95 protein-coding genes, 7 pseudogenes and 1 riboswitch (2 of these 103 cut by a window edge) are annotated in these 115,343 nt (G+C 72.0%); of the genes and pseudogenes, 70 read left to right on the top strand and 32 right to left on the bottom strand.

Going from position 1 to position 115,343, the window contains the following annotated elements:
* The 5 genes and pseudogenes from gmk to N8I84_RS08045 form a co-directional block, all read left to right on the top strand.
* Positions 1 to 226, top strand: the end of a protein-coding gene (gene gmk / locus N8I84_RS08065; protein WP_200421181.1) for a guanylate kinase. Its footprint begins 332 nt before the window's first position; only the last 226 of its 558 coding nucleotides appear in the window; the start codon falls outside the window, past its left edge; it ends in the stop codon at positions 224 to 226.
* 51 nt (positions 227 to 277) lie between these two features.
* On the top strand, positions 278 to 550 hold the full coding sequence (rpoZ, locus tag N8I84_RS08060) for a DNA-directed RNA polymerase subunit omega (RefSeq protein WP_200421180.1): 273 nt from the start codon (positions 278 to 280) through the stop codon (positions 548 to 550).
* 143 nt (positions 551 to 693) lie between these two features.
* Positions 694 to 1,896, top strand: coding sequence for a bifunctional phosphopantothenoylcysteine decarboxylase/phosphopantothenate--cysteine ligase CoaBC (coaBC, locus tag N8I84_RS08055; protein ID WP_263228907.1), 1,203 nt, complete (start codon positions 694 to 696; stop codon positions 1,894 to 1,896).
* A 239-nt stretch (positions 1,897 to 2,135) separates the two neighbouring features.
* Positions 2,136 to 3,344 carry a methionine adenosyltransferase gene (gene metK, locus N8I84_RS08050; RefSeq protein ID WP_263228906.1) on the top strand — a complete coding sequence of 403 codons (1,209 nt, stop codon included), beginning with the start codon at positions 2,136 to 2,138 and terminating at the stop codon, positions 3,342 to 3,344.
* 203 nt (positions 3,345 to 3,547) lie between these two features.
* Positions 3,548 to 5,695: pseudogene (locus N8I84_RS08045) on the top strand (primosomal protein N').
* Positions 5,696 to 5,800: 105 nt separating this feature from the next.
* Here the strand turns inward: N8I84_RS08045 and N8I84_RS08040 are convergent.
* Positions 5,801 to 6,334: a hypothetical protein gene (locus tag N8I84_RS08040; protein WP_103844834.1), complete on the bottom strand. Its 534-nt coding sequence runs from the start codon at positions 6,332 to 6,334 to the stop codon at positions 5,801 to 5,803.
* Between the two features lie 279 nt (positions 6,335 to 6,613).
* Between N8I84_RS08040 and fmt the strand changes: the two genes are divergently transcribed.
* From fmt to N8I84_RS07990, 9 genes are all read left to right on the top strand, one after another.
* Positions 6,614 to 7,549 (top strand): methionyl-tRNA formyltransferase, encoded by a 936-nt coding sequence (fmt, locus tag N8I84_RS08035; protein ID WP_263228905.1) that lies wholly within the window; start codon positions 6,614 to 6,616, stop codon positions 7,547 to 7,549.
* A 134-nt stretch (positions 7,550 to 7,683) separates the two neighbouring features.
* On the top strand, positions 7,684 to 9,102 hold the full coding sequence (locus N8I84_RS08030) for an RsmB/NOP family class I SAM-dependent RNA methyltransferase (protein ID WP_263228904.1): 1,419 nt from the start codon (positions 7,684 to 7,686) through the stop codon (positions 9,100 to 9,102).
* A gap of 245 nt (positions 9,103 to 9,347) precedes the next feature.
* Positions 9,348 to 10,034, top strand: a complete 687-nt coding sequence (gene rpe / locus N8I84_RS08020; protein ID WP_263228903.1) for a ribulose-phosphate 3-epimerase — start codon at positions 9,348 to 9,350, stop codon at positions 10,032 to 10,034.
* 78 nt (positions 10,035 to 10,112) lie between these two features.
* Positions 10,113 to 11,156, top strand: coding sequence for a sugar-binding transcriptional regulator (locus N8I84_RS08015; protein WP_263234695.1), 1,044 nt, complete (start codon positions 10,113 to 10,115; stop codon positions 11,154 to 11,156).
* 40 nt (positions 11,157 to 11,196) lie between these two features.
* Positions 11,197 to 11,595 carry a ribonuclease domain-containing protein gene (locus N8I84_RS08010; protein ID WP_263228902.1) on the top strand — a complete coding sequence of 133 codons (399 nt, stop codon included), beginning with the start codon at positions 11,197 to 11,199 and terminating at the stop codon, positions 11,593 to 11,595.
* Positions 11,592 to 11,912: a barstar family protein gene (locus N8I84_RS08005; RefSeq protein WP_200421171.1), complete on the top strand. Its 321-nt coding sequence runs from the start codon at positions 11,592 to 11,594 to the stop codon at positions 11,910 to 11,912. Before N8I84_RS08010 ends, N8I84_RS08005 begins: the two co-directional genes overlap by 4 nt.
* Before the next feature lie 140 nt (positions 11,913 to 12,052).
* The gene (locus tag N8I84_RS08000) at positions 12,053 to 13,495 is read left to right on the top strand and encodes a GuaB1 family IMP dehydrogenase-related protein (RefSeq protein WP_263234694.1); all 1,443 of its coding nucleotides are present in this window, start codon (positions 12,053 to 12,055) and stop codon (positions 13,493 to 13,495) included.
* 332 nt (positions 13,496 to 13,827) lie between these two features.
* The gene (locus tag N8I84_RS07995) at positions 13,828 to 15,321 is read left to right on the top strand and encodes an amino acid permease (RefSeq protein ID WP_263228901.1); all 1,494 of its coding nucleotides are present in this window, start codon (positions 13,828 to 13,830) and stop codon (positions 15,319 to 15,321) included.
* 10 nt (positions 15,322 to 15,331) lie between these two features.
* Positions 15,332 to 15,784 (top strand): Lrp/AsnC family transcriptional regulator, encoded by a 453-nt coding sequence (locus N8I84_RS07990; RefSeq protein WP_263228900.1) that lies wholly within the window; start codon positions 15,332 to 15,334, stop codon positions 15,782 to 15,784.
* Between the two features lie 13 nt (positions 15,785 to 15,797).
* On the opposite strand, the gene N8I84_RS07985 is transcribed toward N8I84_RS07990, so the two are convergent.
* A complete protein-coding gene (locus N8I84_RS07985; protein ID WP_263228899.1) occupies positions 15,798 to 16,538 on the bottom strand; it encodes a GntR family transcriptional regulator in 741 nt (246 codons plus the stop codon).
* Positions 16,539 to 16,753: 215 nt separating this feature from the next.
* On the opposite strand from N8I84_RS07985, the gene N8I84_RS07980 reads away from it, so the two are divergent.
* From N8I84_RS07980 to N8I84_RS07945, 8 genes are read left to right on the top strand one after another with little or no spacing between them, the layout of a single operon-like run.
* The gene (locus tag N8I84_RS07980; protein ID WP_263228898.1) at positions 16,754 to 17,911 is read left to right on the top strand and encodes an ABC transporter substrate-binding protein; all 1,158 of its coding nucleotides are present in this window, start codon (positions 16,754 to 16,756) and stop codon (positions 17,909 to 17,911) included.
* Positions 17,908 to 18,807: an ABC transporter permease gene (locus tag N8I84_RS07975; RefSeq protein ID WP_263228897.1), complete on the top strand. Its 900-nt coding sequence runs from the start codon at positions 17,908 to 17,910 to the stop codon at positions 18,805 to 18,807. The genes N8I84_RS07980 and N8I84_RS07975 overlap by 4 nt, the downstream gene beginning before the upstream one ends.
* On the top strand, positions 18,795 to 19,607 hold the full coding sequence (locus tag N8I84_RS07970) for an ABC transporter permease (RefSeq protein WP_263228896.1): 813 nt from the start codon (positions 18,795 to 18,797) through the stop codon (positions 19,605 to 19,607). The genes N8I84_RS07975 and N8I84_RS07970 overlap by 13 nt, the downstream gene beginning before the upstream one ends.
* Positions 19,608 to 19,612: 5 nt before the next feature.
* Entirely contained in the window at positions 19,613 to 20,683 is a 1,071-nt protein-coding gene (locus N8I84_RS07965) for an ABC transporter ATP-binding protein (RefSeq protein ID WP_263228895.1), read from the top strand.
* 47 nt (positions 20,684 to 20,730) lie between these two features.
* Complete coding sequence (locus tag N8I84_RS07960) at positions 20,731 to 22,197, top strand: HAD-IA family hydrolase (RefSeq protein WP_263228894.1); 1,467 nt, start codon at positions 20,731 to 20,733, stop codon at positions 22,195 to 22,197.
* 43 nt (positions 22,198 to 22,240) lie between these two features.
* A complete protein-coding gene (locus tag N8I84_RS07955; protein ID WP_313884341.1) occupies positions 22,241 to 22,747 on the top strand; it encodes a copper chaperone in 507 nt (168 codons plus the stop codon).
* Between the two features lie 39 nt (positions 22,748 to 22,786).
* Positions 22,787 to 23,575 carry a carbon-nitrogen hydrolase family protein gene (locus N8I84_RS07950; protein WP_263228893.1) on the top strand — a complete coding sequence of 263 codons (789 nt, stop codon included), beginning with the start codon at positions 22,787 to 22,789 and terminating at the stop codon, positions 23,573 to 23,575.
* A gap of 56 nt (positions 23,576 to 23,631) precedes the next feature.
* Positions 23,632 to 25,329: a flavin monoamine oxidase family protein gene (locus N8I84_RS07945; RefSeq protein ID WP_263228892.1), complete on the top strand. Its 1,698-nt coding sequence runs from the start codon at positions 23,632 to 23,634 to the stop codon at positions 25,327 to 25,329.
* Between the two features lie 15 nt (positions 25,330 to 25,344).
* Here the strand turns inward: N8I84_RS07945 and N8I84_RS07940 are convergent, their stop codons facing one another.
* Positions 25,345 to 26,274, bottom strand: a complete 930-nt coding sequence (locus N8I84_RS07940) for an LLM class F420-dependent oxidoreductase (RefSeq protein ID WP_263228891.1) — start codon at positions 26,272 to 26,274, stop codon at positions 25,345 to 25,347.
* An 87-nt stretch (positions 26,275 to 26,361) separates the two neighbouring features.
* Positions 26,362 to 27,036 (bottom strand): DUF5995 family protein, encoded by a 675-nt coding sequence (locus N8I84_RS07935; protein WP_263228890.1) that lies wholly within the window; start codon positions 27,034 to 27,036, stop codon positions 26,362 to 26,364.
* Positions 27,037 to 27,472: 436 nt separating this feature from the next.
* On the opposite strand from N8I84_RS07935, the gene N8I84_RS43085 reads away from it, so the two are divergent.
* A complete protein-coding gene (locus tag N8I84_RS43085) occupies positions 27,473 to 27,850 on the top strand; it encodes a hypothetical protein (RefSeq protein ID WP_390898867.1) in 378 nt (125 codons plus the stop codon).
* Here the strand turns inward: N8I84_RS43085 and N8I84_RS07925 are convergent.
* Entirely contained in the window at positions 27,832 to 29,235 is a 1,404-nt protein-coding gene (locus N8I84_RS07925; protein ID WP_263228889.1) for a uracil-xanthine permease family protein, read from the bottom strand. The genes N8I84_RS43085 and N8I84_RS07925 overlap by 19 nt on opposite strands.
* Before the next feature lie 351 nt (positions 29,236 to 29,586).
* Between N8I84_RS07925 and N8I84_RS07920 the strand changes: the two genes are divergently transcribed.
* Complete coding sequence (locus N8I84_RS07920; protein WP_263234692.1) at positions 29,587 to 30,045, top strand: acyl-CoA thioesterase; 459 nt, start codon at positions 29,587 to 29,589, stop codon at positions 30,043 to 30,045.
* A gap of 25 nt (positions 30,046 to 30,070) precedes the next feature.
* On the opposite strand, the gene N8I84_RS07915 is transcribed toward N8I84_RS07920, so the two are convergent.
* Positions 30,071 to 31,054: a helix-turn-helix domain-containing protein gene (locus N8I84_RS07915; RefSeq protein WP_263228888.1), complete on the bottom strand. Its 984-nt coding sequence runs from the start codon at positions 31,052 to 31,054 to the stop codon at positions 30,071 to 30,073.
* A gap of 1,131 nt (positions 31,055 to 32,185) precedes the next feature.
* Between N8I84_RS07915 and N8I84_RS07910 the strand changes: the two genes are divergently transcribed.
* The 8 genes from N8I84_RS07910 (at position 32,186) to N8I84_RS07875 (ending at position 39,870) form a co-directional block, all read left to right on the top strand.
* Positions 32,186 to 33,103: a ParB/RepB/Spo0J family partition protein gene (locus N8I84_RS07910; RefSeq protein ID WP_263228887.1), complete on the top strand. Its 918-nt coding sequence runs from the start codon at positions 32,186 to 32,188 to the stop codon at positions 33,101 to 33,103.
* Positions 33,104 to 33,262: 159 nt separating this feature from the next.
* Complete coding sequence (locus tag N8I84_RS07905; RefSeq protein WP_263228886.1) at positions 33,263 to 34,474, top strand: acyl-CoA dehydrogenase family protein; 1,212 nt, start codon at positions 33,263 to 33,265, stop codon at positions 34,472 to 34,474.
* Positions 34,475 to 34,527: 53 nt separating this feature from the next.
* Complete coding sequence (locus tag N8I84_RS07900) at positions 34,528 to 34,692, top strand: hypothetical protein (RefSeq protein ID WP_263228885.1); 165 nt, start codon at positions 34,528 to 34,530, stop codon at positions 34,690 to 34,692.
* Between the two features lie 93 nt (positions 34,693 to 34,785).
* The gene (locus N8I84_RS07895; RefSeq protein WP_263228884.1) at positions 34,786 to 35,595 is read left to right on the top strand and encodes an alcohol dehydrogenase; all 810 of its coding nucleotides are present in this window, start codon (positions 34,786 to 34,788) and stop codon (positions 35,593 to 35,595) included.
* Positions 35,596 to 35,824: 229 nt separating this feature from the next.
* Positions 35,825 to 37,321, top strand: a complete 1,497-nt coding sequence (locus N8I84_RS07890; RefSeq protein WP_263228883.1) for an alpha,alpha-trehalose-phosphate synthase (UDP-forming) — start codon at positions 35,825 to 35,827, stop codon at positions 37,319 to 37,321.
* Between the two features lie 42 nt (positions 37,322 to 37,363).
* Positions 37,364 to 38,278 carry a UTP--glucose-1-phosphate uridylyltransferase GalU gene (galU, locus tag N8I84_RS07885; protein WP_263228882.1) on the top strand — a complete coding sequence of 305 codons (915 nt, stop codon included), beginning with the start codon at positions 37,364 to 37,366 and terminating at the stop codon, positions 38,276 to 38,278.
* 88 nt (positions 38,279 to 38,366) lie between these two features.
* Positions 38,367 to 38,879 (top strand): flavin reductase family protein, encoded by a 513-nt coding sequence (locus N8I84_RS07880; RefSeq protein ID WP_263228881.1) that lies wholly within the window; start codon positions 38,367 to 38,369, stop codon positions 38,877 to 38,879.
* Positions 38,880 to 38,913: 34 nt separating this feature from the next.
* Complete coding sequence (locus tag N8I84_RS07875; protein WP_263228880.1) at positions 38,914 to 39,870, top strand: Gfo/Idh/MocA family protein; 957 nt, start codon at positions 38,914 to 38,916, stop codon at positions 39,868 to 39,870.
* 7 nt (positions 39,871 to 39,877) lie between these two features.
* Here the strand turns inward: N8I84_RS07875 and N8I84_RS07870 are convergent, their stop codons facing one another.
* The gene (locus tag N8I84_RS07870; protein WP_263228879.1) at positions 39,878 to 40,483 is read right to left on the bottom strand and encodes a CGNR zinc finger domain-containing protein; all 606 of its coding nucleotides are present in this window, start codon (positions 40,481 to 40,483) and stop codon (positions 39,878 to 39,880) included.
* A gap of 124 nt (positions 40,484 to 40,607) precedes the next feature.
* Between N8I84_RS07870 and N8I84_RS07865 the strand changes: the two genes are divergently transcribed.
* Both N8I84_RS07865 and N8I84_RS07860 read left to right on the top strand, forming a co-directional pair.
* Positions 40,608 to 41,867, top strand: coding sequence for an MFS transporter (locus N8I84_RS07865; protein ID WP_263228878.1), 1,260 nt, complete (start codon positions 40,608 to 40,610; stop codon positions 41,865 to 41,867).
* 252 nt (positions 41,868 to 42,119) lie between these two features.
* Positions 42,120 to 43,649 (top strand): GMC family oxidoreductase, encoded by a 1,530-nt coding sequence (locus N8I84_RS07860; RefSeq protein WP_263228877.1) that lies wholly within the window; start codon positions 42,120 to 42,122, stop codon positions 43,647 to 43,649.
* A gap of 167 nt (positions 43,650 to 43,816) precedes the next feature.
* On the opposite strand, the gene N8I84_RS07855 is transcribed toward N8I84_RS07860, so the two are convergent.
* Positions 43,817 to 45,091 (bottom strand): MFS transporter, encoded by a 1,275-nt coding sequence (locus tag N8I84_RS07855; RefSeq protein WP_390898866.1) that lies wholly within the window; start codon positions 45,089 to 45,091, stop codon positions 43,817 to 43,819.
* 135 nt (positions 45,092 to 45,226) lie between these two features.
* Here N8I84_RS07855 and N8I84_RS07850 point away from each other — a divergent pair.
* From N8I84_RS07850 to N8I84_RS07805, 10 genes and pseudogenes are all read left to right on the top strand, one after another.
* Positions 45,227 to 46,458, top strand: a pseudogene (locus N8I84_RS07850) (ROK family transcriptional regulator).
* A gap of 360 nt (positions 46,459 to 46,818) precedes the next feature.
* Positions 46,819 to 46,949, top strand: a riboswitch (FMN riboswitch).
* Between the two features lie 148 nt (positions 46,950 to 47,097).
* Positions 47,098 to 47,700 carry a riboflavin synthase gene (locus tag N8I84_RS07845; protein WP_263228875.1) on the top strand — a complete coding sequence of 201 codons (603 nt, stop codon included), beginning with the start codon at positions 47,098 to 47,100 and terminating at the stop codon, positions 47,698 to 47,700.
* Positions 47,697 to 48,341: a nicotinamide mononucleotide transporter family protein gene (locus tag N8I84_RS07840; RefSeq protein ID WP_263228874.1), complete on the top strand. Its 645-nt coding sequence runs from the start codon at positions 47,697 to 47,699 to the stop codon at positions 48,339 to 48,341. Before N8I84_RS07845 ends, N8I84_RS07840 begins: the two co-directional genes overlap by 4 nt.
* Positions 48,338 to 49,630, top strand: coding sequence for a bifunctional 3,4-dihydroxy-2-butanone-4-phosphate synthase/GTP cyclohydrolase II (locus N8I84_RS07835; RefSeq protein ID WP_263228873.1), 1,293 nt, complete (start codon positions 48,338 to 48,340; stop codon positions 49,628 to 49,630). Before N8I84_RS07840 ends, N8I84_RS07835 begins: the two co-directional genes overlap by 4 nt.
* 19 nt (positions 49,631 to 49,649) lie before the next feature.
* A complete protein-coding gene (gene ribH / locus N8I84_RS07830) occupies positions 49,650 to 50,135 on the top strand; it encodes a 6,7-dimethyl-8-ribityllumazine synthase (protein ID WP_263228872.1) in 486 nt (161 codons plus the stop codon).
* A 34-nt stretch (positions 50,136 to 50,169) separates the two neighbouring features.
* Positions 50,170 to 50,442, top strand: a complete 273-nt coding sequence (locus N8I84_RS07825) for a phosphoribosyl-ATP diphosphatase (RefSeq protein ID WP_007491392.1) — start codon at positions 50,170 to 50,172, stop codon at positions 50,440 to 50,442.
* Between the two features lie 55 nt (positions 50,443 to 50,497).
* The gene (gene hisG / locus N8I84_RS07820) at positions 50,498 to 51,346 is read left to right on the top strand and encodes an ATP phosphoribosyltransferase (RefSeq protein WP_263228871.1); all 849 of its coding nucleotides are present in this window, start codon (positions 50,498 to 50,500) and stop codon (positions 51,344 to 51,346) included.
* 14 nt (positions 51,347 to 51,360) lie between these two features.
* Entirely contained in the window at positions 51,361 to 51,816 is a 456-nt protein-coding gene (locus N8I84_RS07815; protein WP_263228870.1) for a PH domain-containing protein, read from the top strand.
* 225 nt (positions 51,817 to 52,041) lie between these two features.
* On the top strand, positions 52,042 to 53,379 hold the full coding sequence (locus N8I84_RS07810; protein WP_263228869.1) for a hemolysin family protein: 1,338 nt from the start codon (positions 52,042 to 52,044) through the stop codon (positions 53,377 to 53,379).
* Positions 53,376 to 54,446: a hemolysin family protein gene (locus tag N8I84_RS07805; RefSeq protein WP_263228868.1), complete on the top strand. Its 1,071-nt coding sequence runs from the start codon at positions 53,376 to 53,378 to the stop codon at positions 54,444 to 54,446. Before N8I84_RS07810 ends, N8I84_RS07805 begins: the two co-directional genes overlap by 4 nt.
* Positions 54,447 to 54,612: 166 nt before the next feature.
* Here the strand turns inward: N8I84_RS07805 and N8I84_RS07800 are convergent, their stop codons facing one another.
* On the bottom strand, positions 54,613 to 56,475 hold the full coding sequence (locus N8I84_RS07800) for an AAA family ATPase (RefSeq protein ID WP_263228867.1): 1,863 nt from the start codon (positions 56,473 to 56,475) through the stop codon (positions 54,613 to 54,615).
* Positions 56,476 to 56,905: 430 nt separating this feature from the next.
* Positions 56,906 to 57,568 carry a uridine kinase family protein gene (locus N8I84_RS07795; RefSeq protein ID WP_263228866.1) on the bottom strand — a complete coding sequence of 221 codons (663 nt, stop codon included), beginning with the start codon at positions 57,566 to 57,568 and terminating at the stop codon, positions 56,906 to 56,908.
* A 283-nt stretch (positions 57,569 to 57,851) separates the two neighbouring features.
* Here N8I84_RS07795 and N8I84_RS07790 point away from each other — a divergent pair, with 283 nt between their 5' ends.
* The 3 genes from N8I84_RS07790 (at position 57,852) to N8I84_RS07780 (ending at position 61,545) form a co-directional block, all read left to right on the top strand.
* Positions 57,852 to 59,210 (top strand): peptidase C39 family protein, encoded by a 1,359-nt coding sequence (locus tag N8I84_RS07790; RefSeq protein WP_263228865.1) that lies wholly within the window; start codon positions 57,852 to 57,854, stop codon positions 59,208 to 59,210.
* A gap of 144 nt (positions 59,211 to 59,354) precedes the next feature.
* On the top strand, positions 59,355 to 60,014 hold the full coding sequence (locus N8I84_RS07785; RefSeq protein WP_263228864.1) for a TetR/AcrR family transcriptional regulator: 660 nt from the start codon (positions 59,355 to 59,357) through the stop codon (positions 60,012 to 60,014).
* Positions 60,015 to 60,372: 358 nt separating this feature from the next.
* Positions 60,373 to 61,545: an acyl-CoA dehydrogenase family protein gene (locus N8I84_RS07780; RefSeq protein WP_263234691.1), complete on the top strand. Its 1,173-nt coding sequence runs from the start codon at positions 60,373 to 60,375 to the stop codon at positions 61,543 to 61,545.
* Here the strand turns inward: N8I84_RS07780 and N8I84_RS42690 are convergent.
* Together N8I84_RS42690 and N8I84_RS07775 are read right to left on the bottom strand one after the other, a co-directional pair.
* Positions 61,508 to 61,771, bottom strand: a complete 264-nt coding sequence (locus N8I84_RS42690; protein ID WP_313884244.1) for a hypothetical protein — start codon at positions 61,769 to 61,771, stop codon at positions 61,508 to 61,510. The two genes, N8I84_RS07780 and N8I84_RS42690, sit on opposite strands and share 38 nt — an antisense overlap.
* 102 nt (positions 61,772 to 61,873) lie before the next feature.
* Positions 61,874 to 62,311: a hypothetical protein gene (locus N8I84_RS07775; protein WP_263228863.1), complete on the bottom strand. Its 438-nt coding sequence runs from the start codon at positions 62,309 to 62,311 to the stop codon at positions 61,874 to 61,876.
* 267 nt (positions 62,312 to 62,578) lie between these two features.
* Here N8I84_RS07775 and N8I84_RS07770 point away from each other — a divergent pair, with 267 nt between their 5' ends.
* The 4 genes and pseudogenes from N8I84_RS07770 (at position 62,579) to fxsA (ending at position 66,720) form a co-directional block, all read left to right on the top strand.
* On the top strand, positions 62,579 to 63,019 hold the full coding sequence (locus N8I84_RS07770; protein WP_103842293.1) for an Lrp/AsnC family transcriptional regulator: 441 nt from the start codon (positions 62,579 to 62,581) through the stop codon (positions 63,017 to 63,019).
* Positions 63,020 to 63,066: 47 nt separating this feature from the next.
* A pseudogene (locus N8I84_RS07765) lies at positions 63,067 to 64,682 on the top strand (amidohydrolase).
* Between the two features lie 604 nt (positions 64,683 to 65,286).
* The gene (locus tag N8I84_RS07760) at positions 65,287 to 66,087 is read left to right on the top strand and encodes a polyprenol monophosphomannose synthase (RefSeq protein WP_263228862.1); all 801 of its coding nucleotides are present in this window, start codon (positions 65,287 to 65,289) and stop codon (positions 66,085 to 66,087) included.
* A 75-nt stretch (positions 66,088 to 66,162) separates the two neighbouring features.
* Positions 66,163 to 66,720 (top strand): FxsA family membrane protein, encoded by a 558-nt coding sequence (fxsA, locus tag N8I84_RS07755; RefSeq protein ID WP_263228861.1) that lies wholly within the window; start codon positions 66,163 to 66,165, stop codon positions 66,718 to 66,720.
* A gap of 138 nt (positions 66,721 to 66,858) precedes the next feature.
* Here fxsA and N8I84_RS07750 read toward each other — a convergent pair whose 3' ends face one another.
* The 4 genes from N8I84_RS07750 to yczE all read right to left on the bottom strand — a co-directional run bounded on the left by N8I84_RS07750 (position 66,859) and on the right by yczE (position 70,381).
* Positions 66,859 to 67,233, bottom strand: a complete 375-nt coding sequence (locus N8I84_RS07750) for an RNA polymerase-binding protein RbpA (RefSeq protein ID WP_099500427.1) — start codon at positions 67,231 to 67,233, stop codon at positions 66,859 to 66,861.
* Positions 67,234 to 67,500: 267 nt separating this feature from the next.
* Positions 67,501 to 68,847: an MFS transporter gene (locus N8I84_RS07745; RefSeq protein ID WP_263228860.1), complete on the bottom strand. Its 1,347-nt coding sequence runs from the start codon at positions 68,845 to 68,847 to the stop codon at positions 67,501 to 67,503.
* Between the two features lie 44 nt (positions 68,848 to 68,891).
* Positions 68,892 to 69,659, bottom strand: a complete 768-nt coding sequence (locus tag N8I84_RS07740) for a glycerophosphodiester phosphodiesterase (RefSeq protein ID WP_263228859.1) — start codon at positions 69,657 to 69,659, stop codon at positions 68,892 to 68,894.
* The gene (yczE, locus tag N8I84_RS07735; protein ID WP_263228858.1) at positions 69,656 to 70,381 is read right to left on the bottom strand and encodes a membrane protein YczE; all 726 of its coding nucleotides are present in this window, start codon (positions 70,379 to 70,381) and stop codon (positions 69,656 to 69,658) included. Before yczE ends, N8I84_RS07740 begins: the two co-directional genes overlap by 4 nt.
* Before the next feature lie 64 nt (positions 70,382 to 70,445).
* On the opposite strand from yczE, the pseudogene N8I84_RS07730 reads away from it, so the two are divergent.
* A pseudogene (locus N8I84_RS07730) lies at positions 70,446 to 71,944 on the top strand (SCO1417 family MocR-like transcription factor).
* 25 nt (positions 71,945 to 71,969) lie between these two features.
* Here N8I84_RS07730 and N8I84_RS07725 read toward each other — a convergent pair.
* Together N8I84_RS07725 and N8I84_RS07720 are read right to left on the bottom strand one after the other, a co-directional pair.
* The gene (locus N8I84_RS07725; RefSeq protein ID WP_263228857.1) at positions 71,970 to 73,631 is read right to left on the bottom strand and encodes a P-loop NTPase family protein; all 1,662 of its coding nucleotides are present in this window, start codon (positions 73,629 to 73,631) and stop codon (positions 71,970 to 71,972) included.
* Between the two features lie 37 nt (positions 73,632 to 73,668).
* Entirely contained in the window at positions 73,669 to 73,863 is a 195-nt protein-coding gene (locus tag N8I84_RS07720) for a hypothetical protein (RefSeq protein ID WP_263228856.1), read from the bottom strand.
* 301 nt (positions 73,864 to 74,164) lie between these two features.
* Here N8I84_RS07720 and N8I84_RS07715 point away from each other — a divergent pair, with 301 nt between their 5' ends.
* Positions 74,165 to 74,557 (top strand): ankyrin repeat domain-containing protein, encoded by a 393-nt coding sequence (locus tag N8I84_RS07715; RefSeq protein ID WP_200421137.1) that lies wholly within the window; start codon positions 74,165 to 74,167, stop codon positions 74,555 to 74,557.
* Between the two features lie 300 nt (positions 74,558 to 74,857).
* Positions 74,858 to 76,276: a HEAT repeat domain-containing protein gene (locus tag N8I84_RS07710; RefSeq protein ID WP_263228855.1), complete on the top strand. Its 1,419-nt coding sequence runs from the start codon at positions 74,858 to 74,860 to the stop codon at positions 76,274 to 76,276.
* A gap of 19 nt (positions 76,277 to 76,295) precedes the next feature.
* Here the strand turns inward: N8I84_RS07710 and N8I84_RS07705 are convergent, their stop codons facing one another.
* Positions 76,296 to 76,514, bottom strand: a complete 219-nt coding sequence (locus N8I84_RS07705) for a hypothetical protein (RefSeq protein WP_263235058.1) — start codon at positions 76,512 to 76,514, stop codon at positions 76,296 to 76,298.
* Here N8I84_RS07705 and N8I84_RS07700 point away from each other — a divergent pair.
* The 3 genes and pseudogenes from N8I84_RS07700 to N8I84_RS07690 all read left to right on the top strand — a co-directional run bounded on the left by N8I84_RS07700 (position 76,416) and on the right by N8I84_RS07690 (position 79,640).
* Positions 76,416 to 77,582, top strand: a complete 1,167-nt coding sequence (locus tag N8I84_RS07700) for a glycosyltransferase family 4 protein (RefSeq protein ID WP_263228854.1) — start codon at positions 76,416 to 76,418, stop codon at positions 77,580 to 77,582. The genes N8I84_RS07705 and N8I84_RS07700 overlap by 99 nt on opposite strands.
* Positions 77,579 to 78,790 carry a glycosyltransferase gene (locus N8I84_RS07695; RefSeq protein ID WP_263228853.1) on the top strand — a complete coding sequence of 404 codons (1,212 nt, stop codon included), beginning with the start codon at positions 77,579 to 77,581 and terminating at the stop codon, positions 78,788 to 78,790. The genes N8I84_RS07700 and N8I84_RS07695 overlap by 4 nt, the downstream gene beginning before the upstream one ends.
* Positions 78,787 to 79,640, top strand: a pseudogene (locus N8I84_RS07690) (SGNH/GDSL hydrolase family protein). Before N8I84_RS07695 ends, N8I84_RS07690 begins: the two are co-directional and overlap by 4 nt.
* Before the next feature lie 9 nt (positions 79,641 to 79,649).
* Here N8I84_RS07690 and N8I84_RS07685 read toward each other — a convergent pair.
* From N8I84_RS07685 to N8I84_RS07665, 5 genes and pseudogenes are all read right to left on the bottom strand, one after another.
* A pseudogene (locus N8I84_RS07685) lies at positions 79,650 to 80,518 on the bottom strand (5-oxoprolinase subunit C family protein).
* A complete protein-coding gene (pxpB, locus tag N8I84_RS07680; RefSeq protein WP_263228852.1) occupies positions 80,518 to 81,132 on the bottom strand; it encodes a 5-oxoprolinase subunit PxpB in 615 nt (204 codons plus the stop codon). Before pxpB ends, N8I84_RS07685 begins: the two are co-directional and overlap by 1 nt.
* Entirely contained in the window at positions 81,129 to 81,881 is a 753-nt protein-coding gene (locus N8I84_RS07675) for a LamB/YcsF family protein (RefSeq protein WP_263228851.1), read from the bottom strand. Before N8I84_RS07675 ends, pxpB begins: the two co-directional genes overlap by 4 nt.
* 72 nt (positions 81,882 to 81,953) lie before the next feature.
* On the bottom strand, positions 81,954 to 82,799 hold the full coding sequence (locus N8I84_RS07670; protein ID WP_263228850.1) for a putative hydro-lyase: 846 nt from the start codon (positions 82,797 to 82,799) through the stop codon (positions 81,954 to 81,956).
* Complete coding sequence (locus tag N8I84_RS07665) at positions 82,796 to 84,115, bottom strand: MFS transporter (protein WP_263228849.1); 1,320 nt, start codon at positions 84,113 to 84,115, stop codon at positions 82,796 to 82,798. The genes N8I84_RS07670 and N8I84_RS07665 overlap by 4 nt, the downstream gene beginning before the upstream one ends.
* Positions 84,116 to 84,309: 194 nt before the next feature.
* Between N8I84_RS07665 and N8I84_RS07660 the strand changes: the two genes are divergently transcribed.
* From N8I84_RS07660 to N8I84_RS07645, 4 genes and pseudogenes are all read left to right on the top strand, one after another.
* On the top strand, positions 84,310 to 85,020 hold the full coding sequence (locus N8I84_RS07660) for a GntR family transcriptional regulator (protein WP_263228848.1): 711 nt from the start codon (positions 84,310 to 84,312) through the stop codon (positions 85,018 to 85,020).
* An 87-nt stretch (positions 85,021 to 85,107) separates the two neighbouring features.
* Positions 85,108 to 86,634, top strand: a complete 1,527-nt coding sequence (locus tag N8I84_RS07655; protein WP_263228847.1) for a hypothetical protein — start codon at positions 85,108 to 85,110, stop codon at positions 86,632 to 86,634.
* A gap of 55 nt (positions 86,635 to 86,689) precedes the next feature.
* Complete coding sequence (locus N8I84_RS07650; RefSeq protein ID WP_263228846.1) at positions 86,690 to 87,568, top strand: hypothetical protein; 879 nt, start codon at positions 86,690 to 86,692, stop codon at positions 87,566 to 87,568.
* Positions 87,569 to 87,621: 53 nt separating this feature from the next.
* Positions 87,622 to 92,255, top strand: a pseudogene (locus N8I84_RS07645) (hypothetical protein).
* A 97-nt stretch (positions 92,256 to 92,352) separates the two neighbouring features.
* Here the strand turns inward: N8I84_RS07645 and N8I84_RS07640 are convergent.
* Positions 92,353 to 92,868 (bottom strand): hypothetical protein, encoded by a 516-nt coding sequence (locus N8I84_RS07640; RefSeq protein WP_263228845.1) that lies wholly within the window; start codon positions 92,866 to 92,868, stop codon positions 92,353 to 92,355.
* Positions 92,869 to 93,292: 424 nt separating this feature from the next.
* On the opposite strand from N8I84_RS07640, the gene N8I84_RS07635 reads away from it, so the two are divergent.
* The 5 genes from N8I84_RS07635 to N8I84_RS07615 all read left to right on the top strand — a co-directional run bounded on the left by N8I84_RS07635 (position 93,293) and on the right by N8I84_RS07615 (position 101,320).
* The gene (locus tag N8I84_RS07635; protein ID WP_263228844.1) at positions 93,293 to 96,082 is read left to right on the top strand and encodes a sensor histidine kinase; all 2,790 of its coding nucleotides are present in this window, start codon (positions 93,293 to 93,295) and stop codon (positions 96,080 to 96,082) included.
* Positions 96,079 to 96,519 (top strand): roadblock/LC7 domain-containing protein, encoded by a 441-nt coding sequence (locus tag N8I84_RS07630; RefSeq protein ID WP_263228843.1) that lies wholly within the window; start codon positions 96,079 to 96,081, stop codon positions 96,517 to 96,519. The genes N8I84_RS07635 and N8I84_RS07630 overlap by 4 nt, the downstream gene beginning before the upstream one ends.
* 9 nt (positions 96,520 to 96,528) lie before the next feature.
* Entirely contained in the window at positions 96,529 to 96,924 is a 396-nt protein-coding gene (locus N8I84_RS07625; RefSeq protein ID WP_263228842.1) for a DUF742 domain-containing protein, read from the top strand.
* A 192-nt stretch (positions 96,925 to 97,116) separates the two neighbouring features.
* Positions 97,117 to 100,734, top strand: coding sequence for a hydantoinase B/oxoprolinase family protein (locus N8I84_RS07620; protein WP_263228841.1), 3,618 nt, complete (start codon positions 97,117 to 97,119; stop codon positions 100,732 to 100,734).
* A complete protein-coding gene (locus N8I84_RS07615; RefSeq protein ID WP_263228840.1) occupies positions 100,715 to 101,320 on the top strand; it encodes a GTP-binding protein in 606 nt (201 codons plus the stop codon). Before N8I84_RS07620 ends, N8I84_RS07615 begins: the two co-directional genes overlap by 20 nt.
* 131 nt (positions 101,321 to 101,451) lie before the next feature.
* Here N8I84_RS07615 and glpK read toward each other — a convergent pair whose 3' ends face one another.
* The 5 genes from glpK to N8I84_RS07590 form a co-directional block, all read right to left on the bottom strand.
* Positions 101,452 to 102,972 (bottom strand): glycerol kinase GlpK, encoded by a 1,521-nt coding sequence (glpK, locus tag N8I84_RS07610; RefSeq protein WP_263228839.1) that lies wholly within the window; start codon positions 102,970 to 102,972, stop codon positions 101,452 to 101,454.
* Between the two features lie 21 nt (positions 102,973 to 102,993).
* Complete coding sequence (locus N8I84_RS07605; protein ID WP_263228838.1) at positions 102,994 to 103,752, bottom strand: MIP/aquaporin family protein; 759 nt, start codon at positions 103,750 to 103,752, stop codon at positions 102,994 to 102,996.
* Positions 103,753 to 104,089: 337 nt separating this feature from the next.
* Positions 104,090 to 105,730, bottom strand: a complete 1,641-nt coding sequence (locus N8I84_RS07600) for a GGDEF domain-containing protein (RefSeq protein ID WP_263228837.1) — start codon at positions 105,728 to 105,730, stop codon at positions 104,090 to 104,092.
* 98 nt (positions 105,731 to 105,828) lie between these two features.
* Positions 105,829 to 107,019 (bottom strand): lipid-transfer protein, encoded by a 1,191-nt coding sequence (locus N8I84_RS07595; RefSeq protein ID WP_263228836.1) that lies wholly within the window; start codon positions 107,017 to 107,019, stop codon positions 105,829 to 105,831.
* Complete coding sequence (locus tag N8I84_RS07590) at positions 107,016 to 107,441, bottom strand: Zn-ribbon domain-containing OB-fold protein (RefSeq protein ID WP_263234690.1); 426 nt, start codon at positions 107,439 to 107,441, stop codon at positions 107,016 to 107,018. The genes N8I84_RS07595 and N8I84_RS07590 overlap by 4 nt, the downstream gene beginning before the upstream one ends.
* Before the next feature lie 151 nt (positions 107,442 to 107,592).
* Between N8I84_RS07590 and N8I84_RS07585 the strand changes: the two genes are divergently transcribed.
* Positions 107,593 to 108,402 (top strand): M15 family metallopeptidase, encoded by an 810-nt coding sequence (locus N8I84_RS07585; RefSeq protein WP_263228835.1) that lies wholly within the window; start codon positions 107,593 to 107,595, stop codon positions 108,400 to 108,402.
* A 47-nt stretch (positions 108,403 to 108,449) separates the two neighbouring features.
* A complete protein-coding gene (locus N8I84_RS07580; RefSeq protein WP_263228834.1) occupies positions 108,450 to 108,989 on the top strand; it encodes an NUDIX domain-containing protein in 540 nt (179 codons plus the stop codon).
* Positions 108,990 to 109,035: 46 nt separating this feature from the next.
* On the opposite strand, the gene N8I84_RS07575 is transcribed toward N8I84_RS07580, so the two are convergent.
* Positions 109,036 to 111,402 carry a glycoside hydrolase family 31 protein gene (locus N8I84_RS07575; RefSeq protein ID WP_263228833.1) on the bottom strand — a complete coding sequence of 789 codons (2,367 nt, stop codon included), beginning with the start codon at positions 111,400 to 111,402 and terminating at the stop codon, positions 109,036 to 109,038.
* A gap of 213 nt (positions 111,403 to 111,615) precedes the next feature.
* Between N8I84_RS07575 and N8I84_RS07570 the strand changes: the two genes are divergently transcribed.
* Both N8I84_RS07570 and N8I84_RS07565 read left to right on the top strand, forming a co-directional pair.
* Complete coding sequence (locus N8I84_RS07570) at positions 111,616 to 113,583, top strand: acetoacetate--CoA ligase (RefSeq protein WP_263228832.1); 1,968 nt, start codon at positions 111,616 to 111,618, stop codon at positions 113,581 to 113,583.
* 114 nt (positions 113,584 to 113,697) lie between these two features.
* Positions 113,698 to 114,591 carry a hypothetical protein gene (locus tag N8I84_RS07565; protein WP_263228831.1) on the top strand — a complete coding sequence of 298 codons (894 nt, stop codon included), beginning with the start codon at positions 113,698 to 113,700 and terminating at the stop codon, positions 114,589 to 114,591.
* 73 nt (positions 114,592 to 114,664) lie between these two features.
* On the opposite strand, the gene ptsP is transcribed toward N8I84_RS07565, so the two are convergent.
* Positions 114,665 to 115,343, bottom strand: the 3' end of a protein-coding gene (gene ptsP, locus N8I84_RS07560) for a phosphoenolpyruvate--protein phosphotransferase (RefSeq protein ID WP_263228830.1). 992 nt of this gene lie beyond the right edge of the window; the window shows 679 of its 1,671 coding nt (coding positions 993–1,671); its start codon lies off the right edge, out of view — the gene reads right to left on this strand; its stop codon occupies positions 114,665 to 114,667.

Genomic DNA, 115,343 nt, shown 5'->3' with positions numbered 1-115,343 from the left:
CGAGTCGATGCCCGAGGCGCAGCTCGTGTTCCTGGCTCCCCCCTCCTGGGAGGAGCTCGTGCGCAGACTCACCGGGCGGGGCACGGAGCCGCCCGAGGTCATCGAGCGCCGCCTGGAGGCGGCCAAGACAGAGCTGGCGGCCGAGCCCGAGTTCGACGAGACCCTGGTCAACACCTCGGTCGAGGACGTGGCGCGCGAGCTGCTAGCCTTGATGAACGTTGTGTGATCAGGGTTGTGTGATCAGGTCTGATCTTTCCCATCTTTCGGAAGGTAGAGCGTGTCCTCTTCCATCACCGCGCCCGAGGGCATCATCAACCCGCCGATCGACGAGCTCCTCGAGGCCACCGACTCGAAGTACAGCCTCGTGATCTACGCGGCCAAGCGGGCCCGCCAGATCAACGCGTACTACTCGCAGCTCGGTGAGGGCCTCCTCGAGTACGTCGGTCCGCTCGTGGACACCCACGTCCACGAGAAGCCGCTTTCGATCGCTCTGCGTGAGATCAACGCGGGTCTGCTGACCTCCGAGTCCGTCGAGGGCCCGGCCCAGTGACCACGCGGTGGCAATAAGTAGTATCTACTGATCGCAGTAGACTTTTCCACAGGCCCGGCAGCGAGACTGTCGGGCCTGTGGTGTCTCATGGACGCGTACGCCGATGAGCCGCGGCGTGCAGGTGTCGAGTGCGGGGAGGCCCGGTGGGCAAGCCGAAGGTCGTTCTGGGGGTCAGTGGCGGCATCGCCGCCTACAAGGCGTGCGAGCTGCTGCGCAGACTGACCGAGTCCGGGCATGACGTCCGCGTCGTGCCGACCGCCTCCGCGCTGCACTTCGTCGGCGCCGCCACCTGGTCCGCCCTCTCCGGCAACCCGGTCTCCACGGAGGTCTGGGACGACGTCCACGAGGTCCCGCACGTCCGCATCGGCCAGGGCGCCGACCTGGTGGTGGTCGCCCCGGCCACCGCGGACACGCTCGCCAAGGCCGCCCACGGCCTCGCCGACGACCTCCTCACCAACACCCTCCTGACCGCCCGCTGCCCGGTCGTCTTCGCCCCGGCCATGCACACGGAGATGTGGGAGCACCCGGCCACACAGGAGAACGTGGCGACGCTGCGCCGCCGCGGCGCCGTCGTCATCGAACCGGCGGTCGGCCGGCTGACCGGCGTCGACACCGGCAAGGGCCGACTGCCCGAACCGGCCGAGATCTTCGAGATCTGCCGCCGGGTACTCGCCCGAGGCGTCGGCGAGCCCGACCTCGCGGGGCGGCACGTCGTCGTCAGCGCCGGCGGCACCCGTGAGCCCCTCGACCCCGTGCGCTTCCTCGGCAACCGCTCCTCCGGCAAGCAGGGCTACGCCCTCGCGCGCACGGCCGCGGCCCGCGGCGCCCGCGTCACCCTGATCGCCGCGAACACGGGCCTGCCCGACCCGGCCGGAGTCGACGTCATACCGGTGGAGACCGCGGTGCAGCTGCGCGAGGCGGTCCTCAAGGCGGCCGCGGACGCCGACGCCGTGGTGATGGCGGCGGCGGTGGCGGACTTCCGCCCGGCGACCTACGCACCGGGGAAGATCAAGAAGAAGGACGGGCAGGACCCGGAGCCCGTCACCCTGGTCAGGAACCCCGACATCCTGGCGGAGATCTCGGCCGACCGCGCCCGCCCGGACCAGATCGTCGTCGGCTTCGCCGCGGAGACCGACGACGTGCTGGCGAACGGCCGGGCGAAGCTGGCGCGCAAGGGCTGCGACCTGCTCGTGGTGAACGAGGTGGGGGAGCGCAAGACGTTCGGCTCCGAGGAGAACGAGGCGGTCGTGCTGGGCGCCGACGGCAGCGAGACCCCGGTGCCGCACGGGCCCAAGGAGGCCCTCGCCGAGACGGTGTGGGACCTCGTCTCTCACCGCCTCACCTGAACATGTCCTGTACTTCACGGCTCGTTCAAGCCCCGGACATTGCCGCGTGGCGACCCTGGAAAGAGCGCTGGGCATTCGGCAGAATGCCCGTGCCGCAGGTCACAGGGCTCCCGAGAGGCGAGACACCTGGGCCGGTGGCAGAGCGCGACCGATAAACTGTTTCTCGGACGACGCCGGGCGCAGCCCCCGTCCCGTCCGCCCATGATCAGCCAGCAGCCGCTGCAACCCCAGGGAGCGTTGTGTCCCGTCGCCTGTTCACCTCGGAGTCCGTGACCGAGGGCCACCCCGACAAGATCGCTGACCAGATCAGCGACACCATTCTCGACGCGCTTCTGCGCGAGGACCCGACGTCCCGGGTCGCCGTGGAGACGCTGATCACGACCGGCCTGGTACACGTGGCCGGTGAGGTCACGACCAAGGCGTACGCGGACATCGCGACGCTGGTTCGCAACAAGATCCTCGAGATCGGCTACGACTCGTCGAAGAAGGGCTTCGACGGCGCGTCCTGTGGTGTGTCGGTGTCGATCGGCGCGCAGTCCCCGGACATCGCGCAGGGTGTGGACACGGCGTACGAGACCCGTGTCGAGGGCGACGACGACGAACTGGACCGGCAGGGCGCCGGTGACCAGGGCCTGATGTTCGGCTACGCGTCGGACGAGACGCCGACGCTGATGCCGCTGCCGGTTTTCCTGGCGCACCGCCTGTCCAAGCGCCTGTCCGACGTCCGCAAGAACGGCACGATCCCCTACCTGCGCCCGGACGGCAAGACGCAGGTCACCATCGAGTACGACGGTGACAAGGCGGTCCGTCTGGACACGGTGGTCGTCTCCTCGCAGCACGCGAGCGACATCGACCTGGACTCGCTGCTCGCCCCCGACATCCGCGAGTTCGTGGTCGAGCCGGAGCTGAAGGCGCTGCTGGACGACGGCATCAAGATCGAGACCGACGGCTACCGCCTGCTGGTCAACCCCACCGGCCGCTTCGAGATCGGCGGCCCGATGGGTGACGCGGGCCTGACCGGCCGGAAGATCATCATCGACACGTACGGCGGCATGGCCCGCCACGGCGGTGGCGCCTTCTCCGGCAAGGACCCGTCCAAGGTGGACCGCTCGGCCGCGTACGCGATGCGCTGGGTCGCCAAGAACGTGGTCGCCGCGGGCCTGGCCTCCCGCTGCGAGGTCCAGGTGGCGTACGCGATCGGCAAGGCCGAGCCGGTGGGTCTGTTCGTGGAGACCTTCGGCACGGCCAAGGTCGACGCCGAGAAGATCGAGCACGCGATCACCGAGGTCTTCGACCTCCGCCCGGCCGCGATCATCCGCGACCTCGACCTGCTCCGTCCCATCTACGCCCAGACCGCGGCGTACGGACACTTCGGCCGCGAGCTGCCAGACTTCACCTGGGAGCGCACGGACCGGGTGGAGGCCCTGCGCAAGGCGGCGGGTCTGTAAGCCCTCCAGCACGGTTGTCGCGAGGCCCGGCACCCTTCTGGGTGGCCGGGCCTCGGCGCGTGGAAAACGCCCCGCAGAGCGGGGCGGGGCCCGGTGGCCCAGAGGCCTGGGTTCGCGACGGCCTGATGCGAAGGACGGGCCCTGCGCGGGCGGGCCCGTCTCGGCGGACGTCGCTGTCAGTGGCGTTTGGTAAGAATGCAAGCGTGAGCAGCGAGAACAGGCAGCAGCGGGCGGGCGGGTCGGACGCCGCGCCGCCCGAGCAGCTTGCCCTGCTGCGGGACGCGGTGCGCAAGGCCAAGGCGCCCCGGGCCAAGCCGCGGACCTGGCGGGGGGCCTCGCCGGCGAAGGAACTGCCCGTCGCGCGGGTGGTGGTCGACAAGGGCGTGCTGCATCTGGACCGCTACTTCGACTACGCCGTGCCGGAGGAGCTCGACGCCGTCGCCCGGCCAGGGGTCAGGGTCCGGGTGCGGTTCGGAGCCGGCGGGCGCACGGTGCGGGAGGGGCGGCGAGAGGGCGGCGGGCTCATCGACGGGTTTCTGGTCGAGCGGGTGGCCGAGTCCGACTACGCGGGGCCCCTCGCGGCGCTCGCGCAGGTCGTGTCACCCGAGCCCGTCCTTACGCCCGAGCTGCTGGGCCTCGCCCGCGCCGTCGCCGACCGTTATGCCGGCAGCCTCGCGGACGTACTCCAGCTCGCGGTCCCGCCACGCCACGCGCGCGCGGAGGCCGCTGAGTCGGGTGCGCCGCCGGCGCCTCCGTCCGCGCCGGAGCCCGGATCGTGGCGGCGGTACCGGCGGGGCGCGGACTTCCTGCGGTCGCTGGCCTCCGGTGGCCTGCCCCGGGCCGTGTGGACCGCCCTGCCCGGGCCCCAGTGGGCGCAGGAGATCGCCCGGGCCGTGCAGGCCACGCTCGCCTCCGGGCGGGGCGCCCTGGTCGTCGTGCCCGCCGGACGGGCCGTGGCACGGGTCGACACCGCGCTGCGGGAGTTGATCGGGGAGGGGCAGCATGCAGTGCTGACCGCCGACGCCGGACAGGAGCGGCGGTACAGGGAATGGCTCGCCGTGCGCAGGGGGGCCGTGCGGGCCGTCGTCGGGACACGGGCCGCCATGTTCGCGCCCGTGCGGAACCTGGGGCTCGTCGTCGTGTGGGACGACGGCGACGACAGTCACAGCGACGAGCACGCCCCCTTCCCCCATGTCCGGGAGGTGCTGGAGTTGCGCGCCACCCGCGAGAAGTGCGGCTTCCTGCTCGGGAGCTGGACCTGCACCGTCGAGGCCGCCCAGCTGGTGGAGAGCGGATGGGCCGCACCGCTGGTCGCCGACCGCGAGCAGGTGCGCGCCACCGCACCGCTCGTACGGACGGTGGGCGACAGGGACCTCGCACGCGACGAGGCGGCGCGGGCCGCGCGGCTGCCCACGCTCGCCTGGGAGGTCGCGCGGGAGGGACTGCGGCACGGACCGGTTCTGGTGCAGGTGCCCCGGCGCGGCTATGTGCCCCGGATGGCCTGCGCGCAGTGCCGGGCCCCGCGCGCTGCCGCACTGCGCCGGGCCGCTGGCGGGGCAGGAGGCCGGGGAGCTGAGGTGCGGCTGGTGCGGGCGGGAGGAGAGCGCCTGGCACTGTCCGGAGTGCGGCGGGTTCCGGCTGCGGGCCCAGATCGTGGGGGCGCGGCGGACCGCCGAGGAGCTGGGGCGGGCCTTCCCGGCCGTTCCGGTGCGGACCTCGGGGCGCGAGCAGGTACTGGACACGGTGCCGGGGACGCCCGCCCTGGTGGTCAGCACACCGGGGGCCGAGCCCGTCGCCGAGGGCGGGTACGCCGCGGCGCTGCTCCTGGACGGATGGGCCATGCTGGGCCGGCCTGATCTGCGGGCGGGCGAGGACGCTCTGCGGCGGTGGATCGGCGCGAGCGCGCTGGTGCGGCCGCAGACCGTGGGCGGCACGGTCGTGATCGTCGCCGAGCCGACGCTACGGCCCGTGCAGGCGCTCGTCCGGTGGGATCCCGTCGGGCACGCCGTGCGTGAACTGGCCGAGCGGGCGGAGCTGGGGTTTCCACCGGTGTCGCGGATGGCGGCGGTGTCGGGACCGGCCGAGGCCGTCGCGGACTTCCTCGCCGGCGCCCGTCTCCCGCCTGCCGCAGAGGTGCTGGGGCCCGTCCCGCTGCCGGTGACCGAAGCCGGGCGGCCCCGCAGGGTCGGGGGCCGCCGCCGGGGGAGCGCTGGGAGCGGGCACTGGTCCGCGTACCGCCCGGGAGCGGGGCCGCACTGGCGACCGCCCTGAAGACCGCGCTGGCCACCCGGACGGCGCGGGCCGGCGGTGACGCGGTACGGATCCGGATCGATCCGCCGGACATCGGGTGAGGGCCGCGATCGGGCAGGGGCACCGGGAACGGAGCCGACCGGTCGTGCGGCTCCCGACGGGACTGCCTCCCGGTGCGGCCGGGAGGCAGAGCAGAAGGGGCGGCCTCAGCCGTTGCGCGGTCCGGGGAAGGCGGTCGGCCTCGCCTCGTCGCGGAGAGTGGGGCTGCCCGCCGTCGGCTGGGTCGGCATCGAGCGGGCCGCGGGCACCGTGGGGATGCCCGAGCCCACGTTGATCGTGCGGGTACCGGACGGTTCCGCCGCGCGATCGGCCTCGGCGGCCGCCTGCGCGGCGGCACGGCGGGCGCCGTAACGGCGGTGGACCGCCTGCTTGGTGACTCCGAGCGCGGAGCCCACGGCGTCCCACGAGAAGCCGAGCGAGCGGTCGAAGTCCACGGCCGCGGTGACCAGGGTCTCGACACTGTCCCGCAGCTCCTGGGCGAGACGGACGGTCGGGGCGGGAGCGCGTCCGTAGACGACGAAGCCCGTGGACGGGCCGGAGCGCCGCGGGCGGTAGACATTGCCCAACTGGGCGGTGAGGGTGCGCAGTGCGTCCACCTGCCGGCGGACCCGCTCGATGTCCCGCACCAGCAAGTGCAGGCTGGCCCGGGCCTGGGCGTCGTGGGTTGCGTGGTCGGCCATGAACAAGCCTCTCGAACCGGCGTTGAAAAGGATCGGGCCGCTACAGCGGCCCGCTTGTGGTCAACTCTTTCTTGACCAACGCGCATTCGGGCCTGTGGTCACGCTGCGGGGGCGTAAGAGCATATGCGTACGCCCCCGGCGGATGGCGTGCGCTGCGAGCCCCCGCGTGCGGCCGGGCGCGCCCCGCCACGTCCTAGACTGGTGCGCCGCCCGCAGGCCCGGTCCGGCCGGGACCTGTGGGTCCGTCAGAACTCCCGCCCGAGAGGCCGTCACCCACCCATGAAGCTCGTCTTCGCAGGTACCCCCGAGGTCGCCGTTCCCGCGCTGGACGCTCTGATCGCGTCGGGCCGGCATGAGGTGGCCGCCGTCGTCACCCGGCCCGACGCACCGGCCGGGCGCGGGCGCAGGCTCGTCGCCAGTCCCGTCGCCGAGCGGGCGGAGGAGGCCGGTATCGAGGTCCTCAAGCCGAACAGGCCGCGGGACGAGGACTTCCTCGCACGCCTCAGGGAGATCGCGCCCGACTGCTGCCCCGTCGTCGCCTACGGCGCGCTCCTGCCCCGTGTCGCCCTCGACATCCCCGCCCACGGCTGGGTCAACCTGCACTTCTCCCTGCTGCCCGCCTGGCGCGGCGCCGCCCCCGTGCAGCACTCCATCATGGCGGGCGACGAGATCACGGGTGCCTCCACCTTCCTCATCGAGGAGGGCCTGGACTCCGGTCCCGTCTACGGCACCGTCACCGAGCGGATCCGGCCCACCGACACCAGCGGCGACCTGCTCACCCGGCTCGCCTTCGCCGGTGCCGGACTCCTCGAGGCCACCATGGACGGCATCGAGGACGGCACCCTCAAGGCCGTGCCGCAGCCCGCCGACGGCGTCACGCTCGCCCCGAAGATCACCGTCGAGGACGCGCAGGTCGACTGGTCCGCGCCCGCGCTGCGCGTCGACCGCGTGGTGCGCGGCTGCACACCCGCACCCGGCGCCTGGACGACCTTCCGCGGGGAGCGGCTCAAGCTCATCCAGGTCACGCCCCGTCCCGAGGTGACGGACCTCGCACCCGGGCGGCTGTCCGTCGGCAAGAACAACGTGCACGTCGGCACCGGTTCGCACGCGGTCGAACTGGTGTGGGTGCAGGCCCAGGGCAAGAAGCCGATGAAGGCCGCGGACTGGGCGCGCGGGGTGCGCATCGGCGCCGCGGAGACCCTGGGGGGTGTCTGACAGAGCCCGCCGGTGCGCGACGCGAATGGTCGGACACCCCTCGGCGGCAGACCCCGCCGACCTCTGCGTCGGCCCCGTATTCCGCGGACGTACGCTGTAAGCGCACGCCGTCCCACAACCGGAGCACCTTTTTCGTGACCGAGCAGTCCCGCCGTCCCCGCAAGCCCGGCAAGCCCTACCGTCGGCCCCAGAAGGACCCCGTCCGCATCCTCGCCTTCGACGCCCTGCGGGCGGTGGACGAGCGGGACGCGTACGCCAACCTCGTCCTGCCGCCGCTGCTGCGCAAGGCGCGTGAGAAGGGCGACATCGACGGGCGGGACGCGGCGCTCGCCACCGAGCTGGTGTACGGCACACTGCGCAGGCAGGGCACGTACGACGCCATACTCTCCGCCTGCGTCGACCGGCCGCTGCGCGACGTCGACCCGCCCGTGCTGGACGTGCTGAGCCTCGGCGTCCACCAACTGCTCGGTACGCGGATCCCCACCCACGCCGCAGTGTCCGCGACCGTCGAGCTGGCGCGCGTGGTGCTCGGCGACGGGCGGGCCAAGTTCGTCAACGCCGTTCTGCGCAAGGTCGCCCAGGACGACCTCGACGCCTGGCTGGAGCGGGTGGCACCCCCGTACGACGAGGACCCCGAGGACCACCTCGCCGTCGTGCACTCGCACCCGCGCTGGGTCGTCTCCGCCCTGTGGGACTCCCTCGGCGGCGGGCGAGCCGGCATCGAGGAACTCCTCGCGGCGGACAACGAACGTCCCGAGGTCACCCTCGTCGCCCGGCCCGGCCGCTCCACCACGGAGGAACTCCTCGGCGAGCCCGCCGCGTTGCCGGGCCGCTGGTCGCCGTACGCCGTCCGGCTCACCGAGGGCGGCGAGCCCGGCTCGGTGGAGGCCGTACGCGAGGGCCGTGCGGGCGTCCAGGACGAGGGCAGCCAGCTCGTCGCGCTCGCCCTCGCGGGCGCGCCCCTCGACGGGCCCGACCGGGCCTGGTTGGACGGGTGCGCCGGGCCCGGCGGCAAGGCCGCCCTGCTCGCCGCCCTCGCCGCCGAGCGCGGAGCCGTGCTGCTGGCCTCCGAGAAGCAGCCGCACCGGGCCGGCCTGGTGGCGAAGGCGCTGGCCGGGAACCCCGGGCCGTACCAGGTCGTCGCCGCCGACGGCACCCGGCCGCCGTGGCGCCCGGGCACCTTCGACCGCGTCCTGATGGACGTGCCCTGCACCGGCCTCGGCGCCCTGCGCCGCCGCCCCGAGGCGCGCTGGCGCCGCCGGCCCGAGGACCTCGACGGATTCGCCCCGCTGCAGCGCGGCCTGCTGCGCACGGCCCTGGAATCCGTACGGGTCGGAGGCGTCGTCGGCTACGCCACCTGTTCCCCGCACCTGGCCGAGACCCGCGCGGTGGTCGACGACGTCCTCAAGCAGTACCGCGACGCCGAACTCATCGACGCCCGGCCGCTGCTGCCAGGCGTGCCGGACCTGGGCGACGGCCCCGACATCCAGCTCTGGCCGCATCTGCACGGCACGGACGCGATGTACCTGGCCCTCATCCGCCGCACCGGCTGAACGCGCGACGGCCCGGGCCGCTCGCCGGGCCGGAACTCGACGGTTCGGCCGCGGGTGGACGGTGAGGAGCGGCTGGGCCTGCCCGACCGGCCCGGTGATGCGGTGCGGGACCGTGCCGGTGAGTCCCTGGCGGGTGCGGCCGAACATGACGGTGGCGCGCGCCGTCCGGGCACGCGGCGCGGAGCGATGGGCTCTGGCCGGGTACCGGCGCGAGCAACCGGGGCAGGGCATGGCAGGCTTGGGGCATGGCCGTGCAGATCAACCCCAGCATCCTGTCCGCCGACTTCGCCCGCCTGGCCGAGGAGGCGAAGTCCGTGGAGGGCGCCGACTGGCTCCACGTGGACGTGATGGACAACCACTTCGTCCCCAACCTCACGCTCGGCGTGCCGGTCGTGGAGTCCCTGGCCCGCTCGACGGACACCCCCCTGGACTGCCATCTGATGATCGAGGACGCCGATCGGTGGGCACCCCAGTACGTCGAAGCGGGTGCCTCGTCCGTCACCTTCCACGTCGAGGCGGCGGCGGCGCCGGTGCGGCTCGCCCGCGAGATCCGCGCCAAGGGCGCCCGGGCGTCCATGGCCCTCAAGCCCGCGACGCCCATCGAGCCGTACGAGGACCTGCTGCCCGAGCTGGACATGCTGCTGATCATGACGGTCGAGCCCGGCTTCGGCGGCCAGGCCTTCCTGGACATCATGCTGCCCAAGATCCGCCGCACCCGGGAGCTGATCAGCAAGCACGGCCTGGAACTGTGGCTGCAGGTCGACGGCGGCGTCTCGGCCTCCACCATCGAACAGTGCGCGGAGGCGGGAGCAGACGTCTTCGTGGCCGGCTCGGCGGTGTACGGGGCGGCCGACCCGGCCGCCGCGGTACGTGCATTGCGCACCCAGGCGGAGCGGGCGACGGCCCGGGCCTCCTGGGCGTGCGACGAGTGAGACAACGGAACCTGAACGCCGACCGTCCGGGCTGATCGACTGCGCCGGATCTGCAAGGATGAACGGCGAATGCAGAGTGTGAACAGCAGTGAGGAGATGGCCGTGTCGGGTATGTCGGCGGGCCGGTCAGCCATGCGGATGGGACCCGCTGAGCTGGTGCAGGCGGCGGCCATGGCCCGTCGCTTCTATCTCGAGGGCAAGTCCAAGATCCAGATCGCGGAGGAGTTCGGCGTCAGCCGCTTCAAAGTGGCCCGGGTCCTGGAGACCGCCCTCGAACGGGATCTCGTGCGCATCGAGATCCGTGTTCCGGCCGAGCTGGACGCCGAGCGCTCCGACGCGCTGCGCGCCCGCTACGGCCTCAGGCACGCCGTGGTGGTCGAGTCCCCGGCCGAGGTGGAGGAGTCGCCCGACCCCGAGAACCTCGGCGAGGTGGCCGCCGACCTGCTCGGCGAGCTGGTCACCGAGGGCGATGTGCTGGGCCTGGCCTGGGGCCGCTCCACCATCCACATGGCGGCGGCCCTCGACCGGCTGCCCCCGTGCACGGTGGTGCAGCTGACGGGCGTGTACGACGCCGGGACCTCCGAGCGCGGCTCGGTGGAGGCCGTGCGCCGTGCCGCGCAGGTCTCGGGCGGTGACGCGCACCCGATCTACGCGCCGATGCTGCTCCCGGACGCCGCGACCGCGGCGGCCCTGCGCAACCAGACGGGGATCGCCCGCGCCTTCGAGTACTTCGACAAGGTGACGGTCGCCTGTGTCTCCATCGGCTCCTGGGAGCCCGGTATCTCCACGGTGCACGACATGCTCACCGAGGAGGAGCGCGCCCACTACGCATCCCTGGGCGTCGCCGCCGAGATGGCCGCGCACCTCTTCGACGCCGAGGGCCGCCGGGTCGGACGGGACCTGGGGGAGCGCTGCATCACCGTCAAGGCGGACCAGCTCCGGCGTATCCCGGAGGTGGTCGCGATCGCGGGCGGGCAGCGCAAGGCGTCCGCGATCGACGCGGTGCTGCGCTCCGGGCTCGTCACCAGCCTCGTGACGGACACGGCCGCGGCGGACTACCTGATGACGGCGGGCCCGACGCCGACGCCCGCGTTGCACCGGGCGGACCCGGACGGGCCCTGACAGGACCTCCGGGCGGGGCGGCTGTGGCAGCATCGGCATCATGCTGCCGCGGTCCGTCCCCCGCCTGCTCGCGGGGCTCCTCGTCTGTCTGGCCGCCCTGCTCGCGGGGTGCTCGGCCACGGACACCGGCACCCGCGCGCCCGCCCCGTCGTGGGCCGGGCACATGGCCACGGTCCAGGAGAACCGGCTCCCCGCCGAGGCCCGGCACACCCTCGCCCTCATCGACGAGGGCGGCCCCTACCCCTACGCGCAGGACGGCACCGTCTTCGGCAACTTCGAGCGCCGGCTCCCCGCGCACCCGCGCGGCTACTACCACGAGTACACGGTGCCGACCCCCGGCGCGCACGACCGCGGAGCCCGGCGCATCGTCACCGGGCAGGGCGGGGAGACCTACTACACCGACGACCACTACGACACGTTCCGGGCGGTACTGAGATGACCGACGACCTGGGGGAACGGTTCCTGGTCACGCTGGATCTGGACGGTGTCGCCGACAAGGCGGCGTTCATGGAGCGGGTCGTGCGCGCCCTGGACCTGCCGTACTGGTTCGGCCGCAACTGGGACGCGCTCGCCGACTCGCTCACCGACGACACCGTCTGGCCCGAGCCGGCCGTCGAGCGGGGCCTGCTGCTCGTCGTACGCGGCTGGGAGGAGTACGCGAGCGCGTGCCCCGAGGAGTGGGAGACCGCCCGGGAGGTGTTCACCGAGGCGGCGGACCAGATGCCGGGCCTGTCCGTGGCGCTGACACTTGGATGAACCCACAAAGACCCCTCTGACCTGCCTGGATGATTCGCCCGGGGTTCGTGGGGCGGCCGTCATGGGAGAATGAAGTACGTGCTCTTCCCCCTGGCTGACCTGTCCGGGGGCCACCTCTGATCGACTGGGATGTGCAGCACGTGCGTTTCCTCAACGACATCCAGCCTGCCTATGACCTGACCTACGACGACGTCTTCATGGTGCCGAGCCGCTCCTCCGTCGGCTCCCGCCAGGACGTGGACCTCGCCTCCCCGGACGGCACGGGCACGACCATCCCGCTCGTCGTCGCCAACATGACCGCCATCGCCGGCCGCCGCATGGCGGAGACGGTGGCCCGACGCGGCGGTCTGGTCGTCATACCGCAGGACATCCCGATCGACGTGGTCACCGAGGTCATCTCCTGGGTCAAGGGCCGCCATCTGGTGCTGGACACCCCGATCGTGCTGGCCCCGCACCAGACCGTCGCCGACGCCCTCGCGCTGCTGCCGAAGCGCGCGCACAACGCGGGTGTGGTCGTCGACGAGGGGCACCGGCCGATCGGCGTGGTCACGGACGCCGACCTCTCCGGCGTGGACCGCTTCACCCAGCTCGAAGTGGTCATGTCCAAGGACCTGCTGCTGCTCGACGCCGGCATCGACCCGCGCGAGGCCTTCAACGTCCTCGACACCGCCAACCGCCGCTACGCGCCCGCCGTCGACGAGGACGGCAAGCTCGCCGGCATCCTCACCCGCAAGGGCGCCCTGCGGGCCACGCTCTACACGCCTGCGACGGACGCGCACGGCAGGCTGCGCATCGCCGCCGCCGTCGGCATCAACGGCGACGCGGTGGGCAAGGCCAAGCAGCTGCTCGACGCGGGCGTCGACACGCTGGTCATCGACACCGCTCACGGCCACCAGGAGTCGATGATCAACACCCTGAGGGCGGTACGGGCGCTGGACCCGCAGGTTCCGCTCGTGGCGGGCAACATCGTCGCGGCCGAGGGCGTGCGTGACCTGATCGAGGCCGGAGCGGACATCGTCAAGGTCGGTGTGGGTCCCGGTGCCATGTGCACCACGCGCATGATGACCGGCGTCGGCCGCCCGCAGTTCTCGGCCGTCCTGGAGTGCGCCGCCGAGGCGAAGAAGTTCGGCAAGCACGTGTGGGCCGACGGCGGTGTCCGCCACCCCCGCGACGTCGCGATGGCGCTGGCGGCGGGCGCGTCCAACGTGATGATCGGCTCCTGGTTCGCGGGCACGTACGAGTCGCCCGGCGACCTCCAGCAGGACGCGAACGGCCGGCTGTACAAGGAGTCGTTCGGCATGGCCTCGGCGCGGGCGGTCCGCAACCGCACGTCGGAGGAGTCCGCGTACGACCGCGCCCGCAAGGGGCTGTTCGAGGAGGGCATCTCGACGTCCCGGATGTTCCTCGACCCGGCCCGCCCGGGCGTCGAGGACCTGATCGACTCGGTCATCGCGGGCGTCCGGTCGTCCTGCACCTACGCCGGTGCCGGTTCCCTGGAGGAGTTCGCGGAGCGGGCCGTCGTCGGCATTCAGAGCGCGGCGGGCTACGCGGAGGGCAAGCCGCTGCACGCCAGCTGGAACTGACACAACTCCCTTGTGCACGGCCCCTGTTGTCCCCTCGGCGGGAGAGCAGGGGCCTCGGCCTGTCCCGGCCGGGACCCGGAGTCGTCGGCGGTGGCGTCCAGCAGGCGGTCGCAACCATCGCAACGGCCTGCGCAACAAATGCGCGCGAACGTTCGATGAACGCAATGATCTTGCGGCGATGCGCAAGGTTGCTGCATTACGCCCGTGAAGGGGCGGCTCATAGGGTCTGCGCTGTACGTGGCGTGGCGAGGACCCCGCTCGGCGGTCCCCGCCCCCCGGGGCTCCGCCGGTCCCGCCCGCCCCCTTGACCGGCAGCGATAAGGAGCCGACGCGTGCTCGACCAAGGCGCACCCCCGCAGTCCCGCAGTCATCCAGCCCCCGGCGTCCCCGGCCTCGGCGCGCGTCTGATGCGCCGCAAGCCGGTGGAACGCCTGGTCGCGGAGGGTGGCCAGGGCGAGGGAGGGACCCTGCGGCGGTCCCTCGGGCTGTGGCAGCTCACCATGATCAGCATCGGTGCCACGCTCGGCACCGGCATCTTCGTGGTCCTCGGCGAGGCCGTGCCGAAGGCCGGACCCGCCGTCACGCTCTCCTTCGTGATCGCCGGCCTCACCGCCCTCTTCTCCGCCCTGTCGTACGCCGAGCTGGCGGGCACGATCCCCGTCTCCGGATCCTCCTACTCGTACGCATACGCAACGATGGGCGAGCTGATCGCCTGGATCTGCGGCTGGTGCCTGGTCCTCGAGTACGGCGTGTCGGTGGCCGCCGTCGCCGTCGGCTGGGGCCAGTACCTCAACGAGCTGCTGGACGGCACCATCGGCGTCACCATCCCCGCCGCGCTGTCGGCGCCGCCCGGGGACGGCGGCGTGTTCAACCTGCCGGCGCTGATCGTCGTGCTGCTCGCCATGGCGTTCCTGCTCGGCGGAGCCAGGGAGTCCGCCCGGGCCAACACCATCATGGTCATGGTGAAGATCGCCGCGCTGCTGCTCTTCTGCCTGATCGGCATCCAGGGCTTCCGCTCCGGCAACTACGCGAACTTCATGCCGCTCGGCATGGCCGGCGTCAGTGCCGCGGGGGCCACGCTCTTCTTCTCCTACATCGGCTTCGACGCCGCCTCCACGGCCGGTGAGGAGGCGAAGAACGCGCAGCGCGACCTGCCGCGCGCCATCATGTTGTCGCTGGTCATCGTCACGGCGCTGTACGTCGTCGTCGCGGCCGTCGCCGTGGGCGCGAAGCCCTGGCGCCGGTTCAATGACTCCGAGGCCGCGCTCGCCCAGATCATGAAGGACGTCACCGGGCAGACGTTCTGGGGCACGCTCCTGGCGGCCTGCGCGGTCATCGCCATCGCGAGCGTGGTCCTGACCGTGCTCTACGGCCAGACCCGCATCCTCTTCGCGATGTCCCGCGACGGACTGGTGCCCAAGGTGTTCTCGCGGGTCCACCCGAAGACCGGCACGCCCCGCGCCAACACGCTCATCGTGTCCGTCTTCTGCGGTGTGCTCGCCGCCGCGATCCCGCTCGGCCAGCTCGCCGACGCCACCAGCATCGGCACGCTGTTCGCCTTCGCGCTGGTCAATGTCGCGGTCGTGGTGCTGCGCCGGACCCGTCCGTACATGACCCGCACCTTCCGGGTGCCGCTGTCGCCGGTGCTGCCCGCGCTCGGCTTCGCCTTCTGCGTGTGGATGATGGGCAGCCTCTCGGCCGTCACCTGGGTGGTCTTCGGGGTCTGGATGGCCGTCGGGCTCGTGTTCTACTTCCTGTATGGCCACCGGCGGTCCCGGCTGGCCGCCGCGGACCCCGCGGGCACCGAAGTCGTCACAGAGAAGTGAACCACCCGCCTTGCTGAACGATCTCGACGAACGCATCGTGCACGCCCTCGCCGAGGACGCCCGCCGCTCCTACGCGGACATCGGGCAACTGGTCGGCCTGTCCGCGCCCGCCGTGAAACGGCGCGTGGACCGGCTTCGCGCGACCGGCGCCATCACCGGGTTCACCGTCCGGGTGGACCCGGGGGCGCTCGGCTGGGAGACCGAGGGGTTCGTCGAGATCTACTGCCGGCGCAACACCTCGCCGGAGACCATCCAGCGAGGCCTGGAGCGCTACCAGGAGGTCGTGGCCGCCTCCACCGTCACGGGTGAGGCGGACGCGATCGCCCAGGTCTTCGCCTCCGACATGCGCCACTTCGAGCGCGTGCTGGAGCGCATCGCGGGCGAGCCGTTCGTCGAACGGACGAAGTCGGTCCTGGTCCTGTCCCCCCTGCTGCGCCGCTTCTCGTCGGGCTCGCCCACCTGATCCGGGCGAGCGGTCACTCGGCCGTCTTGCGCGCCAGGGCGTTGTTGCCGATCGAGTTGTGCACGCTGAAGCTCACGGCGTCCGAGCGGTAGCGGTCGTCCGACCACTCCACCGGGCGGCCCTCGCGGGTGGTCGTGACCCGGCGGACGCGCAGCAGCGGGCTGGTGCGGCGGATGCCGAGCAGGTCGGCGTCCAGGGCGCCCGCCGCGACCGCGTCGATGACGTGCTCGCCGTATGCGAAGACCAGGCCCGTGTCATCGAAGAGCCGCTGGGTGACGGAGGGACAGTCCGGTTCGATGGCCTCGACCGCCGGGGCGATCCAGTCCGCGTACACCGTCCGCTCCAGCAGTACCGGCTCGCCGTCCAGACCGCGCACCCGCAGCACGTGCAACACAGGCGTACCGGCGCGCAGTTGCAGGCGGACGGCGTCCTCCTTCGTCGCCGGGCGGTGCTCCTGCGTCACGACGTGTCCCGTCGCCTCCCGGCCCATCGCCCGCGCCCATTGCGCGAAGCTGCGCAGCTCCTCGAAGCTCTGGCTGCGGCGGCTGGTCAGGACCACCCTGCGGGCACCCTGACGGGAGCCGATGAGCCCCTCGGCGGTGAGGGCCGCGACCGCCTGGCGGACGGTGCCGCGCGAGACGGCGTAGTGCGCAGCCAGCTCCGTCTCCGAGGGCAGCCGACTGCCGACTGTGTACTCCTCGCGGTCGATCGCCCGCCGCAGCTCGTCGGCGATCTCCTCGTGTCGCGCAGCCATGCTTCCTCTCCGGGTCGGTCGCTGTGCACAGCGTGACCAGCCTAATCGAGACCTGGGCGTGATCTGCGACGGTCTGGATTGTGCATACAACAGGGGCTCAAAGTTTCGCCACGGTTTACAGACAGGACACCGGCAGCGGGCGTACTGTGACGCAACTTGTTCAGACAAGTTGTCCCCGCCTCGTCTCCTCGCCCGTGCGTACCCCTGGAGTGACAGTGACAGTGTTCCCGCCGAGAACCGCCGTGCTCACCGGTGGCCTCGCCGTAGCGGCCGCACTCGCCCTCAGCGCCTGCGGCGCCGCCCCCGACGACGCGTCGACCACCGCGAACGGCAAGAGCGCGGCCACCGCGACCTCGGCCGCGGACTTCGGCGGCCTCGACGCCCTGGTCAAGGCCGCCAAGAAGGAGGGCACGCTGCACGCGATCGCCCTGCCCCGCGACTGGGCCAACTACGGCGCCCTGATCGACGGCTTCCACAAGAAGTACGGCATCAAGGTCGAGGTGGAGAACCCGGACGGGACCAGCCAGGACGAGATCAGCGCCGTCACCGCACGCAAGGGCCAGGACCGCGCGCCCGACGTCCTCGACCTCGGCAGCTCCTTCGCGCTCAGCGCCGCCCAGCAGGGACTGCTCGCCCCGTACAAGGTGGCCTCCTACGCCGGCATCCCGGCCGGCCAGAAGGACCCGCAGGCCCGCTGGTACAACGACTACGGCGGCTACATCTCCATAGGCTGCGACGCAAAGCGCGTGAAGACCTGTCCGACGACCTTCGCCGACCTGCTCAAGCCGCAGTACAAGGGCCAGGTCGCGCTCAACGGCAACCCCACCAAGTCGGGTTCGGCCTTCGGCGGCGTGTACGCGGCGGCGCTCGCGAACGGCGGCTCGTTCGACGACATCCAGCCCGGCCTCGACTTCTTCGCCAAGCTGAAGAAGAACGGCAACTACACGCCCGTGGAGTCGACCCCGGCCACCGTCGAGAAGGGCGAGACCCCGATCAGCATCGACTGGGACTACCTGAACGCCGGGTACGCCGACGAGTTCAAGTCCAAGGGCCTGGACTGGAAGGTCGCCGTGCCGACCGATGGCGTGTACGCCCAGTTCTACTCGCAGGCCATCAACAAGGACGCCCCGCACCCGGCGGCCGCCCGCCTGTGGCAGGAGTACCTCTACAGCGCCGAGGGCCAGAACCTCTGGCTCAAGGGCTACGCCCGCCCGGCCCTGATGGCCGCGATGGATAAGGCCGGCACCCTGGACAAGACCGCGGCGGCCAAGCTTCCCGAGGTCTCGGGCACTCCGTCCTTCCCGACCGAGGCCCAGCAGAGCAAGGCCAAGACGGTCATCGCGCAGGGCTGGGGGAAGGCCGTCTCCGGATGACCGCCGTCCTCACCGAGGCGGAGGTCGCGACCGCCGCTGCCCCTCGGCAGCGGCGGCGCCGCGCCTCCGGCGCGCTCGCCGTGCTCCCGCTGCTCGCCTTCACGGCGATCGCCTTCGGGATCCCCGCCCTCGCCATGCTGAACGGCGCCTTCACCGTCAAGGACCAGACGACCGGCGCCACCTCGTACAGCACGACCAACCTCACCGCCTCGCTGCACGGCGCCTACCTCACGGCCCTGGTCGGCAGCGTCGAGCTCTCCGCCGTCTCCGCCGCCATCGGCACCGTACTCGGGCTGCTGTTCGCCCAGGCCGTGGTGACCTCCCGCTTCCGTGTGCTGCGCGAGGCCGTGCTCACCGCGTCCGGGGTCCTCGCCAACTTCGGCGGCGTTCCGCTCGCGTTCGCCTTCGTCGCCACGCTCGGCAACTCCGGCGTGCTCACCCGCCGCCTGGGTCTGACCGACAAGGGCTGGAGTCTCTACAGCTTCTGGGGTCTGGTGATCGTCTATCTGTACTTCCTGATCCCGCTGATGGTCCTCACCATCACACCGGCTCTCGACGGACTGCGCGTCCAGTGGCGCGAGGCGGCGCAGAACAACGGCGCCACCACCGTCCAGTACTGGCGCCATGTCGCGCTGCCCGTCCTGCTGCCCTCACTGCTCGGCGGATTCGTGCTGCTCTTCGGCAGCGCCTTCGCCGCGTACGCCACGGCCGCGGCCATGGTGGGCAGCGCCGTCCCACTGGTCACCCTGCAGATCGCCGACGCCATCTCCGGCAACGTCCTGGTCGGCCAGGAGAACGTGGCGCTCGCCCTCAGCCTCGACATGGTCCTTGTCGCGGGCCTGGTCATGGCGGTGTACCTGCCCCTGCAACGACGGAGTACGCGATGGCTCGCCTGAACCTGTGGCGCTGGGCCGTCCTGGCCGGCGCCGGCCTGTACTTCCTGGTCCCGCTCGCCGCGTCCGTGATCTTCACGGTGGACGTGCCCGACCGGGGCGTCACCTTCGACGCCTACACCCAGATCCTCTCCACCGCCGGCTTCGGCTCCAGCCTGCTGCTGTCACTGGAGCTGGGCGCCGCCACGATCGCCCTGGTCCTGCTGCTGATGGTGCCCGCGATGGTCGCGCTGCGGCTGGGTGCGCCCCGGCTGCGGCCCGTCGTCGAGATGGTGTGCTCGCTGCCGCTGGTCGTACCGCCGATCGCGTTCGTCGCGGGGATCGCCACGGTGCTCAAGTGGGGGCCCGACCACCTCTCGCGCACGCCGCTCTTCCAGACCTTCGTGGCGATCCAGAACCCGAGCTTTCCGTTCGTGCTCGTCCTCGCCTACGTCGTGATGGCGCTGCCCTTCGTGTACCGCGCCCTGGACGCGGGCCTGCGCGCCATCGACGTGCGCACCCTCGTCGAGGCGGCGCGCAGCTGCGGGGCGAGCCGGCCGCAGGCGCTGCTCCACGCCGTGCTGCCCAATCTGCGCGGCGCGCTGCTGAACGCTTCCTTCCTCACGCTGGCGCTGGTCCTCGGCGAGTTCACCGTCGCCCAACTGCTGGGCTTCACGCCGTTCGCCGTGTGGATCTACAGCGTCGGCGGCTCGCAGGCCCAGATGTCCGTCGCCGTCTCCGTGCTCAGCCTGCTCGTCACCTGGGCCCTCCTGCTCTCGCTCGCCGTCTTCGGCGGGCGCTCCCGTACCGCCGCCAAGGGATGAACCACATGACGCTCGACATGGCCGCAACCCGCGCGAAGGCAGCGACGGTCGAATTCCGGGGACTGCGCCGGGAGTTCGGCCCGACCGTCGCGCTGGACGGACTCGACCTGACCGTACGGCCCGGCGAACTCCTCGCCCTGCTCGGCCCGTCCGGCTGCGGCAAGACCACCGCGCTGCGCATGCTCGCCGGGTTCGAGCACCCCGACACCGGTACCGTGCTCGTCGACGGGGAGGACGTCACCCGCATTCCGGCGCACCGGCGCGACGCCGGGATGGTCTTCCAGTCCTACAGCCTCTTCCCGCACCTGACCGCCCTCGACAACGTGGCCTTCGGGCTGCGCATGCGCAAGGTTCGCACCGCAGATCGGCGTGCCCGGGCGGCCGAACTGCTCGACCTCGTAGGCCTCGGCGACAAGGGAGAGCGCTTTCCGCACCAGCTCTCCGGCGGCCAGCAGCAGCGCGTCGCGCTGGCCCGCGCGCTCGCCCTGCGCCCCCGCGTCCTGCTGCTCGACGAGCCGCTGTCCGCCCTCGACGCCAAGGTGCGACTCGCACTGCGCGAGGAGATCCGCCGCCTCCAGCAGGAACTGGGCATCACCACCCTCTTCGTCACGCACGACCAGGAGGAAGCGCTGTCCATGGCGGACCGGGTCGCGGTGATGAGGGCCGGGAAGCTCGAACAGTGCGCCGCTCCCGCCGAGTTGTACGGCCGCCCGGCCACCGCCTTCGTCGCCGAGTTCGTCGGCACGATGAGCCGGATCCCCGGGCGGCTGTCCTCGGACGTCGTCGAGGTGCTCGGACAGCGGCTGCCCGTCGACGGCGACGCGCCAGCCGCGACCGAGGTGGACGTGCTGGTGCGGCCGGAGGCGGTACGGGTGACCGCGGACGACGAGGGGGGCGCGCGGGTGGCCGCAACCGCGTTCCTCGGTGCTGCGGTCCGGCTGACCGTACGCCTCGCCGACGGCACCGAGGTGAAGGCCGACCTGCCGGCGCACGAGGCCGCCGCCCTCGGCGCCGGTGCCGCGGTCACGGTGACCCTGCCGGACCGCCCGGTCCTGGTCGCCGAGCGCGCCCACTGACCCCCGAGAGCCGAATCCCCACAAACCCCCACAGGAAAGAGAGAACCGTGACCCGACTCCCGCTCCAGGCCGTCCTGTTCGACATGGACGGCACGCTCGTCGACACCGAGCGGCTGTGGTGGGAGGCGGTGGAGCGGGTCGCGGCCGGACTCGGCCGACCGCTCGGCGGCGACGACCAGCCGGACGTGCTCGGCCGTCCCGTGGAACACACGGCCGACTGGCTGGCCGGGCTCACCGGCGCCCCGGCTGCGGACGTGGCCGCCGACCTGCACCGAGCGTTCGCCGACCGGGTCCGCGGCGGCGTCGTGCCCCGCCCGGGCGCGCTCGACCTGCTCGACGCCCTCGCCCGCGACGGCATCCCCACCGCGCTGGTCACCGCCTCCCCGCGGGCCGTCGCCGACACCGTCCTCGACGTGCTGGGTCCCGACCGGTTCGCGGTCTCCGTCACCGCCGACGACACCGAGCGCACCAAGCCCGCGCCCGACCCGTACCTGGCCGCGTGCCGGGCGCTCGGGGTCGACCCCGGCGGCTGCGTGGCCGTGGAGGACACCCCCACGGGCGTCGCCTCCGCCGAGGCGGCCGGGTGTGCGGTGCTCGCCGTACCGTCGCTCGCGCCGATCGAGGCGGCGCCCGGACGGACCGTGCTGGCCAGCCTGGAGGAGGTCACGCCCGAGCGGCTGCGGTCCCTGCCGGCGTACGAACTCCGCGTGCTGACGTGGAACCTCTGGCTCGGCGGGAGCATGGTCGACGATCACCGGGCCAAGCAGCTCAAGGTCGTCCTGGAGACCGGGGCGGACGTGGTGGGTCTGCAGGAGACGGGCGGCACCGCGGCCCAGGAGCTGGCCGAGGCGCTCGGTTGGTACCACCACCGGGCGGGCGAGAACCTCGGAGTCATCAGCCGCCACCCGATCACGGCCCGCTTCGGAGATCCCGACGTGGGCTTCTACGGGGCGGCGGGCGTCCGCATCCGCCTCGGCCACGGGTGCGAGGTCGACGTCTGGACGGCCCACCTGGACTACACGCCGTACGGGCCGTACGAGTCCGCCTTCGACGGCCTTGCGGCGGCCGGGCTGATCGCCCATGAGGGGGTACGGCTGGCTCAGATGCGGGACACCCTGCGGAGGATCGAGGAGTCGGCGGACAGCGGTGTTCCGGTGGTGCTCGTCGGCGACTTCAACTGCCCCTCACACCTGGACCGACCCGACGTCGCCTGGCCGGTGACCAAGGCGGCCGAGGAGGCGGGCCTCAGCGACTCCTACCGCGAGGCGCACCCCGACCCGGTCGGCGACCCCGGCCACACGTGGTCCCCGATCCACCCCGTGCACGAGGACGGCAGCGGACGCCCCGAACCGCAGGACCGCATCGACTACGTGCTGCACCGGGGACTCACGGTCCTGGACTCCCGCACGGTCGTCACCGGCACTCCGCGCCCGTGGCCCGACGTCGCCGGCAACGACTGGCCGTCGGACCACGCGGCGGTGCTCACCACCTTCACCGTGCCGCGGACCGCCTGACCGGAGCGGACCCGGGCCGCCGTCACGCCCCACACGCCACTTCCTGCCGGTCGCCGCCGCCGGGGCCAGGCTGGAGAGGACCGCCGGACCAGACGTCACACCCGGGTCGGCCCGCGATCCGCGCGCCGGAGCGCACCACGGCGCCTTCTGCCGGGGCCGCTGCTGGTCGCTCATGGCGCTGCTGGCGGCGTTCGGCATGATGAACCTGTGGGCCATGGTGGGCCTGACGGCGGTCCTGAACACCGAGAAACCCGCTCCGGCAGGTCTCCGGTCGGCCAGGGTCGTGGGGATGACCTCCGTCGCCCTTGCCATGGTCGTCGTGTGGGTCCCGGAGCTGGCGCCCGCCCTGGTCTGCAACCGCACGTCAGCGGGGGATCCGGCTCCGAGGCCCGACAGGCGGGTCGAAGCCGGCCATCGGGAGCTGCGGGCAGCAGGGTGGGCGGGAATGCGCAACGAATCGCCGCCGCACCCCTGCCGGACGCAACGAATCGCTCATCGGCGCGCAACGGCTCCTTCTTGTCCGGCCCGAGGGCCCGACCGTACCGTCTAACTGACCCCCCGACCCTTCCGTACCGGTGGAGAGACACGCATGCGCACCGCCCTGCTCCAGAGCTCCGGACATCCCGGATCGGTCGGCGAGAACCTCAAGGTCCTCGACCAGGCCGCGGGGCGTGCCGCCGCCGCGGGCGCCGGGCTGCTGGTCGCGCCGGAGATGTTCCTGACCGGGTACGCGATCGGCGGTGACATCGCCCGCCTCGCCGAGCCCGCCGACGGCGACTCGGCGGACGCGATCGCCGAGATCTCCTCCCGGCACGGCGTCGCGCTCGCCTACGGCTACCCGGAGCGGGACGGTGAGACGGTCTACAACTCCGCCCAGCTGATCTCCGCCGACGGCACCCGCCTCGCGAACTACCGCAAGACCCACCTGTTCGGCTGCTTCGAACGCGACCACTTCACCCCGGGCGACCAGCCGGTCGTCCAGGCGGAACTCGACGGTCTGCGCGTCGGCATCATGATCTGCTACGACGTCGAGTTCCCGGAGAACGTCCGCGCCCACGCCCTGGCCGGCACCGACCTCCTGGTCGTGCCCACGGCGCAGATGCATCCGTTCCAGTTCGTCGCCGAGTCCCTCGTGCCGGTGCGGGCCTTCGAGAACCAGATGTACGTCGCCTACGTCAACCGGGTCGGCCAGGAAGGCGAGTTCGAGTTCGTCGGGCTCTCCACCCTGGCCGGTCCCGACGGGATCGCCCAGGCCAGGGCCGGCCGCGCCGAGGAACTAGTCCTCGCCGACGTCGACCCCGTCCGTCTCGCCGCCTCCCGCGAGGCGAACCCGTACCTGAAGGACCGCCGCCCCGGCCTCTACGGGTCCCTGGTCTGACCCCTCGTCCTTCCGAGCCTCCCCCGAGTTCTTTCCGCGCAAGGAGTCCGTAGCCCATGACGTCCACGGTGCCCAACGCCGTCGAGCACGCAGACGAGCAGCAGCCGCCGATCACCATGTTCGGCCCGGACTTCCCGTACGCGTACGACGACTTCCTCGCCCACCCGGCGGGCCTCGGCCAGATACCCGCGACCGAGCACGGCACCGAGGTCGCCGTCATCGGCGGCGGCCTGTCCGGCATCGTCGCCGCGTACGAGCTGATGAAGATGGGCCTCAAGCCCGTCGTGTACGAGGCGGATCAGATCGGCGGACGGCTGCGGACGGTGGGCTTCGAGGGGTGCGACCCGTCGCTGACCGCCGAGATGGGCGCCATGCGCTTCCCGCCGTCCTCCACCGCCCTCCAGCACTACATCGACCTGGCGGGCCTGGAGACGAGGCCGTTCCCCAACCCGCTCGCCGAGGCCACCCCGTCGACCGTCGTCGACCTCAAGGGCGAGTCGCACTACGCCGAGACGATCGACGATCTGCCGCAGGTCTACCGTGACGTCGCGACCGCCTGGAACCGGTGCCTGGAGGAGGGCGCCGACTTCTCCGACATGAACCGAGCCATGCGCGAGCGCGACGTCAAGCGCATCCGTGAGATCTGGTCGAAGCTGGTCGAGAAGCTCGACAACCAGACCTTCTACGGCTTCCTCTGCGAATCCGAGGCCTTCAAGTCCTTCCGGCACCGCGAGATCTTCGGCCAGGTCGGATTCGGCACCGGCGGCTGGGACACCGACTTCCCGAACTCCATCCTGGAGATCCTGCGGGTCGTCTACACCGAGGCCGACGACCACCACCGTGGCATCGTCGGCGGCTCCCAGCAGCTGCCGCTGCGTCTGTGGGAGCGCGAGCCGGAGAAGATCGTGCACTGGCCGCACGGGACCTCCCTGAAGTCCCTGCACGTGAACGGCGAGCCCCGCCCCGCCGTGACGCGGCTGCACCGCACCACGGGCAACCGGATCACGGTGACGGACGCGAACGGCGACATCCGCACCTACCGGGCGGCGATCTTCACCGCCCAGTCCTGGATGCTGCTGTCCAAGATCCAGTGCGACGACGCCCTCTTCCCGATCGACCACTGGACCGCCATCGAGCGCACCCACTACATGGAGTCCAGCAAGCTGTTCGTGCCCGTCGACCGGCCGTTCTGGCTCGACAAGGACGAGGAGACCGGCCGCGACGTCATGTCGATGACGCTGACCGACCGGATGACCCGCGGGACGTATCTGCTCGACAACGGACCCGACAAGCCCGCCGTCATCTGCCTGTCGTACACCTGGTGCGACGACAGCCTGAAGTGGCTGCCGCTGTCCGCCAACGAGCGGATGGAGGTCATGCTGAAGTCGCTCGGCGAGATCTACCCGAAGGTCGACATCAGGAAGCACATCATCGGCAACCCGGTCACGGTCTCCTGGGAGAACGAGCCCTACTTCATGGGCGCGTTCAAGGCCAACCTGCCCGGCCACTACCGCTACCAGCGGCGCCTGTTCACGCACTTCATGCAGGACCGGCTGCCCGCCGACAAGCGGGGCATCTTCCTCGCCGGCGACGACATCTCCTGGACGGCCGGCTGGGCCGAGGGCGCCGTGCAGACCGCGCTCAACGCCGTGTGGGGCGTCATGCACCACCTCGGCGGCGCGACCGACCCGGCCAACCCCGGCCCCGGTGACGTCTACGACGAGATCGCACCCGTCGAACTCCCGGAGGACTGACCCTCCTGAGGGAGGTCACACCCCGGCCGCCCGCGCCTTCTCGTACACCTCCGTGGCGACGTCCTTGAGCTCCTGGGCGTCCCGCGGGGTGGCCTGGAGGTCGACGAGGATCTCCTCCAGACCGATCGACGCGTGCGCGACCAGGTCCTCGACGATCTGGTCGGCGCTGCCCTGGAAGGGGCGGCGGTCGGCGCCGTCGTAGGCCTTGGCCTGGTAGTCGGCGTTCACCCGGAGGACCGTCTGGAGCGGCTCCGGACGGCCGCGTTCGGCCGCCAGGTCCTGCAGTTCCTGCCACTGGGTGGCGATCTGCTCGACGCCCATGCCCACCGGCAGCCAGCCGTCGGCGTGGTCCACGAGCCGGGTCAGGGCCTTCCTGCTGCTCGCGGCGAGCAGGATCGGGATCGGCCGGGCGGGCTTGGGGCCGACCACGGCGGACGTGATCTTCGTGATTCGGCCCTCGTAGCGCACCGGGTCCGGGCCCCACACCGCGCGGCACACATCGATCACCTCGTCCAGCACCTGGCCGCGCTCCTTGATCGGGCGGATGCCCGCGGCCGCGTACTCGTCCAGGGACCAGCCGGTGCCGAAGCCGGCGATCACCCGTCCACCGCTCGCCGCGTCCAGCGAAGCCAGGGCCTTGGCCAGCTGGAACGGCTGGTGCAGGGGGGCGACCAGCACGCTCGAGCCGAGCCGGGCCCGCTCGGTGGCCGCCGCGGCCAGGGTGAGGGTGACCAGGGGCTCGGCCACGTTGCGATACGAGTCCGGCCAGGGGAGGCCCTCGATGCCGTACAGGCCCTGACCGGCGGGCTCCGGGTACAGGGCCCGCTCGTACACCCACAGGCTCTCGTAGCCGATCTGTTCGGCGGTGCGTGCCACATCGGGCACGTCCTTGCCGATGTCGTACTGCCGGTTCTGCGGAAGGCCGAGTCCGAGCCGGGTCGCCATGCCTGTGCTCCTTCGCAAGGGGGTCTGCGCGGGTCAACGTACAGCGATCTCAAGGCAGTTCCCGGTTCGACGGGCAGGATGGCCGGATCAGCGCGGCAGTGGCGTGAGCAGCATCCGGCTCGCGAACCCCACCGCGGCGTCGAGGCGCCGTTCGAACTCCTCGGCGACGTCCGCCAGTTCCCGCAGTGCCCACAGGGCCCTGGCCGCCGACCAGGCCGCCTCGCGTGCCCGCTCCAGGCTCCAGGCGCCGATCAGATGGGTGAGCGGGTCGGCGATCTCGAGCAGGTCGGGACCGGGCATGAGGTCTTCGCGGATGCGTTCCTCCAGCGCGACGAGGACGTCGCCGACGCGCTCGAACTCGTTCTCGAGATCGGTCGGTTCGCAGCGGAGCGCACGACAGGCGTCCACGACGGCGAGCGCCAGGTCGTGCCCGATGTGCGCGTTGATGCCCGCGAGCGCGAACTGCAGCGGCCGTACGCCGGGATGGCGCCGGAACTGGAACAGCGGTCGCCAGCAGGCCGGGACCGGTGCCCCTTCGGCCACGGACAGATACCGCTCGGCGAACCGGACGTCCAGTGTGACCGCCTGCCGCCGGTCGGCGAAGTACCCACCGTCCAGGCGCCGGTCGATCTCCTCGGTGACGGCGAGGTAGACCCGGTTGAAGACCGCGACGCCGTCGTCTTCCGGCCAGGTCCCGCCGAGCGCGCGCATGCGAGTGACGACCGTGTCCACTTCTGTCGTGAACTGCTCCAACCGCACCATGAGGGAAGAGTTCCAGCCCTGGGGGTACCGGGGCACCACCGGCCCGCGGGCTTCCCCGGAACGGGGGATGGCACCGATGGGCCATGAGGGGGACAGGGGGAGCGGCAGGTGTCCGGCTTGCGCATCCGGCGGCCGGCCGAGCGGCGGGCCGCGCGCAGGTCCGCCTCGCGACGCGCCGCCATGGTGGCGGTGGCGTCGGTGGTGCACCGCGGCGGGGATGATGTCCGCGTTCGGCGACGGCCGCGGGACCGACCGGGCCCGGCCCGGCTCGCCCTGACCCGCCGGGCCGTCGTGCAGCCGCCACCCGTTCCGTCGTCGACGTCGGCCCGAAACGCCCGGGACGTCGTCGACGCCGCGCCCCACCCGGGTCTCGTCCGCCGCTCCCCGCCCCACTCCCTCCCCCTCCGCCCGCAGGCCGAGGACAGAGGTCGCGCCCGTGCGGCTCCACCGTCACCCCGACTCGCAGGTGCTGGACCGGATCGCCACCCACCCGGACGACCACCGGCGGGCCGTCATCGAGTCATGCATCGCCGACCGCCCCGCCGCCGTCCGGTTCGCCGACCCCACAGCGTCGACGATCACCGCGCGCGTGCGGGCCGTCACCTCGGCCGCGGCTGCCGAGGGCCGCGTCCCGCCCGGCCGGCGGTCAGTAGTGGGACCCGGCCGGCCGCGGGGTCGGGCAGACCCCGACGCCGCGTACGGGACAGGCCCGGATCGACGCCCATCTGTGGGTGAGCTGCCAGGCGCGTCGGACGGCTGCAAGGGAACGCCCGGGACGTTCTCGGCGTCGTACGCCTACGGCTTGGCGCGGTGAGCCTTCGCGTCGGCTTCCTCGTCGTAGGCGGAGGTGCCCGAGTCCAGGAGCGGCTCCTGGGCCTTGAGGTGGGCGGGGGCGAACGCCCGCAGCGCGTGGTAGCCGGTGATGACGACCAGCGTGCCCAGTGCGATGCCGCTCAGCGAGAAGTGGTCGGTGAACTTCATGGTGACGTTGCCGACCCCGATGATGATGCCCGCCGCGGCCGGCACCAGGTTCAGCGGGTTGCGCAGGTCCACCTTGGCATGGAGCCAGATCTGCGCGCCGAGCAGACCGATCATGCCGTACAGGATGACGGTGATGCCGCCGAGCACTCCGCCGGGGATGGCGGCCACGACCGCGCCGAACTTGGGGCAGATCCCGAACAGGAGGGCGAAGCCGGCCGCGGCCCAGTAGGCGGCGGTCGAGTAGACGCGGGTGGCGGCCATCACACCGATGTTCTCGGAGTACGTCGTGTTGGGCGGGCCGCCGACCGCGGTGGAGAGCATGGAGGCGACGCCGTCGGCGGAGATCGCCGTGCCCAGCCTGTCGTCCAGCGGATCGCCCGTCATCTCGCCGACCGCCTTGACGTGCCCCGCGTTCTCCGCGACCAGAGCGATCACCACGGGCAGCGCCACCAGGATCGCGGACCACTGGAAGGACGGTCCGTGGAAATGGGGCAGGCCGATCCAGTCCGCCTTGCCCACGCCGGACAGGTCCAGGCGCCAGTGATCGGTGAGCTTTCCGCTCGCGTCCACCGAGTGGATCTTCCCGAAGACGCGGTCGAACAACCAGGAGATCCCGTACCCGAACACCAGCCCGAGGAAGATCGCGATCCGGGACCAGAAGCCGCGCAGGCACACCACGGCCAGCCCGGTGAACAGCATCACCAGCAGCGCGGTCCACTGGTCCTGCGGCCAGTACGTCGACGCGGTCACCGGCGCCAGGTTGAAGCCGATCAGCATCACGACCGCGCCGGTCACGATCGGCGGCATCGCCGCATGGATGATCCGCGCCCCGAACCGCTGGACCGCGAGGCCGATGAGGAACAGCACGATGCCGACGACGAACACCGCGCCGGTCACGGTGGCGCTGGTGCCGCCCTGCGCCCGGATCACCGCGGCGACACCCACGAAGGACAGTGAACAGCCGAGGTAGCTCGGTATCCGGCCGCGCGTCGCCAGCAGGAAGATCGCGGTGGCGACGCCGGACATCATGATCGCCAGGTTGGGGTCCAGGCCCATGAGCACCGGCGCCACGAAGGACGCACCGAACATGGCCACGACGTGCTGGGCGCCGAGCCCGACCGTGCGGGGCCAGGAGAGGCGTTCGTCGGGACGGACGACCGCTCCGGGCGCGGGCGTGCGCCCGTCACCGTGCAGCTTCCAGCGCACGCCGAGGTCCATGGTGTGGCTTCTCTTTCTCTGTACATGAAGAACTGTCCGAACCATTGTCACCGGCACCAGCGGGCACTGCGTTCTCACACGGTTCCACTCACGAACTGCGTTCACATGGATGATCCGCGGCATGCGCAGGCCCAGAAGGCGGTGCACCTGCTGGAGGCACCGCCCGGCGGTGACCTGTGGGCGCCGAGGCCGGCCGCCGAGCAGCTGGACTCGATCGTCGGCTGACCCGTGGGCGGGAGTTCCTGAGCGAGCGCTTACCATGGCTGGGATCGAGCGCCGCAGCGTCGCGAGCGCCTCACCGGGTCAGATCGAGGAGCCCCGCCCGTGACCGTCGAAGCCGATCCCGCGTCCGTGACCGCCGAGACCCTGCCAGGGCCTGTCGTGTCGTACGGCCGGCTGATCCCCGTCACCGTCCACTTCGACGACCTGGACGCGCTCGGACTGCTGCACAACGCCCGCTACCCGGTCATGGTCGAGCGTGCCTGGTCCACCCTGTGGCAGGAGCGCGGCTTCCGCTTCGAGGGCGACTGGGAGGCGGCGGGCGACTTCTGCAACGCCGTCAAGGAGCTGCGGATCAGCTACGAGGCCCCGGTCACCAAGCCGGGCGCGTACGCCGTGCACCTGTGGCTGGAGCGGCTCGGGAACACCGGGCTCACGTACGGGTTCCGGTTGTGCTCGGCGGACGGGGCGGTGACGTACGCGCACGGCACCCGGGTCCTGGTCCGGCTGGACGCGGCGACCCTGCGGCCGACGTCGTGGAGCGAGCGGTTCAGGGCCGCGGGCCGTGAACTGTTGCGCTCGGCGGACTGAGGAGCTCTGAGGAGCTCGTCGACAACTAGTCGTCCGGGTCCTCGAACCAGCCACGGCGCTGAGCCTCGGCGCCCGCGGCGAAACGGGTCTCGGCGGAGAGCTCCTGCATGAACTCGCTGATGCGACGGCGCACGGTGCGCGGGGTCAGACCCAGGCGCCGGGCAACCGCCTCGTCCTTGAGGCCCTGCCGCATCAGCGCCGCGATCTCATGGCGCTGACGTTCCCTTTCCCCCGTGGTGGGCGACGGACGAAGGCCCAGCGGGCGAGCGTCGCGCCACAGCAACTCGAAGTAGTGGCGCAACGCGTCCACAGCGACGGGCGACGTCAGGTGAAGGGCCGCGCTGGAACCGGTCGGCGTCAGTGCCACGAGAGCCTGAGAGGAGTCAGTGATCTTCATCTTCATCGGAAGCTGCGGCAGGACGCGTATCTCCTCGCCGGCGGCGGCACAGCTTTCGATGATCACGGCGCCCACGGGGTCGCTCAGGAACGTGGTTTCGTAGATGCTCCGATGCCGCACCCCGCGGGCGATCGACGCGGCCGTCGGAGGCTGCGCCGAACTCTCCGTGAGGGGTAGGTCGTAGCGGAAGGTCTCCAGCGTCAGATGCTCTTCTTTCGCCGCCGTACCGATCGTGTTGGACAGAGCGGCGATGTCGTCGGAGTCCGTGAGAACGCGCGCGAGGCGGTGCGAAGAGGCTTCCTGTCCCTGTTGATCCGCCAGTTGACGTATCTGCACGGCTTCCCGCCGGGCGCGGACCATGACGTCGTACTGCGCGTTGAGCTCGTGCTGCTTCTGGGCCAGGGCGGCTTCCACGGCCGGCACCGGCGCGGTGGCCGCCAGGACCGGCGGATCGTGGGGCAGCACGTGCGCCAGCCCCAGAGCCAGGAGCCGGGCGACGCTCCCGTCGGCCCCCAGTCGTTTGTCGGCCTCTTTCAACGGAATGGGGCCATCCGTTTCAGCCAGGATCCGATAGCTCTCCGCGATCTCCGGTGTCGTCAGTGCCGAAAGCATGTCCGCGGTGCGAGCCAGAAGCTCCGTCGCCCTACTGGAGAGAACGACGGATATGTCAATGAGTCCGGCGTCTCTCAGTGGCCTGCTGTCCACAATTTTCCTCCCCGTTTTCCTGCCGAACCGCCCACTATTCCAAACGAAGGTTGGAGCTCTTCATAAATCGGCCGAAGGGTCCGCACGAGCACCGTGCCCGGAGAGTGGGCGCAGGTCAGCGCGTCACGGCTGGGAACGCGCCGGGCGTCGCGCCCGGATGACCGCGCTCAGCGGCCGCCTTCGGGGCTCGGCTGTCGGGCGCTGACCGGTGAGGATGTTGGCCCTTTGTGTCCAATCGGCCACAACCGCCCCTGGCAATCCGGTCCGGCACCCTGTGAACTCGCCACTGCTCAGGAAGTACGTGGGTCACACGGCGGGGGAAGTCCGAGCATGTACAGCAGCACGACCATGACCATGGCCGAAAGCGAACCGAAGAAGTCGGCGCACCGGCCGAACGGCACCGTCGTCGGATGCCAACGCCGTTTTCCCAAGTGACGCCTCACCATGTCGAGCGCACGCCTGTCAGGCACCGGCTGAGCCGGCCCGACACCCGTGACCGGCGCTCGGTCGCCGGCCCCGGGATCCGATCTCACCCGGTCGTCGACGACTCATTTGACGGCGGACGCCCGGTCGTCGTCGACCGGTAGCCGGTCCGAAGATCGACGCAGCCACGGACCACTGACGCTCCCGGCTGTTCCGTACCTGTCTTTCCACGCTGTGGATGTCAACGGAGACACTGGTCATGACCGACACACCACCGCCTCGTCCTGCCCGGAAACCGGACGAGACGCTCCCGCCCGGCCAGGGTGAGATCCGCGCCGCAGGAATCGCACCGCGGGGTGCGGACGGCCCGCGGGCTCTCGCTCACGCTCCCGAAGAGGCCGAACCTCACGCCGACGGCACCCTCGCTTGGCCCATGGCACGCCTCGTCGCGGCTCGTCCGCTTCCCGGAACCCCGGCGGCGCTCACCACGCCGACCGCCCGGTCCGGGGCGCGTGTCATGGTGCCGGGGCACCCGTCCGGCCGAGCGGGCAGGCGACCATGACCGGGCCGGCACCTCGCCCGCAGACGGATTCCGCACCGCCCCGCACGGAAAGGGTGGCGGTCGACGCACTGGTGCCCGGCGACTCCCCCCGGGCCGGAGATGTGGATCTGGACTACGCCAGATCGCTGATGGCGACACGGGAACTGCCGCCGATCCTGGTGTGCCGCCGCACGATGCGCGTGATCGACGGAATGCACCGGCTCACGGCGGCGATGCTGGCCGGTCGCCGCGAGATCGATGTCCACTACTTCGACGGGGACGACGAGGAGGCATTCGTCCAGGCAGTCCAGGCCAATCTGCACCGCGGCCGGCGGCTGAGCCAACAGGAGCGATCGGCCGCCGCCCACAGGATCCTGGCGGCCTACCCGCAGTGGTCGGACCGGGCGATCGCCCAGGCCGCCGGTCTGTCCACCAAGACGGTCGCGGCGATTCGGCGGCGTTCATCCGGGGACGGACCTCAGTCGCACATCAGGGTGGGCCGGGACGGCCGTGCCCGCCCCGTGGACGCGGCCGCCGGCCGGAGACGCGCGGCTGCCTACCTGCGCGAGAACCCCGACGCGTCGCTGCGCCGGATCGCCTCCGCCGCCGGTGTCTCCCTGGGCACCGCCCGTGACGTCCGGGCGAGGATGCAGCGAGGTGAGGACCCGGTCCTGCGGAAGGACACCGGCGCCCTGGCCGAGCCGGTGCCGCTGGCCGCGGTCGAGGCCGGTGAAGACCTCGCCGTGCCGATGCGGCACCGTGTCGCGCACAATGATCCCCTCGCCGTCCTCGCCCGTGATCCTTCGTTACGGTTCTCGGACACCGGTAAGCGGTTGCTGCGCCTGCTGGACAACCGCGCTCTCGTGGGAGCCGAGAGAGACCTGCTGCTGGCGGCCGTACCTCGGTACAGCCGGGCGGTGCTGATCGCGGCGGTGCATCAGCACATCGACGTGTGGCGGGCGTTCGTCAACGTTCTGGACCAGGCGAGCTGACCCACGTCGTCGCACCAGGAAGGCCGGCGCCCGATGGCGCCGGCCTTCTGGCGTTCCCTGCTCTTCCGCACCGCTCAACAGGTGTTGTCACCAGCGGCTTTTCCGGTATTGAACGCCCGTTCGCCCTGCCTATGCTCCGAGCGACCTCAGGAGGTGGGTATGGAACCGAACCAAGGCCGCGGGGGAATCCTCGCGCTGCTGGACAGGAAACCCGTATCGGATCGGACCGCGGAGTGGCTCGCCCGCGTCGACAGGATCGCCCCGGTTGTCGAGAAGTGGCGGGAGGAGGGCGAACGGCGCAGGTCCTCTCCCGTGGCGGTCTTCGAGGCCCTGCAGGACGGCGGGTTCCACCGGATGCTGGTCGCCCGTGACCTCGGCGGCTCCCAGGTGCCGCTGGAGACCGGATCCGAGGTCCTCCAGGCCCTGGCACGCCACGACCCGGCGGTCGCGTGGCAGATGGCGGTGCAGGCCGCGATCGGCCGGCTGTCGGACTACCTGCCGGAACAGGCGGCACGTGAACTGTTCCGCGACCAGGACGCGCTGGTGGTCGGCTCGGTCAACCCCACCGGTCAGGCAGAGGCGGTCGACGGCGGCTACCGCCTCTCCGGCCGCTGGGGTTTCGCGAGTGGCTCGGCACACGCCGCCTGGCTGGTGTGCGCGGCCCGGGTCACCGTCGACGGCACCCCGCGGACGACGGAGCACGGCCCGGACATCCGGATGCTCTTCGTCCCCAGGACCGCCGTACGCATGCTGGACAACTGGCACACCCTGGGCCTGCGCGGCACGGGCAGCGAGGACTACGAGATCGACGGCGTCTTCGTGGGAGAGGAGTACACCGTGTCCCAGCGGGACATGTTCTCCGCTCCGCCCGACCGCCCGTCCCGCGGCTACGGGATCAGTTACTACGACTTCGGCCTGTTCGGATCGTCGTCGACCGTCCTCGGGACGGCGCGCGCGGCGCTGCGGGAGTTCCAGCGGCTCGCCACCGTCAAGAAGCCGATGGCCGGAACGAGCACCCTCGCCGCGAGTCACACGGTGCAGGACCGGTTCGCCCGCGCCGAGGCGCAGGTGAGGGCCTCCCGACTGCTGCTGGCGGACGCCGCCTGGCATGCCGAACAGTTCGGCGAGGTGGGTGCGGAGCCGCTGAGCGCCACCGTCCGGCTGGCCGCGGCGACCGTGGCCGAGCACTGCTGCGAGGCGATCTCCAGCCTGTTCACCGTGGCGGGCACCTCCTCGCTGTACGCGAGCAGCATGCTCGAACGCTACTTCCGTGACGCGCACTCGGCCGCGAAACACATCACGCTCTCGCCGACCAACATCGAGATGGTCGGCCAGTACCTCCTCGGCGGCGGTCTGAGCATGCGCCGCTGACTCCGCCCGCCCGGCCCATCTTCCGCAACCGCGACCTGCCCGGAAGGACAACCATGCCCACCATGAAGGCCCTTCAGCTCGTAGCCCCGCGTCAGACCGTCCTCGCGGAGGTGCCGCGCCCCACGGCGCCCGCCGACGGCCTGTTGCTGCGCACCCGCTGCGTGTCGATCTGCTCGACGGACATCTCCTTCTACGAGGGTCACCTCTTCCCCTCTTAGTACCCGATCATCCTGGGACACGAATACCTCGGAGAAGTCGTCGAGAAGGGGCCGGAGTTCACCCGTCCCGACATCGAGATCGGCGACCGCATCGTGTACTGGGGGCAGACCGACTTCGGAGGTTTCGCCGAGTACCGCACCCTGCGTCCGATCTTTTCAGGAGAGATCAAGGAGGACGTCTTCTGGGCCGACCGGAACTTCAACGACGATCTGCGGGCCGCCGCGGTCAAGGTACCCGACGCCCTGGACGACCTGCAGGCATCGTTCATCGAGCCCACCACCGGCGCGCTCCGCTCGATCCTGGCGAACCCGCCGAAGATCGGCGACAAGGTCCTGATCATGGGCACCGGCCCGATCGGCATCATCGCCGGCAGCGTCATCAAGCGCCTGCTCGCGCCGAACCAGGTGGTGTCCGTGGACGCGAACCCCGTCCGCAACCGGCACGCCGAGGAACACTTCTCCGAGCGTGCGTACCTGCCCGAGGAACTTATCGCGGAGGTCGCGGAGAACACCTTCGACTACGTCTTCGACGCACTTCCCACCGTCAAGGTCGACGACGAGGAGAAGGACCCCCGGCGGGTGGCCATGCGCCGGCTGAAGCCCAAGGGCCGCTACGTGCTGTACGGGGCGTCCCAGGAGATGCAGAAGTTCGACACGTGGCTGATGCTCGCCAAGGGCATCAACATCTCCGCCTCACCGTTCGACGTCACGGTGTTCCCCATGCACCACTCCGCGAACGTGATACAGGCGGCCATGCAGATGCTGGTGTCGGGCATCGTGGACGGCAAGCGCCTGCTGTCCACCGTGCACAGTTTCGACGACTTCGACGGCCTGGTCGAGATCTTCAAGAACTACCGCAGCACCACGGATCTCAAGACCATCGTGGACTTCCGCGCCGCCTAGCGCGGACGTGCCGGCAACAGGCAACGCGCGCCCCGTCGCGACGCCCGGCACTCCCCAAGCTCTTCGAGCAGGGGCACCCAGAGCACACACCGGACGCGCTCCCCGACGGGCAGACGTTGCCTGCCGCGGCACCAGTCCGTCCCTGTCGCACACGCTGCCGAGCCCGGCGGGCGCTCCTGTCCCCGCCGCTGTCCGCCGGGTCCGGCCCCCGCCAGAAGGGAAGCAGGACGTGGACACGCCCAGGGTTCGCCATACCGCGGACCAGGAAACGGAATTCCTCGTCGTCGCCAATCGCCTTCCGGTCCACCTGGAGGCGCACGGCACGGCCGAACCACGATGGCAGCGCAGCCCCGGAGGGCTCGTCAGTGCCCTGGAGCCCATTCTGCGCGCCCGGCGCGGCGCGTGGGTGGGGTGGGCCGGTACCACCGGGGACACCCCCGTGGCCTTTCACGACCCGGACCTGCGGCTGCATCCGGTGCCCCTGAACGAAAGCGAGTACCGCGACTACTACGAGGGTTTCTCGAACGCCACACTGTGGCCGCTGTTCCACGACGCGGTCGCGCCACCCGAGTTCAAGCAGGCCTGGTGGCAGAGCTACCGGCAGGTCAACCAGCGGTTCGCGGAGCACACGGCGGCCGTGGCCGCGCCCGGTGCCACCGTCTGGATCCAGGACTACCAGCTGATGCTGGTCCCGGCACTCCTGCGGGAACGGCGCCCCGACGTGCGGATCGGGTTCTTCCTGCACATCCCCTTTCCGCCCCCCGAACTCTTCCTCCAGCTGCCCTGGCGCACGGAGGTCGTGGACGGGCTGCTCGGGGCGGACCTGGTCGGTTTCCAGCTGCCCGGTGGTGCCCGGAACTTCCTGCAGCTCGTCCGCAGACTGCACCGGGGCGAGAGCGTGGCCGGCGGCCAGCCCACCCCCGTGCTCGGAACGGTGCGGCTGCCGGGACGGACCGTCCGTGCCGGGGCCTTCCCGATCTCGATCGACACGGCGGGCCTGGAGGCTCTGGCCCACAGCGAGGCGGTAAGGGAACGGGCACAGCGGATCCGCCACCGGCTGGGCGGCTCCCGGAAGATCATGCTGGGGGTCGACCGGCTCGACTACACCAAGGGCATCGACCAGCGCCTGCGTGCCTTCGAGGGGCTGCTGGCCAAGAACCGGATCACCGCACAGGACACCGTCCTGGTGCAGATCGCCACCCCCAGCAGGGAGCGCGTCGAGCACTACCGACGGCAGCGCGCCCGCGTAGAAGCACAAGTCGGGCGCATCAACGGGACCTTCGGGCAGGTCGGCCGGGTCCCGGTGCACTACCTGCACACCACGGTCGACCGCACGGAGCTCGCCGCCCTCTACCAGGCCGCCGACGTCATGCTGGTGACGCCGCTCCGCGACGGCATGAACCTGGTCGCGAAGGAGTTCGTGGCGGCCCGCCCGGACCTGGGCGGTGCGCTGGTCCTCAGCGAGTTCGCCGGCGCCGCCCATGAGCTGCCCCAGGCGCTCCTGGTCAACCCGCACCACCTGTCCGAACTCGAGGACACCATGGCCGCCGCCCTGGATCTGGAGGAGCGGGAGCGACGGCACCGCATGCGGGAGTTGCGCCGCCACGTCCGCGAGCGGGACGTCCACCACTGGGCCCGCTCCTTCCTCAGCGCGCTGAGCGAGGGCGGGCACGGGGCCGTGCCCGGGGAGTCCGAGATTCCGGCCCGGCGCACGATCGTCGCCTGACCCCGACAGGTCCGAGACACCGACGACAAGGACGTACACACCATGGCCTCCGCCCCTCCCCGACACCGCGTGCGCAAGGCCGTCATCCCGGCAGCCGGGCTCGGCACGCGCTTCCTGCCCGCCACCAAGGCCACGCCGAAGGAGATGCTTCCCCTCGTCGACAAACCCGCCATCCAGTACGTCGTCGAGGAGGCCGTCGCCGCCGGCCTCGACGACGTCCTCATGATCACCGGCCGTGGCAAGCGCGCCCTGGAGGACCACTTCGACCGGAACGCCGAACTGGAGGCGGTCCTCGCCGGCAAGGGCGACACGGCCCGGCTCGACCTGGTGCGCGCCGCGACCGACCTGGCCACCGTGCACTACGTCCGCCAGGGCGACCCCAGGGGCCTTGGACACGCCGTCCTGTGCGCGGCCTCCCACGTCGGCGACGAGCCCTTCGCCGTGCTGCTCGGGGACGACCTGATCGATCCCGCGGACCCGCTGCTGTCCCGCATGACCGGCGTCCGGCGGGAACTGGGCGGCAGCGTGATCGCCCTGATGGACGTCGGCACCGAGCGGATCCACCGCTATGGCTGCGCCGCGGTCGAAGCCGGGTACCAGGAGGGCGTCCTGCGGGTGACCGACCTGGTCGAGAAACCCGAGCCGGGCCGGGCCCCCAGCACCCTCGCCGTCATCGGCCGCTACGTCCTCGACCCGGCGGTCTTCGAGGTCCTGGCCAAGACCGGACCCGGACGGGGTGGCGAGATCCAGCTCACCGACGCCCTGCGCACCATGGCAGGCGCTCCGGAGATCGGCGGCCCGGTGCATGCGGTGGTGTTCACCGGCGACCGCTACGACACCGGTGACCGCGGCGAGTACCTGCGCGCCACAGTGCGGCTCGCCTGCCGGCGGGAGGACGTCGGCCCGGAGTTCCGCACCTGGCTGCGGGACTTCGCCGCCCGGGAGCTCGCCGCATGACCGAGGCCTCGCGCCGGCTGAGCCGGCACACCGTTCCTGTCACCGTCCTCTGACGCACCCATGCCCATGCCTGAGGAGGCCCGCACCCATGCCCCCCAATGCCCGAGAACTGGACTTCACCCGTGCCATGGCCCGTGTCCCGGGACCCGTGGTCGTCACCACCACGGTGGATGCGGCCGGCCGCCGCTGGGGATTCACCGCGAGCTCGTTCGTCTCCCTGTCTCTGGCTCCGCCGCTGGTGACGGTCAGCCTGGACAAGAAGGCCAGCACGCACGCCGCCTTCACCACCGCGGACTTCTTCATGGTCAACGTCCTCGCCCACGACCAGTCCGACATCGCCCGGCGTTTCGCGACCTCGGGTGTCGACCGGTTCGCCGCCGGGGACACCGTCACCCTCGAACGGGGACTGCCCGGCATTCCCGAAGCCGTCGTCCGGCTCGCGTGCCGTATGCACGACGTCGTGGACGGCGGTGACCACAGCATCCTGATCGGCCGCGTGCTGGACTGCGTCACCTCCGTGGACCGGGAGGCGCTGGTGTACGTGGACCGCGCCTTCGTCCGGCCCGCGGGATCCGTCCCCGCAGTGGCTCGTGCCCACTGAACCGGCGCCGGGCGCGAGCCCTCGACGGCCCAAAGTGGCGATTCTGGGCACCGCGCATCCCCACCTGGCCGACCACCTCCGTGTGCTCGCGGGCCACGCGGAGGTGTGCGCCGTCCACCCTGGCCGGTATCCGACCGGTACGTCCCGCCGGCTGCACGAGCTCCGTGACGTACCGGTGGTGGCCGACGCCGCCCTCGCGGACGCGGAGTTCGCCCTGGTGTGCTCCACCACTGCCGAGCACCGAGAGCTCATCGCCACAGCCGTGCGGGCGGGGACGCCTGTCCTGGTGGAGAAGCCGCTCGCCGCCACCGCCACGGAGGCGGCCGCGTCGGCGCACCTCGTGGCGACGGCCGGTGGCCGGGTGGCGGTGGCGATGTTCCTCCGTTGTGCTCCGGCCCTGCGCAGGGCCGGGGAGTTCCTGGCCGAAGGCCGACTCGGTGAACTCGTGGCGGGGGACGCGTGGTTCACGCACCCCGGTCTGCTGGACGGGTTCTTCGCCGACGCCGGCGCGATGTGGATGCTCGAACCGTCCTGGGGCGGCGGGAGCGCTTTCGCCGATCTCGGAGTCCACCTCGTGGACCTGTTGCGATGGCTGCTGCCCGAAGCCCCCCTCCGCGTCCGCGGAGCCTTGCTGCGCCCTCTCCCGGCGGGCGGGCCGGGGGATGCCGGGGGCACCGCTCTCGTGGAGTGGGGCACGGTTCCCGTGGCGCTGCACGCCGGGTGGACGTCTCGTTCCGGAGGCGTCCGCCTGCGGCTGGAGGGGACGCGGGGAACGCTTCGGGTGGACGGTGGCCACCTGGTTCTCGCAGCAGAGGAGGGGATGCTCATCGAGGCCCACCGGCCACCTGCGGCGGGTGATGCCACGACCGCCTTCCTGGCCGGCCGGCAGCGGACGCCCGAAGGGCGCCGGGACGTGGAGCGGCTGCCGGGACCGGATGACGCGGTGGAGTGCGCAGGCGTTCTGGAAGCGATCGCCGAGGCCGCCGTGTGACCGTGCTTCAGGCCCGGTCTGCGGACGCCTGCTTGGTGCGCCAGGTGGTCTTCTTGGCCTGGTTGCCGCATGTGCCCATCGAGCACCAGCGGCGGTTGCCCGGACGCGAGGTGTCGAGGAACCAAGCGGCGCAGCGAGGCCCGGAGCAGGCCCGTACCCGCTCCAGGGCGGGTGATGTCGCCAGGTCGAGCGCGTCGCGAGCTATGTCGGCGAGGACCGCGCCGACGGGATCGGCGGCGGTGTAGGTCAGCGCGCCGTGCTCGTCGAGCACCGGTACGGGGGGTGGTGCGGCCGCGGCCCGGTTCAGCAGTGCGCGGGCGCCAGGGGGGCACCCTGCGGGCCCGCTGTGGCTGCGGGCCGCTGTCAGGAGCGTGTGAACCGCCTCCCGCACCTCCCGGGCCTGCCGCAGAACTGCCTGGGTGGGGACCGGTACGAGGGTGTCGTCGGGATAGGGGCCCAGTTGGGCGACCCACGCGCTCAGCGCCTCCGGGGTGTCGAGCTCCTCGGTGGCGGCGTCCATGCCGCGCAGCCGCAAGGTGCGCATGAAGTCGAGGCAGAGCCGGCCGGAGCCGCTGCGGAAGCGGTTGCCCGTCGGCGCAGGAGTGACCGTCATGAAAACCACCCTACGTCGGAACCGGTTTTACTGGTACCTTCTTGGAACCGGTTAAACCGGTTCTCGGTGGCGGCCTGCCACCTTCCCCTGTCCGTCCCTCCGTTACCTGGTCGAGGTGTGTGTCGTGCCTGCTGGCCCTCCTTCCGCAGCCTCGTCGGCGCTGAGCCGGCCCCTGATCCTGCTCCTCTCCGTCGCCTGCGGTATCGCGGTCGCCAACATCTACTTCCCCCAGGCGATCAGCCCGTTGATCGCCAAGGACCTGCACGTGGCCCCGGCCTCCGCGGCCGTGGTCGTCACCTGCGCCCAACTCGGCTACGCAGCGGGAATCTTCCTGCTGGTCCCCTTGGGCGACCGGCTCCGCCACCGCGGTCTGATCACGACCCTGCTCCTGGTGACCTGTGCGGGGCTCGTCCTGGCGGGGACCGCGTCGGCCCTGCCCGTCCTCGCCGTCGCCAGCGCGCTGGTCGGTCTCACCACGGTGGTTCCCCAGATCCTCATCCCGATGGCGGCGGGGCTGACCGAACCCGAGCGCCGCGGCGCGGTGACCGGGACCCTGCTCTCCGGCCTGATCGGCGGCATCCTCCTGGCCCGCACCTTCTCCGGCACCCTGGGGGAGTGGCTGGGCTGGCGCGCCCCGTACCTGGTGGCGGCCGGCATGGCCCTCCTCCTCACTCTGGCCATGGCCGCCGCGCTCCCGCACACGAAGCCGAGCACCGACCAGCGCTACCCGGCACTCCTGGCGGCCTCCCTGCACCTGCTGCGCACCGAGCCGCTGCTGCGGCGTTCGTGCCAGTACCAGGTCCTGGTGTTCGCCGCCTTCAGCGCCGCCTGGACCGCCCTCGCACTGTTCATCACCGGCCCGCGCTACGACCTGGGTACCCCCGCCGTGGGCGTACTCGCCCTGGTCGGCGCGGCCAGCATGTTCGCCACGCCGATCGCCGGACGCCGCACCGACCGGCGAGGTCCGGACGCCGTCAACCTGGTGTGCATGCTCGGCGCCATCGCCGCCGGAGCCCTGCTGCTGACCGGGCACTTCGGCGGGGTCCTCGGACTGGTGGGCCTGGGTGCGGGGATGCTGCTGCTCGACGTGGCCATGCAGTCGGGCCAGGTCGCCAACCAGGCCCGTATCTTCGCCTTGAGTCCGCAGGCCCGCGCACGTCTGAACACCGCCTACATGACCTGCGCGTTCCTGGGCGGCAGTGCCGGTTCGTGGCTGGGAGTCCGCGCCTACTCCGCCTTCGGCTGGAACGGAGTCTGTGGCCTGGTCGTCATCCTGGCCGCACTCGCCCTGCTCCGGCACGTGCTGCGGAGCCGTGACGTCGCAGCCACAGAAGCACCGGCGCAGGCGCCCGCCGGAAAGGACGGCGTGCCCGCCGCACGCTGAACCGCGGCCCCCGTACCGCCCGCACCGCCTCCGGGCCGACCGCGACGGCCGGACCGGCCCGGATCCCGTGCCATGTCACCCCCGACGCACGGCAGCGCGCGAACGCCGTCGCCCAGCGCAACACCACTGCACATCGAAACGTCACTGCACACGGTAAGGAGTTGCCATGGCCGAGAACCTCTGCCGCAAGAGCACGACCTGGGGCGTGAGCACGACTTCGAGCGCCGCCTCGGCCCGAGAGGCGGTCGCGAAGTGAGCCGGTTCGACTACGTGATCGTCGGGGCCGGCTCGGCCGGATGCGTGCTCGCCGACCGGCTCAGCGCGGACGGCACGGCACAGGTGCTCCTCGTCGAGGCCGGTACGGGAACCCCCGAGACCCGCCCCGAGGTTCAGGTGCCGATCCTGTTCCCCCGCCTCTTCGGCGGCGAGCTGGACTGGAACTTCACAACGGTGCCGCAGCCCGGTCTGGCCGACCGCTCCATTCCGATACCCCGCGGAAAGGCGGTGGGTGGCTCATCGGTCATCAACGCCCAGCTGTGGACCCGAGGCCACCGCGCGGACTACGACGCCTGGGCGGAGGCCGGCCTGACCGGCTGGAGCCACGCAGACCTGCAACCCTACTTCGAGCGGGCCGAGCAGCGGGTCAGCCTGGCGGGCCTGCGCCATCCGCTGCCGGTCACCCCGGCGTTCGTCGACGCCTGCGCGCGCCTGGGCCACGCCCCGGCGGCCGAGGTCCAGGAAGGCCACCTGCTGGCCCGCGCGACCCACCGTGACGGCCTGCGGCACAGCTCGGCCGATGCCTACCTCGCTCCGTCCCGGGAGCGGCCGAACCTCACCGTGCTGGCGGACACGTTCGTACGCCGCGTCCTGTTCGAGGGCACCCGCGCGGTCGGGATCGAGATCGAGGGGGAGTCGGGGACCGAGACCCTCCGCGCGGAGCGCGAGGTGATCCTCTCGGCCGGAGCCGTCGGCAGCCCGCACCTGTTGCTGCTGTCGGGGGTGGGCCCCGCCGAGGAACTGACCCGGCACGGTGTCCCCGTGGTCCGCGACCTCTCGACCGTGGGCCGGGATCTGACGGATCATCTGCTCGTGCCCCTGGCCTTCGAGGCGCAGGGCTTCCGGTCGCCCGGCGCGAACACCACGTCCGAGCAGATCACCCAGTACCTGCAGGACCGCTACGGCACACTGGACTCGATCATCTCCGAGGCCCTGCTGTTCCTGCGCACCCGCGAGGAACTCGAGGCCCCGGACATCGAGGTCGTCCACCTGGTCGTCCCCCTGGGCGAGCACCAGCGGCCCACGGCGCACGGCCTGGCGCTGGGAGTGATCCTGCTGCGACCGCGCAGCCGTGGGGCGATCACCCTGCGCAGCGCCGATCCGCACGACGCGCCACTGATCGACCCTCGCTACCTGACCGACGAGGCGGGACACGACCTCGAGACGCTCGTGGCGGGCGTGCGCGAGGCACAGCGCGTCCTGCGGCAGCCGGACTTCGCGCAGTGGGTGGGCAAGCCGCTGACGGATGGTGCCCTGTCCGAGGACCTCGACGACGTCACCGCCTACATCCGCGCCACGGGAGGCAGTATCCACCACCTCGTGAGCACCTGCCGGATGGGCACGGACGAGCGCTCGGTGGTCGACCCGACGTTCGCGGTCAGAGGGCTGACGGGTCTGCGCGTGGTGGACGCCTCCGCGATGCCGAGCATCGTACGGGCCCACACGCACGCACCCGTGACCATGCTCGCCGAACGGGCGGCGGACGTGCTCCTTCAGCAACGCTGAAGCGGCGAAGGGGCCGAGGCCCTTCCACACCCGTGAGCGGCACGTCCACCCCATGAGCCGCCCCGACCAGCAATCCCCCGGCTGGTCGGGGCCCGTCTCGCAGCCGAGCCCCCAGGACCCGGCATCAGCGCCAGGGTGCCGATCCGCATCCGGTCAACACAGGCATCTCAGTCGCTTCGGCGGTCCGGACCCGGGCGCTGAGCCTCGGGCAGGGAACAGAACGGTTCCTCCGCCGCGGGTACACGCCCCGAGGGTGCGGCACCGGCGGCCGTCGCACCCTGCGGACGGTTGCGGTCGCCCGCCCGGAGGACCCCCGCGAACCCCGCGAGCCCGCACGCCAGCACGGTCACCAGGCCGAACGACGCGACCAGGCTCGTGGCCTGGGCCAGAGTGCCGATCGCGCCCGGCGCGACCAGGCCCGAGGTGTACGTGATGGTGGCCACGCCCGCGATGGCCTGGCTCGGGTTGGGCCCGCTGCGGCCCGCCGCCGCGAAGCACAGCGGGACGACGACCGCGATGCCCAGACCCATCAACGCGAAGCCGCCCATGGCGAGAGCCGGATGGTCGGCGACGACGATGAGCAGCCCGCCGAGCGTGGCGAGGACACCGCCCACCCGGACGGTGCGCACCGCCCCGTAACGGTCGACCACCTTGTCGCCCGCGATCCGCGCGAGTGCCATGGTGAGCGTGAAACCGGTGGTGCAGGCGGCGGCCAGTCCCGCGGAACTGTCCAGCTGGTCGCGCAGATAGACCGCCGACCAGTCCAGGCTGGCGCCCTCCGCGAACACCGCGCAGAAGCCGACCGCACCGATGAGCAGCGCCGACTTGGGCGGCAGCGCGAACCGGGGCGGCGGCTCCTCGTCCTCGGCGGGCTGCAGGTCGAGGACCCAGGTGCAGGCGACGAGACCCAGCACGGTCAGCACCGCGGCGGCCAGGGCGTGGTGCAGCCGGGCGTCCGAGCCGAGGTGGGCGGCGAGCGTGCCGGCCGCCGAGCCGATCAGTGCGCCGGCGCTCCACAGGCCGTGCAGTCCGGACATGATCGACCTGCCGAGACGGTTCTCCACCTCCACACCGAGCGCGTTCATCGCGACGTCCGCCATCCCGGCCGAGGCGCCGTACACGAACAGGGCCGCGCACAGGGTGAGCAGATCGGGGGAGAGGGACGGCAGGACGAGGGACAGCGTCCACAGGGAGAGCAGTCCGCGCAGCGCCGTCCGGGCGCCGAACCGGTGGCTGATCCGGCCCGCGAGCGGCATCGCCAGGGACGCGCCGAGTGCGGGGAACGCCAGGGCGATGCCGAGCTGGCCGGCGCTGACGTGCGCATGGTCCTGGATCCAGGGCACGCGGGTGGCGAACGAGCCGGTGACGGCGCCGTGCACGGCGAACACGGCCGCCACGGCGTACCGGGCGCGCCTCACCTCTTGTCGGCTCGCTTCGCTCATCTCGCTCATTCTCGGGCCCCTCCCGGCGGTGTCCTCCCTGCGCGCCGACGTAAACTATCAGGAACCCTGCCTGATAGATAGGGGACCCGAAGCCGCGCCGGAGCGGCGCTATGGCAGATCTGGAAGGATCCCGGCATGCCCGCATCCCCGAGCACCGCCCGGGCCATCAACGACCGGCTCGCCCTGCGCCTGCTGCAGCAGGAGGGCCCTTTGACGGCAGGGCAGTTGAAACAGCTGACCGGACTGTCCCGGCCCACGGTCGCCGACCTCGTCGAACGGCTCACGGCCGCCGGACTGATCGCGGTGGTGGGGGAGTCGGGCGAGCAGCGACGCGGTCCGAACGCGCGGGTGTACGGGATCGTCGCCGACCGGGCCCACCTCGCCGCCCTGGACGTGCGCACCGAGAGCGTTTCCGTGCTGGTGTCGGATCTGCTGGGCGGGGTGCTCGCGGAGGCCTCCGCGCCGATCGGCGGCGACACCGGCACCGGGCCGGCGGTCGAGCAGGCGGTGCTGTTGGTGGAGCGTGCCGCGAAGGAGGCCGGTGCCGACAGGCTGCACACGGTCGGGATCGGGGCGCCCGGTCTCATCGACCCCGCCACCGGTGAACTCCGTGACTCCGCCGGGCTGCCGGAGTGGCACCGCCGCCTGGTCGCCGCGCTCCAGGAGCGGCTGCCCGCCCGGGTGATCGTCGAGAACGAGACCAACCTCGCGGCGCTGGCCGAGCAGCGCGAGGGGGTGGCGCGGGACCGCGACACGTTCGTCCTGCTGTGGCTGGGCCATGGCACGGGCGCGGCGGTGGTCCTGGACGGCGCGCTGCGCCGCGGCGCCTCGGGCGGCACGGGCGAGATCGGCTTCCTGCCGGTCCCGGGCACCGCCACCCTGCCGTCGGCGACGGACTGCGAGGGTGGATTCCACTCCCTGGCGGGGGCGGCGGCGATCGTGGAACTGGCGGGAGAGCACGGTTTGTCGGCGGGGCGGGCGACGCGAGAACTGGCGGCGGCGGCCCTGGTGCGGGGGCGGTCGCGGCGGTCGCCGGGGTGGAGGCGGGCGGCGGCAGTGGGGTGACGGAGGTGTCCCCGGCGGGACGGGCCGGCCGTTTCCTCGACGCCCTCGCCGACCGGCTCGCCATCGGCGCCGCCTCCGTCGCCGCCGTCCTCGACCCCGGCTGTGTCGTGCTCGGGGGCGAGGTCGGGCAGGCGGGCGGGGACGTCCTCGCCGCGCGGGTCGCGGAGCGTCTGGTCCGTGTGTCACCGCTGGCCACCGAGGTGCGCGCGAGCACCCTGGGCGGCGGCGCGGTCCTGCGGGGAGCACTGCTGACGGCACGGGACGGAGCCCAGGACGAGCTCTTCACGCCGCCTGAGCGATAGGGCGTCCGCACTGCGCCAGGACCGCGACAGGAGCCCGCACTGCGGCAGGCGGCCGTACCGCTGTGGTCATGCCGTCCGCAGGCCCGGCGGCGGGCAAGGGCCTTCGTCACCGCCGCCGGGCCGTTCGAGGGCGGCGCACCGCGCCGCGAGCGCCGACCCTAGGCGGGGTGGATCACCCGGTCAATAGGTATGGACCAATCTCAAGTGGCTCTCGTGGAGCGCGTGTTGCTGTGGTGGCGGCGAGGGCGGGCAGGCGCCCGCCGTCGAATATGTCCAGCATGTGAACCTGTGAGGCACCCCACAGCAAGTTCACCCGGTTGGCCATCGATCAGTCGTGGCACACTGAGGCTGTACCAGAAGCAGCGCACTCCGGGGTCGGTGAAAGTCCGAACCGGCGGTTACAGTCCGCGACCCGGTCGCTTCCAGCGGCCGGTTGACCAGGTGGAATTCCTGGACCGACGGTTAAAGTCCGGATGGGAGGCAGTGCGCGGCGGGCGGGCATTCGTGCGCGCCGCCGTCTCGGCTCGTCCATGCGGACGAGGCCCGTCCGGCGTCGCCCCCGGTGTCCTCGCTCGTGTCTGCTGTCGTCATCGACAGGCCCCGGAGTCCGTGCCCCATCGAGGCAGGAGGACCCGGGAAGTGTTCACCGGAATCGTCGAAGAGCTGGGTGAGGTCACCGCCGTCGAGAATCTCGGCGACTCCTCCCGCTTCCGGCTCCGTGGACCCGTCGTCACCGAAGGCGCCCGTCATGGCGACTCCATCGCGGTCAACGGCGTCTGTCTCACCGTCGTGGAGCACGAGGGCGACGAGTTCACCGCCGACGTCATGGCGGAGACCCTGAACCGCTCCAGCCTCGGCGCCCTCATGGTCGGCTCCCGAGTCAACCTCGAACGCCCCACCGCCGTCGGCACCCGTCTCGGTGGCCACATCGTGCAGGGCCATGTGGACGGCACCGGCACGGTCCTGGAGCGCCGGCCCTCCGAGCACTGGGAGATCGTGAAGATCTCGCTCCCGGCGGACCTGTCCCGCTACGTCGTGGAGAAGGGCTCCATCACGGTGGACGGCATCAGCCTCACGGTCGTTGAGGCCGGAGGCGACCACTTCTCCGTGAGCCTCATCCCCACCACCCTCGCGCTGACCACTCTCGGCCTCAAGCAGCCCGGCGACCCGGTCAACCTCGAGGTCGACATCATCGCCAAGTACGTCGAGAGCCTCCTGGCCGGTCAGGGGGCCACCAAGTGAACTGGCTGAACTCCGAGGCCTTCGCGCTCCTCGGCCAGCACATCAAGTGGTCGGACATGATCGGCAACGTGATCGGTCTGCTCGGCCTCGCCTTCGGCTGGCGGCGCTCCATATGGAGCTGGCCGGTGCAGTTCCTGTCCGGCCTGATTCTCTTCGCCGCCTTCGCCACGGCCCACCTCTCCGGCAGCGCCGGCAAGCAGGTCGTCGTCATGGTCGTCGCCGTCTACGGCTGGTGGCAGTGGAACCGCGGCAAGGGCCAGGCGGAGGACGGCCACATCGCACCGCGCTTCGCCACCTGGCGGGAACGCGGCATCCTCGTCGGCGCCGCGGCCGTGGGCACCCTCGCCGTGGCCGGCCTGTTCACCGCGTACCCGGCACTGTCGTGGGACCCGTGGCCGGACGCGTACATCTTCGTCGGCACGATCGTCGCCATGTACGCCCAGGCACGCGGCATGGTCGAGTTCTGGTTCGCGTGGCTGCTCGTCGACGCCGTCGGCGTCCCGCTCAACTTCGCCAACGGCTTCGCCTTCTCCGGATTCGTCTACGTCATCTACGGCGCACTCGTCCTGTGGGGCATGCGCGACTGGTGGCTGCGCTCCCGCAGGGCCGCGCGGCCCGTCCTGGAAGGAGCCGCCGTATGAGCACGGCGCCGATTCTCTACAGCACGGACACCATCGAGGACTTCGCGCTCGACCCGGTCGAGCAGGCCGTGGCCGACATCGCGGCCGGCCGCCCGGTCGTGGTCGTCGACGACGAGGACCGCGAGAACGAGGGCGACCTCGTGATCGCCGCCGAGAAGGTCACCCCCGAGATCGTCGCCTTCATGATGAGCGAGTGCCGCGGCCTGATCTGCGCCCCCATGGAGGGCGAGGAGCTGGACCGGCTCGGGCTCCCCCAGATGGTCGACGAGAACAACGAGTCGATGAAGACCGCCTTCACGGTCTCCGTCGACGCCTCCGCCGCCCACGGCGTGACCACCGGTATCTCCGCCTCCGACCGCGCCGCCACGCTCCAGCTGCTGGCGAGCGGCACGGCTGAGCCCTCGGACTTCGTGCGGCCCGGCCATGTCTTCCCGCTGCGCGCCAAGTCCGGCGGCGTCCTGGTCCGCAACGGCCACACCGAGGCCGCCGTCGACCTCGCCCGGCTCGCGGGACTGCGCCCGGCCGGCGCCATCGTGGAGATCGCCGGCGAGGACGGCCACATGCTGCGGCTGCCCGAGCTGATCCCGTTCGCCCGCAAGCACGGTCTGACGATCATCTCCATCGAGGACCTGATCGCCTACCGCCGCACCTCGGACGAACCGACCGTCCGCCGCGAGGCCGAGGTCCGGCTGCCCACCGCCCACGGCACCTTCACGGCGTACGGCTACCGGTCCACCGTCGACGGCGTCGAGCACGTCGCCCTCGTCCACGGCGAGATCGGCGACGGTGAGGACGTTCTGGTCCGCGTCCACTCCGAGTGCCTGACCGGCGACGTCTTCGGCTCCGCCCGCTGCGACTGCGGCCCCCAGCTGGAGGCGTCCCTGCGGCGCATCCAGGCCGAGGGCCGGGGCGTGGTCGTCTACCTGCGCGGCCACGAGGGACGCGGTATCGGACTGATGTCCAAGCTGCGCGCGTACGAACTCCAGGAGCGCGGCCGTGACACCCTGGACGCCAACCTGGAGCTGGGCCTGCCCGCCGACGCCCGGGACTACGCAGCCGGCGCCCAGATCCTGAAGGACCTCGGCGTGAGCAGCGTGCGCCTGATGACCAACAACCCGGAGAAGACCGACGCCCTGCTGCGTTACGGCCTCGACGTCACCGCCCGGGAACCGATGCCCGTCCAGGCGGGTGAACACAACCTCCGCTACCTGCGCACCAAGCGGGACCGGATGGGGCACGACCTGCCCTGGCTGGACACGACCGCCGTGTCCGCCTGCGGCAACCAGTAACAGAGCACTGAGGAGAGACGTGAGCGGCAAGGGTGCACCGGAACTGTCCGTACGCAACGTGAGCGACCTGCGGGTCGGCGTCATCGCGGCACAGTGGCACGACAAGGTGATGGACGGTCTGGTCGACGGCGCCCTGCGCGCCCTGCGGGAGCTGGGGATCGACGAGCCGACCCTGCTCAGGGTCCCCGGCAGCTTCGAGCTGCCGGTCGCGGCGAAGGTCCTCGCGGGCCGCGGATATGACGCGATCGTCGCCCTCGGCGTCGTCATCCGCGGCGGCACCCCCCACTTCGACTACGTGTGCCAGGGCGTCACCCAGGGCCTGACCCAGGTCTCCGTCGAGACCGGCGTCCCCGTCGGCTTCGGGGTGCTGACGTGCGACACGGAGGAGCAGGCCCTGGACCGCGCGGGCCTCGAGGGTTCCAACGAGGACAAGGGGCACGAGGCGGTGACGGCGGCGGTGGCGACGGCCGCCACGCTCCGCTCAGTATCTGAACCCTGGCACTGAGGTACGGCCCTCAGCGCGTAGGGTTAGGACCACCATGTCCAAGAAGACGTTCGAGGAGCTCTTCACCGAGCTCCAGCACAAGGCCGCCCACGGCGATCCCGCCACTTCCCGCACCGCCGAGCTGGTCGGCAAGGGTGTCCATGCCATCGGCAAGAAGGTCGTCGAAGAGGCCGCCGAGGTCTGGATGGCCGCCGAGTACGAGGGCAAGGAGGCGGCCGCCGAGGAGATCTCCCAGCTGCTGTACCACGTCCAGGTGATGATGGTGGCGCGCGGGATCTCCCTGGACGACGTCTACGCCCACCTCTGAGCCGTAAACCGAATACCCGTACAACCCATACGCACGAACGAAGGAAGCCGACCTCATGCTGCGCATCGCCGTCCCCAACAAGGGTTCACTGTCCGGCCCTGCGGCGGAGATGCTGCATGAGGCCGGCTACCAGCAGCGCCGGGAGTCCAAGGAGCTGAGGATCGTCGACCCGGAGAACGAGGTCGAGTTCTTCTACCTCCGCCCCCGCGACATCGCGATCTACGTCTCCTCCGGCCGCCTCGACATCGGCATCACCGGCCGTGACCTGCTCATCGACTCCGGCGCCAACGCCGAGGAGATCCTCCCGCTCGGCTTCGCCCGCTCCACCTTCCGCTTCGCCACCAAGCCCGGCACGGCGAACGGCGTGGAGGACCTGAGCGGCATGACGATCGCCACCTCCTACGAGGGCATCGTCGCCAAGCACCTCGCGGACAACGGCATCGACGCCGCCGTCGTCCACCTGGACGGCGCGGTGGAGACCGCCATCCAGCTCGGCGTCGCCGAGGTCATCGCGGACGTCGTCGAGACCGGCACCTCGCTGCGCAACGCCGGCCTGGAGGTCATCGGCGAGCCCATCATGAAGTCCGAGGCGATCGTCATCCGCCGCACGGGCGCCGACGCCGAAGAGACCAAGGTCCAGCAGTTCCTGCGCCGCCTCCAGGGCGTCCTGGTGGCCCGGACCTACGTGATGATGGACTACGACTGCCGCGTCGAGCAGCTCGAGAAGGCCGTCGCCCTCACCCCGGGCCTGGAGTCCCCGACCGTCTCGCCGCTGCACAACGAGGGCTGGGTCGCCGTGCGGGCCATGGTCCCGGCCAAGGAGGCCCAGCGGATCATGGACGACCTGTACGACATCGGCGCCCGGGCCATCCTCACCACGGCCATCCACGCCTGCCGCCTCTGAGGAACCGCGCACCGATGTCGGACCTGCCCACCCTTCCCGTCACCTTCCGGCCGGGCCGCACCCGCGCCGTGCTGCTGACCGCCGGCGTCGCGATACTCGTGGTGATCACCACGGTCGCGCTGCTGCTGGACCAGCTCACCACCGGGGAACGCCTCAGCTTCATCCTCACGGCGGCCCTTCTCTTCGCAGTGCTGCTCCTGCTCGCCCGGCCCAAGGTCGTCGCCGACGACAGCGGGGTCACCGTCGTCAACATCGCAAGCCGGCGCCGACTGGACTGGGCGGAGATCGTCCAGGTCAACCTGCGTCCCGGCGACCCCTGGGTGTTCCTGAACCTCAGCGACGGCACCAGCCTGCCCGCCCTCGGCATCCAGCCGGGCATCGCCAAGAAACGCGCCATCGACGACGCACGCACCCTCCGGGCGCTCGCCGAGGCCCGCTCCACGGCCGCTCCCGAACGACATCAGGGCTGACTCGGGGACGTCCACCCTGCCGCACAGGGCGCAGTCTTGATTAATCTGGTGGCAGAGGCGCTTACGTGGCGCCTCCGCCCCTGAGGTTCCACCCGGTGCTCAGGGGTTCCTGCTACCCGAGGAGTGACTCCCTCCGGCGATGGACGGATCGTCCTGTAGTACCTGCGCCGCCCCCTGCCGACATAGCGCGGACCGTGTCCGTGTGAACGCGGAGGCGGCGGCATCATGACCATCCCCTTGCTGCTCCTCGGGGCGGCGTTCCTGCTGATTCTCGCCAACGGCTTCTTCGTGGCGGCCGAGTTCGGGCTCGTCACGGTCGAGCGCCCGGACGCCGAGCGGGCCGCGGCCGAGGGCGACCGGCGTGCCCGTACGGTCGTCGAGTCGCTCAAGGAGCTGTCCTTCCAGCTCTCCGGCACCCAGCTCGGCATCACCATCACCTCGCTCGTCGTCGGCATGCTCGCCGAACCGGCGCTCGCCGAACTGCTGCACGCCCCGTTCGCGCTGATCGGGCTTCCCGAGGGCGCGGCGAGCGGCGTCGCGGTCGTCGTCGGCATGCTGCTCGCCTCGGCCGCGCAGATGGTGATCGGTGAACTCGTCCCCAAGAACTGGGCGGTCTCCCGGCCCCTTCAGGTCGCGCGCTTCGTCGCGGGCCCCCAGCACCTGTTCTCCCGGCTGTTCCGGCCGGTGATCGCGGCGCTGAACGCGGTCGCGAACCGCCTGGTGCGGGCCCTGGGCGTGGAACCCGCCGAGGAGCTGGCCTCCGCCCGCACCCCGGGCGAGCTGGTGTCGCTCGCCCGCCACTCCGCGCGGGCCGGCGCGCTGGAACAGGACACGGCCGACCTCTTCGTCCGCACGCTCTCCCTGGGGGAGCTGACCGCCCAGCACGTGATGACCCCGCGAGTGCGGGTGAGCGCGCTGCAGTCCTCGGCCACCGCGCAGGACGTGGTCAACCTGACCCGGGCCACCGGCCTGTCCCGCTTCCCCGTCTACCACGACAAGATCGACGAAATCGTCGGCATGGTGCACCTCAAGGACGCCCTCGCGGTGCCCTCCCACGAACGGTTGCGCACCCCCGTCACCCGGATCGCGCAGGCCCCCCTGCTGGTCCCGGAGACGCTGCCCGTGCAGCCCCTCCTGGAGCTGCTGCGCAGCCAGCAGCCCATCGCCGTGGTCGTGGACGAGTACGGCGGCACGGCCGGCGTCGTCACGCTGGAGGACATCGTCGAGGAACTGGTCGGCGAGGTGCGCGACGAGCACGACGGCCTCGGCCTGCCGGAACTCGCCGTGGCGCCGCCCGAGGACGGGCGTCCCGCGTGGGACGCCGACGGAAGCTGCCGCGTCGACGTCCTGAAGCGGATAGGCCTGGATGTGCCCGAGGGGCCGTACGAGACCGTGGCCGGACTGGTCGCCGACCTGCTGGGCCGGATCCCCGCCCTCGGTGACCGTGCCGAGCTGCCGGGCTGGCGGCTCACCGTCCGCCAGGTCGGCCACTACCGCGCCGAGCGTGTCAGGCTCGTGAAGCTCGCGGACGCCCCCGCGCCGGCCGCGGAGGCGGTGCGATGAGCGTGCTCCAACTCCTGTTCGCGGCGCTGCTGGTGCTCGTCAACGGGTTCTTCGTCGGCGCCGAGTTCGCGCTCGTGTCCGTACGCCGCAGCCAGATCGAGCCGCTGGGGACCGCCCGGGCGCGGCAGGTGCTGTACGGCCTCGAACGGCTGCCGCAGATGATGGCCGCGGCCCAGTTCGGGATCACCGTGTGCTCCCTGACACTGGGCGCCGTCGCCGAGCCGACCGTGGCGCATCTGCTCGAACCGGTGTTCGCTGCGGCGCACATCCCCGACGACTTGGTCCACCCGCTCGGCTATGTGATCGCGCTCGCGGCGGTGGTCTTCTTCCATCTGGTGATCGGCGAGATGGTGCCGAAGAACCTGGCGATGGCGGCCCCGGAGAAGGCCGCCCTGTGGCTGAGCCCGGGCCTGGTGGCGTTCGCGCGGCTGTGCCGTCCGGTCACGGTCACGCTGAGCGCCTGCGCCCGGGTGATCCTCAAACTGTTCCGGGTCGAACCGAAGGACGAGGTCGAGGCCGCCTTCACAAGCGAGCAGCTCAACCAGCTCGTGGAGGACTCCGGCCAGGCCGGCCTGCTCGACCCCGAGGAGGCGGAGCGCCTGGAGGACGCCCTGGAGCTGGGCTCGCGCCCGGTCACGGACGTGCTCCTGGACTCGGACCTGCTGGTGACGGTCGAGCCCACGGTGACCCCGGGCGAGGTCGTGGCGCTCACCGCGCGCACGGGCTACTCACGCTTCCCCGTGGTCGCGGGGAACGGCGCCTTCATGGGCTATCTGCACGTCAAGGACGTCCTCGACCTCGAGGAATCCGAACGGGCGGTGCCGCAGCAGCTCTGGCGGCCCATGACGACGCTCGCGGCGGAGCTCCCGCTGGACGACGCGCTCACGGTGATGCGCCGGGCGGCCACCCATCTGGCCCAGGTGGCGGACACCTCCGGCCGGGTCCTGGGCCTGGTCGCGCTGGAGGACGTACTGGAACTGCTGGTCGGTGAGGTGAGGGACCCGGCGCACCGGGAGGCTCCGCCTCAGCCGCGCATGGCGGAACCGAAGGAAGCGGTACCGAGCTGAGAAGGGTTCTCCGCGCCCCGTTCAGGGGCGCGGGGCCCTGTCGGCATGTGGCTCTGCCGCGTTGGGGATCCCCCTGTTCGAGCGAAGCCGAGAACTCGGGGGAGCGACAAGCCACGACGAACCCGCAGCCGCAGACGCGCAGGCACGACCGAGCTTGTGGTAGCCGCTACAACCCCGATGGATCCTGCGGCCCCCGGCCGGACAGGACCTCCCCATAGGCCTGCATCAGGTCCGGCAACCGCAATGTCGACAAGTCGTCCCGTGACGGCATCCCCGGATAGCCGCTCAGCCGCAGGTCCCGATACGCACAACTCTTCTCGTACAGCGTCCGCAGGAACCGCCCGTTCCCGAGCTCGTCGATCCAGCCCTGGTCCACCACGTGCCCGGCGATCGACCGAAGCTCCTCCAGAGCCTCCTCGTCCCAGACGTCACCGTTGTCGGCGGCCAGCACCTCGCCGATCGCCTTCAGCTCCAAGGGGCGGTACGAGGGAAAATCGACTCGCGTCGTGAAGCGTGAGGACAGTCCCGGGTTGGCGGCCAGCAACCGGTCCATTCCCTCGGGGTACCCCGCGAGGATCACCACCAGGTGGTCCCGGTTGTCCTCCGCCCGCTTCAGCAGCACCTGAAGCGCCTCGTCCCCGTAGGCGTCCCCCTTGCCGTATCCCGAGTTGGACAGGGAGTACGCCTCGTCCACGAACAGGACGCCGCCGATCGCGGAGTCGATCAGCTCGTTCGCCTTCACCGCCGTCTGGCCCAGGTACTCGCCCACCAGGTCCGCCCGCTGCGCCTCCACGAGGTGATCGCCGCCGAGCAGGCCGAGCGCGTAGAAGACCCGGCCCAGAATCCTCGCCACGGTCGTCTTGCCGGTGCCGGAGGGCCCCGAGAACACGAAGTGCCGTTTGGGCGGCTGGACGGGTAAGCCCTGGCCGGCCCGCAGCCGGGCCATGTTCAACTGCGCCGACAACGCCTTGACCTGGCGCTTGACCGGTTCCAGACCGACCATGCGCTCCAGCTCGGCCAGCGCCTCCTCCAGCAGTTCCGGATCCGTGGGCCCGGCCGGCCACGACTGTGCCGGTCCCGAGGCGGCCTTCTCCCGCACGAGGTCGCCCTGCGCCGGAAGCGGACCGGTCGGCGGCGGTTCGGGATCGGACAGCTTCACGTCCCGGCCCTCGGCGCCGAAGAGCGGATCCAGACCGTCCGGTGCTTCCAGCGTGTCGCCGCCTCCGGCGAGCGCCATCGCCGTCAGGTCGGTCGAATCGTCGTACCCGTCGCCCTCGGCGATCGCGGCGAGCCGCGCCGAGGTGTCCATGAACGCCGGGTCCACCCGGTGCACGGCCCGGTACAGGGGGAGGGCGGCGGCCGAGCGGCCCGTGCCCTCGTGGGCTCGGGCCAGCCAGTACCGCAGCTCCTTGCGCTGCGGCTGCTCGCTGCGGCAGCGCATCAGGGAGGCGGCGAGCAGCGGCTCGGCCTGCCCGAACATCTCCAGGCGGACCCGGGCCATGCCGCCGAACAGTCCGGCCTCTATGCCGAGCATGGGATCGTCGATCAGCGGATCGGTGTGCCGGACCAACTGCTCCCAGTCCTTGACCAGGTAGGCCCGGCAGGCGTGCAGGAAGCGCACCTGGGGGTCGGTGTCGACCGGCGGCAGGCCCGCCAGCGCGCGGTCCAGCTCCGGGACGTGGCGGCCGTCCAGCCAGTGCGAGGCGTGTGCGAGCAGCAGGTCGCGCGGGCTCTCCAGCACCGGCTGCACCCACCAGCCCAGCCAGTACCAGGAGTTGAGGGTGCGCCGGTGTCGCGTCCGCTGCTCCCCGAAGCGGTCGCGGTGGCGGTACATCCTCAGCAGCGCGGTCGTCGTGTCGACGCGCAGCGCATGTAGCCCGAGCCAGCCGTCGGCCATGCCCGGATCCATCCGGACCGCGGCGCGGAACTCCTCCTCCGCCTGCGGATAGGCGCCCATCGTGTAGGCGTCGACCCCTCGCAGCCAGGCGAGGTCGGCCGGGGCCTGAGGGCCCTGCGTGCCGAAGTCCATCACGTCCCCCACAAACCGTGCCCCCGTTGGTTCACCGCCGGGCCCGTGCCCGTCGGCCGCCTTGCTCGAACCGCTGTGCCGCGGACCGGAGTTGCCACGGTGCGCAGAGCAGCGTCCGAACGTCGCACCGAGAGGCATCGTACCTGCGGGGGAGGGGCGCACGAAGGGTGCCGCACGGGCCGTTCGGCGAGGTGGGAGCAGACGGGACGCGCGGCGCGTGGTGACCGAGGGTGAGCGGATCACGCCTCTTGGCGCGCACGGAAGGTGCTGAGAGCAGAACGAAGCCCCCGATCACGGGGGAACAACCGGGGGCTTCGCGTCTGGGTGCGACTGCGAAAGCCGCACATTGAGAACGTAAGACCTGTACGGCCCCCCGGTCAAGCCGACTTGGGGCACTCGAGGAAGTTGCCCGGCGAGGATCTTCACGAGTTCAGCACACTGCCGATGGGTCGTCACTGTGGGTGAGATCTTGTTCCGGACCAGGAACCCCGGCGGGCCCGGGAAGCACCTCATATCCCTTCCGCTTCTGATGCACCAGAAGGCAGGCGTGGGGTCGCGAGGGGTCCTCGGCGAAGTGCCGGCGCTCCGCTTCGACCCAGCCGTCCCAGAAAGCGTGTTGTTCCTCGCCGTCCCGGGCCCGCCCGCGCGTCCACGCCTCCTCGCGCGCCAGATCCATCCACAGCAGCCGGACGAGATACGGGCGCAGCGCCCGGCGGCCGGCGCCGACCCCCTCGATCAGGATCACGGGGGCGGGCGGCAGCGCACGGGCGGGACCGAAGCGCCGGGCACGCCAGTCGTAGGGCCGGTAGTGCGCGGTCCGGCCGTGGCCGAGCGGCTCGATCACCTCCCGCAGCAGCCGGTCCGTCCAGGAGAACAGCTCCTCATGGGTGGCGATGTCGTCCAGGTGCAGCACGGGCGCGCCGCCGAGTGCGGCCGCCAGGTGTGCGGCGAACATGGATTTCCCCGAGCCCGCGTGCCCGTCGACGCCGACGAGACGGACGGGGCCGCAGGAGGGCGGTAGGTGCTGAAGGCGGGACGCGAGAGCGTGAATGACGATTCCCGGGCGAGAAGGTGTGTCGGCGTGTTTCGGCATGTTCTCGAGGGGACAGCTTACTCGGGCGAATGGGCTGTCCCTCTTCGCGGAGAAAGCGACCTCTCTCCGGAATTTCCCCTACTTCGGGTTAGGTGTGAACACGGGGGATTCGCCTCTTCGAATTCCCGCCCCCCATTCCCGGGAAACCGCCACAGGTCGGGACCAATATTGGTGGGCGCGTCGGCGGCCGAAGTGCTGGCAGAAGTCCGTGTGTGACGGCCATAGTTGGCGCAACCGTTGCGTCCGAACCGCTGCTTGAAGGACTCCTGGGGGTCACCCACCGATGACCAGAGCTTCAGAGCCGTCCCGCAGAACCATCCTCGCCGCGGCGGCCGCCGCGGCCGCGGCGGCCGGCACCGCGGGCCCGGCGGCCGCTGCCATGCCGACCGCCCGGCCGACGAAAGCATCCCCGAGCCTCGTGGACTACCGCGCCTGGACCTCGTACGCCGACTGGCGAAGCGGCACCGCTCAGGGCGTTCGCGCCCTCGCCGGCCTCCGCCCCGGCCTGGTGACCGCCACGCCGGCCGGTCGTACCGACTACACCGACCCGCACACCGGAAAGTCCGCCACCTGGGAGTACGCCGTCTGGACCTCCCCGGCACACCGCCTCGCCGTCCCGGCCACCGAGCTCGTCGCCTCCTGGAACGCGCACACCCCGGCCGGCACCTGGCTCCAGGTCGAACTGAAGGGCACCTACTCCGACGGCACGGACACCCCCTGGTACGTGATGGGCCGCTGGGCGGCAGGCGACCAGGACATCCGCCGCACCTCCGTGGACGGCCAGAGCGATGGCAGGAGCAACATCTGGACCGACACGTTCGCCATCGCCGATCCCGCCGTGGGTCTGCGTCTGGTGTCGTACCGCCTGCGCCTGACCCTGTACCGCACACCCGGCACACGGATCACGCCGACGGTGTGGCGGCTCGGCGCCATGGGCTCCGATGTCCCGGACCGGTTCACCGTCCCCGCCTCCACGCCCGGGCTCGCCGAGGAACTGATCGTCCCGCGCTACTCGCAGGAGATCCACAAGGGCCAGTACCCGGAGTACGACAACGGCGGTGAAGCCTGGTGCAGCCCCACGTCCTCGCAGATGATCATCGAGTACTGGGGGCGGAGGCTCACACCCGAACAGCTGTCCTGGGTCAACCCGTCGTACGCGGACCCGCAGGTCTGCCATGCCGCCCGCTTCACCTACGACCACCAGTACCAGGGCTGCGGCAACTGGCCCTTCAACGCGGCCTACGCGGCCACGTTCAAGGACCTCCAGGCAGTGGTCACCCGGCTGTCCTCGCTCACCGACCTGGAGACGCTGATCGCCGCGGGCATCCCGGCCATCACCTCGCAGTCCTTCCTGAAGGAGGAGCTGACCGGGGCGGGATACGGGACCGCGGGGCATCTGATGACCGTGATCGGGTTCACCGCCGACGGCGACGTGATCGCGAACGACCCGGCGTCGCCGAGCGACGAGGCGGTGCGGCGCGTGTACCGGCGCCGGGAGTTCGAGAACATCTGGTTGCGCACCAAGCGGTACAACGCCTCCGGGAAGGTCGCCTCCGGCACCGGCGGCGTCTGCTACCTGTACTTCCCGGCCCGGCCCACTTCGCGGCAGCGCAAGGCGCTGGCGGCGGTGGGCGTCCGCTGACGCCCCCACCGGGGAACCGGGCGGCGCATTTCCCGACGGGTCCGACTCCGGCGGCCGACTCCGCCGATCGGAGTCGAACATGCTGGTGGTGTCATTCTGCGATACTGCGGATGTCCCGCCGGTAGTTGGAGACTTGGGCCGAAATTGAAGAGCAGTCAACAGCGAGGTGCCGTGCGCCCGCAGGCGCGCGGTACCGACCGCTCCCTGGCGCGCCGCGCCGAACTCATCGCCATCGGGCGGAAGTTATTCGCCGACACCTCCTACGACACGCTGTCGATGGATGACATCGCACGTCATGCCCAGGTGGCGAAAGGGCTCATCTACTACTACTTCAAATCGAAACGCGGCTATTACCTCGCCATTGTCGAGGATTCGGTGGCCGACCTCGTGACCTCCGCGGCCGCCGGCCTGGACCTGCCGCCGGTGGAACGGGTGCACCGCACCATCGACCGCTATCTTCGCTACGCCGAGCAGAACCAGGCCGCCTACCGCACGATCGTCAGTGGCGGCGTGGGCTTCGACGCACAGGTCCACGCCATCCGGGACGGCGTGCGCGAGGCGATCGTCACCACGATCGCCGAGGGGGCGTACGGGCGGCGCGACATCGCCGCGCTGGTGCGCACGGGACTGCTCGGCTGGGTGTGCGGCGTGGAGGGCGTGACCCTCGACTGGATCGACCGCCCGGTACTGCCCCGCGACACGATGTGCGACCTGCTCGCGAAGACGCTGGGCGGCACCCTGCGCGCGATCGAGGAACTGGATCCCGCGTACCCGGCCCCGCCTCCGGCCCGCCGGCCGATCTGACCGCGACCGGAGGACCGATCGACACCGGGAGGACCGATCGACCCCCGAGCGGTCCCGCCCGGGTGCAGGCGAAGCCGTCACGGACCGGTCCATGGTGATTGCAGACAGTCCCGGGACGAGAGCCCATCCGTCGGATGTCGATCACGCCGCGGCACGCCATCCGCTTTCTTGAAGTAAGCGGTCGTTAACCGGTGACGCCGTGCCTCCGATCGGGCATACTCCAAGCGCCACAGCCGCTGGTCAGCCGCCTCCGCGACCCGGAGCGACGAGCATCGGCCAGGCTCAGTGAGACCCGGCGGCGCCGCCCCACCCAAGGCGCATGTCCGCCGACGTGCCCAAGAGGGAGGAGAGCGTCGCCATGCCCGACCGCGCCCCGCAGCAGGTGGACCGACAACTGCCCACGGACGAGGCCCGGGATCTGATCTCGCTCGTCCGCGACATCGCGCAGCGCGAGATCGCCCCGAAGGCGGCCGAGGAGGAGCACTCCGGGCAGTTCCCGCGCGAGACCTTCCGCCTGCTCTCCGACTCCGGACTGCTCGGCCTGCCGTACGACTCCGAGTACGGCGGTGGCGACCAGCCCTACGAGGTGTACCTGCAGGTCCTGGAGGAGCTGGCCGCGGCACGCCTCACCGTCGGCCTCGGCGTCAGCGTCCACACCCTGGCCTGTCATGCCCTCGCGCACTACGGCACCAAGGAACAACAGCTGGAACACCTGCCCGCGATGCTCGGCGGGGGCCTCCTGGGCGCCTACTGCCTCTCCGAGCCGTCGTCCGGGTCGGATGCCGCGTCCCTGCGGACGAAGGCGGTCCGGGACGGCGACCACTGGGTGATCACCGGTACCAAGGCATGGATCACCCACGGAGGGATCGCCGATTTCTACACCGTGATGGCGCGCACCGGCGAGGAGGGCCCCCGCGGGATCACCGCGTTCCTCGTGCCCGGCGACGCCGAGGGACTGAGTGCCGCGGCGCCCGAGAAGAAGATGGGCATGAAGGGATCGCCCACCGCGCAGGTCCACTTCGACGGGGTGCGCGTGCCGGAAGCGCGGCGCATCGGCGACGAGGGACAGGGCTTCGCGATCGCGCTGTCCGCGCTCGACTCGGGGCGGCTCGGCATCGCGGCCTGCGCCATCGGCCTGGCCCAGGCGGCCCTGGACGAGGCCGTCGCGTACGCCACCGGGCGTCGGCAGTTCGGGCGGCCGATCTCGGACTTCGAGGGGCTGCGCTTCCTGCTCGCCGACATGGCGACGCAGATCGAGGCGGGCCGGGCGCTGTACCTGGCGGCGGCACGGCTGCGGGACGCCGGGCGTCCGTTCGCCAAGCAGGCGGCCATGGCCAAGCTGCACTGCACCGACACGGCGATGAAGGTCACCATCGACGCCGTCCAGGTGCTCGGCGGGTACGGCTACACCGTGGATTTCCCGGTAGAGCGCTACATGCGGGAGGCCAAGGCGCTGCAGATCGTCGAGGGGACGAACCAGATCCAGCGCATGGTCATCGCCCGTCACCTCGCTGGTCCCGAGTCCCGCTGAACGACTCCTGGCCCGCCGCAAGCCGGCGCGGGCCGGCCGGGGGCGCCGCGAGCCGCACCCACTCCGGGTCGTGGCGCCCAGGGAGCGTGCGCCCGCGGTCGGCCCAGACGCGCATCAGCGCGCGGTAGATGGGCGGGTCCTGCGGCTGCGGCGGCGGCAGCGTCGCCGCCGGTACCGGAATGAACACCGGCCGCCGGGGTCCGGTCGCCGAATAACTGGGGCTCATACTCGGAGCAACGCCCCGACGCCCGCCGAGGTCACCGACCCCGCTAATCGAGCGTGAGTTCCGCGGCGGACCGCCCGGGGAACCGCCGCTGCCCGTGACGTGTCAGGCGGCCTGGCGGCGCAGTGTCGCGAGCCGCAGCGGGCGCGAACCCGGGCCGCCGACGTGCGAGAACGGCTGCGTGCGCCAGTCGAGCCCCTGAGGGAGGGTCAGCAGCAGGGCGGTGTCCTGCTCCTGGGGCTCCAGGGACTCGTCCGCCGGGCGGGCGTCGGCCGCCGCACGGCCCGTACCGGAGCAGACCGTGAGACCGAACGGATTCCAGGGCGAGGCGCACAGCGCGTGCTCGGGCAGGACCTCCTCGTCCGCCAGGAGCGCGATGGGCTGCGCGCAGTCCGGGCAGATCACCCGGTACATCTCGAAGGTGTCGTACGCGTCGAACTCATCGCCGTCGAGGGCGTCGGGTTCGACGCCCTCCGGCTCGGGCTCGATGACCGGCTGCTGCCGCTTGGGCAAGGTACGACCAGGGCGCTTGGGATTCTGCATGGGTTTCTCCCCCTAGGGCTGGGCCGACAAGGCACTGCGGCCTCGACCACAGCAAGCACTTCCCGTCCCGTCTCCGGGGTAATCACGAGAGCATCACGAAGCCTGACCGGACACTGTGGCGTTCGTCACATGCCATTCGCAGGTGCCCCGCGCGGCCGCGGGTCACCCGGGCGGCTCACCGGCCGCTCTCACCAACATCACAAACCGGGTATGACCTGCGCTGCTGAGGTATCCGCGGAGTCAGGGCGCACTGTAGGTTCTAGCGCCATGGAGGAGCTGGACCGACAGATCGTGCAGCTGCTCGTCAAGGACGGGCGGATGAGCTACACCGACCTGGGCAAGGCCACGGGCCTGTCCACATCGGCCGTGCACCAGCGGGTGCGCCGGCTCGAACAGCGGGGCGTCATCCGCGGGTATGCCGCCGTCGTCGACCCCGAGGCCGTCGGCCTGCCGCTGACCGCCTTCATCTCGGTGAAGCCCTTCGACCCCAGCGCCCCCGACGACATCGCCGAACGCCTCGCAGGCGTCCCGGAGATCGAGGCCTGCCACAGCGTCGCGGGCGACGAGAACTACATCCTCAAGGTCCGCGTGGCCACGCCGCACGAACTTGAGGAACTGCTCGCCCGGCTGCGCACCCTCGCGGGGGTCTCGACGCGCACCACCGTGGTCCTGTCCACCCCGTACGAGGCACGGCCGCCCCGGATCTGATCGACCTCCCTGCGGGGCGTCCCCCGCCAGGGGCGACACTGTTGCTCATGAGTGAGCGCACCGCCGAGCCCAAGACCGTCCTCCTGCGCCGCGGAGAGGTCCACAGCCCCGCCGATCCCTTCGCCACCGCGATGGTCGTGGAGGCCGGACATGTCGCCTGGGTCGGTTCCGAGGGCGCGGCCGACGCCTTCGCGGGCGGCGTCGACGAAGTGATCGACCTCGACGGCGCCCTCGTCACTCCCGCGTTCACCGACGCGCACGTGCACACCACCGCCACCGGCCTCGCGCTCACCGGCCTCGACCTGTCCGGTGCCCCGTCGCTGGCGGCCGCCCTCACCCTCGTACGGGACTTCGCCGCCGCCCGGCCGGACGACCGGGTCCTGCTCGGCCACGGCTGGGACGCGGCACGCTGGCCCGAGCGACGGGCGCCCCGACGGGAAGAGCTCGACGAGGCCACCGGGGGGCGTCCCCTGTATCTCAGCCGCATCGACGTCCACTCGGCAGCCGTCACCACCGCCCTGCTGGACCTCACCCCGGGCGTGCGCGACAAGGCCGGCTTCACGGACGGCGAGCCGCTCACCCGCGACGCCCACCACGCCGTACGAGCCGCCGCGTTCGCCGCGGTCACCCCCGCCCAGCGCACCGAGGCCCAGCGCACCGCCCTCGCCCACGCCGCCTCCCTCGGCATCGGCTCGCTCCACGAGTGCGCGGGCCCGCAGATCTCCTCCCGGGACGACTTCACCGGGCTGCTGCGCCTCGCCGCCGAGGAGCCCGGACCGCGCGTCGTCGGCTACTGGGCCGAGCAGGACGTCACCAAGGCCCGGGAGCTGGGCGCGCTCGGCGCAGCGGGCGACCTCTTCGTCGACGGCGCCCTCGGCTCGCACACCGCGTGTCTGCACCAGCCGTACGCGGACGCCGCCCACACCGGCACCGCCTACCTGGACGCCGCCGCGGTGGCCGCGCACGTCGTCGCGTGCACCGAGGCCGGGCTGCAGGCGGGGTTCCACGCCATCGGCGACGCCGCCGTCACGGCCGTGGTGGAAGGGGTGCGCGCCGCCGCCGAAAAGGTGGGCCTCGCCCGGATCCGCGCCGCCCGCCACCGCGTCGAGCACGTCGAGATGCTCACGCCCGAGACCATCGCGGCCTTCGCCGAACTGGGCCTGACCGCCTCGGTCCAGCCCGCCTTCGACGCGCTGTGGGGCGGCGAGGACGGCATGTACGCCGAGCGCCTCGGCGCCGCCCGGGCCCGCACGCTGAACCCCTTCGCGGACCTGCTGCGCGCGGGCGTCCCGCTGGCGTTCGGCTCCGACAGCCCGGTGACCCCCTCGACCCCTGGGGCACGGTCCGCGCGGCCGCGTTCCACCGCACCCCCGAACACCGGGTCTCCGTACGCGCCGCGTTCACCGCGCACACACGCGGCGGCTGGCGGGCGATCGGACGGGACGACGCGGGCGTGCTGGTGCCGGGCGCCCCCGCGGACTACGCCGTGTGGCGGACCGACGCACTCGTCGTCCAGGCCCCCGACGACCGGGTGGCGCGCTGGTCCACCGACCCCCGCTCCGGCACCCCCGGACTGCCCGATCTGACCCCCGGGACCGACCTTCCCGTCTGCCTGCGCACCGTGGTCGGAGGCCGGACCGTGTTCGTAGGGCCGGGCGAGTGATCTCCCGGGGTGGCGCGGCGGCGACGAGCCGTCAGAACCCCGTCGTGCGACCTGCGTATCCTCCGCTGCGACCAGGCCCTTCGCCGAAGACCCGCAGGTGGGGCGACTGTTGACAGTGAGGCGCGGAGGGCCGGTAGGTTCGGCCGCGTCCACCACCGGATCGTCCGACCGGTGAACCTCCGCGCAGTCGCCCGAGCGCCGCTGGGTCAGGGATGGTGTGCCGCGCCGGCGCATCGCCACTGGGAGCCAGGCTCAGCGCCCGCGCCACGGCGAGGGCAACGTTCCGGTCGGTCGGCAGGGTGTGACCCGGGTGGGGCCCGGACGTCCAGTAGACAACGGCTTTCGGTCGATCCGCAGCCAGCGGGTCCCAGGTCGGCCCGAAGGGCGCCGGGCCCCGATCCGCAGCCGCCCTGGCCGCGGCGAGCACGGGACCCGCTCTGAGCGCCGTGGGCACCAGTGCGACCGGCCGGTGCACGCCGCCGACGCGACGGACGTTTTTACCCGACTCTTATGGAATCGACACCTCCAAACGAACCCGCGGTGGCGGAGGCCCATGCCGCGACCACTATGGTGGACCTCTGCGTACGGATGTGAAGGGGCAGCAGTGAACCACGGCGACGGGACCCTTGGGGCATCGGCCCAGGGCAAGCAGTTCGGTCCGCTCGGCACCGCCTTGGTGATCATTCCGACCTACAACGAGGCGGAGAACATCAAGACCATCGTCGGCCGAGTGCGGTCGGCGGTGCCCGAGGCGCATGTCCTCGTGGCCGACGACAACAGCCCCGACGGCACCGGCAAGCTCGCGGACGAACTCGCGGCCGAGGACGATCACGTCCACGTCATGCACCGCAAGGGCAAGGAAGGGCTGGGGGCCGCGTACCTCGCCGGGTTCCGCTGGGGTCTGGAGCACGACTACGGCGTCCTCGTCGAGATGGACGCCGACGGCTCCCACCAGCCGGAGGAGCTGCCGCGTCTGCTGACCGCCCTCAAGAGCGCGGACCTGGTACTCGGTTCCCGGTGGGTGCCGGGCGGGCGGGTCGTGAACTGGCCCAAGTCCCGCGAGTTCCTCTCCCGCGGCGGCAGCACCTACTCGCGTCTGGCCCTCGGCCTCTCGCTGCGCGACATCACCGGCGGCTACCGCGCCTTCCGCCGCGAGACCCTCGAGGGCCTCGGGCTCGACGAGGTGGCCTCCCAGGGGTACTGCTTCCAGGTCGACCTGGCGCGCCGCGCGGTCAAGGCCGGGTTCCACGTCGTCGAGGTGCCGATCACGTTCGTTGAGCGCGAGCTCGGCGACTCCAAGATGAGCCGGAACATCGTCGTGGAGGCGCTGTGGCGCGTCACGGCGTGGGGCGCGGAGGAGCGCTTCGGCAAGGTCCTGGGCCGGGGCGGGAAGACGCGCCGGTAGAGGCACGGGCGGCGTCACGAGCGCCGCTGAACGCCCCTTATCCCGCACTGAGCCGGGTCCGGGCACACTGGGAGCATGACGACTGGCGCTTCGACCTCTCCCCGCACCGCCACCCGGCCCCGGCGCTCCCGGTTGCGCACCTTTCTGCCGCTGGGCATCGCCGCGTGGCTGGTGCTGGAGATCTGGCTGCTGACCGTGGTCGCCGGTGCGACCAGCGGGTTCACGGTCTTCCTGCTGCTGGTCGCCGGCCTGGTGCTCGGCTCCGTGGTCATCAAGCGGGCCGGCCGCCGCGCCTTCCGGAACCTGAACGAGGCGCTGCAGAGGGGCGGCTCCCCGTCGAGGACCGGCGGCAACGGCCTGGTGATGCTCGGCGGCCTGCTGCTGATGCTGCCGGGCTTGATCTCCGACGCGGCGGGCCTGCTCCTCCTGCTCCCGCCGGTCCAGAAGGCGGTCGGCCGGTACACGGAGCGTACGATCGACCGCAAACTCCGCCAGTCCTCGTACGGCAGCTTCGGTGACGCCTTCCAGCAGGCTCGTATGCACCGACCCGACGGGAAGGTCGTCCAGGGTGAGGTCGTCAGGGACGAGCCCGAGGAGACTCCCGGGGAGCCCCGCCCGCCCCTGCCCCGCTGACTTCCGGGCCGGGGGGCGGAGCTCCGCGGGAGTCCGGTCCACCCGTGCCAGACAAGACAGTGGGCGCCGCACGTCACGAAGACGTACGGCGCCCACCGATATCTGGCACGCGCAGTATCCCGCCCGACCCCGGAGGGACTACGCGGACTTGCGGCTGTCCCGCGGATGCACCGCGATGTTCATCGCGCCGGACCGCAGAACCGCGAGACGCTCCTCGAGGACCTCTTCGAGCTCCTCACGGGTGCGCCGCTCCATCAGCATGTCCCAGTGCGTACGCGCGGGCTTCGCCTTCTTCTCCTCCGGACCTTCGCCGTCCACAAGGAGCGCCTGGGCACCGCAGACCTTGCACTCCCACTCCGGCGGGATCTCCGCCTCGACCGAGAAGGGCATCTCGAACCGGTGCCCCTTCTCGCATGCGTACTCCACGGCCTGGCGTGGAGCCAGGTCGATGCCGCGGTCCGTCTCGTAGCTGGTCACCACGAGGCGCGTGCCGCGAAGAGCTCGCTCACTCATGAATCGTGCCTCCCGGGCTTGTCGCCCACAGGACAGGTGTCGCTGTCGTCGTCATCCGGTCAACGTCCGGTCGGCGGTAAAGATTCCCGTTCCGAGTCCCGTTCCGGGTCATGCGTCGCCGTCGTAGCCGCCCCTTGTTGTACCCACCGGCGCCCGGTTTGTCACATCTGCTAGCAGATGTCACCCAGCGTTTCGGCTCCTTTGACGCGCAGTAACGGTACGCCTGGCAGGCCAAACGCGTACACTACCGCCCTTTGTGCTCGGACGCTAAATCCTCTCGGGCACCGGATTGCCCGCGTCGCGCACCGCCTCGCGCACCGGGACCCGGGCCAGCAGCACGAACCCGAGGGCGAAGAACGCCACCAGCGAGATGATCGCGTCCCGGTAGCTTCCCGTCAGCTGGTACGTGACCCCGAACAGCAGCGGGCCCAGCCAGCTCATGCCGCGGTCGCTCAGCTCGTACGCGGAGAAGTACTCGGCCTCCTTGCCGGGCGGGACCAGATGTGAGAAGAGCGACCGGGACAGCGCCTGGCTGCCGCCGAGGACCAGCCCGATGCAGGCCGCCAGCGCGAAGAACCCGGCCGGCGCGCCCGCGGGCAGGAAATAGCCGGCGGCGAGCGTCGCCGTCCAGGCGACCAGCGAGCCGAGGATCGTGCGCTTCGCGCCGTACGTCCGGGCCAGCCGGCCCATGCCCAGCGCGCCGCCCACCGCCAGCACCTGCACCAGCAGCACGGCGGCGATCAGTGTCGACTGGCCGAGGCCCAGCTCCTGGGAGCCGTACACCGACGCCTGTGAGATCACCGTCTGGATGCCGTCGTTGTAGATGAGGTACGCCAGCAGGAAGGCGAGGGTGAGCGGGGTGCGGCGCATGTCCCGGACCGTCGCGGCGAGTTGCCGCCAGCCGTGCACCGCCTCGGTCGTCGACGTCGTACGGCGGTCGCGCAGGCGTCTGAGCGGGATGATCGTGAAGGCGCCCCACCACAGGCCCGCCGAGGCCAGGCAGATGCGGACCGCCGTGGACTCCGAGACGCCGAAGGAGCCGTGGGCCGTGAACAGGACCAGGTTCGCGATCAGGACCAGCGAACCGGCCGCGTAGCCGAAGGCCCAGCCGCGCGAGGAGACCGCGTCACGCTCCTCGGGCGGGGCGATCAGCGGCAGATACGAGTTGTAGACCACCATCGAGACGGCCACCGACGCGTTCGCGACGATCAGCAGCAGGCCGCCGAGCAGATACCGGTCCCCGTCCAGGAAGAACAGGCCCGTCGTGGCCGAGGCGCCCAGATACGCGCACAGAGCGAGCAGCGGCTTCTTGCGGCCGGTGCGGTCGGCCGCCGCACCCGCCAGCGGCATCACGAGAATCGCCACGACGACCGAGGCCGAGACGCAGTAGGCGAAGAACGAGCCGGCGCGCACCGGGACCCCCAGCGGGTGGACATATCCCTCCGCGTCCGCCGCCGACTTGGCCACCGAGGTGAGATAGGGGCCGAGGAACACCGTCAGCACGCTCGTCGAGTAGACCGAGCACGCCCAGTCGTAGAAGTACCAGCCGCGTTGTTCGCGCCGCCGCTCGGCGGCCTCGTCGCCGGCATGTGCCCGCACGGTGTCGGTGCCCACCCGTGCCCTCGCTTCCCCGTGGAACGTGATCGTGCGCGGGGCGTTCAGACCCAGGTGCCCCGTTCTTCGAGGACCTTGCGCAGTGTGTCGATGTGATCGGTCATGATGCCATCCACTCCCAGGTCCAGGAGCCGGTGCATGCGATCGGGCTCGTTGATCGTCCACACGTGCACCTGTAGTCCGAGCGCGTGGGCGGTGCGCACGAAGCGGTGGTCGACCACGGGGATGCCCGACTGGGACTCCGGCACCTGGGCGGCGACCGCCGAGCGGCGCACCGCCGCCGGGATGCCCCAGGAGCGCAGCCGCAGGTTGAGGACGCCGCGGGTTCCGTACGACGTCGCAAGGCGCGGTCCGGCCAGGCGCTGGGCGCGCACCACGCGTGTCTCGGAGAACGAGCCGACGCAGATCCGGTCCCAGGCATCGGTGCGCTCGATCAGGTCCAGCAGGGGCCCCAGCGCGGCCTCTGCCTTGACGTCCACGTTCCAGCGCACATCCGGGAACTCCTCCAGCGCGTCCTCGAGGAGGGGCACCGGCTCGCTGCCCGCCACGCGCGCGTGCCGCACGTCCTCCCAGGGCAGATCGGCGATCCGGCCCGCCCCGTCGGTCACGCGGTCCAGGGTCGCGTCGTGGAACGCCACCAGCTTCCCGTCGGCCGTGGCGTGCACGTCCGTCTCGATATACCGGTAGCCCGCCGCAACCGCGCGCCGGAACTGCGCCATGGTGTTCTCCAGGCCGTGGGCCGCCCCACCCCGGTGGGCGAAGGCGATCGGACCGGGATGGTCGAGGTAGGGGTGGCGTATGAGGGTGGTCACGGACGCAGTATCGCGCGCTCCGGTTGCCCGGCGGCAACGACCGTGCTGCGCCCCGATGCCGCGGGGGCGGCGAACACGCGCAGGAAGAACTGGGCGAGCGGTCCGATGGACAGCGCGTACACGATGGTGCCGATCCCGACGGTGCCGCCGAGGGCGAAGCCGGTGGCGACGACGGTGATCTCCACCGCTGTGCGTATCAGCCGGATGGAGCGGCCCGTGCGCCGGTGCAGTCCGGTCATCAGGCCGTCGCGTGGGCCGGGACCGAAGTCGGCGGCGATGTAGAGGCCGGTCGCCACGCCGTTCAGCACGACGCCCGCCACCAGGAGGGGCACGCGGACGGCCAGTGAGCGCACCTCGGGGAGCACGGCCAGGGTGGCGTCCATGGCGAAACCGATCACCAGCACGTTGGAGACGGTGCCGAGTCCCGGACGCTGCCTCAGCGGGATCCACAACAGCAGGACGGTCGCGCCCACGATCGTCAGTACGACACCCATGCTGAGCCCGGTGAGCTCGGACAGACCCTGGTGCAGTACGTTCCACGGCTCCAGGCCGAGACCCGCCTTCACCAGGAGGGCGGAGCTCGCGCCGTAGAGGGCGAGACCGGCGTAGAGCTGGAGGAGCCGCCGTCCGCGACGGCTCCTCATGGACTTGTCAATAGACGGGTCGCTCGGCGCGTCGGCAGACAAAACGTGCCCCCCTGTGGTGGTAGTGGCCTGACGCATGTCACTCTGTGGCTTGGAAAGACAACCCATCCATGGCCAATTCCAGGAAGGTGGACTGGGAATCATGGCGCAGTGGACCTCGGCGGTCGGCGCGGCACAGCTGGCCAGGCTGCTCACCTCCCAGCAGGACCGTCCCGCGGGCCCCGGCAGCCGCCGCCCGCCCGCCTATCGGGCACTGGCAGACGGCATCCGGCTGCTCGTGCTGGAGGGCCGGGTACCGGTCGCCGCCCGGCTGCCCGCCGAGCGGGAGCTGGCGCTCGCCCTGTCGGTGAGCCGTACCACGGTCGCGGCAGCGTACGAGGCGCTGCGCACCGAGGGGTTCCTGGAGTCCCGCCGCGGAGCGGGCAGCTGGACCGCCGTCCCGGCCGGGAACCCGCTGCCGCGCGCGCGGCCTCGAACCCTCCCGCCCGAGGCACTCGGCTCGATGATCGACCTGGGCTGTGCCGCGCTGCCCGCGCCCGAGCCCTGGCTCACCCGTGCCGTGCAGGGGGCCCTCGAGGAGCTGCCGCCGTACGCGCACACGCACGGCGACTACCCGGCGGGCCTGCCCGCGCTGCGGTCCATGCTCGCCGACCGCTACACGGCGCGCGGCATCCCGACCATGCCCGAGCAGATCATGGTCACCACCGGCGCCATGGGCGCGATCGACGCGATCTGCCACCTGTTCGCCGGGCGCGGTGAGCGCATCGCCGTCGAATCGCCGTCGTACGCCAACATCCTCCAGCTCATGCGGGAGGCGGGCGCCCGGCTCGTCCCCGTCGCCATGGCCGAGGGACTCGGCGGCTGGGACCTGGACCGCTGGCGCCAGGTGCTGCGCGAGGCCGCACCGCGGCTCGCCTACGTCGTCGCCGACTTCCACAATCCGACGGGCGCGCTCGCCGACGAGGACCAGCGCCGCCGCCTGGTGGAGGCGGCCCGCTCCGCCGGGACGGTCCTGGTCGTCGACGAGACCATGAGCGAGCTGTACCTGGAGGAGGAGCTCGAAATGCCGCGCCCGGTGAGCACCTTCGACCCGGCGGGCTCGACCGTCATCACCGTCGGCTCGGCGAGCAAGGCGTTCTGGGCGGGGATGCGCATCGGGTGGGTGCGCGCCGCCCCCGATGTCATCCGCAGCCTGGTCGCGGCCCGCGCCTACGCCGACCTGGGCACCCCGGTCCTCGAGCAGCTGGCCGTGAACTGGCTGCTGAGCACGGGCGGCTGGGAGCAGGCGGTGGACCTGCGGCGCGGCCAGGCCCGGGAGAACCGGGACGCCCTGGTCGCCGCCGTGCGCAAGGAGCTGCCGACGTGGGAGTTCTCGGTGCCCCGGGGCGGCCTGACGCTGTGGGTGCGCACCGGCGGCCTCTCGGGCTCCCGTCTCGCGGAGGCCGGGGAACGGGTCGGGGTGCGGGTGCCGTCGGGGCCGCGCTTCGGCGTGGACGGCGCCTTCGAGGGCTATGTGCGACTGCCGTTCACGGTGGGCGGCGCGGTGGCGGAAGAGGCGGCGGTGCGTCTGGCGGCCGCGGCCCGCCTGGTCCAGACGGGCGCGTCGGGGCGGCGGAGGCTCCGCGGACGTTCGTGGCCTGATCAGGGGCCCGGTGCGGGGCTGCGGTCAGCCCTCCACGGCCAGCGCCTCCGTCGGGACCGGCTCGACCGGTGCGCTGCGGCCCGCCGACTTGTCGCAGTCGATCGGAGCGCTGGGGGCGACCGGTGCGCTCGGCGCGATCGGTGCGCTTGGTGCGATCGGTTCGCCAGGGGCGATCGGTTCGATGCGGCGGGGGAGCAGGGCGAGGACCGCCTGTCGGTGTTGTTCGTCGGCGGTGTCGTCGTACGGGTCCGGGGTGGCCGGTACCTGGAGGCGGTGGACCGGGCCCGAGCCGAGGCGGGCGTAACCGCGGCCGGGCGGCACGTCCTTGACGGGGGTGGTGTGCCGCGGCGCGCCGAGCACCGCCTCCAGCTCGCCGGGGGCCGCGGGGCCGAGCACCACTCGCGCGCGGGTGTGCTGCAGGACCGCGTCGGACAGGCCGTCCAGGGCGTCCACCTGCTCGGCGACCACGACCGTGACGTTCGCGGCGCGGCCGTGCCGCAGGGGCACCTGGAGCAGGGCCTGGGGATCGGCGCGGCCGTCTGCGGCGGCGAGAGGCCCGAGGACTGTCGGCTGGTCCAGCAGAATCCACAGCGGGCGCCTGACGTCGTCCGGCGGGGGGTGACCGGCCTGCCGGGCACGGTTGGCGGCGATCAGCCGCCGCTCCGTCTCATGGGTCGCCCACTCCAGGCTCGCCGCCGCCCCCGCGAGCCCGGACTCCACCGCCAGCACCCCGTCCCGGTCCGTCAGGAACGCGTACTCCCCGGTGCCGCCGCCATCGACGATCAGCACGTCCCCATGCTGAAGCGCCTGCAGGGCGATGGAGCGCACCAGCGTCGTCGTGCCGCTTGCGGGTGTGCCGGCGATCAGCAGGTGCGGCTCGGCGCACCGCGGGCCGGTGCGCCACAGCACCGGAGGCATGTCGCGTCGCTCCTCGCCGTGGGTGAGGGGGAGCGTGCGCTGGACGCCGGTCGGGTCCGTGAAGCCGAGGACCGTCTCGCCAGGGGCGGTCACGAAGCGCTGCGCGGCGATGTCGGTGGGCAGGGGAGGCAGCACCGTGACCGTCAGTTCGTTGCCCTCCTCGTCCCAGGCGAAGTGGTACTCGCGGTCCCGGCCCGACTTGGCGTGCAGGAGCTGTTCGATCCTGGCCCGTGATGCGGGCTCGCCGTCGGTGAAGTAGGCGGGATAACGGATGACGAGGCGGGAGACGCGGCCGGTGTCATCGAACTCGCAGGAGGAGAAGACCTGGGTGAAGTCCCCGCCGTGCGCGTACAGCGGAGCCGGGTCCTCGGCGGTCGAGAAGTACGGCACCAGAGCCTCGTAAAGGGCGCCCAGCCGCTTGGTCTGCGCGGGGTTGGGGCCCGGGGGCGTCGTCGACCCGCTTTCCCGGCCCTTCCAGGCCGACGCCGCCATCAACGTGATGGCGGCGAGCAGCGGCCCGTACGGCACCAGCGCCACGACCAGGATCACGGAGGCCACCAGGAAGAGCAGCGGTCCCCGCCGGTCCTTCGGTGTGTCCGCCCACGCGAGCCGCCCGGCAGCGGCCAGCCGGCGCAGGCCGCGCGTGATGGTGATCAGCGGGTGGAGGACGTCGGTGGCGCCGCCGGCCGCCGCCCGCGCCAGCTCCCGGCTGCGGGCGATCCGGTCGCCGCCGTTGCTCAGAATGCGGGGGAGGGGACGCCGAGCCACGTCGTTCTCCTGAGGGTGTGTGCGGATGGGGGCCGGTTCAGAAGTTGATCCCGCCCAGGAGGCCCGCGAGACTCGCCCCGCCGGCCTTGATGCTCGGCGCGATGGCGGTGCTCGAGAGGTAGAACCCGAATAGCCCGCAGGTCATCGCGTGCCGGCCCTTGAGGCCGTCCTTGCGGCAGAACAGGAAGACGATGGTGCCGAGCAGCAGGACACCCGAGATGTTCAGAATCATTTGTTCTCTCCTGGTTCACGGGGACAGTCACCATGAGTCCTTCCAGGCTCACAGAATGTATCCATACGATAAAAGGTGCAACTGGGTGAAATTCGCCGGATTTCCTTCGGTCGGCGGAGTCGCCTCCGTCCCTTGACCAGCCCTGACGCCTGCCGCGGGCCTCGTCGTGATCTTTGCCGAGTACGGTGCCGGTCATGTGACGCGGAAGCCAGTACGCTGGCGATTCACCCGAACGGGGCACCAGTACCGGCACCCGTCGGGCATCAGTACCAGCAGCCGTAGTGGAGAGGCGGTCCGGCCGATGAGTGAAGCCCCCGACCCCGAGGTCGTGGAGCTCGCGACCAAGATCTTCGATCTGGCGCGCCGAGGCGAGACCGAGACGCTCGCGGCATACGTCGACGCGGGCGTTCCGGCCAACCTCACCAACGACCGCGGTGACACCCTGGTGATGCTCGCCGCCTACCACGGCCACGCCGACGCCGTCCGGGCCCTGCTCGAGCGCGGCGCGGAGGCCGACCGGGCCAACGACCGAGGCCAGACACCGCTCGCCGGAGCCGTCTTCAAGGGCGAGGCCGAGGTCATCCGGGCCCTCCTGGACGGCGGCGCCGACCCGGTCGCGGGGACGCCCTCAGCGATCGACACCGCCAGGATGTTCGGCAAGACGGACCTGCTCGAACTGTTCGGCGCACACTGATCCGAACACACTGACCAGCGGAAACGACGAAAACGGGGGAGGCGGTACCGGACCGCCCGAAATAAGGTCGCGGCAGCGCGAGAGCCCGGGTCATCATGACGTCGTGATTCACGGACGCGACGGCCGGGCAGGTGATGCCGCACCGCGCGGACCGTGATCGGTCCCCACGGGCCACCAACGAGAGGCAGAGGAAAATGGTCTTCAGCAAGCAAGAGACGGCGGGCAGCCCGACGTGTTGTCACGCGGCCAGGTAATGCACGTCCCCCGGTTGCGTCGACGCTTGATGTGAGGCTGTTTCCCATGTTCGAACCGGTCATAGCGCCCAGCGGCACGCTGCTCGGCCTGCTCCAGAGGGGCCGCGGCGACGGCACACTGCACGCGCTCACCGCCCCCCGCGCCGAGGCGCTGGCGGCCCTCGACCACTGTGTACTGCGCGACCCCCGCCACGACTGGCAGGTGGAGAACCGCTCCCTGTACTACGCCCGGCTCTACCTCGACCTGGGCGGCGAGCTGGACGCCATCGAGGCGCACCTGTTCAGCGCCGAGGACGTCCTCGATGCCGACGAGTGCCGCACCGGACTCGCCCTCGCCGTCCTCGGGCACCTCGCCTCGTACGGCAGGCGCGACGCGCTCCAACTGCTGCGCAGGTACGCCGCCTCGGGCACCAACTGGGCCTGGGCACTGGACGAGCTCGCCCTGCGCGACGACGACGCGGGCCTGCGCGCCCTGGCTGCTCCCGTCCTGGCCCGCTTCCCGGCCGACCCCGAGGGCGAGGCCGAACTCGCCGCCGCCGTCCGGGACGCCTTCGAGCCGCGGCCCTGGCGGCTGTGGGCCGACGACCCCCGCGAATCCATCGCCTCGCGCGTGCGTGCCGCACAGGAGGCCGGCTGTTTCGACCGCTGGCAGCGGCAACTGCGGTCCCAGGGACCTCGCCCGGGGTGGAGCGTGCAGGCCGTGTTCGACTGGGCGCAGCAGGGCATCGAACGCGGTGCCGCGCTGCACGTGCCGGCCGCGCGCTGCCTCACCGCCGTCGCAGGCCCCGAGGATCGACCCGAGATCGTCGAGGCCGCCCGCTCGGGCGGCGACGGAGCCCGCTCGACGGCCCTGCGCTACCTCGCCGACAGCAACGATCCGGACGCCCTCGAGCTCATCGAGGATGCCGTGTCCACGGGTTCCGCGCTCGTCGTCGACGCGGCCGTGGACGCCTTCGAACGGATGCGCAGTCTCGCCGCCGTGGACCGCGCACGGGGCTGGGCCCGCCGGCCCGACGCCCTCGGGGCGGCCGCCGGGCGCATGCTCGCCTGCCGTGGCGGTGCCCAGGACAGCGACCTGGTCCTCGCGGCGCTCCGGGAGGCGGTTCGGGGCGAGGGCCCCGACGCGTCGACCCTGTGGACTCTCGTCGACGGCGCCGGACGGCTCGGCATCGCCTGCGCCGCACCCGTCCTGCGCCATGTCTACCGCGAGACCGCGTCCTCCCATCTCCGGGGGCGAGCCGCCCGCGCGCTGGCCGCCACCGACCCCTCCTTCGCCTCGGGATTCGCCGTCGAATGCCTCTGGGACTGCGAGGAGTCCACCCGCGAGATCGCCGCACGGCACGCCGAGACGGGAGACGCCCGCGTCGTGGAGCGGCTGCGCCGGCTCGCCGCGGACCCCGCCGAGGAGGCCGAGGTGCAGACGGCCGTACGCAGCCGGATCGGGCCCGACATGCCTGCTGTATGAACATCCGGTGACCCGCGCGTCAGGAGTGCGTGGACACGGGCGGACCCGCTCGGCTGTGCAGCTCAACGCTCATGGGACGTTCCCCGGCCGGAAAGATCGACGTTGACGCGGCCACGTCCGGCGCGGCGAGAACACGGGTATGCGTGTCGTCATCGTGACCGAATCCTTTCCCCCCGATGTGAACGGCGTGGCCCACTGCGCGCTGCAGACCGCCCGGCACCTCGTCGATCGCGGTCATGCTCCCCTCGTCGTCGCTCCGGCCACCTCCCCCAGGTACTCGACTGCGCTCGAGCAGGGAGGCGCCCCCATCGGCACCGGGCCCGACGCCCTCGCGCCGTGCCCTGTCGTCCGTGTCCCCTCCCTACCGCTCCCCGGCTATCCCCAGGTGCGCGTTGCACTCCCCAGTCGACGCGTCGCCACGGCCATCACCGAGCACCGCGCCGACATCGTGCACCTGGCCAGCCCCTTCATCCTCGGCGTCCGCGGCATGGCGGCCGCCGCCCGGCTCGGCATCCCCGCCGTCGCCATCTACCAGACCGACCTCGCCGGCTACGCCCGTACCTACATGGGCGCCGGTGAGGCGGCGGCCTGGCGGCGCATCCGCTCCGTGCACGCCGCCGCCGACCGCACCCTCGCGCCCTCCAGCGCGGCCCTGCACGACCTGGAGGCACACGGGGTGCCCCGGGTGCAGCTGTGGCCGCGCGGCGTCGACACCGCCCGATTCCGGCCAGGCCTGCGGGACGAGGCGATCCGCCGGGAACTCGCCCCGAACGGTGAGCTGATCGTCGGCTACGTCGGCCGGCTGGCTCCCGAGAAGCACGTCGAACTCCTCGCCGGCGCCTGCGGGATGGACGGCGTACGCGTCGTCGTCGTGGGCGACGGGCCGAGCGAGACCACCCTGCGCGCCGCCCTGCCCGGCGCCGTCTTCCTGGGCCGCCGCACCGGCGACGAACTCGCCCGGATCTTCGCCTCCCTGGACGTCTTCGTGCACACCGGCCCCTTCGAGACGTTCTGCCAGACCGTGCAGGAGGCCATGGCGAGCGGCGTGCCGGTCGTCGCGCCCGCCGCGGGCGGCCCGCTCGACCTGGTGGCTCACGGCCGCACCGGACTGCTCGTGCCGCCCGGGGACGCGGCCGCCTTCCGGGACGCCGTGTGGTCCCTGGCGGCCGACCCGGCGCTGCGGGCCGCCTACGGGGCCGCCGCGCGCACTCTCGTCGAGGGCCGCACCTGGGCTGCCGTCGGCGACCAGCTCATCGGCCACTACGCGGACGTGCTCGCCGCGCGCAAGACGGTGGTGGCGGCATGAGCTTCGCCACCGAGCGGACCGGCGCCGGGCTGCGTATCGTGCGGCTCGCCAACTTCGTCGCCCCCACATCCGGCGGTCTGCGCACCGCGCTGCGCGAGCTGGGCAAGGGCTTCAAGGAGGCCGGGCACGCGCCGGTGCTCATCGTGCCCGGCGAGCGCCACACCGACGAGATGACCGAGCAGGGCCGGGTCATCACCCTGCCGGGGCCGTTGCTGCCCGGCACCGGCGGCTACCGCGTCCTCGTGGACAAGCGCCGCGTCGCCGCCCTCCTGGAGGAACTCGACCCCGACCGTCTCGAGGTCTCCGACCGCACGACCCTGCGCTGGACCGGCAAGTGGGCCCGGCGCGCCCGGGTCCCCGCCGTGATGGTCTCCCACGAGACCGCCGACGGCGTCCTGCGCACCTGGGGCCTGTCCGAGACCATGTCCCGGCGCGCAGCCGACGCCCTCAACACCCGTACGGCACACACCTACGCGCGCGTGGTGTGCACCACCGAGTTCGCCGAGCGTGAGTTCGTACGGATCGGCGCCCGCAACGTCGTACGGGCACCGCTGGGCGTCGACCTCGCACAGCGGCACCCGGCGTTGCGGGACGCGGGGCTGCGCGCACGGTACGCGCGCGGGGACGAGACGCTGCTCGTCATGTGCTCCCGGCTGTCCGTGGAGAAGAAGCCCGGCACGGCCCTGGACGCCCTGGAGGCCCTGCTGCACCGCGGACGGCGCGTGGTGCTGGTGGTCGCCGGGGACGGGCCGCTGCGGGCCCGGCTCGAACAGCGGGCCGAGGAGCGGCGGCTGCCCGTCGCCTTCCTCGGTCACGTGGCCGACCGGGACCTGCTCGGCGCGCTGCAGGCCACGGCCGACGTGTGCCTGGCCCCGGGTCCCGCCGAGACCTTCGGGCTCGCCGCCCTGGAGGCGATGGCGTGCGGCACGCCCGTGGTGGCCAGCGCCCTCTCCGCGCTGCCCGAGGTGATCGGCTCGGCCGGGGCGACCGCCGTGAACACCGGTGAGGCCTTCGCCGACGCGGTGGAGCTGCTCATGGAACGCTCCGAGTGCGAGCGCCGGGAGACGGCACGCGCGCGTGCCGAGTGCTTCGGCTGGAAGACGGCGGTGGACGCGTTCCTCGCGGCGCACGACGCCCTGCCGTTCGACACTCCGACGGCGGCCGGTGACCCCCGCCCGCGGGAGGCGGCCCGGGAGGGCGTGCGATGAGACCCCTGCGGTTCGTCGCGCTCGGCGACTCGCTGACGGAAGGCGTGGGCGACCCCGTCGGGGACACCTGGCGGGGGTGGGCCGCGCTCCTCGCCGAAGGGCTCGCCCCGGCGGACAGCCCCGCGGAGTTCACCAACCTCGCCGTCAGCGGCGCCCAGACCCGGGACCTCCTGGAACGGCAGACCCCGGCCGCGCTCGACCTGCGCCCCGATGTCGTCTCCGTGGTCATAGGCGTCAACGACACCCTGCGCTGCACCTTCGACATCCACGCCGTGGCCGCCCGCCTCGACCAGGTGTACGCCGCGTTCCGCGCGCACGGCACGGTGCTGCTCACGGCGTGCCTGCCGGACCCGGGGACGATGCTGCGGCTGCCCGGGGCGCTGGCGCGCCCGCTGGCGCGCAGGCAGCGGGCCGTCAACACGGTCGTGCACGCGCTGTCCGAACGGCACGGGGCGGTGCATCTGCACGCGGCGGACGGGGACTGGATCAGCGACCGCGCGATGTGGAGCGCGGACCGGCTGCATCCGGGGAGCGCGGGCACCGGCAGCTCGCCCTGCGCTTCCACGCGCTGCTCGCCGAGGCGGGCCTCGCCACCGGTACCGCGCCCTCGGTGGACCCCGAGGTGCCGGCGCCGAGCCGCTCGGCGAGCCTGTGGTGGCTGGCCACCGCCGGGACGGGCTGGGTGGCCAGGCGGTGCACCGATCTGCTGCCGCAGCTGCTCACGCTGGCCGCCGACGAGGTCCGTCACAAGGCCAGGGGGACCAGCGCCCGGCTGGACCTGACGGCATCGCACGCGGTGGCCTCCGCGTTGGCCGCGCTGTCGGTCGCGGAGCAGCCGGACGCGGCGTGAGCGGCCCGTCTACCGGCGGCTCACGGCCGTGAACCGCACGGGGGTGCCCGGGGCCGCCTGGGCGGCGGCCGCGAGGTCGGCGGTGCGGACGACCGCGATCACCGGGTACCCCCCGGTGGTCGGATGGTCGGCCAGGAAGACGACCGGGCGGCCGTCGGGCGGCACCTGCACCGCACCCAGCACCATGCCCTCGCTGGGGAGTTCACCGGTCCGGGCACGCTCCAGGGCGGCCCCTTCGGTGCGCAGGCCGATGCGATTGCTCGCGGCGGACACCCGGTACGCGCGCGTGACGAGCGTGCGGAGCGCGCCCCGGGTGAACCAGTCGGCGCGCGGTCCGAGCGTCACCCGCAGCACCAGCTCGGCCGGCGGGCCCGGCTGGGGAACGGCGTCCACGCGCGCGTGAGGGCCGGTCGGTACCCCCAGGGGCAGTACGGCACCGTCCGCGAGCGGGGGCGGGCCGAGCCCGGAGAGCAGGTCGGTGGAGCGGCTGCCGAGTACCGGGTCCACGGCCACTCCGCCCGCGACCCCGACGTAACCGCGTACTCCGGCCCGTGCGGGCCCCACCTCCAGCAGCGCCCCGCCCGGCACGCGGACCGGCGCCCCCACGGGGCGGGGCGGCCGTCCACGGTGACCGCGCAGGGCGCGCCGCCGACCGCGACGGCGACCGCCGAACGCGGGCGCAGCGCGCAGCCGTTGAGCGTGGTCTCCAGGACGGCGGCTTCCGGTGGGTTGCCGACCAGGCGATTGACGAGCGCCGCCGCGGGCGCGTCGAGCGCCCCGGAACGCGGCACCCCGAGATGGGCGTGGCCGGGCCGGCCCCGGTCCTGCACGGTGGTCAGCAGCCCGGCGCGTACGACGACGAGAGCACGGTCGGCCATCAGGACCCCACCGGGACGAAGCGGACGCTGACGCCCGGTGTGAGCAGCGCGGCCGGCACGCGCGCGTGGTCCCACAGCACCGCGTCGGTCGTGCCGATGAGCTGCCAGCCCCCCGGCGACGAGCGTGGATAGACCCCGGTGTACGGGCCCGCGAGCGCCACCGAACCCGCCGGGACGGCCGTGCGCGGGGTGGCCCGGCGCGGCACGTGGTAGCGGTCCGGCAGGCCGGTGAGATAACCGAACCCCGGCGCGAACCCGCAGAAGGCGACCCGGAATTCGGCCGCCGCGTGGATCCGCACCACCTCCTCGCGCGATACGCCCCACGCGGCGGCCACCTCCGGGAGATCGGGACCGTCGTACCGTACGGGGATCTCGACCGGCTTCTGCGCGCGCGTGGCGACCGGCTGGATGTCCCACTCGGCGATCCGGGCCGCGAGCCGGGCAGGGTCGGCGACGCCGTCGAGGAGGACCGTGCGGGCCGCGGGGACGACCTCACGAGCGGCCAGCTCACCAGAGGCCCGACGGCGCAGCAGCTCGGCGTGCAGGGCCTGTGCCTCGTCGCCACTGGAGAGCTCGACCAGCAGCGCCTCGTCCCCGACGGGCAGCACCCTCATGCGAAGGCCTCCACACGAACACCCGAGGCCTCCAGCTCGGCGCGCACCCGGCGGGCCAGGTCGACCGCGCCCGGCGTGTCGCCGTGCAGGCACAAGGAACGTGCGCGCACCGGGATCTCGCGCCCCGAGTGGGCGGCGACGGTTCCGGAGCGGGCGAGGCCCACCGAGCGCACGACGACCGTGTCGGGATCGGTGATCACCGCCCCGTCGCGGCCGCGCGGCACGAGCGTGCCCTCCTCGGTGTAGGCGCGGTCCGCGAACGCTTCGGTGACGACCGGGAGCCCGGCCTTGCCGGCCACCTCCAGGAAACGCGACCCGGGCAGCCCCAGCACGGGCAGAGTCGCGTCGGCGAGCAGCACGCCGTCGACGACCGCCTGGGCCTGCCGCTCGTCGTGGACCACCCGGTTGTAGAGCGCGCCGTGCGGCTTCACGTACGCCACGCGGGAGCCCGCCGCGCGCGCGAAGACCTCCAACGCGCCGATCTGGTACGCCACTTCGGCGGCCAGTTCGTCGGGCGGCACATCCATCGAGCGCCGCCCGAAACCGGCCAGGTCGCGGTAGGAGACCTGGGCGCCGATCCGAACGCCGCGCTCGGCCGCCAGTTCGCACACCCGGCGCATGGTGGCCGCGTCCCCCGCGTGGAACCCGCAGGCCACGTTGGCGCTCGTGACGACCGACAGCAGCCGCTCGTCGTCGGTGAGCTGCCAGCGGCCGAAGCCCTCGCCGAGATCGGCGTTCAGATCGATCATGGTCCCTCCTGGTCGGGCGCCGTCGGGCGACGCGGTACCGGTCGTCGTCGAGCGACGTGGCACCGGTCGTCGTCAGACCACGCGGTACTGGTCGTCGCGGGCGTCGGTGATGAACATCTGCCCCGGCGCGTGGGTGATGGCGAACGGCGGGCGTGAGGCCATCACCGCGGCCTGCGGGGTCACGCCGCAGGCCCAGAACACCGGGATGTCGTCCGGTTCGGCGTCCACCGGGTCGCCGAAGTCGGGCCGGCGGAGGTCCTCGATGCCGAGGGCCGACGGATCGCCGCAGTGTACGGGGCCGCCGTGCACCGCGGGGAGCAGGCTGCTCTCCCGGATCGCGGCGGGCAGGTGCCGTGGCGGGACCGGGCGCATGGACACCACCATGGGGCCGTGCAGCCGCCCTGCCGGACGGCAGGGGCGGGCGGTGACGTACATCGGGACGTTGCGGCCCTGCTCGATGTGGCGCAGGGGCACGCCCGCCTCGCCGAGCGCCCACTCGAAGGTGAAGCTGCACCCGATGAGGAACGACACCAGGTCGTCCCGCCAGTGGGAGCGGACGTCCGTCGGCTCGTCCACCAGTACGCCGTCCCGCCACACCCGGTAGCGCGGCAGATCGGTCCGCAGGTCGGCGCCCTCCGCGAGAACGGTCGTGGGGGAGCCCGCGTCGGTGACGTCCAGGACCGGACAGGGCTTGGGGTTGCGCTGGCAGAACAGCAGGGTGTCGTACGCCCAGTCGGCGGGCACCGAGATCAGGTTGACCTGGGTGTGGCCTGCGGCGACACCGGCGGTGGGGCCGCTCAGTCCCTCCCGGACACGGGCCCGGGCGTCCTTCGCGCTCCACGCGTGCGCGTGCTCGTCGACGAGGATCAGCGGTCGGTCTTCCGTGAGGGTCGGGGAGTGGTCTTCCGTGCGGTTCACCGCAGCTCCTTCCCGCGCGTCTCCGGCAGGCCCAGCAGCGCCAGCGCCGCGATCCCGTACCCGATCGCCCCGAAGACCAGGGCACCGCCCACGCCCCAGCTGTCGGCCAGGAAGCCCACCAGGGTCGGGAAGGCGGCGCCCACCGCGCGACCGGCGTTGTAGGTGAAGCCCTGCCCCGTGCCGCGCACCGCCGTCGGGTACAGCTCGCTCAGGTACGACCCGAAGCCGCTGAAGATGGCCGACATGCAGAACCCGAGCGGGAAACCGAGCACCAGGAGCAGGGTGTTGGCGCCGCTCGGGATGTTCGCGTACGCCAGGATGCAGATCGCCGACAGCAGGGCGAAGAGCCAGATGTTGCGCCTGCGGCCGAGCCGGTCGGTGAGGTGGCCGCCGGTGAGGTAGCCGAGGAAGGCCCCGGAGATCAGGAACGTCAGGTAGGAGCCGGTGCCGACGACCGACAGGCCCCGCTCCGACTTCAGGTACGTCGGCACCCAGGTCGCCAGTGTGTAGTAGCCGCCCTGGACACCGGTGGAGAGCAGACCCGCGAAGACCGTCGTGCGCAGCAGGCCGGGCTGCCCGTCCCTGCCCGGCTTGAAGATCGCGGCGAAGGAGCCCTTCTGTGCGCTCTGTTCGCGCTGGGCCGTCGCCTCCGGGGCGTCGTGCACCCGGCGGCGCATCCAGATCACCAGCAGCGCGGGCAGCGCACCGGTCCAGAACATCACCCGCCAGGCCAGGTCGTCGCCCAGGAACGAGAAGACCAGGGTGTAGACGACCGCGGCCAGCGCCCAGCCGACGGCCCAGGAGCTCTGGATCGCGCCGAGGGTACGGCCCCGGTGCCGGGCGCTCGCGTACTCGGCGACCAGGATCGCGCCGACCGCCCACTCGCCGCCGAAGCCGAGGCCCTGCAGGGCACGGAAGACCAGCAGGGTCTCGTAGGTCGGAGCGAAGCCGCAGGCGACCGTGAAGACGGCGTACGTCACCACGGTGATCATCAGGGCCTTCACCCGTCCGACGCGGTCGGCGACCACACCCGCGACGGCGCCGCCGACCGCCGAGACGACCAGGGTGACCGTGGTGAACAGGCCGGTCTGGCCGCTGTCCAGATGGAAGTACGCCGCCAGCGCGACCATGCTCAGCGGCAGCGTGAAGTAGTCGTACGAGTCCAGGGCATAGCCGCCGAAGGCGCCCGCGAAGGCACGGCGGCCACGCGGGCCGAGGGCGCGCAACCAGCCCAACGCGCCGTCGTCAGCGCCGCGTTCACCGGCGCCGGAGCGGGCGTCGGCGGTCGGGGCCGGGGAGGAAGGAGTCGTGCTCATGGGCACCTCGCAGTGAGGGACGAAGGGTGCTTGCGGGATGAGCCGGAGGGTGCTTGCGGGATGAGCCGTGGGGTGCGGAAGACGCGACGCCACGGTGAGCGGAGCGGTGTCGTGCCCAGCACGGTAGAGGATCGTTGAACGATCCTTCAATACCCACGTTGTCTCGTCCTTGTCTCTGCGCTTGAATTCCGGGCATGGCAGAGGAGCTGACGGGACTGGCCGACGACCGCGCGCTGCTGGGGCGCACCAGCACCGCCGAGCGGGTGTCGGACATCCTCAGGAGCCGTATCGCCGAGGGCTACTTCCCGCCCGGCACCCGGCTGTCGGAGGACAGCATCGGCGGCGCACTCGGCGTCTCGCGCAACACGCTGCGCGAGGCGTTCCGGCTGCTCACACACGAGAGGCTGCTCGTCCACGAGTTGAACCGGGGCGTCTTCGTACGGGTCCTGACGGTGGACGACGTCGAGGACATCTACCGCACCCGCACGCTCGTCGAGGGCGCCGTCGTACGGGGTCTCGGACAGCCGCCGTACGCCCTCGAAGGTCTCGCGGCGGCGGTCGCGGAGGGGCAGCGGGCGGCGCGCGAAGGTGACTGGAAAGGCGTCTCGACGGCCAACATCCACTTCCACCGTGAACTGGTGGCGCTCGCCGGGAGCGAACGCATGGACGAACTGATGCGCAGCGTCTTCGCCGAACTGCGCCTGGCGTTCCACGTGGTGGCGGACCCGCGCCGGCTGCACGAGCCCTACCTGGCGCGCAACGAACAGATTCTCCGGACCCTGCAGGCGGGGCAGCGCGAAAAGGCCGAGCAGCTCCTGGCGGTCTACCTCGACGACTCACGAGCGGGCCTGGTCGAGGTGTACGGGCGCCGGGTAGCCGGCACAGGTCAGGGACGCGGGGCTTGACATCGGCGGCTTTGCCGCAGGGCGCGTCCGGCGGAGCGCACCCGGCGATTTGGGTCGTTGTCAGACCCAGGACCTAATCTGTGCACCGTGACTTCGCCTGCATCGACGGATCGTGTTCCGCCCCAGTTCGGCACGGGGCCGCGCCCCGCTGCGGGGCCGGCCGCCGACGAGGGGCTGGCCCGGCGGCTGCGCGCGCTCGCCTGCACCGCGCCGCTGCACGACCTGGACGCGCGCAAGGCCAACCTCGCGGGCGAGTACTCGGTGTACGGCATGGCGGAGATCGCCCTCGCCGCCATCGACCTGGTCACGCTGAACATGGACTTCGACACGGGCGCGGACCACGACCAGATAGTCGCCCGCCTCATCCCGCGCATCGCCGCCCAGGCCCCGCAGCGCCCGCCCGCCGAACACGAGCGCGTGGCCCGCTGGGTCCTGGAGAACCTGATCAACGTCGGCAGCGTCGACCGCGGCTTCCGCGCCGTCTACGGCACGTTCGCCCCGGACGGCACGTACGTCCGCCGCGACTACGACTTCAAACTGATCGAGGAGGTCCCGGGCTACGGCGGAGGCGTCTACCTGCGGACGACGGACGAGGCGGTCAACGTCCTCGTCGGCGCCCTCGACACCGATGTCACCAGCGCCCAGATCGCCGCCGAGGTCAAACTGGAGGTGCTGATCAGCAGGGGCCGCCTCGCCGACGCCCAGCTCGCGGCCGAGCAGGCGCGCTACCGGACCGTGCAGTACTCGGAGTCCCTGCGCAAGGCCCTGGACGCCACCCGGCGCAACGTCCGCGCGGTGGACTGGCTGAACGCGGTCCCGGACATGATCACCGAGGCCCTCGACCACGTCGCCGAGCGCTACCGCCACGAGAACGCGATCCTCACCAACATCCGCAAGGCCCGAGACGAGTCCGAGGACCCCGATCAGAAGCGGCGCGCCGCCGAACTCGTCGACATCGTCAAGGACTGCATCCGCCGGCACACGCAGCTGCAGTCCCGGCTCCTGGAAGCGGGCCCGCTGTTCCGCGCCGAGCAGGACCGGCAGGCGTTCGCCACGCCTGTCGCGAGGTCCGGGATCGACCTTTACGGACATCTCGTCGCGCAGGTGCTGCCTCTGGCGCTCGAGCGGGCGACTCAGGTCACGGACGCCTTCTTCACGCACGGCACGGGACTGCGTACGCCGTTCTCCGTGCGGGTCTCAGACCTCGTCGACCTGCTGCTGACGCCCCCGGTGGAGCGCGAGCACCTGGGCGCCGAGATGCCCGAGCCGGACCTGATCGCCACACCGGACGACAGCAGGTTCAGCGAGGAGCAGCTGGCCGCCGCCATGGAACTGCTCGACCTGCCGGCGGACGCACCACGACGGCTGTCGGGGCTGTTGGCCGAGGCGCGCCGCAAGGACCCCGACCTGCCCTATCTGGTCGCCCTGCTGGCTGTGCACGCGGCGAGCCCGCCGGTGGGCACGGCGTACCGGCAGGGGGAGGAGAAGCTGCTGTTCGCGGTGGACGACGGCACCGAGCTGGACGACCCGGAGTTCGGCGGGGCCGACCTGATCGTGGGCACGGCCCTGTTGGACGCGGCGGGCATGGCGGCGGACCGGACGGAAGCGGCGTGATGCCGATGACCACGATGACCACGAACGAGCAGCAGTGCACCAAGGAGCCCCGACCGTGACCGAGCACGTCGAGTGGAGTGAGCCGGACGCCGCCGCCACGCCGGTGAGCAGCGCCGTCACCCCCGCCGACGCCGCAGACGCGGCGCGGCTCGTCGCCTTCGGCCTGCAGCCCAAGCTGCAGCCCGCACGCGACCAGGAGTACGCCGACCTGCTGCGCCGCTACCGCGAGGACCCGCCGTTCGCGCGGCTCGCCGACGCCGTCGCCACCGGGCTCGGCCTGATCGTCCTGGAGGTGTCCCCGCGCGCGGGCATGGCCGTCACCGCGGCGGAGGACTCGGTGTTCGCGGTCCGCATGGGCGACTACGCGCGTCGCACATCGGCCGACTCCGCCGACCGCTTCCTGCACGGGCTCGCCCACCTGGCCGTCGCCGCCCTGGCGTTCCCGCGCCCTGAGGACCTCGCCGACGACGGCTACATCGGGCGCGTCACGGTCAACGGCGTCGACGCCTTCGTCCGCCAGGCCTGCCGCCGCCTCGAGGAGCGGGCCGAGGAGCAGGGGGAGAACACCGACCCGGCCACCGACGCGCCCGGCCTCGAGGCCGCCTGGCGGGTGTGGGCCAGACGCAGCGCGACCGGGGCCACCAAGGACGCGCGCCGGCCGGCCGCCTCGACCACCGGCATCGTCGCGAAGGCCGTCGCGTTCCTCACCGACTCCGGATTCCTCCAGCGCACGGGCGACGAGCACGGCGGCACGTACCGCACCACGGCCCGCTACCAGCTCCAGGTGCGCGACATGGCCGGCAGCGCCGCCATGGCCGAACTCCTCGAACTCGGCGTCGTCCCGGTCACCGACGGCACGGCGACCCTGCTGCCCGCCGAGGACACCGACGACCTGGAGCTCGTGGCCGACGCCGGACTGCCGTTCCACTCCTGAAACAACCTCACTGTTCCGCACACCAGCAAGATTCACGACGAGAGTCCGCCGCCATGTACGAGTTGTCCCGGGTCCGCCTCTACTCCATCGGCCCGGCCGGTGCGCGCTACGCCGACACCGTGCTGGACCTGCGGGGCGTGGGTGATCCGGTGCCTGAACCCGCGCCCACCCAGGCGGAGTTCTTCGAGGAGGAGCCCGTCGGGCCGCCGCGCAGGCCCGCCCCTGCGGGCGTGCTCTTCCTGGAGAACGGCGGCGGCAAGTCCGTCCTGCTCAAGCTGATCTTCTCCGTGATGCTCCCGGGTCACCGCAACACGCTCGGTGGCGCCAGTTCCGGTGTGCTGCGCAAGTTCCTGCTCGCCGACGACTGCGGGCACGTGGCCCTGGAGTGGCAACACGTGCAGACCGGCGAGTGCGTCGTCGTCGGCAAGGTCAGCGAGTGGCGCGGGCGCCAGGTCTCCAACGACCCGCGCAAGTTCGCCGAGGCCTGGTACTCCTTCCGCCCGGGCCCCGGACTCACCCTGGACAACCTGCCCGTCGCCGAGTCCACCGCCGTACGGCCGCCCGTCGAGGGCACCTCCGGGGCGCAGGGGCGGCGCCGCACGATGAAGGGCTTCCGGGACGCCCTCATGGAGGCGGGCAAGGCGTACCCGCACCTGGAGGTGCACTGGGAGGAGATCCACGACCGCTGGAACGAGCACCTGACGGACCTCGGCCTGGACCCCGAACTGTTCCGCTACCAGCGGGAGATGAACGCGGACGAGGGTGAGGCCGCCGGTCTCTTCGCGGTCAAGAAGGACTCCGACTTCACGGACCTGCTGCTGCGCGCCGTCACCGACACCCGGGACACCGACGGACTCGCCGACCTGGTCAGCGGGTTCGGCAACAAGCTGGGCCGACGAGCCGAGCTGATCGCCGAACGGGACTTCACCGCCGGGTCCGTGGACCTGCTCGGGCGTATCGTCGACGCCGCCGAGGCCCGCTCGCGGGCGCGAGACGTCCACGCGGGCGCCGAGCGGCGGACGCGCACGCTGGCGCGGCGCCTGTCCGCGCGGGGGTGCAGGAGCGGATGCGCGCCGCCGACCTCGCCGAGCAGGTCACCGCGGCCGCGCACGCCGTCACCCAGGCCGAGACCGCCCGCGAGCGCAGCGCGCTCATCGCGGCCGAACTCGCCTATCGGCACGCCTCCTTGGCGCTCGCCGGTGCCGAGAAGGCCGCCGCCGCGCAGAAGCGCGAACTGGCCGACGCCCGCCAGCTCTACTCCGCGTGGCAGGCCGCCGAGGCCGTGCTGCGGCACCGTGCCGCCGCCGACCGGGCGGCGCGGGTGTCGGCCGCCATTCAGGAGGCCGAACGGGACGCCGCGCCGGCGCTCGCCGCCCGCGCCAAGGCCGCCGTCGATCTCGTACGGGCGCTGCACGCGGCCGCCGAGAGCGCCGAGTCCCTCGCCAACGAGGAGGAGGAGCGGTCCGCCGCCCTGCAGGAGGTGAGCGAGTCCGCCTACCGGGACTCGACCTCCGCGGCCACCGAGGCGCAGCGCGCCCGCAGCGAGGCCGGGCATCTGCGCCAGCGGCTCACCGAGGTGGAGCAGGAGACCGCCGAGGCCGTGCGCGCGGGCTGGCTGGACGACAGCGCACCCGACGCCGACCCGGCGCGGGCGGCGCTCGCCGCGAGCGACGCCGAGAAGACCGCCGTCGCCGCCTGGGACATCGCACGCGAGGCCTCCCGCCGAGCCTCCGAGCACGCGCGCGAAGCGGCCACCGCCGAGTCCCGGGCGGAGCTGACGGCGGCCCGCGCCGCGGACGCGGCCACGGCCGCCGAGCGGGCGTACGAAGCCGAGCGGCGCACCGCCGAGGCGCTGGCGGCCGAGGAGCGTCTGGCGGAACTGCTCGGCCTGTCCGGCACCGGCGCACGCCCCCGGGTCCCCGGGCCCCGGCGCGACGAGGACACCGGCGAGGCCGACGCCGCGACGGCATCGGACGGCGCGCTCACCGCCGAGGAACTGGACCGCTTCGCCGACGAACTGCGCCAACTGCTCGACGACTCCGTCTCCTCCGCCGAGCGGCAGCTCTTCGAACTGCGGACCGCGGCGGCCGACGACGCCCGCATCCTCGGCGCACTCGGTGACGGCGGGCTGCTGCCTCCCGGCCCGGACGTGCTCGCGACCGTCGAGTACCTCGGCGAGCACGGCATTCCCGCGCTGCCCGGCTGGCGCTACCTCGCCCAGGCCGTCGACCCGGCCGACCACGCGCGCGTGCTGGCAGCCCGCCCGGAGCTGGTCGACGGCGTGATCATCACCGACCCCGACTCGCACGCCCGGGCCCGTCGGACGCTGAGCGAGGCCGCGCTGCTGCCCCGCTCGGCCGTCGCCGTCGGCACCGCTGCCGCGCTGCTCGCTCCGACCCCGCCCGTCGACGAACGCGACAACAGCGGCGATGTGTTCCTCGTCCCGCCGAACCCGGCCATGCACGACGAGCACGCCGCCGACGAGGAGCGGCGGGCGCTGCGCGCCCGCGCCACCGAACGGGACGAGGAGATCCGGACGCTCGCGGCCCGACTCGGCATGGACCGCGAGCTCGCGGCCCGGCTCGCCTCCTGGCGCACGGGATGCCCGGCGGGCCGGCTCACCGAGCTGGCGCAGGCCGCCCGGGACGCCCGCGCGTTCGCCGAGGAGACCGAGGCCGAACTGGCCGAGGCACGCACCGCCCGGGCCGAGGCCGAAGAGACGGCTGCCGAGGCCGCCCAGGTGCGCGACGAGCGCCAGGAGGCGGCGCAGAAGGCCCGCCGCGCCGCCGACGCCCTCGCCGGACTCGCCTTCCGGCTGCGCGAACGCGCCGGCTGGCAGGTCAAGCTGCGCGAACTCGCCGACGAGGCGGTCGAGGCCGAGGCCCGCGCCCAGGCCTGCCTGGAGCGGGCCCGCGCCGCCGACGAGGACCGGCGCGCCGCCCAGCGCGCCGCCGACGACGCCCGCCGTACGGCGCGTGCGCTGCGCGCCGAGCGCTCCGAGATCGCGGGAGCCCCCGACGACGTACCGGAGGACGACACGGACGCGCCGAAGGCGTCCCTCCCCGCCCTCCGCGAGGCGTACCGGGCCGCCTCCCAGGTCTACGAGAAGGTCGGTGTCGGTGCCGACCTGCGCGCCGAGCAGGCACGGGCCGAGAGCGACGAGTCCGCCGCACGCGCCGAACTGGACCGGCTCAGCAACAAGGTGCGCACCCGCGCCGAACAGCTCCTCACCTCCCCGGACGGCTCCGACGGGCCGTCCCGGCAGGCCGCCGCCGCCCGCGCCGAGGAGCTGGTGCAGCTCCTGGAGACCCGGATGTCCTCCGCCAGCGAGCAACTCGGGCGGCTGCGCGGGGAGGCGGAGCGGCACGCACCCGAGGACGGCGAAGCCCACACCGAACTCCCCGAAGAGCTGGTGCCGCGCGACATCGAGCACGCCCAGACCCTGCTGCGCACCGCGACGGCCGAACTCGCCTCCCGCACCGAGGCCCTGACCCAGGCCCGCGACGCCCATGCCGAACTCCTTCAGGCACACCGGGCCGCGGAGGACGCGGCGAGCGGCTTCGACGAGATCGCCGCGATGCTCCGGGACCTCCTGCGCGAACACGCCTCGGAGGAGGAGCACGAGGAGCCGGAGCCCTACCCGGGCACCCTGGAGGAGGCCCGGAAGGCCGCCGCCGAGGCCCGCCGCTCCCTGCGTGGCTGCGCCGCCGACCTGTCCGCCGCCGAGGCCGCCGTGCGCGAGGCGAGCGACGTACTTGTACGGCACGCCAACTCCACACGGTACGAGCAGGTCCGCACACCCGCCCGCCAGCAGATCCGCGAACTGCCCGCGTCCGCGTTGCCGGAGCACGCGCAGCGCTGGGCGGAGGCCTTCGCGCCCCGACTGCGGGTTCTGACGGACGAGTTGGCGCAACTGGAACGCAACCGGGACTCCATCGTCGACCGGCTGCGCGGCCTCGTGGAGTCCGCGCTGGCGACCCTGCGCTCTGCCCAACGCCTGTCCCGGCTGCCCGAGGGACTCGGCGAGTGGTCGGGGCAGGAGTTCCTGCGGATCCGCTTCGAGGAGCCCGACCAGGCCACGCTCATCGAACGGCTGGGCGAGGTCATCGACGAAGCGACCCGCGCGGCCGTCAAGAAGAACTCCGACCTGCGCCGCGACGGCATGTCCCTTCTCCTGCGCGGCGTCAGCGCGGCGCTCCAGCCCAAGGGCGTGGCCGTGGAGATCCTCAAGCCGGACGCCGTGCTGCGCGCCGAGCGGGTGCCGGTCGGGCAGATGGGAGATGTCTTCTCGGGCGGCCAGCTGCTCACCGCCGCCATCGCGCTGTACTGCACGATGGCCGCCCTGCGCTCGAACGACCGGGGCCGCGACAAGCACCGCCACGCGGGCACGCTGTTCCTGGACAACCCCATCGGACGCGCCAACGCGACGTACCTACTGGAACTCCAGAGGGCCGTCTCGGACGCGCTCGGGGTGCAACTCCTCTACACCACCGGCCTGTTCGACACCACGGCGCTCGCCGAGTTCCCGCTGGTCATCCGGCTGCGCAACGACGCCGACCTGCGGGCGGGCCTGAAGTACATCCGGGTGGAGGAACACCTGAGGCCGGGACTGCCGCAGCAGCCCCAGGCCGGAGAGGCGGTGCGCAGCGAGATCACGGCGACCCGGATGTTCAAGCGGCCTGCGTGACCGCCCGCGTGACCGATGGGGCGGGCCCACTTGCGGGCCGCCCCACCGCGCCCCCTGCTGTCGCGTGCCGTCCCGGGCGCGAGGTGCCCTCATTCCGTCACGGATGCGACAACTGCCCGGCCCCGCCCCGCCGGCGTATGCGGGCCTGAGCCCGCTCCGCCACCCGTGCCCGGCGACGGGCCGCGCGGCGTTCACGGCGCAGGGAGCGGGCCGTGCTGCTCGGGGCGGACACCACCCCGTAGCGCTGGTTCCACATCTGACGCGTCACCCAGACGTCCAGCGCGCCCCACGTCGCCACCACCGTGCTCGCCACACTGCTGAGCACCATGGGGAACGCCAGCCAGGAGTCGGCAAACGTGCACAGCACCGCGATCACCGCCTGGATCAGCGTCACCGCGATGATGAGGACCGCCCGAACCGCCGCCGTCCGCACGGGATCCGGCAGCCGCCGCCGACGCGCGGGCTCCTCCACCCACAACGGCCGGTAGGACGTCGCGTCCCGCTGCTCCACGCCCGCCGTGGTGTCGCGATCCGGTGCCTGGGGGCCCCGTCGCGCTGCTGTGGGCTCCGCGGCGCCCGTCCCGGGTGCCCCGCGCCGCTCCGCCGTGTCCATCAACCCGTCACTCCCCACCGCCCGCAGACCACTCGTCCCGGTGTCACCCGACACCGACTCCCCAGTGGCTGCCCGGCTTGCGCTGTTTTACGCCGCCCGAGTGCGGCATGCGGCGCCTGTGGCCGATTCCGCCCCCAATTCCCATACAGGAAGACGATCGTCGTTCCCCGAAGATTCCCGGCGAACGAAAAATTCCGGCCAAGGAGCCCCCAATTCCCGGCCGGATGGCCCGCCGCACCGCGTGCCGGTTGCGGGGAGGCGATGTGCCGTAATGGCAGGACAACTGCCCACCTGCTGCCGGCCTTCCGCGGGCGGCGCGCCCGCTCGCTCCTTCGAGATACCCGTGGGTCGGTAGTAGGCTCACGCCGTTTGTTGACGCACATGTGTACCCCCGGGACGGAGGGGGTCCGAGCTGGGGGAGGCCATGCGCTTTCGCGGGAAGTCCATCCGCCGGAAGATCGTGGCGCTGCTTCTCGTGCCGCTGCTGTCCCTGACCGCCATCTGGGCCTTCGCGACGGTCCTCACCGGCCGCGAGGCACAATCGTTGTTCAACGTGTCCCACATCGTCGAAGAGGTCGGCTACCCCACCGAGGACACCGTCCGCGTCCTGCAGCAGGAGCGCCGCCAGACCCTCGTGTATCTCGCCGACCCGCGCGCCTCCGACTCCCTCGCCGCGCTGCGCCGCAGCCGCGCCGCCACCGACGAGATGGTGGCCAAACTCCGTCGCAACAGCAAGGACGAGGACCTGCAGGAGGACATGGGGGAGGGCACCGCCGAGCGCCTCACCTCCATCCTGGACGCCCTGGACGGCATGACGTCGCTGCGCCGCAGCGTCGAGGACGGCACCGTCAACCGCTCCCAGGCCCTCGACCTCTACAACCGTCTCGTCGACCCCTGCTTCACGCTGCTGGCCAATCTCCACCTCCTGGACAACGTGGAGATGGACAAACAGGGCCGCGCTCTGGTCAACGTCTTCCGCGCCCGCGAACTGCTCTCCCGCGAGGACGCCCTCCTCGGTTCCGCACTCGTCGCCGGCCGGCTCACCCGCCACGACATCCACGACGTCTCCGTCCTCGTCACCCAGCGCTCCCTGATGTACGACGTCAGCCTGCCGCTGCTGCCGGCCTCGGAGAGCCAACGCTTCCAGCGCTACTGGAAGAACGCCGACACCGCGCCGCTGCGAGTGGCCGAACAGGCCGTCGGCGACGCCGCTCCCGGCATCCCGCACGGAGTCACCGCCAAGAGCTGGGACGAAGCCGCCGGCCAAGTCCTGGACCGGCTGGACCGGATGAGCACGCAGGCCGACGACCGCTACCAGGACCGCGTCCGCCCCCTCGCCGTCAACGTCGTCATCAAAGCGGCCATCCCCGGCGTCCTGGGCCTCATCGCCCTGCTGGTCTCCCTGGTCATGTCCGTCCGGATCGGTCGCGCCCTCATCCGCGACCTGCGCCGCCTGCGCCTCGAGGCCCACGAGGCGTCCGGGGTGCGGCTGCCCAGCGTCATGCGCCGCCTCTCGGCGGGCGAACAGGTCGACGTCGAGACCGAGGTGCCCCGACTGGAGTACGACAAGAACGAGATCGGCGAGGTCGGCCAGGCCCTGAACACCCTGCAGCGCGCCGCCGTCGAGGCCGCCGTCAAGCAGGCCGAGCTGCGCGCCGGTGTCTCCGAGGTCTTCGTCAACCTCGCCCGCCGCAGCCAGGTCCTGCTGCACAAGCAGCTCACCCTGCTCGACGCCATGGAGCGCAGGACGGACGACACCGAAGAGCTCGCCGACCTGTTCCGCCTCGACCACCTCACCACGCGCATGCGCCGCCACGCCGAGGGTCTCGTCATCCTCTCCGGCGCCGCCCCCTCCCGGCAGTGGCGCAGGCCCATCCAGCTGATGGACGTGGTCCGCGCCGCCGTCGCCGAGGTCGAGGACTACGAACGCATCGAGGTGCGCCGGCTGCCCCGCGTCGCCGTCACCGGGCCCGCCGTCGCCGACCTCACCCACCTGGTGGCCGAGCTTCTGGAGAACGCCACGGTGTTCTCGCCGCCGCACACCGCCGTGCAGGTCGTCGGCGAGCGCGTCGCCAACGGCTTCACCCTGGAGATCCACGACCGCGGTCTCGGCATGACCGCCGAGGCGCTCATGGACGCCAACCTGCGGCTGGCCGAAACGCCGGAATTCGAGCTCTCCGACACCGACCGGCTCGGCCTCTTCGTGGTCAGCCGGCTGGCCCGGCGGCAGGGCGTCCGCGTCTCCCTCCAGCCGTCCCCGTACGGCGGCACCACGGCCGTCGTCCTCATTCCCGACACACTCCTCACCGACGACGTCCCGGACACCAACGGCATCGGCTTCCGTCTCGACCGCGCTCTGCCCGACACGGCGTCCGGCACCCACAAGGACCGCGCCTCGGCACTGCCCCACGCCCCCGTGAGACTCCCGGGTGTCCCCGCGTCGATCCTGGACGGCCCCGTCGAGCTCGAAGCCCCCATCGACTTGGACGCGGTCGACGACTTCACGGGCGCCCTCGACGACCAGGACGACGAACCTGGCGTCTTCCGGCCCCGCCGGTCCCTCGCGGACTTCCCGCGCGAGCAACACCAGCAGGCACGCGACACACGGCGCGAGGCCGCCCGCCCCGGCGACACCGACAACCCGGGTGCCCCGGTACCGCTGCCGCGCCGCCGCGCCCCCAAGCTGGTCAGCTCCCACGGCCGCCCGGTGACCGGGCAGGGACCGCGGCCGTCCGCGGCCGACGAGGAGCAGAACCCGCTCGACCGCGGTGGGACGGAGCTCCAGGATGACCGTCGGCTGTCCGGCCACTCCGGGGAACCCAAGGCCGGTGCCGTACGTTCGTACGATGATCGCACCGAGGTGTCTGCCCTGCCCCAGCGGCGCCGTACCCGGCCCCCGTCCGGCCCGGACGGGACCACGGCCAACCGGGAGGCGGCGGCCGGAGGGGCGGACGCGGGCGCGGGCCCGCTGCCCCGCCGGGTACGGCAGGCCAGCCTCGCCCCGCAGTTGAAGGACGGGCCCGGCCGCCGCGCCGAACGCGGGCAGTCGGGCACCGCCGAGCGGGCGGGGCGCGCCGAGCGCGACGCCGACGAGGTTCGCAGCCGTTTCGCCTCGCTCCAGCGGGGCTGGCAGCGCGGCCGCGAGGAGAACGCCGCGGGCGACGAGGCCCAGGACGGCTCAGCACGAGGAACGACAGAGGGGGACGGTCGATGACCGCACCGAAGGCCGCAGGGCCCATCGCGACCAACAAGGTGTCGGGGGAGCTGAACTGGCTCCTCGACGACCTGGTGGAGCGCGTCGCCAGCATCCGCAAGGCGCTCGTGCTCTCCAGCGACGGTCTGCCCACAGGGGTCTCCAAGGAGCTGAGCCGGGAGGACAGCGAACACCTGGCCGCGGTCGCCTCCGGATTCCACAGCCTCGCCAAGGGCGTCGGCCGCCACTTCGACGCCGGCGGGGTCCGCCAGACCATCGTCGAACTCGACGAGGCGTTCCTGTTCGTCACCGCCGCCGGCGACGGCAGTTGCCTCGCCGTCCTGTCGGACGCCGACTCCGACGTCGGGCAGGTGGCCTACGAGATGACCCTTCTCGTCAAACGGGTCGGTACGCATCTGGGGTCCGCTCCGCGCACCGATCTGCCCTCGGGCGGGTAGTGGGACGGTATGAGCCCAGACGGTCAGGGAAGCAGCCACTGGTTCGACGACGAGGCCGGACCGGTGGTTCGTCCGTACGCCATGACGCGCGGCCGCACCAGCCACGAGGTGCAGCACCGCCTCGACCTGATCGCGGTGGTCGTCACCGAGCCGCACGTGAACGATCCCGAGAGGGACCCGTCGCTGTCCCCGGAGCACGTGGACATCGTGGAACGGTGCCGTGACACCCCCCAGTCGGTCGCCGAGCTCGCCGCCGAGCTCGATCTGCCCGTCGGCGTGGTGCGGGTCCTCGTCGGCGACCTGGTGGATGAGGAACTGGTCCACGTCTCCCGTCCCGTACCGCCCGCCGAGCTGGTGGACGAGAGCGTCCTGCGCGATGTGATCAACGGCCTGCGAGCCTTGTGATCCGGTGGTGCCGCGCGCTCCGGCCGAGTGCGCGGGCACCCCAGCGGGCGGCGTCGACGTGCCCTTCCGCGCGCGGACCGGCGCCGTAACCCCCGCCCCGATATGATCCAAGTGATCGTCGGCCACCCACCGCAGCGTGCCGATCACCGACCTGCGGGCAGGGATCCGAGCAGCGCGATCGGAGAGACGGACGTGACCAAGGGCTGGCAGTTCTGGGTCGACCGCGGCGGCACCTTCACCGACGTCGTCGCGCGCCGTCCGGACGGCCGGCTGCTCACCCACAAGCTGCTGTCGGACAACCCCCACCGGTACGCGGACGCCGCCGTCGCGGGTGTACGCGCACTCCTCGAGGACAGCGGCCCCGTCGACGCCGTCCGCATGGGCACCACCGTCGCCACCAACGCCCTGCTGGAACGCAAGGGCGAACGCACCCTCCTCGTCATCACCCGCGGCTTCCGCGACGCCCTGCGCATCGCGTACCAGAACCGCCCGCACATCTTCGCCCGCGCGATCGAGTTGCCCGAGCTGCTGTACGAGCGGGCCGTCGAGGTCGACGAACGCATCACCGCCGACGGCACCGTCCTGCGCGCCCCCGACCTGGACGCCCTCACCGGACCGCTGCGGGAGGCGTACGGCGACGGGATCCGCGCGATCGCCGTGGTCTGCATGCACAGCCATCTGCACCCCGCCCACGAGCGGGCCATCGGCGAGCTCGCCGCCCGCATCGGCTTCCCGCAGATCTCGCTGTCCAGCGAGGTCAGCCCCCTGATGAAACTGGTGCCGCGCGGCGACACGACCGTCGTCGACGCCTACCTCTCGCCCGTCCTGCGCCGCTACGTCCAGCACGTCGCCGACGAACTGCGGGGCGTGCGGCTGATGTTCATGCAGTCCAACGGCGGACTGGCGGAAGCCGGGCAGTTCCGCGGCAAGGACGCCATCCTGTCCGGGCCCGCGGGCGGCATCGTCGGCATGGCCCGGATGTCGCAGCTCGCCGGTCACGACCGTGTCATCGGCTTCGACATGGGCGGCACCTCCACGGACGTCTCGCACTTCGCCGGCGAGTACGAACGCGTCTTCACCACGCGGATCGCCGGAGTGCGGCTGCGGGCCCCCATGCTCGACATCCACACGGTCGCGGCGGGCGGCGGCTCCATCCTCCACTTCGACGGCTCCCGCTACCGCGTAGGGCCGGACTCGGCGGGCGCGGACCCAGGACCCGTCTGCTACCGCGGCGGCGGCCCGCTGACCGTCACCGACGCCAACGTGATGCTGGGGCGCATCCAGCCCGATCACTTCCCGCGCGTGTTCGGCCCCGACGGAGACCAGCCCCTGGACGACGCGCTCGTCCGCGAGTGCTTTGCAGCCCTCGCCCGCGACATCCGCGAGCGGACCGGGGACGAGCGCACTCCCGAGCAGGTCGCCGAGGGCTACCTGCAGATCGCCGTCGCCGACGTCGCGGGCGCCGTCAAGCGGATCTCGGTGCAGAAGGGCCACGACGTCACCCGCTACGCGCTCACCACCTTCGGCGGAGCAGGCGGCCAGCACGCGTGCCTGGTCGCCGACTCCCTGGGCATCCGCACCGTCCTCGTACCGCCCATGGCGGGAGTGCTCTCCGCGCTCGGCATCGGGCTCGCCGACACCACCGCCATGCGCGAACAGTCCGTCGAGGCACCCCTGGAGCCCGCCTCGATGCCCGGCGTCCTGAAGACCGCCGACGACCTCGAGAGCGCCGCCCGCGCCGAACTCCTCGCCGAGGACGTGCCCGAGGACCGCATCCGGGTCACCCGCCGCGCCCAGGTGCGCTACGACGGCACCGACACCGCGCTCACCGTCGAGCTGACCGAACCCGGCACGATGCGGCACGCCTTCGAAGAACGTCATCGCGCCACGTACTCCTTCACGCTCGACCGCCCGATCGTCGTCGAAGCCCTCTCCGTGGAAGCCACCGGCGTCACCGAACCCCCCGATCTCTCCGCCCTCGCCCCATACGAAGGCCACTGCGCCGCGCCCGAGACCGTCCGCCTCCACACGGGCGGCGCCTGGCGCGACGCACCTCTCCACCGCCGGGAGCATCTGCCTCCCGGCGAAGCCGTCACCGGCCCGGCGATCATCACCGAGGCCGGCGCGACGACCGTCGTCGACGACGGCTGGCGTGCCGTGGCCCGAGACGACGGGCATCTGGTCATGGAACGCGTGGCGATTACGGAGAGTTCCCGCCCGGACACAGAAGTCGATCCGGTCCTGCTCGAGGTCTTCAACAACCTGTTCATGTCGATCGCCGAACAGATGGGCGCCCGCCTCGAGTCCACCGCCCAGTCCGTCAACATCAAGGAACGCCTGGACTTCTCCTGCGCCCTCTTCGACCCCGAGGGCAACCTGGTCGCCAACGCGCCGCACATCCCCGTGCATTTGGGCTCGATGGGGACCAGCGTCAAGGAGGTCGTCCGCCGACGCGGCAAAAGCATGCGCCCCGGCGACACCTACGCCGTCAACGACCCCTACCACGGCGGCACCCACCTGCCCGACATCACCGTCATCACGCCCGTCTTCGACACGGACGGTGACCGGATCCTCTTCCACGTCGCCTCCCGAGGTCACCATGCGGAGATCGGCGGCATCGCGCCCGGCTCCATGCCCGCGCGCAGCCGCACCATCGAGGAGGAAGGCGTCCTCTTCGACAACTGGCTGCTCGCCGAGGGCGGCCGCTTCCGCGAAGAGGAGACGCTCCGTCTGCTGACCGAGGCGCGCCACCCGTCACGCAACCCGAAGACCAACCTCGCCGACCTGCGCGCCCAGATCGCCGCCAACCGCAAAGGCGTCGACGAAGTCGGCCGCATGATCGAGGACTTCGGGCTCGACGTGGTGCAGGCGTACATGAAGCACGTCCAGGACAATGCGGAGGAGGCCGTGCGCCGCGTCATCGACGCCCTGGACGACGGCGAGTACGCCTACGAAACCGACTCAGGAGCCGTCATCCGCGTCCGGGTCCGCGTGGACCGCGAGAACCGCTGCGCGGCCATCGACTTCACCGGCACGTCCGCGCAGCTCCCGACCAACTTCAATGCGCCGTTGTCGGTGGTGAATGCCGCCGTCCTGTACGTCTTCCGGACTCTGATCGCCGACGACATCCCCCTCAACGACGGCTGTCTGCGGCCCCTCGACATCATCGTCCCGCCCGGCTGCCTGCTGGCCCCCGAGTACCCGGCCGCCGTCGTCGCCGGGAACGTCGAGACCTCCCAGGCCATCACCGGGGCCCTGTACGCCGCGCTCGGGGTGCAGGCCGAGGGCTCCGGCACCATGAACAACGTCTCCTTCGGCAACGACCGGTACCAGTACTACGAGACGGTGGCCTCCGGATCCGGCGCCGGTGACGGCTTCCCGGGCGCGCCCGTGGTGCAGACCCACATGACCAACTCGCGCCTGACGGACCCGGAGGTCCTGGAGTGGCGACTGCCGGTCCTGCTCGAGGAGTTCGCGGTGCGCCGCGGCAGCGGCGGCGCCGGACGGTGGCGCGGCGGGGACGGTGCGGTGCGCCGCATCCGCTTCCGGGAGTCCATGACCGTCTCCATGCTCTCCCAGCACCGCAGGATCCCGCCCTATGGCATGGCCGGTGGCCGGCCCGGAACCCTCGGCGCCAACCGGGTGGAGCGCGCGGACGGGACCGTGGTGCGCCTCGCCGGCAGTGATGCGGCAGACGTCGGCCCGGGCGACGTACTCGTCATCGAAACCCCCGGCGGCGGAGGTTACGGACCGCCGCCGTCCGATCCCCGTCGAGCAGGAGAAGAGAACGATGATCTTCGGGCGCAGTGAGCGCGGCAAGCCTTCCGTCGAGCCCGTCACGCTCAAGATCCTCGTGGCCGGCGGTTTCGGCGTGGGCAAGACGACCCTCGTCGGCGCGGTAAGCGAGATCAGGCCGCTGCGCACCGAGGAGGTGCTCACGGAGGCGGGCCGCCCGGTGGACGACACCCGTGGTGTGGAGGGCAAGCACACCACCACCGTCGCCATGGACTTCGGCCGCATCACCCTCCGCGAGGACCTGGTCCTCTACCTGTTCGGGACGCCCGGCCAGGACCGCTTCTGGTTCCTGTGGGACGAACTGGCCACCGGTGCACTGGGCGCCGTCGTCCTCGTCGACACCCGCCGCCTGGAGGACTGCTTCGCCGCGGTCGACTACTTCGAGCGCCGCTCCATCCCATTCGCCGTCGCCGTCAACTGCTTCGACGGCGCGACCCGCCACCGGGCCGAGGACATACGGCAGGCCCTCGACCTGGACGACGACGTACCGGTCGTCCTCTGTGACGCCCGCGAGCGGGAGTCCGTCAAGGAGGTGCTGATCGAGGTCGTCCGGCACGCCGGGACACACACGGCCGACGGCCGCGCGAGCGTTGCCACCTGATTCCGCGGACACGCAGGGGCGGCCCGTACCCCCGCCGACCGGGGTACGAGCCGCCGTAGCGCACGCGTGGCTCAGCCGACACGCACGCGCGCGTGGCTCATGGGAGACGCACGCGCGCGTTCACGTGCGGGTCAGTCCGCCTCGTCCTCCTGCCAGCCGAAGCTCTTCTCCACGGCCTTGCGCCAGTTGCGGTACTCCCGGTCGCGGTCCGACGCCTCCATGGCGGGCGTCCACTCGACGTCCTTCTGCCAGTGCGACTTGAGCTCGTCGAGGTCGTTCCACACCCCGGTCGCGAGACCGGCCGCGTACGCGGCGCCCAGGCAGGTCGTCTCGGAGACCTTCGGCCGGATCACCGGCACGCCGAGCACGTCCGCCTGGTGCTGCATCAGCAGGTTGTTCTTCGTCATGCCGCCGTCGACCTTCAGGGTGGTGATCGGCACCCCGGAGTCCTGGTACATGGCGTCCACGACCTCACGCGTCTGCCAGCTCGTCGCCTCCAGCACCGCCCGCGCCAGGTGTGCCTTGGTGACGTAGCGGGTGAGCCCGGTGACCACCCCGCGCGCGTCGGAGCGCCAGTAGGGGGCGAACAGGCCGGAGAAGGCGGGCACGATGTACGCCCCGCCGTTGTCGTCGACGCTCGCCGCAAGCGTCTCGATCTCGTCCGCGGTGCGGATGATGCCGAGCTGGTCGCGGAACCACTGCACGAGCGCACCGGTGATCGCGATCGACCCCTCCAGACAGTAGACCGGCGCTTCCTCACCGATCTTGTAGCCCATGGTCGTCAACAGCCCGTTCTTCGACGGCACCGGCCGGTTGCCGGTGTTGAGCAGCAGGAAGCTGCCCGTGCCGTAGGTGTTCTTCGCCGTCCCCACGTCGTAGCAGGCCTGCCCGAACACCGCCGCCTGCTGGTCGCCCAGCGCGGAGGCGACGGGGACGCCCGCGAGTTGGCCGACAGCGGTCCCGTACACCTCGGAGGAGGACCTGATCTCCGGGAGGATCGCCTCCGGGACGTTCATTGCGGACAGGATGGAGGGATCCCACTGGAGCGTCTGAAGATTCATCAGCATCGTGCGCCCCGCGTTGGTGACGTCGGTGACGTGCCGTCCGCCGTCGGTGCCGCCGGTCAGGTTCCAGATCAACCAGGAGTCGATGGTGCCGAACGCGATCTCGCCGCGCTCGGCCCGTGCCCTGAGCCCGGGCACGTTGTCCAGCAGCCAGGCCGCCTTGGGCCCGGAGAAGTAACTCGCGAGCGGTAGCCCGGTCTGCTCGCGGAAGCGGTCCTGCCCATCGGGGCCGCCGAGTTCGTTGCACAGCGCGGCCGTCCGGGTGTCCTGCCAGACGATCGCGTTGTGCACCGGCTTGCCCGTGGCGCGGTCCCACAGGACCGTGGTCTCACGCTGGTTGGTGATGCCGAGCGCGGCTATCTGGTCGGCGCGCAGCCCGGCCTTGGCGATGGCGCCCGCGACCACCGCCTGCACCTTGGACCAGATCTCCGTGGCGTCGTGCTCCACCCAGCCCGGCTTGGGGAAGATCTGGCGGTGTTCGCGCTGGTCCACGGCGACGATCCCGCCGCTGTGGTCGAAGACGATGCAGCGGCTGGATGTGGTGCCCTGGTCGATAGCGGCGACGTACTTGCGGTCGTGGTCCGTCATGACGTCCCCTTCGTCAAAGGGTCAGAAGGCTGCTTTGTACACAAGGGCCGAAAGCGCACCGCCGATCAGCGGTCCTACCACCGGGATCCACGCGTAGCCCCAGTCCGACCCGCCCTTGTTGGGGATCGGCAGCAAGGCGTGGGTGATGCGCGGGCCGAGGTCCCGGGCGGGATTGATCGCGTATCCGGTGGGCCCGCCGAGGGAGAGGCCGATGCCGACGACGAGCAGGGAGACGAGCAGGATGCCGATGCCCGAGCCGTACGCCGTCGTGCCGGGGATGATGCCGATGCCGGTGCCGAGGTTCTTGCCGAAGAACAGGATGGGCAGCACCAGACCCGCGGTCGCGATGATCTCGGTGATCAGGTTGGCGACCGGATTACGGATCTCCGGGGCGGTGGAGAAGATCCCGAGCGTGGGCTGGGCCCTGTCCTCGTCGGCGTTCGCCTGGAACTGGGCGAAGTAGACGAGCCAGGTCAGCACGGCGCCGAGGATCGCGCCCGCCATCTGGCCCAGCAGGTAGTACGGGACGTCTTCCCACTTGGTGATGCCGGCGATGGCGAGGCCGATGGTCACCGCCGGGTTGAGGTGTCCGCCGGACTTGGGGGCGGCGGTGTAGGCGCCCGCGAGGACGCCGAAGCCCCAGCCGAAGGCGATGACGACCCAGCCCGCGCCTTTGGCCTTGGAGTAGTGCAGGGTGACGGCGGCGCAGACTCCCGCGCCGAACAGGATGAGTACGGCCGTGCCGATCAACTCGCCGACGAAGATGCTTGCATGCGTCATGGCGGCTCCTAGGCCCTCGCCCGGGGTCCGTCCGGCCCCGTGTCGGTCCTCCGTGCAGGGTTGCGTTTCCCTTGGCGACTTCAGCCGAAGGCAGGGAGGGTCCCGAACCCCGCCCGGCGTCCGCGACGAGCGTGCCTGTGCAGCGGAACCGCCTGTGGGGGACGACCCCTTGGTACTGGTGTGGGCCTCGGGTCGCATGACCGAATACGCCCGAATGCGGCGATGCCGACTGACATCCGGAAGTGTTCTCCCGCACCCACGGAGCGTCAAGGCAGGTGACGTAAACGGTGGGCAGGCATCCGCAGGAGCGGGGAGAGCAGACGGGCGCGGCGTGGTGTCAGCGGCCGCCCGGGACGCCCGCGGGGGTCGGAGCCGGGAGCGAGCCGCGGCGGATCTCGTGGCCCGGCAGACCGGCCCGGCCGAGGACCCAACTCGCGCCGCGCAGCGCCTTCGCGGCCTGCTTGAGGGGGGCGAGACACGCTGCCGCCTGACGGTGGTCGGTCACGCTGCCGGGTGCGCACAGGACCGTGGCCAGCGACAGCGTGACCGTGCGCCCGCCCGCCGACCAGGGGGAGTCCAGCACCGACGCCGCCAGCGGATCGAGCCTCTCCGGATCGGCCAGCACCAGGAAGTCGTCCCCGCCGATGTGCCCCACGCTCGTGCTCCCCGACGCCGCGCCCTGCAACGCCCGCCCGACCGCACGAATGAGCTCGTCACCGGCGGCGAACCCCGCCCCGTCGTTGACCTGCTTGAAGTGGTCGACGTCCAGCCAGCTCAGCGCGAACACCCGTCCGTCCGCGATCCGCCGGTCCACCTCAGCGGTGATGGCGTCCGACCCGGGCAGCCGGGTCAGCGGATTGAGCCCCGCCGCCTCCTCGACCCGGCTCTCGGCCAGCGCCCGTACGAGGTCCGCGAGCCGTACGACGCCCAGGCACCGCCCCTGCCGGTCGACCACCGCCACGTCGTCCGAGGTGCGGTCCCGCTCGCCGTCCGCGACCACGTCGAGCACCTCCCAGGCCGTGGCGCCGATGCCGACCGTGCGCGGCGGATCACCCAGCTTCGCGGCGGGCCGGTCGGCGTACAGCGCATGCCCGTACCGCCCCGACATCGACAGCAGGAACCGCGAACGGTGCACAGATCGGACCGGCACCCCGCCCCGGTCCACCAGCAGCACTCCGGACACCTCCGGTGACCCGGTGAGCAGCGCCCGCACCTGACCGGCCGAGGCCGTCGCGGGCAGCAGCGCGGCGGGCCGCAGGAACTGCCGCACCGACGGCCCGCTACGCGGGGTCGCGGGCTCGGATGGGGCCATCATCGGAACGTATACGTCCACGGCAGGCCGCCGGGACGGCGGCGCGAACAGATCACCCTGCGCCAACTGCGCGCCCGCCGCCCGTGCCGCCGCACACTGCTTCTCGGTCTCCACCCCTTCGACCGACAGCAACGCGTCCAGCTGCTCGCAGAGCGTCCCCATGGCCCGCACCGCGGCCGACCGCGTCAGCAGGGACGCGTCGAGCTTCATCAGATCCGGCGCCATGTCCGCCAGCAGGCGCAGCGGTGCATCGCCGTCGCCGACTCCGTCCGCGCAGATCCGGAATCCCTCGCCCCGCAGCACGCCCACGGCGTCCAACAGGGCCCGGTGCGGTACGTGCGTGTAGGGCGGACCGACGTCGACCGTGACCTCCCACGGCAGCCGCCCCGCCTGGCGCACGGCCTGCCGCAGGGCCGTGAGGCCGCCGAGATCGGCGAGCGTCGCCGCGAACACGTTGACGTGCAGCGGCAGGAGGGTCTCCTTGCGCGCCGCCGCGCCGACCGCCAAGGCGGCCAGACCGCCGTCGAGTTCAGGGTCCCGGCGAGCCTGCGCGAGGACATCGCCGGTTTCCGGGCGCGCGAGGATCTCCAGTGCCGCCACCCCTCCGGTCGTCAGATTGACCACCGGCTGGAAGGCGAAGCGGATGCTGTCCGTCCAGGAGGGCACGGCAGCATGATGGCGTCCTCGGCACCCGCCGAGGCCCAGTTCATGACCTGTTCACACAGCATCCCCGAGTGGTCACACAGCGTACGAGTGTCGCCGGGTCACCGCATCGCGATCACCGCCGACCCGTGTCCGAACAGCCCCTGGTTCGCGGTGATCCCGATCCGTGCCTCCGCCACCTGGCGGTCGCCCGCCTCACCCCGCAACTGCCAGGTCAGCTCGCACACCTGGGCGATCGCCTGCGCCGGGACGGCCTCGCCGAAGGACGCGAGGCCGCCGCTCACGTTGACCGGTATGCGCCCGCCGAGCGCCGTGGCTCCCTCTCTCAGCAGCTTGGCCCCCTCGCCCTGCGCGCACAGGCCCAGGTCTTCGTACCACTGCAGTTCCAGGGCGGTGGACAGGTCGTAGACCTCGGCGAGGGAGAGGTCCTCGGGCCCGATCGCCGCCTCCTCGTAGGCGGCTCGCGCGATCGACGCGCGGAACGTCTCGGATGCCGGCTCGACCGCCACAGCCGAGTCGGTGGCGATGTCGGGCAGGTCCAGCACGGTATTGGGATAGCGCGGCGTCACCGTGGACACCGCCCGGATACGCACCGGCCGCGCCGCACCGTGCCGGTGCGCGAACTCCATACTCGACAGCACGAGCGCCGCCCCGCCGTCCGAGGTCGCGCAGATGTCGAGGAGCCGCAGCGGGTCGGCCACCACCGCCGAGGCGGCGACCTCATCGGCGGTGACCCGCTTGCGGTACCGGGCGTGGGGATTGAGTGCCCCCATGGCCGCGTTCTTCACCTTGACCCGGGCGAAGTCGTCGACCGTGTCCCCGTGGACGGCCATCCGGCGGCGGGCGTACAGACCGAAGTACGCCGGGTTGGTCGCCCCGAGGATCCGGAACCGCAGCCAGTCCGGATCGTCGGGCCGGTCACCGCCCGCGGGGCGGAAGAACCCCTTGGGGGCCGCGTCGGCGCCGACCACCAGCACCACGTCTGCGAGCCCCGCAAGGATCTGAGCCCGTGCGGTGCCGACCGCCTGCGCCCCCGAAGCGCACGCCGCGTACACGCTCGTCACCCGCGCCCCCTGCCAGCCGAGCGCCTTGGCGAACGTCGCCCCCGCCACGTACCCGGGATACCCACCCCGCACGGTGTCCGCGCCCACGATCGAGCCGACGTCCCGCCAGTCGATCCCCGCGTCGATGAGCGCCGCCCGCGCGGCCACCGTCCCGTACGCGACGAAGCCGCGTCCCCCTTTGCCCCACGGATGCATGCCCGCGCCGAGCACCGCCACGTCGTCCGTCATCCCGTCACCCCCGTCGGCCGCCAGTGCCATGTCGTCCAGGTCGTCTCCGCGTCCTCGTGCAGCACGCCGGGGACGACCTCCGCCTCCATGCCCACCGCCAGATCGGCGACGGCCACCCCCGGAACCGCCTGCCCGAGCACCACGATCCGCTCTGCTTCCAGTTCCACCGCGATCAACGCGTAGGGCCGCCACGGAAGTTCCGGATTCGTGACATAGGGTGACGGTGGTCGGTAACGAGTGTCGGTGTACGACCAGATTCGCCCTCGTTTGGAAAGTGACAGTTCGATGATGTCGCCGCCTGTGCAGCCGGGGTTGCGGCAGAAGGCGTCCTCGCGCGGAAAGAACACCGACCGGCAGGCGGAGCACCTTGTGCCGACGAGACGGAAATCTTCTCCCTCGCCCGTGAACCATCCGGCCACCACAGGGGTACGGATGCGTGCCATGGCCCCTCCCGAGCACCGATCTGACGGAACGTCAGGAGTCTGCCACGTGCTCCGGGAAATCGGCAGACGCGCCGCAGAACGGCGCAGGCGTCCTTCCCCCGCCGAAGCCCGACTGATAAATGCAAGGGACATGACACGTTCCTCGGTCGTCGTACGAAGCCTCGTCACCGCGCTAGCCGCACTCCTCGCCGTCGTGTCCGCCTCGGCCACCGCCCCCGCCGCGCCGCAGCCCAAGGCGCCCTCGGACTTCGTCGCGCTGAGATCCGTGGACCCGACGATCCTCCAGGAGATCCGGTACTTCACCCCGCACAACTTCGTCGGTGAGCGCATCGACGGCTACCAACAGCCCCTGTGCCTCCTCACCCGCCCGGCCGCCGAAGCGCTCCACAAGGCACAGGCCGAGCTGGTGCGCGAGGGCTACACGCTCAAGGTCTACGACTGCTACCGGCCGCAACGCGCCGTCGACCACTTCGTGCGCTGGGCCAAGGACCTCGACGACCAGAGGATGAAGGCCGAGTTCTATCCGCGGGTCGACAAGACCCGCCTGTTCGCGGACGGCTACATCGCGGAGAAGTCCGGGCACAGCCGCGGATCCACCATGGACCTGACGATCGTCCGACTGCCCGCCGGGCCGACCCGTCCCTACGTTCCCGGCCGGCCGCTCGTGCCGTGCTACGCGCCGAAGGCCGAGCGCTTTCCCGACAACTCCGTCGACATGGGCACGGGATTCGACTGCTTCGACACACTGGCCCACACGGACGACCCCCGCATCGTCGGCGAGCAGCGCGCCAACAGGCAGCTCCTGAAACGCACCCTCGAGGGCCTCGGCTTCGTCAACCTCGCCGAGGAGTGGTGGCACTACACCTTCAAGCCAGAGCCCTACCCGGACACCTACTTCGACTTCCCCGTGTCCATGAAGTCGCTGACGTCCTCCCCTTGAGCCGCCCCCGGAAGACGACGCACAGATGATCGGATACAGTCCGCCACGTGTCCGAATCCCCGATCCCGTCCGCCTTCGACTCCGTGCCGGACTCCCACTGTTCGAGCTGCGGAGCGTCCTACGGAGAGGGCATCTCCGGCTGGCCCCGCACCTGCGCCGCCTGCGGCACGGTGGCCTACCGCAACCCACTGCCCGTCGCGGTCGCCCTCCAGCCCGTGTACGACACCAAGGGCACGTCCCTCGTCGTCATCACCCGGACCGTCCCGCCCGCGCGCGGGGGCATCGCCCTGCCCGGAGGGTTCATCGACCACCGGGAGGACTGGAGGCACGCCGTCGTCCGGGAGCTGAAGGAGGAGACCGGCATCGGCGCCGCCGCCCGCGACGTGCGGCTCGTCGACGCGATGAGCTCGCCCGACGGCCACCTGCTGCTGTTCGGGCTTCTCCCGGAGCGTCCGGCCGCGGACCTTCCCCCGTCCACCGGCACGGACGAGACCGAGGGCTGGCAGCTCCTGCGCCGACCCGCCGAACTCGCCTTCCCCCTGCACACGCTGGCAGTGCAGGGGTGGTTCGAGGGCCGCTACGTGTGAGCCCACGCGGGACGCGCAGCACAGCCTCGCGCGCGTCCCGCCCGGATCACGCGTGGTCCAGGCCCCGTACCCGCACCGGATACGCCGGTTCGCTGCGGCCTTCGTCCGTCTCCCGCCGGACCACCACCCGACGCCCCTTCCACCGCGTCAGATAGCGCTCGACCTCCGGCTCCTCCCAGCCGTCGCCCGCGTCGGGCACCACCGTCCCGCCGCCGGACCGCCCCCGCGCGGGCGCCCAGACCTCCAGCTCCAGGCCTCCGTCGGCACCCCGTACGGGCAGGACGGCGCCCGCACGCGCGAACACCGGGATCCGGCCCAGGGGCGCGTCCACCACCTTGTGGCCCGCCCCTTCGTACACCGCCTCGGTCACCGTGTCGTACCAGCGGCCGGGCGGCAGCAGCACCGTCCGCCGGACCGCGCCGGCCTCCAGCACCGGTGCCACCAGGAGGCTGTCGCCGAGCAGGAAGGCGTCTTCGCAGTTCCTCAGTGCCCTGTCCTCGGGCGCGCCCCACCACAGGGGTCGCACATAGGGCGCACCCGTGCGGCGCGCCAGATGCGCCAGGGTGACGAAGTACGGCAGCAGCCGCCGTCGCTCGGCGAGCGCCACGCGTGCGTGCTTCAGAACGTCGTCGCCGAACTCCCAGGGCTCCCGTCGCCCGGCGCGCAGACTCGCATGGGTGCGGAACAGCGGCAAGTAGGCGGCGAGTTGCAACCAGCGCAGATACAGCTCCGGCGACGGACTCCCGTCGAAGCCGCCGACGTCCGGCCCGGAGTACGGCACACCGCACAGCCCGAGTCCCATCACCAGCGACAGCGAGGCGCGCAGCCCCGGCCAGCCCGTGGCAACGTCCCCGGACCAGGTCCCGCCGTAGCGCTGCATGCCGACCCACCCGGAGCGGGAGAAGAGGAACGGCCGCTGATCGGGGACGAGGCCGCGCAGCCCCTCGTACGCGGCACGCGCCATGCACAGGGCATACACGTTGTGGGCCTCCCGGTGGTCACCGCCACGGCCCTCCAACGCGTGCCGGGCCGAGCGCGGCAGGGTGTTCTCCCCGAAGGCGGTGAACGACACCGGCTCGTTCATGTCGTGCCAGAACCCCGCGAAGCCCTGGGCGAGTCGCTCCTGGTACAGCCCGCCCCACCACTCACGCACGCGCGCGTGCGTGAAGTCGGGGTAGACGGTCTCACCGGGCCACGCGACCCCTTCCACCGGTCGCCCCGACGCGTCCCGCACGAACGCGTCCCTCGCGTGCCCGCTGTCGTACACGGGATCGCCCGGCTCGGCCTTGACCGCGGGGTCGACGATCGACACCAGGCGGATCCCGTCCCGGCGCAGATCCTCGGCGAGCACCGGCAGCTTCGGGAAGCGGTCCCGGTCGACGGAGAACACCCGGTGGCCGTCGAGGTGATCGATGTCGAGATGGACGGCATCTAGCGGAAGGTCGCGCTCCGAATAGCCGGCGACGATCCGGCGTACCTCCTGCTCGCTGCCGAAGCCCCACCGCGCGTGATGGTGCCCCAGTGCCCAGGCCGGCGGCACGGCCGGCACCCCGGTCAGCGACGCCCAGACGCGCAGCACGCGCGCGGGGGTGCCCAGCATCACCCAGCACCGCAGCGGCCCGCCGTCCATCCGCACCTCACAGGCTCCGGCCCGGTCGTGCCCGGAGCCCGCACCCTCCTCACCCTCGCGCAACGTCACCGTGCCGTCCCACGAGGTGTCGTGGAAGACCAGGTGCGTGCCCGCGTCGGCCACCACCATCTGGACCGGCATGGTGATGTAGAGGGGGTCGTCGCCGGGCCCGAAGGGCCGCCCCGGGTCCGTGTTCCACAGCCGGTACGTCCCGTCGCGCAGTCGCGGCCCCCCGACCCGCCCGCCCAGCCCGAAGAATCGCGCGTCGGGCGCCACTTCCGCTCGCTGCATCCAGCGCGCGCCGCCCCCGCCCGCCGGCTCCCACCACCGGGGCGGCAGGTCCCGGCGCAGGGTCACGCCACCGGGCGTACACACCTCGATCGCTCCGTGCCGCGACACCACGACCGTGACGCGCTCCGCCACGACACGCCAGCCGCCGTCCTTGTCCGGCTCCAGCAGCGCCCGCGGATCCGGCTCGGGACAGCGGCCCGCGAGGGCATAGGACGGCTCCGGCGCCACCCCGTCCCAGCCCCAGAACACGGCCCCGTTCACGGCGACCATCACCCGCAGCTCGGTGCGCGCGAACCGCACGACACCCCCGCCCGGCCCGGGCTCCACGTCCCGCACGGGCCCCGGCACCCGCGCCCGCTCCGCGCCCCGCCGCGGCAACCCGGTGGCATCGGCACGCCGCCTGCGCCAGGCGGCCCGCACGGTGCGCAGGCCCCCTGCCGCACCCCCCGAACCGACCGCTTTCACCGAACGCACCAGGTCACGACCGTCCATGCTGCTCACCCTGCCACTGACGTCCTCGTACAGGGGTACCGTTCAACTGCCGTTCACCTGTGTTCTGAGCACAGCGTCGCGATGCCGACTATGTGGGGCACACCCTGGTGCAGAAGTCGATCACATGGCATCGTCCGTGTCAGCCGCGTGACGCGCACACCCCAGCACGTGCGCGGACCACGCACACGACGCGCACAGTCCGGGAGCCGCCCCATGACCTCAGCGAACCCCACGCCTCTCTGGCAGCCCGACGCCGACCGCATCGCCCGGGCACAGATCACCCGGTTCCAGGCCTGGGCGGCGGAACGCCACGGAGCACCCGCCGAGGGCGGCTACCCAGCGCTGCACCGCTGGTCGGTGGACGAGCTGGAGACCTTCTGGAAGGCCGTCACGGAGTGGTTCGACGTACGGTTCAGCACGCCGTACGCGCGCGTGCTCGGCAACCGTTTGATGCCGGGCGCCGAATGGTTCCCCGGGGCGACCCTGAACTACGCCGAACACGCCCTGCGTGCGGCAGCCACCCGAGCCGACGACCCCGCCCTGCTGGCCGTCGACGAGACCCACGAGCCCCGCCCGGTCACCTGGTCCGAGCTGCGTCGCCAGGTCGGCTCGCTCGCCGCCGAACTGCGCGCCCTCGGCGTACGCCCCGGAGACCGCGTCAGCGGCTACCTGCCCAACATCCCCGAGGCCGTCGTCGCCCTCCTCGCCACGGCTGCCGTCGGTGGCGTGTGGACCTCCTGCGCACCCGACTTCGGAGCCCGCAGCGTCCTGGACCGCTTCCAGCAGGTCGAGCCCGTCGTCCTGATCACGGTCGACGGCTACCGCTACGGCGGCAAGGAGCACGACCGCCGCGAGACCGTCGCCGAACTCCGCCGCGAACTGCCCACCCTACGAGCCGTCGTCCACATCCCGCTCCTCGGCACCGACGCCCCCGAAGGCGCCCTGGAATGGTCGGCCCTGACCTCGGCGGACGTCGAGCCCGTCTTCGAGCAGGTGCCCTTCGACCACCCGCTGTGGGTGCTGTACTCCTCGGGCACCACCGGCTTGCCCAAGGCCATCGTCCAGTCCCAGGGCGGCATCCTGATCGAGCACCTCAAGCAGCTCGGCCTGCACTGCGACCTCGGCCCCGACAGCCGCCTCTTCTGGTACACGTCCACCGGCTGGATGATGTGGAACTTCCTCGTCTCCGGCCTGCTGACGGGCACCACGATCGTCCTGTACGACGGCAGCCCCGGCCACCCCGACACCGGCGCCCAGTGGCGCGTCGCCGAACGCACCGGGGCCACGCTCTTCGGCACGTCCGCCGCGTACGTCATGGCCTGCCGCAAGGCGGGCGTGCACCCGGCCCGCGACTACGACCTCACGAGGGTGCAGTGCGTGGCCACCACCGGCTCGCCGCTGCCACCGGACGGCTTCGCCTGGCTGCACGACGAGGTCCGCGATGACCTGTGGATCGCCTCCGTCAGCGGCGGCACCGACGTGTGCTCCTGCTTCGCGGGAGCCGTACCGTCTCTTCCCGTCTACATCGGCGAACTCCAGGCGCCCGGCCTCGGCACCGACCTGCAGTCCTGGGACCCCAGCGGCACGGCCCTCATCGACGAGGTCGGGGAGCTGGTCGTCACCAACCCCATGCCCTCCATGCCGATCCGCTTCTGGAACGACCCCGACGGCAGCCGCTACCACGAAAGCTACTTCGCCATGTATCCGGGAGTGTGGCGCCACGGCGACTGGATCACCGTCACCTCCCGCGGTTCCGTGATCATCCACGGACGCTCGGACTCCACGCTCAACCGCCAGGGCGTCCGCATGGGGTCGGCCGACATCTACGAAGTCGTGGAACGCCTCCCCGAGATCAGGGAGTCCCTCGTCATCGGCATCGAACAGCCCGACGGCGGCTACTGGATGCCCCTGTTCGTCCACCTGGCCCCCGAGGCCGTCCTGGACGACGCCCTGCTGAACAGCATCAAGCAGACCATCCGCGAACAGCTCTCACCACGCCACGTCCCCGACGAGATCATCGAAGTCCCGGGCGTCCCGCACACCCTCACGGGCAAGCGCATCGAGGTCCCGGTCAAACGCCTCCTGCAGGGCGCCCCGCTGGAAAAGGCCGTGAACCCTGGCTCCATCGACAATCTCGACCTGCTCCATTTCTACGAGGACCTGGCCCGCAAACGCGCCTGACGCACCCAGTCCCGTCCGCCCCGCGACGGCCTGCCGGCCACCTCGACCGGCAGGCCGTTGTCAGCGCCGCCCGTTACGTTGAGTGAAGACAGATCACTGTACGTAGGGGGAACCATGCCGCACACCGAGCAGCGGGCCATGCGACGCGTCCTGCGCCGCGAGATCGCCGGCACCATCGGCCTGTTGACCGACGAACACGACTTCACCGCGATGCGGCGCTACCGCACCTTCACCTTCGACGACCACACGACCTACCTTCAACAGGTGGAAGCCCTGCTCAGGACCCTCGCCGCTCAGGGCAGCCACACGACGGTCGCCCTCTTCGACCCTGAGGAGTACGCGGAGTTCTGCGCCCGCAACAATCTGGAACCGGACGCCCCGTCCAGCCGCACCCGCTTCACCGCGGAACTGGCCGCCACCGGACCAGCCATCCCGTACGAAGGACAGCCCCTGGCCGAACTCGTCCCCGACCTGATCGACGAGGCAGTGCGGCAGGCCACCTGGCAATACGCGACCAATGTGCTGGCCCGGCTGGGCGCGTGCGCCTCCTGCGGCGAGGACATCGGGCGCTCGGCCTTCGCGCACGCCTCCCACCTGATCGCCCGCATCCTCGACACCGCGAGCCCCGGGCACCGACACCTCGTGTGCAGCGTCTCCGCCGCACCCGAGACACTCGTCGCCGTGCTCCACGCGGACGAAGCCCCCGACGGCACGGCCCACCTCGACGAGACCGAGGCACTGGAATTCACCAGCGTCCTCGCTCTCGGCATCGCCACCCACAGCGCCGGCGGCCTCGTCATGCGCACCACAGCGCCCGGCAGCCCCGACCGTGTCTACGGGTGGCGCCTGCGCGGCGAACGACTGCAACCACTCACCGCAGCAGAGGTTTTCGACGCCTACTGCACCGACATCGAGTCCGGTGACCTGGTCTCGCCCGAATCCGGTGTCGACTACTGCACCCCACCCGACCTCGGAGACGACGGCCGCACACCCGGCCACGCTCATTGAACGAGCGAGGGGCGCCCCACCAGAAGGCGGAGCGCCCCTCGCCGCACGACGCCGGAGCGACGACGCGTGCCGACTACTCGCCGGACAGCACCGTCTGAGCCGCCCTGCGCGCCTCGTCGGCGGTGTCCGCGGCACGCGCGGCCGCCGCGGCACGCTCGCACTGCGCCAGCGTGTACTTCGCCAGCGTCGCCCGGACATAGGGAATCGACGCAGCACCCATGGACAAGGAGGTGACGCCCAGACCGGTCAGCACGCACGCCAGCAGCGGATCCGACGCGGCCTCACCGCAGACACCGCAGCTCTTGCCCTCGGCCTTCGCCGCCTCCGCGGACAGCGCGACCAGGTCGAGCAGCGCCGGCTGCCACGGATCCTGCAGACGCGACACCGCACCCACCTGACGGTCCGCGGCGAACGTGTACTGCGCGAGGTCGTTGGTCCCCAGCGACAGGAACTCGACCTCCTGGAGGATCGACCGAGCCCGCAGCGCGGCCGACGGGATCTCCACCATGGCACCGAACTTCGCCCGCAGCCCGGCCTCACGGCACGCGTCAGCGAACGCCTTGGCGTCGGTGCGGTCGGCGACCATCGGCGCCATGACCTCGAGGTAGACCGGCAGCCCCTCCGCGGCCTTCGCGAGCGCCGTCAGCTGGGTGCGCAGCACCTCCGGGTGGTCGAGCAGCGTCCGCAGACCGCGCACACCCAGCGCCGGGTTCGGCTCGTCCGCCGGGGTCAGGAAGTCCAGCGGTTTGTCC

The sequence above is a fragment of the Streptomyces cynarae genome (genome assembly GCF_025642135.1).
In the GTDB taxonomy this organism is placed as follows: domain Bacteria; phylum Actinomycetota; class Actinomycetes; order Streptomycetales; family Streptomycetaceae; genus Streptomyces; species Streptomyces cynarae.
This window is presented reverse-complemented; position numbering and strand designations above follow the sequence as displayed.

Excerpts from the sequence above, each read along its gene's own strand:
- N8I84_RS08040 (WP_103844834.1), bottom strand. The coding sequence starts at position 6,334 with ATGGCCGACCACGCAACCCACGACGCCCAGGCCCGGGCCAGCCTGCAC.
- fmt (WP_263228905.1), top strand. The coding sequence starts at position 6,614 with ATGAAGCTCGTCTTCGCAGGTACCCCCGAGGTCGCCGTTCCCGCGCTG.
- rpe (WP_263228903.1), top strand. The coding sequence starts at position 9,348 with ATGGCCGTGCAGATCAACCCCAGCATCCTGTCCGCCGACTTCGCCCGC.
- N8I84_RS08010 (WP_263228902.1), top strand. The coding sequence starts at position 11,197 with ATGCTGCCGCGGTCCGTCCCCCGCCTGCTCGCGGGGCTCCTCGTCTGT.
- N8I84_RS08005 (WP_200421171.1), top strand. The coding sequence starts at position 11,592 with ATGACCGACGACCTGGGGGAACGGTTCCTGGTCACGCTGGATCTGGAC.
- N8I84_RS07985 (WP_263228899.1), bottom strand. The coding sequence starts at position 16,538 with ATGGCTGCGCGACACGAGGAGATCGCCGACGAGCTGCGGCGGGCGATC.
- N8I84_RS07975 (WP_263228897.1), top strand. The coding sequence starts at position 17,908 with ATGACCGCCGTCCTCACCGAGGCGGAGGTCGCGACCGCCGCTGCCCCT.
- N8I84_RS07970 (WP_263228896.1), top strand. The coding sequence starts at position 18,795 with ATGGCTCGCCTGAACCTGTGGCGCTGGGCCGTCCTGGCCGGCGCCGGC.
- N8I84_RS07965 (WP_263228895.1), top strand. The coding sequence starts at position 19,613 with ATGACGCTCGACATGGCCGCAACCCGCGCGAAGGCAGCGACGGTCGAA.
- N8I84_RS07950 (WP_263228893.1), top strand. The coding sequence starts at position 22,787 with ATGCGCACCGCCCTGCTCCAGAGCTCCGGACATCCCGGATCGGTCGGC.
- N8I84_RS07945 (WP_263228892.1), top strand. The coding sequence starts at position 23,632 with ATGACGTCCACGGTGCCCAACGCCGTCGAGCACGCAGACGAGCAGCAG.
- N8I84_RS07940 (WP_263228891.1), bottom strand. The coding sequence starts at position 26,274 with ATGGCGACCCGGCTCGGACTCGGCCTTCCGCAGAACCGGCAGTACGAC.
- N8I84_RS07935 (WP_263228890.1), bottom strand. The coding sequence starts at position 27,036 with ATGGTGCGGTTGGAGCAGTTCACGACAGAAGTGGACACGGTCGTCACT.
- N8I84_RS07925 (WP_263228889.1), bottom strand. The coding sequence starts at position 29,235 with ATGGACCTCGGCGTGCGCTGGAAGCTGCACGGTGACGGGCGCACGCCC.
- N8I84_RS07915 (WP_263228888.1), bottom strand. The coding sequence starts at position 31,054 with ATGCTTTCGGCACTGACGACACCGGAGATCGCGGAGAGCTATCGGATC.
- N8I84_RS07905 (WP_263228886.1), top strand. The coding sequence starts at position 33,263 with ATGGAACCGAACCAAGGCCGCGGGGGAATCCTCGCGCTGCTGGACAGG.
- N8I84_RS07900 (WP_263228885.1), top strand. The coding sequence starts at position 34,528 with ATGCCCACCATGAAGGCCCTTCAGCTCGTAGCCCCGCGTCAGACCGTC.
- galU (WP_263228882.1), top strand. The coding sequence starts at position 37,364 with ATGGCCTCCGCCCCTCCCCGACACCGCGTGCGCAAGGCCGTCATCCCG.
- N8I84_RS07880 (WP_263228881.1), top strand. The coding sequence starts at position 38,367 with ATGCCCCCCAATGCCCGAGAACTGGACTTCACCCGTGCCATGGCCCGT.
- N8I84_RS07870 (WP_263228879.1), bottom strand. The coding sequence starts at position 40,483 with ATGACGGTCACTCCTGCGCCGACGGGCAACCGCTTCCGCAGCGGCTCC.
- N8I84_RS07855 (WP_390898866.1), bottom strand. The coding sequence starts at position 45,091 with ATGAGCGAAGCGAGCCGACAAGAGGTGAGGCGCGCCCGGTACGCCGTG.
- N8I84_RS07835 (WP_263228873.1), top strand. The coding sequence starts at position 48,338 with ATGAGCACGGCGCCGATTCTCTACAGCACGGACACCATCGAGGACTTC.
- N8I84_RS07825 (WP_007491392.1), top strand. The coding sequence starts at position 50,170 with ATGTCCAAGAAGACGTTCGAGGAGCTCTTCACCGAGCTCCAGCACAAG.
- hisG (WP_263228871.1), top strand. The coding sequence starts at position 50,498 with ATGCTGCGCATCGCCGTCCCCAACAAGGGTTCACTGTCCGGCCCTGCG.
- N8I84_RS07815 (WP_263228870.1), top strand. The coding sequence starts at position 51,361 with ATGTCGGACCTGCCCACCCTTCCCGTCACCTTCCGGCCGGGCCGCACC.
- N8I84_RS07810 (WP_263228869.1), top strand. The coding sequence starts at position 52,042 with ATGACCATCCCCTTGCTGCTCCTCGGGGCGGCGTTCCTGCTGATTCTC.
- N8I84_RS07805 (WP_263228868.1), top strand. The coding sequence starts at position 53,376 with ATGAGCGTGCTCCAACTCCTGTTCGCGGCGCTGCTGGTGCTCGTCAAC.
- N8I84_RS07800 (WP_263228867.1), bottom strand. The coding sequence starts at position 56,475 with ATGGACTTCGGCACGCAGGGCCCTCAGGCCCCGGCCGACCTCGCCTGG.
- N8I84_RS07795 (WP_263228866.1), bottom strand. The coding sequence starts at position 57,568 with ATGCCGAAACACGCCGACACACCTTCTCGCCCGGGAATCGTCATTCAC.
- N8I84_RS07790 (WP_263228865.1), top strand. The coding sequence starts at position 57,852 with ATGACCAGAGCTTCAGAGCCGTCCCGCAGAACCATCCTCGCCGCGGCG.
- N8I84_RS07780 (WP_263234691.1), top strand. The coding sequence starts at position 60,373 with ATGCCCGACCGCGCCCCGCAGCAGGTGGACCGACAACTGCCCACGGAC.
- N8I84_RS42690 (WP_313884244.1), bottom strand. The coding sequence starts at position 61,771 with ATGAGCCCCAGTTATTCGGCGACCGGACCCCGGCGGCCGGTGTTCATT.
- N8I84_RS07775 (WP_263228863.1), bottom strand. The coding sequence starts at position 62,311 with ATGCAGAATCCCAAGCGCCCTGGTCGTACCTTGCCCAAGCGGCAGCAG.
- N8I84_RS07770 (WP_103842293.1), top strand. The coding sequence starts at position 62,579 with ATGGAGGAGCTGGACCGACAGATCGTGCAGCTGCTCGTCAAGGACGGG.
- fxsA (WP_263228861.1), top strand. The coding sequence starts at position 66,163 with ATGACGACTGGCGCTTCGACCTCTCCCCGCACCGCCACCCGGCCCCGG.
- N8I84_RS07750 (WP_099500427.1), bottom strand. The coding sequence starts at position 67,233 with ATGAGTGAGCGAGCTCTTCGCGGCACGCGCCTCGTGGTGACCAGCTAC.
- yczE (WP_263228858.1), bottom strand. The coding sequence starts at position 70,381 with ATGCGTCAGGCCACTACCACCACAGGGGGGCACGTTTTGTCTGCCGAC.
- N8I84_RS07720 (WP_263228856.1), bottom strand. The coding sequence starts at position 73,863 with ATGATTCTGAACATCTCGGGTGTCCTGCTGCTCGGCACCATCGTCTTC.
- N8I84_RS07715 (WP_200421137.1), top strand. The coding sequence starts at position 74,165 with ATGAGTGAAGCCCCCGACCCCGAGGTCGTGGAGCTCGCGACCAAGATC.
- N8I84_RS07710 (WP_263228855.1), top strand. The coding sequence starts at position 74,858 with ATGTTCGAACCGGTCATAGCGCCCAGCGGCACGCTGCTCGGCCTGCTC.
- N8I84_RS07700 (WP_263228854.1), top strand. The coding sequence starts at position 76,416 with ATGCGTGTCGTCATCGTGACCGAATCCTTTCCCCCCGATGTGAACGGC.
- N8I84_RS07705 (WP_263235058.1), bottom strand. The coding sequence starts at position 76,514 with ATGACCGCGATCGACGAGGTGCCGGGCGGTCTGCAGCGCGCAGTGGGC.
- N8I84_RS07695 (WP_263228853.1), top strand. The coding sequence starts at position 77,579 with ATGAGCTTCGCCACCGAGCGGACCGGCGCCGGGCTGCGTATCGTGCGG.
- pxpB (WP_263228852.1), bottom strand. The coding sequence starts at position 81,132 with ATGAGGGTGCTGCCCGTCGGGGACGAGGCGCTGCTGGTCGAGCTCTCC.
- N8I84_RS07675 (WP_263228851.1), bottom strand. The coding sequence starts at position 81,881 with ATGATCGATCTGAACGCCGATCTCGGCGAGGGCTTCGGCCGCTGGCAG.
- N8I84_RS07665 (WP_263228849.1), bottom strand. The coding sequence starts at position 84,115 with ATGAGCACGACTCCTTCCTCCCCGGCCCCGACCGCCGACGCCCGCTCC.
- N8I84_RS07660 (WP_263228848.1), top strand. The coding sequence starts at position 84,310 with ATGGCAGAGGAGCTGACGGGACTGGCCGACGACCGCGCGCTGCTGGGG.
- N8I84_RS07640 (WP_263228845.1), bottom strand. The coding sequence starts at position 92,868 with ATGGACACGGCGGAGCGGCGCGGGGCACCCGGGACGGGCGCCGCGGAG.
- N8I84_RS07635 (WP_263228844.1), top strand. The coding sequence starts at position 93,293 with ATGCGCTTTCGCGGGAAGTCCATCCGCCGGAAGATCGTGGCGCTGCTT.
- N8I84_RS07630 (WP_263228843.1), top strand. The coding sequence starts at position 96,079 with ATGACCGCACCGAAGGCCGCAGGGCCCATCGCGACCAACAAGGTGTCG.
- N8I84_RS07625 (WP_263228842.1), top strand. The coding sequence starts at position 96,529 with ATGAGCCCAGACGGTCAGGGAAGCAGCCACTGGTTCGACGACGAGGCC.
- N8I84_RS07615 (WP_263228840.1), top strand. The coding sequence starts at position 100,715 with ATGATCTTCGGGCGCAGTGAGCGCGGCAAGCCTTCCGTCGAGCCCGTC.
- glpK (WP_263228839.1), bottom strand. The coding sequence starts at position 102,972 with ATGACGGACCACGACCGCAAGTACGTCGCCGCTATCGACCAGGGCACC.
- N8I84_RS07605 (WP_263228838.1), bottom strand. The coding sequence starts at position 103,752 with ATGACGCATGCAAGCATCTTCGTCGGCGAGTTGATCGGCACGGCCGTA.
- N8I84_RS07595 (WP_263228836.1), bottom strand. The coding sequence starts at position 107,019 with ATGACGGACGACGTGGCGGTGCTCGGCGCGGGCATGCATCCGTGGGGC.
- N8I84_RS07585 (WP_263228835.1), top strand. The coding sequence starts at position 107,593 with ATGACACGTTCCTCGGTCGTCGTACGAAGCCTCGTCACCGCGCTAGCC.
- N8I84_RS07575 (WP_263228833.1), bottom strand. The coding sequence starts at position 111,402 with ATGGACGGTCGTGACCTGGTGCGTTCGGTGAAAGCGGTCGGTTCGGGG.
- N8I84_RS07570 (WP_263228832.1), top strand. The coding sequence starts at position 111,616 with ATGACCTCAGCGAACCCCACGCCTCTCTGGCAGCCCGACGCCGACCGC.
- N8I84_RS07565 (WP_263228831.1), top strand. The coding sequence starts at position 113,698 with ATGCCGCACACCGAGCAGCGGGCCATGCGACGCGTCCTGCGCCGCGAG.